General features: G+C 63.7%; 114 protein-coding genes, 2 tRNA genes, 1 pseudogene and 4 riboswitches (1 of these 121 only partly in view). Of the genes and pseudogenes, 64 read left to right on the forward strand and 53 right to left on the reverse strand.

All coding sequences use genetic code 11. The features are described from left to right. The first annotated feature begins 245 nt into the window (after positions 1-245). Both ACX80X_RS11015 and ACX80X_RS11020 read left to right on the forward strand, forming a co-directional pair. A complete protein-coding gene (locus ACX80X_RS11015; RefSeq protein WP_459312000.1) occupies positions 246-827 on the forward strand; it encodes a dihydrofolate reductase family protein in 582 nt (193 codons plus the stop codon). 211 nt (positions 828-1,038) lie between these two features. Then, positions 1,039-1,530 carry an SRPBCC domain-containing protein gene (locus tag ACX80X_RS11020; RefSeq protein ID WP_252603925.1) on the forward strand — a complete coding sequence of 164 codons (492 nt, stop codon included), beginning with the start codon at positions 1,039-1,041 and terminating at the stop codon, positions 1,528-1,530. Between the two features lie 66 nt (positions 1,531-1,596). Here the strand turns inward: ACX80X_RS11020 and ACX80X_RS11025 are convergent, their stop codons facing one another. Beyond that, positions 1,597-2,643, reverse strand: a complete 1,047-nt coding sequence (locus ACX80X_RS11025) for a LacI family DNA-binding transcriptional regulator (RefSeq protein ID WP_252603924.1) — start codon at positions 2,641-2,643, stop codon at positions 1,597-1,599. Further along, on the reverse strand, positions 2,643-4,403 hold the full coding sequence (locus tag ACX80X_RS11030; protein WP_459312002.1) for a glycoside hydrolase family 13 protein: 1,761 nt from the start codon (positions 4,401-4,403) through the stop codon (positions 2,643-2,645). Before ACX80X_RS11030 ends, ACX80X_RS11025 begins: the two co-directional genes overlap by 1 nt. Before the next feature lie 197 nt (positions 4,404-4,600). On the opposite strand from ACX80X_RS11030, the gene ACX80X_RS11035 reads away from it, so the two are divergent. Then, on the forward strand, positions 4,601-5,971 hold the full coding sequence (locus tag ACX80X_RS11035; protein WP_459312004.1) for an FAD-binding oxidoreductase: 1,371 nt from the start codon (positions 4,601-4,603) through the stop codon (positions 5,969-5,971). Between the two features lie 138 nt (positions 5,972-6,109). On the opposite strand, the gene ACX80X_RS11040 is transcribed toward ACX80X_RS11035, so the two are convergent. The 4 genes from ACX80X_RS11040 to ACX80X_RS11055 form a co-directional block, all read right to left on the reverse strand. Next, entirely contained in the window at positions 6,110-7,531 is a 1,422-nt protein-coding gene (locus ACX80X_RS11040; RefSeq protein ID WP_141139534.1) for a DUF4032 domain-containing protein, read from the reverse strand. Between the two features lie 124 nt (positions 7,532-7,655). Beyond that, on the reverse strand, positions 7,656-8,738 hold the full coding sequence (locus tag ACX80X_RS11045; RefSeq protein ID WP_056346563.1) for an ABC transporter ATP-binding protein: 1,083 nt from the start codon (positions 8,736-8,738) through the stop codon (positions 7,656-7,658). A gap of 234 nt (positions 8,739-8,972) precedes the next feature. Then, positions 8,973-9,803: a trehalose-phosphatase gene (otsB, locus tag ACX80X_RS11050; RefSeq protein WP_252603758.1), complete on the reverse strand. Its 831-nt coding sequence runs from the start codon at positions 9,801-9,803 to the stop codon at positions 8,973-8,975. Continuing rightward, on the reverse strand, positions 9,793-11,295 hold the full coding sequence (locus ACX80X_RS11055; RefSeq protein ID WP_305884762.1) for an alpha,alpha-trehalose-phosphate synthase (UDP-forming): 1,503 nt from the start codon (positions 11,293-11,295) through the stop codon (positions 9,793-9,795). Before ACX80X_RS11055 ends, otsB begins: the two co-directional genes overlap by 11 nt. A gap of 179 nt (positions 11,296-11,474) precedes the next feature. On the opposite strand from ACX80X_RS11055, the gene ACX80X_RS11060 reads away from it, so the two are divergent. From ACX80X_RS11060 to iscB, 9 genes are all read left to right on the forward strand, one after another. Continuing rightward, positions 11,475-12,365 carry a DsbA family protein gene (locus ACX80X_RS11060; RefSeq protein ID WP_252603760.1) on the forward strand — a complete coding sequence of 297 codons (891 nt, stop codon included), beginning with the start codon at positions 11,475-11,477 and terminating at the stop codon, positions 12,363-12,365. Between the two features lie 153 nt (positions 12,366-12,518). Then, positions 12,519-12,595, forward strand: a tRNA-Thr gene (locus tag ACX80X_RS11065). 137 nt (positions 12,596-12,732) lie between these two features. Continuing rightward, the gene (locus ACX80X_RS11070; RefSeq protein WP_459312007.1) at positions 12,733-12,960 is read left to right on the forward strand and encodes a helix-turn-helix transcriptional regulator; all 228 of its coding nucleotides are present in this window, start codon (positions 12,733-12,735) and stop codon (positions 12,958-12,960) included. After that, entirely contained in the window at positions 12,927-14,201 is a 1,275-nt protein-coding gene (locus tag ACX80X_RS11075) for a tyrosine-type recombinase/integrase (protein ID WP_459312009.1), read from the forward strand. The genes ACX80X_RS11070 and ACX80X_RS11075 overlap by 34 nt, the downstream gene beginning before the upstream one ends. A gap of 81 nt (positions 14,202-14,282) precedes the next feature. Then, complete coding sequence (locus ACX80X_RS11080) at positions 14,283-14,480, forward strand: helix-turn-helix domain-containing protein (protein ID WP_459312011.1); 198 nt, start codon at positions 14,283-14,285, stop codon at positions 14,478-14,480. A 1,332-nt stretch (positions 14,481-15,812) separates the two neighbouring features. Continuing rightward, complete coding sequence (locus ACX80X_RS11085; RefSeq protein WP_459312013.1) at positions 15,813-16,259, forward strand: SHOCT domain-containing protein; 447 nt, start codon at positions 15,813-15,815, stop codon at positions 16,257-16,259. A gap of 77 nt (positions 16,260-16,336) precedes the next feature. Beyond that, the gene (locus tag ACX80X_RS11090) at positions 16,337-16,786 is read left to right on the forward strand and encodes a hypothetical protein (RefSeq protein ID WP_459312015.1); all 450 of its coding nucleotides are present in this window, start codon (positions 16,337-16,339) and stop codon (positions 16,784-16,786) included. A gap of 925 nt (positions 16,787-17,711) precedes the next feature. Further along, a complete protein-coding gene (locus ACX80X_RS11095; protein ID WP_459312017.1) occupies positions 17,712-18,032 on the forward strand; it encodes a hypothetical protein in 321 nt (106 codons plus the stop codon). Between the two features lie 189 nt (positions 18,033-18,221). Continuing rightward, on the forward strand, positions 18,222-19,856 hold the full coding sequence (gene iscB, locus ACX80X_RS11100) for an RNA-guided endonuclease IscB (protein WP_459312019.1): 1,635 nt from the start codon (positions 18,222-18,224) through the stop codon (positions 19,854-19,856). 18 nt (positions 19,857-19,874) lie between these two features. On the opposite strand, the gene ACX80X_RS11105 is transcribed toward iscB, so the two are convergent. Next, positions 19,875-20,864, reverse strand: a complete 990-nt coding sequence (locus tag ACX80X_RS11105; RefSeq protein ID WP_459312021.1) for a hypothetical protein — start codon at positions 20,862-20,864, stop codon at positions 19,875-19,877. Positions 20,865-21,589: 725 nt separating this feature from the next. Here ACX80X_RS11105 and ACX80X_RS11110 point away from each other — a divergent pair. Next, entirely contained in the window at positions 21,590-24,832 is a 3,243-nt protein-coding gene (locus tag ACX80X_RS11110; RefSeq protein ID WP_459312023.1) for a hypothetical protein, read from the forward strand. 670 nt (positions 24,833-25,502) lie between these two features. Here the strand turns inward: ACX80X_RS11110 and ACX80X_RS11115 are convergent. Next, positions 25,503-26,246: a DUF2637 domain-containing protein gene (locus ACX80X_RS11115; protein WP_459312025.1), complete on the reverse strand. Its 744-nt coding sequence runs from the start codon at positions 26,244-26,246 to the stop codon at positions 25,503-25,505. 253 nt (positions 26,247-26,499) lie between these two features. Between ACX80X_RS11115 and ACX80X_RS11120 the strand changes: the two genes are divergently transcribed. Beyond that, positions 26,500-26,637: a hypothetical protein gene (locus ACX80X_RS11120; protein ID WP_459312027.1), complete on the forward strand. Its 138-nt coding sequence runs from the start codon at positions 26,500-26,502 to the stop codon at positions 26,635-26,637. Between the two features lie 769 nt (positions 26,638-27,406). On the opposite strand, the gene ACX80X_RS11125 is transcribed toward ACX80X_RS11120, so the two are convergent. Then, positions 27,407-28,321, reverse strand: a complete 915-nt coding sequence (locus ACX80X_RS11125; RefSeq protein WP_459312029.1) for an Ltp family lipoprotein — start codon at positions 28,319-28,321, stop codon at positions 27,407-27,409. A 225-nt stretch (positions 28,322-28,546) separates the two neighbouring features. Here ACX80X_RS11125 and ACX80X_RS11130 point away from each other — a divergent pair, with 225 nt between their 5' ends. Both ACX80X_RS11130 and ACX80X_RS11135 read left to right on the forward strand, forming a co-directional pair. Further along, on the forward strand, positions 28,547-28,849 hold the full coding sequence (locus ACX80X_RS11130) for a hypothetical protein (RefSeq protein WP_459312031.1): 303 nt from the start codon (positions 28,547-28,549) through the stop codon (positions 28,847-28,849). A 162-nt stretch (positions 28,850-29,011) separates the two neighbouring features. Continuing rightward, positions 29,012-29,377 carry a hypothetical protein gene (locus ACX80X_RS11135; RefSeq protein WP_459312033.1) on the forward strand — a complete coding sequence of 122 codons (366 nt, stop codon included), beginning with the start codon at positions 29,012-29,014 and terminating at the stop codon, positions 29,375-29,377. A gap of 275 nt (positions 29,378-29,652) precedes the next feature. Here ACX80X_RS11135 and ACX80X_RS11140 read toward each other — a convergent pair whose 3' ends face one another. Then, positions 29,653-29,901 carry a hypothetical protein gene (locus ACX80X_RS11140; RefSeq protein WP_459312035.1) on the reverse strand — a complete coding sequence of 83 codons (249 nt, stop codon included), beginning with the start codon at positions 29,899-29,901 and terminating at the stop codon, positions 29,653-29,655. 133 nt (positions 29,902-30,034) lie between these two features. Continuing rightward, entirely contained in the window at positions 30,035-30,835 is an 801-nt protein-coding gene (locus ACX80X_RS11145; protein WP_459312037.1) for a hypothetical protein, read from the reverse strand. A gap of 884 nt (positions 30,836-31,719) precedes the next feature. Here ACX80X_RS11145 and ACX80X_RS11150 point away from each other — a divergent pair. Beyond that, positions 31,720-33,069 carry a vWA domain-containing protein gene (locus tag ACX80X_RS11150; RefSeq protein ID WP_459312157.1) on the forward strand — a complete coding sequence of 450 codons (1,350 nt, stop codon included), beginning with the start codon at positions 31,720-31,722 and terminating at the stop codon, positions 33,067-33,069. A gap of 134 nt (positions 33,070-33,203) precedes the next feature. Here the strand turns inward: ACX80X_RS11150 and ACX80X_RS11155 are convergent, their stop codons facing one another. Genes ACX80X_RS11155 through ACX80X_RS11165 form a run of 3 tightly spaced genes read right to left on the reverse strand, consistent with a single transcriptional unit; the run spans position 33,204 to position 34,676 of the window. Then, complete coding sequence (locus ACX80X_RS11155; protein WP_459312038.1) at positions 33,204-33,578, reverse strand: hypothetical protein; 375 nt, start codon at positions 33,576-33,578, stop codon at positions 33,204-33,206. Then, positions 33,565-33,975 (reverse strand): hypothetical protein, encoded by a 411-nt coding sequence (locus tag ACX80X_RS11160; RefSeq protein ID WP_459312040.1) that lies wholly within the window; start codon positions 33,973-33,975, stop codon positions 33,565-33,567. The genes ACX80X_RS11155 and ACX80X_RS11160 overlap by 14 nt, the downstream gene beginning before the upstream one ends. Beyond that, a complete protein-coding gene (locus ACX80X_RS11165) occupies positions 33,972-34,676 on the reverse strand; it encodes an SOS response-associated peptidase (protein ID WP_459312042.1) in 705 nt (234 codons plus the stop codon). Before ACX80X_RS11165 ends, ACX80X_RS11160 begins: the two co-directional genes overlap by 4 nt. Before the next feature lie 92 nt (positions 34,677-34,768). On the opposite strand from ACX80X_RS11165, the gene ACX80X_RS11170 reads away from it, so the two are divergent. From ACX80X_RS11170 to ACX80X_RS11185, 4 genes are all read left to right on the forward strand, one after another. After that, complete coding sequence (locus ACX80X_RS11170) at positions 34,769-35,068, forward strand: DUF4193 domain-containing protein (protein ID WP_459312044.1); 300 nt, start codon at positions 34,769-34,771, stop codon at positions 35,066-35,068. A gap of 64 nt (positions 35,069-35,132) precedes the next feature. Beyond that, the gene (locus tag ACX80X_RS11175) at positions 35,133-35,447 is read left to right on the forward strand and encodes a hypothetical protein (RefSeq protein WP_459312046.1); all 315 of its coding nucleotides are present in this window, start codon (positions 35,133-35,135) and stop codon (positions 35,445-35,447) included. A 197-nt stretch (positions 35,448-35,644) separates the two neighbouring features. Then, a complete protein-coding gene (locus ACX80X_RS11180; protein WP_459312048.1) occupies positions 35,645-36,649 on the forward strand; it encodes an NYN domain-containing protein in 1,005 nt (334 codons plus the stop codon). 1,646 nt (positions 36,650-38,295) lie between these two features. Next, complete coding sequence (locus ACX80X_RS11185) at positions 38,296-38,796, forward strand: HAD domain-containing protein (RefSeq protein WP_459312050.1); 501 nt, start codon at positions 38,296-38,298, stop codon at positions 38,794-38,796. 38 nt (positions 38,797-38,834) lie between these two features. Here the strand turns inward: ACX80X_RS11185 and ACX80X_RS11190 are convergent, their stop codons facing one another. Then, on the reverse strand, positions 38,835-39,443 hold the full coding sequence (locus ACX80X_RS11190; RefSeq protein ID WP_459312052.1) for a M15 family metallopeptidase: 609 nt from the start codon (positions 39,441-39,443) through the stop codon (positions 38,835-38,837). 410 nt (positions 39,444-39,853) lie between these two features. Between ACX80X_RS11190 and ACX80X_RS11195 the strand changes: the two genes are divergently transcribed. Then, entirely contained in the window at positions 39,854-40,222 is a 369-nt protein-coding gene (locus ACX80X_RS11195; RefSeq protein ID WP_459312054.1) for a hypothetical protein, read from the forward strand. A 108-nt stretch (positions 40,223-40,330) separates the two neighbouring features. Continuing rightward, a complete protein-coding gene (locus tag ACX80X_RS11200) occupies positions 40,331-40,489 on the forward strand; it encodes a DUF4113 domain-containing protein (RefSeq protein ID WP_459312159.1) in 159 nt (52 codons plus the stop codon). Between the two features lies 1 nt (position 40,490). Here the strand turns inward: ACX80X_RS11200 and ACX80X_RS11205 are convergent, their stop codons facing one another. The 9 genes from ACX80X_RS11205 to ACX80X_RS11245 form a co-directional block, all read right to left on the reverse strand. Next, entirely contained in the window at positions 40,491-40,847 is a 357-nt protein-coding gene (locus ACX80X_RS11205) for a hypothetical protein (protein WP_459312056.1), read from the reverse strand. A 252-nt stretch (positions 40,848-41,099) separates the two neighbouring features. Beyond that, a complete protein-coding gene (locus tag ACX80X_RS11210; protein WP_459312058.1) occupies positions 41,100-41,225 on the reverse strand; it encodes a hypothetical protein in 126 nt (41 codons plus the stop codon). 1,105 nt (positions 41,226-42,330) lie between these two features. Continuing rightward, positions 42,331-42,645, reverse strand: a complete 315-nt coding sequence (locus ACX80X_RS11215) for a hypothetical protein (protein WP_459312060.1) — start codon at positions 42,643-42,645, stop codon at positions 42,331-42,333. 5 nt (positions 42,646-42,650) lie between these two features. Next, positions 42,651-42,797, reverse strand: a complete 147-nt coding sequence (locus tag ACX80X_RS11220; RefSeq protein WP_459312062.1) for a hypothetical protein — start codon at positions 42,795-42,797, stop codon at positions 42,651-42,653. Positions 42,798-43,050: 253 nt separating this feature from the next. After that, positions 43,051-43,371 (reverse strand): hypothetical protein, encoded by a 321-nt coding sequence (locus ACX80X_RS11225; RefSeq protein WP_459312064.1) that lies wholly within the window; start codon positions 43,369-43,371, stop codon positions 43,051-43,053. 52 nt (positions 43,372-43,423) lie between these two features. Next, positions 43,424-44,722, reverse strand: coding sequence for a Y-family DNA polymerase (locus tag ACX80X_RS11230; protein ID WP_459312066.1), 1,299 nt, complete (start codon positions 44,720-44,722; stop codon positions 43,424-43,426). Beyond that, a complete protein-coding gene (locus ACX80X_RS11235) occupies positions 44,715-45,146 on the reverse strand; it encodes a LexA family protein (RefSeq protein ID WP_459312068.1) in 432 nt (143 codons plus the stop codon). The genes ACX80X_RS11230 and ACX80X_RS11235 overlap by 8 nt, the downstream gene beginning before the upstream one ends. Before the next feature lie 548 nt (positions 45,147-45,694). Beyond that, positions 45,695-46,465 (reverse strand): metallophosphoesterase, encoded by a 771-nt coding sequence (locus ACX80X_RS11240; protein ID WP_459312070.1) that lies wholly within the window; start codon positions 46,463-46,465, stop codon positions 45,695-45,697. A gap of 261 nt (positions 46,466-46,726) precedes the next feature. Then, positions 46,727-47,395 (reverse strand): helicase associated domain-containing protein, encoded by a 669-nt coding sequence (locus ACX80X_RS11245; protein ID WP_459312072.1) that lies wholly within the window; start codon positions 47,393-47,395, stop codon positions 46,727-46,729. Between the two features lie 208 nt (positions 47,396-47,603). Between ACX80X_RS11245 and ACX80X_RS11250 the strand changes: the two genes are divergently transcribed. From ACX80X_RS11250 to ACX80X_RS11265, 4 genes are all read left to right on the forward strand, one after another. Further along, a complete protein-coding gene (locus ACX80X_RS11250) occupies positions 47,604-47,801 on the forward strand; it encodes a hypothetical protein (RefSeq protein WP_459312074.1) in 198 nt (65 codons plus the stop codon). A gap of 107 nt (positions 47,802-47,908) precedes the next feature. Then, positions 47,909-48,136, forward strand: coding sequence for a YegP family protein (locus tag ACX80X_RS11255; RefSeq protein ID WP_459312076.1), 228 nt, complete (start codon positions 47,909-47,911; stop codon positions 48,134-48,136). A gap of 204 nt (positions 48,137-48,340) precedes the next feature. Next, positions 48,341-48,799, forward strand: coding sequence for a hypothetical protein (locus tag ACX80X_RS11260; RefSeq protein ID WP_459312078.1), 459 nt, complete (start codon positions 48,341-48,343; stop codon positions 48,797-48,799). A gap of 65 nt (positions 48,800-48,864) precedes the next feature. After that, positions 48,865-49,245 carry a hypothetical protein gene (locus ACX80X_RS11265; protein WP_459312080.1) on the forward strand — a complete coding sequence of 127 codons (381 nt, stop codon included), beginning with the start codon at positions 48,865-48,867 and terminating at the stop codon, positions 49,243-49,245. A 103-nt stretch (positions 49,246-49,348) separates the two neighbouring features. Here the strand turns inward: ACX80X_RS11265 and ACX80X_RS11270 are convergent, their stop codons facing one another. Next, positions 49,349-50,383: an AAA family ATPase gene (locus ACX80X_RS11270; RefSeq protein ID WP_459312082.1), complete on the reverse strand. Its 1,035-nt coding sequence runs from the start codon at positions 50,381-50,383 to the stop codon at positions 49,349-49,351. A gap of 128 nt (positions 50,384-50,511) precedes the next feature. Here ACX80X_RS11270 and ACX80X_RS11275 point away from each other — a divergent pair, with 128 nt between their 5' ends. The 3 genes from ACX80X_RS11275 to ACX80X_RS11285 all read left to right on the forward strand — a co-directional run bounded on the left by ACX80X_RS11275 (position 50,512) and on the right by ACX80X_RS11285 (position 52,011). Next, entirely contained in the window at positions 50,512-50,763 is a 252-nt protein-coding gene (locus tag ACX80X_RS11275) for a helix-turn-helix domain-containing protein (RefSeq protein WP_459312084.1), read from the forward strand. A gap of 459 nt (positions 50,764-51,222) precedes the next feature. Continuing rightward, positions 51,223-51,507, forward strand: coding sequence for a hypothetical protein (locus tag ACX80X_RS11280; RefSeq protein WP_459312086.1), 285 nt, complete (start codon positions 51,223-51,225; stop codon positions 51,505-51,507). Positions 51,508-51,747: 240 nt separating this feature from the next. Continuing rightward, a complete protein-coding gene (locus ACX80X_RS11285) occupies positions 51,748-52,011 on the forward strand; it encodes a hypothetical protein (RefSeq protein WP_459312088.1) in 264 nt (87 codons plus the stop codon). Between the two features lie 126 nt (positions 52,012-52,137). Here ACX80X_RS11285 and ACX80X_RS11290 read toward each other — a convergent pair whose 3' ends face one another. The 4 genes from ACX80X_RS11290 to ACX80X_RS11305 all read right to left on the reverse strand — a co-directional run bounded on the left by ACX80X_RS11290 (position 52,138) and on the right by ACX80X_RS11305 (position 54,635). After that, entirely contained in the window at positions 52,138-52,455 is a 318-nt protein-coding gene (locus ACX80X_RS11290) for a hypothetical protein (RefSeq protein ID WP_459312090.1), read from the reverse strand. Further along, a complete protein-coding gene (locus tag ACX80X_RS11295) occupies positions 52,434-52,943 on the reverse strand; it encodes a BRCT domain-containing protein (protein WP_459312092.1) in 510 nt (169 codons plus the stop codon). Before ACX80X_RS11295 ends, ACX80X_RS11290 begins: the two co-directional genes overlap by 22 nt. A 102-nt stretch (positions 52,944-53,045) precedes the next feature. Next, positions 53,046-54,161: a hypothetical protein gene (locus tag ACX80X_RS11300; protein WP_459312094.1), complete on the reverse strand. Its 1,116-nt coding sequence runs from the start codon at positions 54,159-54,161 to the stop codon at positions 53,046-53,048. A 75-nt stretch (positions 54,162-54,236) separates the two neighbouring features. Beyond that, positions 54,237-54,635 (reverse strand): nuclear transport factor 2 family protein, encoded by a 399-nt coding sequence (locus tag ACX80X_RS11305; protein WP_459312096.1) that lies wholly within the window; start codon positions 54,633-54,635, stop codon positions 54,237-54,239. 130 nt (positions 54,636-54,765) lie between these two features. Between ACX80X_RS11305 and ACX80X_RS11310 the strand changes: the two genes are divergently transcribed. Continuing rightward, positions 54,766-55,704, forward strand: coding sequence for an endonuclease/exonuclease/phosphatase family protein (locus tag ACX80X_RS11310; protein WP_459312098.1), 939 nt, complete (start codon positions 54,766-54,768; stop codon positions 55,702-55,704). Positions 55,705-55,716: 12 nt separating this feature from the next. Here the strand turns inward: ACX80X_RS11310 and ACX80X_RS11315 are convergent, their stop codons facing one another. Then, complete coding sequence (locus ACX80X_RS11315) at positions 55,717-56,013, reverse strand: hypothetical protein (RefSeq protein WP_459312100.1); 297 nt, start codon at positions 56,011-56,013, stop codon at positions 55,717-55,719. Positions 56,014-56,167: 154 nt separating this feature from the next. Between ACX80X_RS11315 and ACX80X_RS11320 the strand changes: the two genes are divergently transcribed. Beyond that, positions 56,168-57,082, forward strand: coding sequence for a hypothetical protein (locus ACX80X_RS11320; RefSeq protein WP_459312102.1), 915 nt, complete (start codon positions 56,168-56,170; stop codon positions 57,080-57,082). 41 nt (positions 57,083-57,123) lie between these two features. On the opposite strand, the gene ACX80X_RS11325 is transcribed toward ACX80X_RS11320, so the two are convergent. Both ACX80X_RS11325 and ACX80X_RS11330 read right to left on the reverse strand, forming a co-directional pair. After that, positions 57,124-57,714, reverse strand: coding sequence for a hypothetical protein (locus tag ACX80X_RS11325; protein ID WP_459312104.1), 591 nt, complete (start codon positions 57,712-57,714; stop codon positions 57,124-57,126). A 56-nt stretch (positions 57,715-57,770) separates the two neighbouring features. Next, positions 57,771-58,022: a hypothetical protein gene (locus tag ACX80X_RS11330; protein ID WP_459312106.1), complete on the reverse strand. Its 252-nt coding sequence runs from the start codon at positions 58,020-58,022 to the stop codon at positions 57,771-57,773. Between the two features lie 183 nt (positions 58,023-58,205). Here ACX80X_RS11330 and ACX80X_RS11335 point away from each other — a divergent pair, with 183 nt between their 5' ends. The 3 genes from ACX80X_RS11335 (at position 58,206) to ACX80X_RS11345 (ending at position 59,822) form a co-directional block, all read left to right on the forward strand. Beyond that, positions 58,206-58,874, forward strand: a complete 669-nt coding sequence (locus ACX80X_RS11335; protein WP_459312108.1) for a recombinase family protein — start codon at positions 58,206-58,208, stop codon at positions 58,872-58,874. 139 nt (positions 58,875-59,013) lie between these two features. Beyond that, a complete protein-coding gene (locus ACX80X_RS11340) occupies positions 59,014-59,316 on the forward strand; it encodes a hypothetical protein (protein WP_459312110.1) in 303 nt (100 codons plus the stop codon). Between the two features lie 194 nt (positions 59,317-59,510). Further along, positions 59,511-59,822 carry a hypothetical protein gene (locus ACX80X_RS11345; RefSeq protein ID WP_459312112.1) on the forward strand — a complete coding sequence of 104 codons (312 nt, stop codon included), beginning with the start codon at positions 59,511-59,513 and terminating at the stop codon, positions 59,820-59,822. A 198-nt stretch (positions 59,823-60,020) separates the two neighbouring features. On the opposite strand, the gene ACX80X_RS11350 is transcribed toward ACX80X_RS11345, so the two are convergent. From ACX80X_RS11350 to ACX80X_RS11360, 3 genes are all read right to left on the reverse strand, one after another. Further along, positions 60,021-60,140, reverse strand: coding sequence for a DUF6994 family protein (locus tag ACX80X_RS11350; RefSeq protein ID WP_459312114.1), 120 nt, complete (start codon positions 60,138-60,140; stop codon positions 60,021-60,023). A gap of 193 nt (positions 60,141-60,333) precedes the next feature. Then, positions 60,334-63,108 (reverse strand): class I SAM-dependent DNA methyltransferase, encoded by a 2,775-nt coding sequence (locus tag ACX80X_RS11355; RefSeq protein ID WP_459312116.1) that lies wholly within the window; start codon positions 63,106-63,108, stop codon positions 60,334-60,336. A gap of 23 nt (positions 63,109-63,131) precedes the next feature. Next, a complete protein-coding gene (locus ACX80X_RS11360) occupies positions 63,132-63,392 on the reverse strand; it encodes a hypothetical protein (RefSeq protein WP_459312118.1) in 261 nt (86 codons plus the stop codon). A gap of 161 nt (positions 63,393-63,553) precedes the next feature. On the opposite strand from ACX80X_RS11360, the gene ACX80X_RS11365 reads away from it, so the two are divergent. Continuing rightward, complete coding sequence (locus ACX80X_RS11365; RefSeq protein ID WP_459312120.1) at positions 63,554-64,393, forward strand: GAF domain-containing protein; 840 nt, start codon at positions 63,554-63,556, stop codon at positions 64,391-64,393. A gap of 810 nt (positions 64,394-65,203) precedes the next feature. Here the strand turns inward: ACX80X_RS11365 and ACX80X_RS11370 are convergent. Beyond that, positions 65,204-65,923, reverse strand: a complete 720-nt coding sequence (locus ACX80X_RS11370; RefSeq protein ID WP_459312122.1) for a hypothetical protein — start codon at positions 65,921-65,923, stop codon at positions 65,204-65,206. A 337-nt stretch (positions 65,924-66,260) separates the two neighbouring features. Between ACX80X_RS11370 and ACX80X_RS11375 the strand changes: the two genes are divergently transcribed. From ACX80X_RS11375 to ACX80X_RS11385, 3 genes are all read left to right on the forward strand, one after another. Then, a tRNA-Ser gene (locus ACX80X_RS11375) sits at positions 66,261-66,330 on the forward strand. 543 nt (positions 66,331-66,873) lie between these two features. Further along, on the forward strand, positions 66,874-67,965 hold the full coding sequence (locus ACX80X_RS11380) for an SDR family oxidoreductase (protein ID WP_252603410.1): 1,092 nt from the start codon (positions 66,874-66,876) through the stop codon (positions 67,963-67,965). Between the two features lie 206 nt (positions 67,966-68,171). Continuing rightward, the gene (locus tag ACX80X_RS11385; protein WP_252603412.1) at positions 68,172-69,398 is read left to right on the forward strand and encodes a glycosyl hydrolase; all 1,227 of its coding nucleotides are present in this window, start codon (positions 68,172-68,174) and stop codon (positions 69,396-69,398) included. Between the two features lie 8 nt (positions 69,399-69,406). On the opposite strand, the gene ACX80X_RS11390 is transcribed toward ACX80X_RS11385, so the two are convergent. From ACX80X_RS11390 to ACX80X_RS11400, 3 genes are all read right to left on the reverse strand, one after another. Next, entirely contained in the window at positions 69,407-69,568 is a 162-nt protein-coding gene (locus ACX80X_RS11390; protein ID WP_252603415.1) for an LPXTG cell wall anchor domain-containing protein, read from the reverse strand. Positions 69,569-69,579: 11 nt separating this feature from the next. Next, positions 69,580-70,770: a glycosyltransferase family 2 protein gene (locus ACX80X_RS11395; protein WP_459312125.1), complete on the reverse strand. Its 1,191-nt coding sequence runs from the start codon at positions 70,768-70,770 to the stop codon at positions 69,580-69,582. Between the two features lie 64 nt (positions 70,771-70,834). Continuing rightward, complete coding sequence (locus ACX80X_RS11400; RefSeq protein WP_252603421.1) at positions 70,835-71,011, reverse strand: hypothetical protein; 177 nt, start codon at positions 71,009-71,011, stop codon at positions 70,835-70,837. Positions 71,012-71,099: 88 nt separating this feature from the next. Between ACX80X_RS11400 and ACX80X_RS11405 the strand changes: the two genes are divergently transcribed. Beyond that, positions 71,100-71,402: a DUF4193 domain-containing protein gene (locus ACX80X_RS11405; RefSeq protein WP_104063859.1), complete on the forward strand. Its 303-nt coding sequence runs from the start codon at positions 71,100-71,102 to the stop codon at positions 71,400-71,402. Positions 71,403-71,638: 236 nt separating this feature from the next. Beyond that, the gene (locus ACX80X_RS11410; protein ID WP_252603425.1) at positions 71,639-72,187 is read left to right on the forward strand and encodes an AMIN-like domain-containing (lipo)protein; all 549 of its coding nucleotides are present in this window, start codon (positions 71,639-71,641) and stop codon (positions 72,185-72,187) included. A 115-nt stretch (positions 72,188-72,302) separates the two neighbouring features. Here the strand turns inward: ACX80X_RS11410 and ACX80X_RS11415 are convergent, their stop codons facing one another. Genes ACX80X_RS11415 through ACX80X_RS11425 form a run of 3 tightly spaced genes read right to left on the reverse strand, consistent with a single transcriptional unit; the run spans position 72,303 to position 75,998 of the window. Further along, entirely contained in the window at positions 72,303-73,865 is a 1,563-nt protein-coding gene (locus ACX80X_RS11415; RefSeq protein WP_252603428.1) for an APC family permease, read from the reverse strand. Between the two features lie 13 nt (positions 73,866-73,878). After that, positions 73,879-74,904, reverse strand: coding sequence for an agmatine deiminase family protein (locus ACX80X_RS11420; protein WP_252603431.1), 1,026 nt, complete (start codon positions 74,902-74,904; stop codon positions 73,879-73,881). Further along, positions 74,901-75,998, reverse strand: coding sequence for a nitrilase-related carbon-nitrogen hydrolase (locus ACX80X_RS11425; protein ID WP_459312129.1), 1,098 nt, complete (start codon positions 75,996-75,998; stop codon positions 74,901-74,903). The genes ACX80X_RS11420 and ACX80X_RS11425 overlap by 4 nt, the downstream gene beginning before the upstream one ends. A 212-nt stretch (positions 75,999-76,210) precedes the next feature. Between ACX80X_RS11425 and ACX80X_RS11430 the strand changes: the two genes are divergently transcribed. Then, complete coding sequence (locus ACX80X_RS11430) at positions 76,211-76,690, forward strand: Dps family protein (protein ID WP_056346612.1); 480 nt, start codon at positions 76,211-76,213, stop codon at positions 76,688-76,690. Positions 76,691-76,787: 97 nt separating this feature from the next. On the opposite strand, the gene ACX80X_RS11435 is transcribed toward ACX80X_RS11430, so the two are convergent. Then, positions 76,788-78,326 carry an MFS transporter gene (locus ACX80X_RS11435; RefSeq protein WP_252603439.1) on the reverse strand — a complete coding sequence of 513 codons (1,539 nt, stop codon included), beginning with the start codon at positions 78,324-78,326 and terminating at the stop codon, positions 76,788-76,790. 115 nt (positions 78,327-78,441) lie between these two features. Between ACX80X_RS11435 and ACX80X_RS11440 the strand changes: the two genes are divergently transcribed. From ACX80X_RS11440 to ACX80X_RS11460, 5 genes are all read left to right on the forward strand, one after another. Next, positions 78,442-78,981, forward strand: coding sequence for a TetR/AcrR family transcriptional regulator (locus tag ACX80X_RS11440; protein WP_252603436.1), 540 nt, complete (start codon positions 78,442-78,444; stop codon positions 78,979-78,981). A gap of 180 nt (positions 78,982-79,161) precedes the next feature. Beyond that, a riboswitch (glycine riboswitch) is annotated at positions 79,162-79,259 on the forward strand. Position 79,260: 1 nt separating this feature from the next. Further along, a riboswitch (glycine riboswitch) is annotated at positions 79,261-79,406 on the forward strand. A 39-nt stretch (positions 79,407-79,445) separates the two neighbouring features. Further along, a complete protein-coding gene (gcvP, locus tag ACX80X_RS11445; RefSeq protein WP_459312131.1) occupies positions 79,446-82,316 on the forward strand; it encodes an aminomethyl-transferring glycine dehydrogenase in 2,871 nt (956 codons plus the stop codon). 187 nt (positions 82,317-82,503) lie between these two features. Beyond that, positions 82,504-83,577, forward strand: a complete 1,074-nt coding sequence (locus ACX80X_RS11450) for a lipid II:glycine glycyltransferase FemX (RefSeq protein WP_252602246.1) — start codon at positions 82,504-82,506, stop codon at positions 83,575-83,577. A gap of 86 nt (positions 83,578-83,663) precedes the next feature. After that, on the forward strand, positions 83,664-84,980 hold the full coding sequence (locus ACX80X_RS11455; RefSeq protein WP_252602249.1) for a peptidoglycan bridge formation glycyltransferase FemA/FemB family protein: 1,317 nt from the start codon (positions 83,664-83,666) through the stop codon (positions 84,978-84,980). Positions 84,981-85,019: 39 nt separating this feature from the next. Continuing rightward, entirely contained in the window at positions 85,020-86,507 is a 1,488-nt protein-coding gene (locus tag ACX80X_RS11460) for a threonine/serine exporter family protein (RefSeq protein ID WP_459312134.1), read from the forward strand. A 22-nt stretch (positions 86,508-86,529) separates the two neighbouring features. On the opposite strand, the gene ACX80X_RS11465 is transcribed toward ACX80X_RS11460, so the two are convergent. After that, positions 86,530-87,369 carry a siderophore-interacting protein gene (locus ACX80X_RS11465; protein ID WP_252611400.1) on the reverse strand — a complete coding sequence of 280 codons (840 nt, stop codon included), beginning with the start codon at positions 87,367-87,369 and terminating at the stop codon, positions 86,530-86,532. Between the two features lie 14 nt (positions 87,370-87,383). Next, positions 87,384-88,154: a uracil-DNA glycosylase gene (locus tag ACX80X_RS11470; protein WP_058929988.1), complete on the reverse strand. Its 771-nt coding sequence runs from the start codon at positions 88,152-88,154 to the stop codon at positions 87,384-87,386. A gap of 133 nt (positions 88,155-88,287) precedes the next feature. On the opposite strand from ACX80X_RS11470, the gene ACX80X_RS11475 reads away from it, so the two are divergent. The 5 genes from ACX80X_RS11475 to groL all read left to right on the forward strand — a co-directional run bounded on the left by ACX80X_RS11475 (position 88,288) and on the right by groL (position 92,849). Next, complete coding sequence (locus ACX80X_RS11475; RefSeq protein ID WP_252611398.1) at positions 88,288-88,617, forward strand: DUF3263 domain-containing protein; 330 nt, start codon at positions 88,288-88,290, stop codon at positions 88,615-88,617. Positions 88,618-88,668: 51 nt separating this feature from the next. Further along, positions 88,669-89,286: a LytR C-terminal domain-containing protein gene (locus tag ACX80X_RS11480; protein ID WP_252611396.1), complete on the forward strand. Its 618-nt coding sequence runs from the start codon at positions 88,669-88,671 to the stop codon at positions 89,284-89,286. A 158-nt stretch (positions 89,287-89,444) separates the two neighbouring features. Then, positions 89,445-89,651 carry a cold-shock protein gene (locus ACX80X_RS11485; RefSeq protein ID WP_252602267.1) on the forward strand — a complete coding sequence of 69 codons (207 nt, stop codon included), beginning with the start codon at positions 89,445-89,447 and terminating at the stop codon, positions 89,649-89,651. Between the two features lie 11 nt (positions 89,652-89,662). Beyond that, positions 89,663-90,928 (forward strand): ABC transporter substrate-binding protein, encoded by a 1,266-nt coding sequence (locus ACX80X_RS11490; protein ID WP_252602270.1) that lies wholly within the window; start codon positions 89,663-89,665, stop codon positions 90,926-90,928. Positions 90,929-91,220: 292 nt separating this feature from the next. Beyond that, positions 91,221-92,849 carry a chaperonin GroEL gene (gene groL, locus ACX80X_RS11495; protein WP_058929984.1) on the forward strand — a complete coding sequence of 543 codons (1,629 nt, stop codon included), beginning with the start codon at positions 91,221-91,223 and terminating at the stop codon, positions 92,847-92,849. A gap of 77 nt (positions 92,850-92,926) precedes the next feature. Here groL and ACX80X_RS11500 read toward each other — a convergent pair. After that, positions 92,927-94,103, reverse strand: a pseudogene (locus tag ACX80X_RS11500) (ABC transporter substrate-binding protein). A gap of 210 nt (positions 94,104-94,313) precedes the next feature. On the opposite strand from ACX80X_RS11500, the gene ACX80X_RS11505 reads away from it, so the two are divergent. Beyond that, positions 94,314-95,372, forward strand: coding sequence for an RNase H family protein (locus tag ACX80X_RS11505; protein WP_252602281.1), 1,059 nt, complete (start codon positions 94,314-94,316; stop codon positions 95,370-95,372). A gap of 20 nt (positions 95,373-95,392) precedes the next feature. Here ACX80X_RS11505 and ACX80X_RS11510 read toward each other — a convergent pair whose 3' ends face one another. The 6 genes from ACX80X_RS11510 to ACX80X_RS11535 form a co-directional block, all read right to left on the reverse strand. Next, complete coding sequence (locus ACX80X_RS11510) at positions 95,393-95,680, reverse strand: WXG100 family type VII secretion target (protein ID WP_058932786.1); 288 nt, start codon at positions 95,678-95,680, stop codon at positions 95,393-95,395. Positions 95,681-95,789: 109 nt separating this feature from the next. Continuing rightward, a complete protein-coding gene (locus ACX80X_RS11515) occupies positions 95,790-97,340 on the reverse strand; it encodes a sensor histidine kinase (protein ID WP_252602284.1) in 1,551 nt (516 codons plus the stop codon). A 2-nt stretch (positions 97,341-97,342) separates the two neighbouring features. Next, positions 97,343-98,053 carry a response regulator transcription factor gene (locus ACX80X_RS11520; RefSeq protein ID WP_252611389.1) on the reverse strand — a complete coding sequence of 237 codons (711 nt, stop codon included), beginning with the start codon at positions 98,051-98,053 and terminating at the stop codon, positions 97,343-97,345. Positions 98,054-98,166: 113 nt separating this feature from the next. After that, complete coding sequence (locus ACX80X_RS11525; RefSeq protein ID WP_252611387.1) at positions 98,167-99,810, reverse strand: DNA repair helicase XPB; 1,644 nt, start codon at positions 99,808-99,810, stop codon at positions 98,167-98,169. Between the two features lie 13 nt (positions 99,811-99,823). Then, positions 99,824-102,313: a helicase-associated domain-containing protein gene (locus ACX80X_RS11530; RefSeq protein ID WP_252611385.1), complete on the reverse strand. Its 2,490-nt coding sequence runs from the start codon at positions 102,311-102,313 to the stop codon at positions 99,824-99,826. Between the two features lie 10 nt (positions 102,314-102,323). After that, complete coding sequence (locus tag ACX80X_RS11535) at positions 102,324-102,557, reverse strand: hypothetical protein (RefSeq protein ID WP_058932785.1); 234 nt, start codon at positions 102,555-102,557, stop codon at positions 102,324-102,326. Positions 102,558-102,803: 246 nt separating this feature from the next. On the opposite strand from ACX80X_RS11535, the gene ACX80X_RS11540 reads away from it, so the two are divergent. The 3 genes from ACX80X_RS11540 to ACX80X_RS11550 are packed head-to-tail and all read left to right on the forward strand — an operon-like array spanning position 102,804 to position 105,131. Then, positions 102,804-103,187 (forward strand): cold-shock protein, encoded by a 384-nt coding sequence (locus tag ACX80X_RS11540; RefSeq protein WP_056347308.1) that lies wholly within the window; start codon positions 102,804-102,806, stop codon positions 103,185-103,187. A gap of 9 nt (positions 103,188-103,196) precedes the next feature. Next, the gene (locus tag ACX80X_RS11545; RefSeq protein WP_252611383.1) at positions 103,197-103,751 is read left to right on the forward strand and encodes a DUF3027 domain-containing protein; all 555 of its coding nucleotides are present in this window, start codon (positions 103,197-103,199) and stop codon (positions 103,749-103,751) included. 45 nt (positions 103,752-103,796) lie between these two features. Next, positions 103,797-105,131 carry an MFS transporter gene (locus tag ACX80X_RS11550; RefSeq protein ID WP_252611381.1) on the forward strand — a complete coding sequence of 445 codons (1,335 nt, stop codon included), beginning with the start codon at positions 103,797-103,799 and terminating at the stop codon, positions 105,129-105,131. 83 nt (positions 105,132-105,214) lie between these two features. On the opposite strand, the gene serC is transcribed toward ACX80X_RS11550, so the two are convergent. Further along, positions 105,215-106,345, reverse strand: coding sequence for a phosphoserine transaminase (serC, locus tag ACX80X_RS11555; protein ID WP_459312138.1), 1,131 nt, complete (start codon positions 106,343-106,345; stop codon positions 105,215-105,217). A 277-nt stretch (positions 106,346-106,622) separates the two neighbouring features. Between serC and ACX80X_RS11560 the strand changes: the two genes are divergently transcribed. The 8 genes from ACX80X_RS11560 to ACX80X_RS11595 all read left to right on the forward strand — a co-directional run. Then, complete coding sequence (locus ACX80X_RS11560; RefSeq protein WP_252611379.1) at positions 106,623-107,318, forward strand: metal-dependent transcriptional regulator; 696 nt, start codon at positions 106,623-106,625, stop codon at positions 107,316-107,318. Positions 107,319-107,471: 153 nt separating this feature from the next. Further along, a riboswitch (cyclic di-AMP (ydaO/yuaA leader) is annotated at positions 107,472-107,690 on the forward strand. 3 nt (positions 107,691-107,693) lie between these two features. Further along, positions 107,694-108,518: a M23 family metallopeptidase gene (locus ACX80X_RS11565; protein WP_252611377.1), complete on the forward strand. Its 825-nt coding sequence runs from the start codon at positions 107,694-107,696 to the stop codon at positions 108,516-108,518. A 147-nt stretch (positions 108,519-108,665) separates the two neighbouring features. Next, positions 108,666-108,828: riboswitch (cyclic di-AMP (ydaO/yuaA leader) on the forward strand. Between the two features lie 70 nt (positions 108,829-108,898). Further along, entirely contained in the window at positions 108,899-109,573 is a 675-nt protein-coding gene (locus ACX80X_RS11570; protein WP_459309846.1) for a C40 family peptidase, read from the forward strand. 187 nt (positions 109,574-109,760) lie between these two features. Then, positions 109,761-110,513 (forward strand): C40 family peptidase, encoded by a 753-nt coding sequence (locus ACX80X_RS11575; RefSeq protein ID WP_459309847.1) that lies wholly within the window; start codon positions 109,761-109,763, stop codon positions 110,511-110,513. Positions 110,514-110,749: 236 nt separating this feature from the next. Then, complete coding sequence (locus ACX80X_RS11580; protein ID WP_056346655.1) at positions 110,750-111,250, forward strand: HNH endonuclease; 501 nt, start codon at positions 110,750-110,752, stop codon at positions 111,248-111,250. A gap of 62 nt (positions 111,251-111,312) precedes the next feature. Beyond that, positions 111,313-112,017, forward strand: coding sequence for an NTP transferase domain-containing protein (locus ACX80X_RS11585; protein ID WP_459312140.1), 705 nt, complete (start codon positions 111,313-111,315; stop codon positions 112,015-112,017). Then, a complete protein-coding gene (locus tag ACX80X_RS11590) occupies positions 112,014-112,307 on the forward strand; it encodes a DUF6457 domain-containing protein (protein ID WP_252602308.1) in 294 nt (97 codons plus the stop codon). Before ACX80X_RS11585 ends, ACX80X_RS11590 begins: the two co-directional genes overlap by 4 nt. Continuing rightward, positions 112,273-112,650: the start of a molybdopterin molybdotransferase MoeA gene (locus ACX80X_RS11595; protein WP_374210050.1), read on the forward strand. It continues 1,059 nt past the right edge of the window; the window shows 378 of its 1,437 coding nt (coding positions 1-378); the start codon lies at positions 112,273-112,275; its stop codon lies beyond the right edge, outside the window. The genes ACX80X_RS11590 and ACX80X_RS11595 overlap by 35 nt, the downstream gene beginning before the upstream one ends.

A 112,650-nucleotide genomic window follows, 5' to 3' on the forward strand; every position in this document is an offset into this window, starting at 1 on the left:
ACCTCGACGTGCTTGACGCAACCCCTACGACGGCTTTCGTCTGACCTCATCTGACCACGACTTGTCGGCTCAAGAGCATGGCACGGGACACGGTGACCCGGGACATCGAAGTCAGGCGGCGGTTCCTGCGCGAACATCCCGGCCACGCGCTGGACGGCTGGCCGCTGCAGGCCGATTGAATTCTTACAAGAGCGACAACTCACGACTTGCTAATGTGGGGCAACCTCAAAGCAAAGGAGAGCCCCGTGGGCAAGGTGGTCATGTACAGCTCGGTGTCGGTGGACGGCTTCATCGCGGACGAGAACGACCAGCCCGGACCCTTGTTCGACTGGTTGTCCAGCGGTGACGTCCCGTTGGACGAGAGCGGCGAGTTGAAGGTGTCGCAGAGGTCCTACGACTGCACCCGGCCGTACTGGGACCAGATCGGGGCGACAATCGTCGGCCGTCATGTCTTCGACATGACGGCCGGCTGGGACGGGAAGCCTCCGGGCGGGGTCGACCACGTGGTCGTCGTGACGCACCGGCCGAAGCCCGAGGGCTGGGACCCCGAGGCGCCGTTGCACTTCGTCGACGGCGTCGAGGCAGCCGTGGCCAAGGCGCAGGAGCTCGCGGGTGACCGCATCGTCGAGGTCGCCGCTGGCGACGTCGGTGGCCAGGTGCTTGCCGCGGGCCTGGTCGACGAGGTGCGCATGGATGTCGTACCCGTCGTGTTCGGGTCCGGCAAGCGCTACTTCGGGTCGGTCCACGCACAGCACCTGTTGGAGGATCCCGACGTGGTGATTCAGGGCAACCGGGTGCTTCACCTGCGCTATCGGGTGCGCCGTTGACCGATCTGAGCGGGTACGCGAAGAAGTCCACTGCGAACGGTGTCACAAGATCGGGCCTCCGGCTGCGGTTGCGCATCGCTGCCCCGGGACCGACGCGCCAGCCAACATCCAGCCAGCGATTACACCCTCAACTGTGAAGAGCCCGGAAACCCGCGGGAAGTGAGAGAGCGTCGACTGTGGCGGATGCTGGAGCCGCGTAGAGTTGGCGTCCATGGAGAACCTTTTCAGCCACGCGGACGACGCCCTCCCCGCTTCAGTTGATCCCGCAGAGAACCTTGAACCTGTCATCTGCACTGTCACTGTGCCGGGGCCGGTGGCGCAGGCGTTCGCCGGCTTCACGGATCACACGCACTTGTGGTGGCCGCTGGATTCACACGGTGTGTACGGCGCAGGATCTTACGTTGAGTTTGAAGAGAACCTCATCGTGGAGACAGCTGACGACGGCAGGACCGCCGTCTGGGGTTCCATAGATGACTGGCAGCCGCCGCTTTCCTTCCACGCGTCCTGGCATCCTGGGACCACCGCTATCTGGTCCACCGAGCTGCGAGTCGCGTTCAGGGCCGTGGAATCCGGGACCGAGCTGCGCCTGGTCCACAACGGCTGGGAAGGTGCGGAGGATCCTGCCGCAGCCCGCGCCGACTATGCTGCCGGCTGGCCGAAGGTGCTGGACCGTTTCGCGAGGTTCATGGGCGGGGAAGCTTAGGCCTGACGGCCGGCCCTGAATAGCAGTTTGGGACGGACCCAGCTCAGAATGGACTGAGGGGCACGGTCAGGCCGGCGGGACGGCCGTGCTGTTCCGGACGAGGAACTCCGTAGGGTACTCCCGGTCGGTGGCCGCTGCTGACGGTGGCGTGCCCTTGGCAGGCCGCCTCGCGCCGGCGTCGATCGTTTCCAACAGCATGCGCGCCGCCAGGGCGCCTTGGCCGCGCGCATCCTGGTTGATGGTGGTCAGCCCAAAGACCTCGCCCAGTTCGTGCCCGTCCATGCCGATCACGGAGAGATCCTGCGGCACGCGCAGGCCGAAATCGCGGGCGGCGAGGATGGCCCCGATCGCCATCTCATCGGAGGCTGCAAAAACCGCGGTGGGCCGCCCGGCTGCGGAGGCCAGGAGATTACGGGCACACACGTAGGCGCCCTGGATAGTGAAGTCCGCGAACACTACCCATTCGGGGCGGACAGCATGCCCCGCAGCCTCCATGGCTGCCTCAAAGCCGGCGCGGCGTATCCCGGGGAGTTTGAAGTCCTGGTTCAATTCGGCATCGCCGGTGATGTGTGCGATACGCGTGTGGCCCAGCCCGATGAGATGCTCGGTGGCTGTCCTGGCCAGGCGGGCGTCATCAATCCTGATAGTGGATGCACCGGCCAGGGCACCGCCGATGCCGACGATCGGACGGTGGATTGCCAAGAGCTGTTTGATTTCTGACTCGCTCAGGACCAGCGCCACAGCGATGACCGCATCCAGCCGCTTGCGGACCAGGAAGTCGTTCAGGACGCTGTGCCGGCGTTCCGGCCGGTCGCCCACGTTGTACAGGGTGAGGTCGTAGCCGGCGTCGAGCAAGGTGCCGGACACGCCCTCCACCACGGACGAGAAGTACCAGCGGTGGATGGACGGGACCACCAGCCCCACGTTGTGGTTACGGCCTGAGGCCAGGCTGGACGCGTGGTATGACGGGACGAAGCCCAGTTCGTCGGCTGCCGCCTTTGCCAGCTGCCGGCTCTTGGCCGACACGTTCGCCTTGCCGCTGAGCGCCCGCGACACAGTGGCGATCGACAGCCCGGCGCGGTCGGCAACGTCCTTGATGCCCGCAAGTCCCACTATGCCGCGTCGCCTCCGCCAACCCGCAGCCACACCGTTTCCCCGGACGCCAGGAAGTGGGTTGCGTCAGAGCCAGAGCCAGAGCCAGAGCCAGAGTCAGAGCCGGCGCTGCGGACGAGGACGCTGCCTGCCGGCATCTCCAGGGGTTCGTGGTTGAGGTTCATGAGCACCAGCGTATCGCCGTTCAGGTACGCCAGTGACGAACCGCTGCACCAGTCCTCGGCCCAAGCCAGTGACCCGCGGCCCAAACCCAGTTCGCGGCGCACCGCCAGCATTTTCCGGTACAGGGAAAGATGCGACGACGGCGATGCGGCCTGTGCGTCCCGTGCCAGGTCCGCGAAGCTCGCCGGCAAGGGAAGCCAGGGGTCCTGGCCGGAGCCAAAGCCCAGGTGCCGTTCTGTGCTGCGCCACGGGAGGGGAACCCGGCAGCCGTCGCGGCCCAGCCGGGCCCCTCCGGTGCGTGCGAACGTGGGATCCTGCCGCAGGTGCTCCGGAATATCGATGCCGTCCGGCAGCCCAAGCTCCTCACCCTGGTACAGGTAGGCGGCGCCGGGCAGTCCCAGCATAAACAGGGAGGCGGCGGCTGCGCGCCGGCGGCCCAGGGCTGTATCCGGCTGCGGATCGGCCGCACCGATGCCGTCGCCATCGCGCGGACCGGACCCGTTGTAACCAAAGCGGCTGGAATGCCGGACCACGTCGTGGTTGGAGAGCACCCAGGTGCTGGTGGCTCCTACTGCGTCCAGGGCAGTCAGCGAGTCCGTAATAACACTGCGCATCCGGTAAACGTCCAGCCCGGCGTGCAGGTAGGGGAAGTTGAAGGCCTGGTGCATTTCATCGGACCGGACCCAGTCGGCGAGGCGGGGGAGCGGGTCAACGTTGGCTTCTGCACACAGAATGCGGTCCGGCCCGTACCCGTCCAGGATCAGGCGCCAGGCCCGGAAGATGTCGTGCAGGGCCGGCTGGCCGAACATCGGAGCCTCATGACCGGGGAAGCCGTCCGAGCTGCCGCCGTCGGCCCGGCCGCCCCAGGCGGGCAGGCCCGGGGCCTTGACCAAAGCGTGGGCGACGTCCACCCGGAAGCCGGAGACCCCGCGGTCCAGCCAGAAACGGAGCACTCGCTCAAATTCGGCGTGCACGGCCGGGTTGTCCCAGTTGAAGTCCGGCTGGGAGGAATCAAACAGGTGCAGGTACCACTGGTCCGGCTGGCCGTCCGGCCCCGTGACCCGGGTCCAGGCCGGACCGCCGAAATGGGACTGCCAGTTGTTGGGTGGTTCGTGGCCTTCAGGCCCCGTCCCGTCCCGGAAGATGAACATGTCGCGCTCCGGGCTCCCTGCCGGGGAGGCGAGGGCTGCCTGGAAAGCAACGTGCTGGTCCGAGCAGTGGTTGGGAACCAGGTCCACGATGACCCGCAACCCCAGCCGGTTGGCCTCGGCAATCATGACGTCGAAGTCACGCAGGGTGCCGAAGATCGGATCCACGTCGCAGTAATCGCTGACGTCATAGCCGGCGTCGCGCTGCGGGGATTTGTAGAAGGGGGACAGCCAGACGGCGTCCACATCCAGCTCGGCCAGTTGCGGCAGTTCCGCGGTAATCCCGGCGAGATCGCCGATGCCGTCGCCGTTGAGGTCCCGGAAGGACCGCGGGTACACCTGGTAGATGACGGCGGAGCGCCACCAGCCGGGGGCGTTGTCGGCATCGTGGATGAGGGTCAGCGGACCTGCCAGCGGAGCTGCGGTGGTGATCATGGAATCAACAGACATGCTGATCAGCCTAGTTGAGCAGCGTCATGATATGGAAACGCTTCCAGCATGTATTTGCAGATGCAATTCGGTGTTCTAGGAGAAATGGGTCTGATCTGTGGAAACGCTTGCAGCAGCCCGGGATTGTGACGAGTTTGCGACGTCGTGGCCCGCCTAGACTGAGGAAGAACGACAACGACGACGGAACGGGAGGCTGCGTGGGCAGCTTGGTTGAAGAGCTGGTGGGCGCCCTCGGGTCAGGGCAGGTCAGTACCGAAGAGGAGTTGCTCGCGAGGTATGCCGTGGACCAGGCCCCCATCACGGATTTCCAGCTCCCCGAGGCGGTGGTCTTCGCCGGGTCTGTGGCGGACGTGCAGGCCGTGGTCAGGCTGTGTGCGGCCCTCAACGTCGCCGTCGTGGCCCGCGGAGCCGGAACAGGCGTGTCCGGCGGTGCGCACGCGAGCAGGAACTGCGTAGTCCTGTCCTTGGAACGGATGAACCGCATTCTTGACCTCAACCCGGACGACGAGACCGCCGTCGTCGAACCCGGCGTGGTCAACGCTGCCCTCAACGAGGCCGCCGCAGTGCATGGCCTGATGTACGCGCCGGATCCGGCGAGCTTCCGTTCCTCCACGATCGGCGGCAACGTTGCCACGAATGCCGGGGGACTGCGCTGCGCCAAGTACGGCGTAACCCGGGACTCAGTGTTGGCGCTGGATGTGGTGCTGGCTGACGGGTCCCTGATCCACACCGGCCACCAGACATTCAAGGGCGTAGCGGGCTACGACCTGACGGGACTGTTTGTGGGCTCTGAGGGCACTCTGGGGATCGTGGTGGGGGCGACCGTCCGGCTCAAGTACCTGCCCCGTGACGTGCACACCATCGCCGCGTTCTACCCGGACTTCAGGCAGGCCGCTGCCGGCGTCCTGGCGGTGGGCCGGGCCCGCGTGCAGCCGGCCATCATGGAACTGCTCGACGGCGGGACGCTTGCCCAGCTGGACGATCTCCACGGCTCCGACCTGAGCTCCCGCGGCCGTTCGCTGCTCCTGATCCAGACCGACGGGTTCGGGGCAGCGGCGGAGGCCGACGTCATGCGTTCCGTCCTAGCAGCCGGCGGGGCAACGGTGAGCACGGAATCCACGGCGGAAGCCGAGCAGCTCGTGGAGCTCCGCCGGAACAGCCGGGGCGTGGAAGTGGATGACGAATACCGTGTGGGCGAGGACGTGGCCGTGCCGCGCTCACGCCTGGTGGATTACGTGGCGGCGTTGGAAGACCTCGCGGCAACACATGGTGTGAGCCTCAAGGTGGTGGCGCATGCGGGCGACGGCAACCTGCATCCCACGTTCTGGATCGACCGCCAGGACAGTGCGGTGGACGCTGACGCCATGGCCCGGCTGAACTTTGCCCTGGACGCCTCCATTGAGGCTGCGCTCGAAATGGGCGGGACCATCACCGGCGAGCACGGGATCGGGCAGTACAAACTGCGCTGGCTCGGCCTGGAGCAGGCGGAACCCGTCAGGGAGCTCCAGCGCAGGGTCAAGGAACTCTTTGACCCGGCTGGCATCCTGAACCCGGGCAAGGCTATCTAAAGGCCGCCACCTGCCACGAAACTAGGTAGCAGTAACTGTCGTTTTGAGCGCTCATAACGACAGTTACTGCTACCTAGTTGGGGGTGTGTTAACACAGTTGTGCTGCCACCGCGGCCCGGCACCGGCTCCCGGTCCGCGTCAGTCGTCGACGTCAGGGTACTCTTCGATGGATTCGTCGGCGCCATAGCGGGAGGACTCCTCGGTTTCCACTTCGAGGATCTTCAGCATCGCAGTATCCGGGTTAAGCATGATGGCGGCTTCGTCCCGGCGGTGGCGCAGGACGGACTCGATGTAGGACTGCACTGCCTCGGCGAGCGGAATGTGGCGGGCCTGCTCCTCGGACATGTACCAGCGGTGCTCCAGCACCTCGTGGACCGCCTCCGCCGGCTCCAGCTTGCGGGACAGGTCGCGGGGGATCGAACGCACGATCGGCTCGAAGACCTGGCTGACCCACAGGTGCGCGCTGTATTCCTCGTCCATCCCCGGGTTGTTGTCCGCCCGGAAGGAGTCCATGTCATTGAGCAGGCGCCGTGCCTGGTTCTCCTGGGCGTCCAGTCCGGTCAGCCGCAGCAGCCGGCGCTGGTGGTGTCCGGCGTCGACCACCTTGGGCTGGAGCTGGATGGTGGAACCGTTCTGGGTGGTCTTGATGGCGTATTCCTCGACGTCGAACCCGAGCTCGTTGAGCTTCCGGATCCGGGCGGCCACGCGCCAGCGTTCGCCGATCTCGAAGGATTCCTTCTCGGTCAGTTCCGTCCACAGGCGCCGGTAGCTCTCCATGATGAGTTCGCTGGTGGCCACCGGGTCCACCTTTTCCTCGATCAGGCCGCCGTCCAGGAGGTCCATCAGCTCGCCGGCGATGTTGACTCGGGCAATCTCGAGATCGTACTCGCGCTGGCCGGTGGAAAGATCGGGATACAGCTCGCCGGTTTCGGCGTCCACCAGGTAGGCGGCGAACGCGCCCGCGTCACGGCGGAAGAGCGTATTGGAGAGCGAGACGTCGCCCCAGTAGAAGCCGATGAGGTGCAGCCGCACCATCAGCAGGGCCTGAGCATCGATGAGCCTGGTCAGTGTGTCCTTGCGCAGCATCTGCGAGAACAGGGCCCGGTACGGCATGGAGAATTTCAGGTGGCGGGTGACCAGGACGGGGTTCAAGGGCCGCCCATCCAGGGTGGTCCGGCCTGTGATGACTGCTACCGGGACAACGCACGGGACGTCCAGGCGGGCCAGCTTGCGGAGCATGTGGTACTCGTGGCGGGCCACATGCTCGGACGTTTCCTTGATGGCGATGACGGAGCCGCCCAGGTGCGCGAAACGCACAATGTGCCGCGAGATGCCGCGGGGGAGCGCTGCCAGGTTCTCGGCCGGCCAGTCCTCCAGGGCGATGTGCCAGGGTAGGTCCAGGAGTTCGGGATCCGCGGACGCCGCCGTGATGTTCAGCGAGCTGGAAGCGGCAAGGACCTTGTCATCCTTGGCGCTCGCTGCCTCGAAGCGCGGCAGTTTGCCGACCTGCGCGTAGTCCGTGGGCTCGTCGTGCCACTGTGCACTGTTTTCGTCGGTCATGGATCAATTCTTTCGTACAGAGGGGCGGCTGGCCTAAACATCGGGCTTAAACGCCGACGGCGGCCCGTCCAGTCAGGAGGGCCGCCGTCGGTTAGATGTCGAAAGGCTCGATCATCGGTGGGGACTAGTCGCCCAGGCGCAGACCGGTCTTGGTGTCAAACAGGTGCACGTGGCCCGACTGCGGACGGACGTAGATGGTGTCGCCCTTCAGCGGGGGACGGCGGCCGTCGACGCGTGCCACGATGTCGTGGTCCTTGCCGTCCAGCGTCGTGTGGCCGTAGACGTAGGCGTCGGCACCGAGTTCTTCAACAACGTCGACCTCGACCTGGAGACCCTCACCGTGAGAGGCCTGCTCAAGGTCCTCGGGGCGGCTGCCCAGGGTGACGGTGCTGCCGTGGGCCTCTTCGAGAATGTTGCGCGGCACGGGGTAAACCGTTCCGCCGAACTGAACGCCGCCGTCGACCACGGGCAGTTCGAGCAGGTTCATGGCCGGGGAGCCGATGAAGCCGGCAACAAAGACGTTCTTGGGCTTGTCGTAGAGGTTGCGCGGGGTGTCAACCTGCATCAGCAGGCCGTCCTTCAGCACAGCCACGCGGTCACCCATGGTCATGGCCTCGACCTGGTCGTGGGTGACGTAAACGGTGGTGACGCCGAGGCGGCGGGTCAGGGATGCGATCTGCGTACGCGTCTGGACACGGAGCTTGGCGTCCAGGTTGGAAAGCGGCTCATCCATGAGGAACACCTGCGGGTTACGCACGATGGCGCGGCCCATGGCAACACGCTGGCGCTGGCCACCGGAGAGTGCCTTCGGCTTGCGGTCCAGGTACGGCTCGAGGTCAAGAAGCTTGGCGGCCTCACGGACACGCTCGGCGCGCTCTTCCTTGGAGACGCCGGCGATCTTCAGCGCAAAGCCCATGTTGTCTGCAACCGTCATGTGCGGGTACAGCGCGTAGTTCTGGAAAACCATCGCGATGTCGCGGTCCTTCGGCGGAACATCGGTGACATCGCGGTCGCCAATAAGAATCCGGCCGGCGTTGACGTCCTCAAGGCCTGCGAGCATGCGCAAGGAGGTGGACTTACCGCAACCGGAGGGTCCTACGAGGACCAGAAATTCGCCATCGGCGATTTCGATGTTGAGCTTGTCAACAGCGGGCTTCTCTGTGCCCGGGTACAGACGCGTAGCGTTATCAAAAGTAACTGTAGCCACAGTTATCAATCCCTTCACCGGCAGGTACGTGCCGGACGATCCGTTGTGAATGGTTCATGTAATTCAGTTATCCACGGCATTGCAGCCGTGTACTCCCCGGCCGAAGCCGAGGAGTATCACGTGACGCCGCACGGTTCCTGTGCGCCACATCACAACCAAGAGTATGTCAGACGATTGGCGTATTGGTGCAAATGTTACGGAGGTCACATGTGAGGTTGGACATGTCCCCGAGGTTCAGTCACTGCCGGGCTCTTCTTCGGCCACCACCAGGCTCCGTTCCTGCAGGAGCGCTTCGAGCAGTTCGGCCACGTGGGCCGGTGCTTCCACCCGGAACTCGGCCTGGGTGAAGTCCAGACCCACCTTGACGCCCACATCGCCGGATTCCAGGCGTGCCAGGGCGTCCTCGTCCGTGACGTCGTCGCCGGCGAAGAGGACCGCAGTGGCCCCGGTGATCTGGCGCAGGAACGTCAGGCCCTCGCCCTTGGAGGCGTTGACTACCGATGTTTCCAGGACGCGTTTCCCGTTCTTCAGGAAAACGCCCTTGCGGTCCTGGAGAACGGAACGGGCCGCAGCCACCGCGTCCTCGGCAACATCGTCCGTGGCCAGCCGGGTATGCAGGACGACGCCCGCGGGCTTATCTTCGAGGAGCGTGCCCGGTGCCTGCTCAACGATCTCCTCGAGGACGCCTCGGACTTCGGCCAGCAGCAGGCGCTGGGCCTCGTCCAGCGTCAGCTCCGCGGAGCCGGGGCCCAGCCACGCCTCGGCGCCATGGCTGCCGATCAGCAACGTGTCCACCGGGGGCGAGGCGACCGCGCGCAGGCTGGCGAGGGCCCTGCCTGAGAGGAGTGCCGTCGTCGTGCGTGGAAGGGCGGCGAGCCCGGCGAAAGCGGCGGCCGAGCGCGGAAGCGGGCGGGCGTCGTCGGCGCGGTCAACCAGCGGGGAAATGGTGCCGTCGAAATCCATGGCCACCAGCAGGTGTTCCGTCTGGGCGATGCGCCGGGCGGCCTGCCGGAGTTCAGGGGACAAGGTGAGCGGGCCCTTGGCGGGCCGGGCGTCAGGAGTCATCGCGCACAACTTTCTCGTTCAGGGCGGCCAGGAAGTCAGCTGACCAATGGTCGACGTCGTGTTCCAGGATCTGCTTGCGCATGGACCGCATGCGGCGCGCGGCGTCTTTGGGAGGCAAATCGACGGCCCGCATGATGGTGTCCTTGAGACCGTCGATATCGTGCGGGTTCATCAGGAGCGCCTGCTTGAGCTGGTCCGCGGCGCCGGCGAACTCGCTGAGGACCAGCGCGCCGTCGTTGTCCTTGCGGGCAGTGACGTATTCCTTGGCCACGAGGTTCATGCCGTCCCGCAGTGCGGTCACGAGCATGACGTCGGCGGCGAGGTACAGCGCCACCATCTCCTCCACGGGGTAGCTGTGGTGCAGGTAGCGGACGGCGGTGTTCTCGATGGTGTCGTAGGTGCCGTTGATGTGGCCGACGGTACCTTCGATTTCCTCGCGCAGGAGGCGGTATTGCTCAACCCGTTCGCGGCTGGGGCTGGCAACCTGGATCAGCGTTGCGTCGCCGACCGTCAGCTTGCCTTCGTTCAGGAGTTCCTCAAAGGCCTTGAGCCGGTGCCGGATGCCCTTGGTGTAATCGAGCCGGTCCACGCCCAGGAGGATGGTTTTGGGGTTGCCGAGATCCTGGCGGATCTGGCGTGCACGCTCGATGATCGCAGGGTTGTGGGCCAGTTCGTTGATCTGGGCTACGTCGATGGAGATGGGGAAGGCCTGGGCCCTGGCGATGTGCGTGATTTCGCCGTCCTTACCCTTCACGTGCACCTGCTGCTGCTTGACGCTGGCGCCCAGGAACCGCCGGGCGGAGCGCATGAAGTTGCCGGCGTCGCTGGGGCGCTGGAAGCCCACGAGGTCTGCACCCATCAGGCCGTCAATGATGGCATGCCGCCACGGCAGCTGGGCGAAGATTTCCGGCGGGGGGAAGGGGATGTGGTTGAAGAACCCGATCCGCAGGTCCGGCCGCGCTTGGCGCAGCAGCCGCGGCACCAGCTGCAGCTGGTAGTCCTGGACCCACACGGTGGCGCCCTGGCCGGCATGGCGTACGACGGCGTCGGCGAACCTTTGGTTGACCCTGCGGTAGGCGTCCCACCAGGTTCTGTGGAACTCCGGCGGGGCGATGACGTCGTGGTATAGGGGCCACAGGGTGGCGTTGGAGAAACCCTCGTAGTAGAGCTCAACGTCGTCGTTGCTCAGCTGGACGGGGACCAGGTCCATGCCGCCGTGGCTGAAAGGCTCGACGGTTTCGTCCGGGGCGCCGTGCCAACCCACCCATGCGCCGTCGGTCTTGGTCATCATGGGTGCGAGGGCAGTCACCAGGCCGCCGGGGGAGCGGCGCCAGCCGGAGCCGTCGTCGCCGCTCTCACCTGGCGCGCAGCGGTCAACGGGCAGCCTGTTGGACACAACCATAAAGTCGTACATGGTGACTGTGCTGTGGCTGCTCGCGGCGGCGCCGGTTGCAGGTACAGCTGTTGGTTTTTCTTGGACGGGTGTTTGCATTGCGGCCCCCTGGGGTTGCTTGTGCCTTTAAGCCACCTTAATAGGATGGAATCTTCGGGGCTATTCGTCCGTTGGTTATTCGGGCGGAATAGTTGAAAGCGCAAGCTCTCAGGTTTGTCCCCTAAAATGGTGGAGTCGCCACAGAGTGGTCCCCGTATGTCGATCGACCCAAGGAACACATGAGCCCCGCAAATGAAATACGTAAGTCCAAGGCTGAGCGAACCTCGGAGGCGCGCGAGAAGGCACGCCTGATCCGTGATGTGCAGCTGACGAAGGACAAGCGCAACAAGCTGCTGATCGGCTGGGGCATTGTGGTGGCCGTGGTGGCCATCCTTGTGGTGGTGGGGCTGGTGGTGACCACAACGATGCGGCAGAACGCCCCGATCGCTGACCAGGGCCCGACGCCGGCCAACGGAAACGTCAACGGTGGCATCACCTTGCTGGCCAATACCGACGTCGCGAAGCTGGAAGCAGCCACCGTTGACGCGGCCTCCGTGGGGGAGCCCCCGGAAACCGCGCCGGCTGAAGTGGTTGCCCCCGGTGCCGAAGCTGAGGCCGGAAATCCGGTCAAGGTGGTCCTGTACGTTGACTTCATCTGCCCGGTTTGCAAGAACTTCGAGGCACAGTACAACGAGCAGTTGACGGCGCTGCGCAACGACGGCAAGATCACGGTGGAATACCGGGCCCTCGGGTTCCTGGACAACCGGTCATCCACGAACTACTCCTCCCGTGCAGCCAATGCCGCCGCGTGTGTTGTGAATGAGTCTCCGGAGAAGTACGCGGAGTTTGTGGACTCGCTGTTCGCCAATCAGCCTGCCGAAGGCAGCGCCGGTCTTTCTGACGACAAGCTCAAGACCATGGCCACGGACATCGGCGCCAAGAACATTGGCACCTGCATCGACGAGAAGACCTACCGCCCGTTCGTGAAGTTCACAACCAAGCAGGCCGCCGCCATCGGCGTCACAGGCACGCCCACGGTATTCGTGGACGGCCAGCAGTGGGGCAAGGGCGCCAGCGCGCAGACCCCGTTCCCTGACTTCCTGCAGGCGGCGATCACCGCGAAGGGCTAGAGCCTTCCAAGCAGAGGACCTGCTTCCGGAGCGATTCCGGAAGCAGGTCCTTTCTATTTTGCTGCGGTTCGCCCTGGCCGGCGTTTTTACGAGCGGGCGGACTTGGGCTAACCTTATCTAGCGCCGTTGCGGCGCACGCCCCGCATGGGGTGCGCCTCCTTAGCTCAGTTGGCCAGAGCACCGCTCTTGTAAAGCGGGGGTCGTCGGTTCGAATCCGACAGGAGGCTCCAGAAACCCCTCCGTTCCGGCGATTTTGCCCCGAACGGAGGGGTTTTTCATGCGCCAAAGACAGGGCACGACACGCTTACGACACGCTTTGGGAAAGGCGGACGACACCCGTCGCGGGCTCGACTGCATAGGGAAAAGCATGCAGACAAGCAAAAAGACCCTGGGACCGGCAACGGACCAGGGCAACGCGGCGCCTCTCCTGACCACCGAAGAAGTGGCCGCTTGGTTGCAGGTGGCTCCCAAGACCCTCCGCAATTGGCGATCCGACGGCATCGGGCCAACGGCACTGAAGCTGCACGGCGTGGTGCGCTATAACCGGTCTGCCGTCGAGAATTGGATAAGTACCACCTCGAAGGCTGCTGGCTGATGGGGCGTTCAAGCTTACCGGTTGGCACGTGGGGTACCGTCCGCGCCAAGAAGGACGACACTTCTGGGATCTGGCGGGCCAGCTGCAGATTTCGTGGCTGGGACGGTGTCACGCGGACATACAGCAAATTCGGTCCGACCAAGGGCAAGGCAGAAACCGCACTGCTGGAGTCCATGAGGGAGCGCCAGCAACGCGCAGGCCGGGTAGTCGCCAACCCTTCCCTGAGCGTCGTCGCAGACAAGTGGCTGGCCAGTATCGAGGTTCCCAAAGTAGTAGTTGACGTCAACGGCAACATGGTCGAGGCCGGCAGCACGGGCGGAATCCGGCGTCAGACTTGGGACCAATACGAAGGTCTCATATACCGACTCATTGAGCCCGCGCTCGGCGCGCTGAAGATCAATGAAATGAGCACCTCCACCTGCGACAGCTTCCTAAAGTCATTGGTTGGGGGTGGCAAGGGGCATACGAATGCGCGGCTGGCAAAGACGGTACTCCAGCAGATCATGTCCTATGCCATCAGGCATGACATGTATGTGGGTGGAAATCCTGTGCGGGAGGTAGATCGAATTGAAAGGCCACGAAAGAAACCCGTCGGTTTGAGCGAAGCCACTTTGCAGGATGTCCGCGACGCCGTGAGGAACTGGCGGGCAGGACCCGGTCATTCCGGTCCCCGCCCGAGCACAGTGCTTGCAGACGTCGTTGATGTGCTGATAGGCAGCGGCGTGCGGATCGGAGAAGTCCTTGCGCTGCGACTGGAAGACATCGACCTTTCAGGCGATGTTGGAAGAATCAAAATCACCGGAACACTCGTGGAGCCACGCCATGGTCCCAAGTACCGGCAAGCGTTCCTGAAGAATGACGACAGCGACCGAATCATCCCCGTACCCCGGTTTGTTGTCGACGTACTCATCCGAAGAAGCCTGGAATCGCCGGCCAACAACATGCCAGGCGCCTTGTTCTGGTCCAGGCGCGGAACATACATGCAGGCCTCGAGCCTAAGGAGGCAGTTTCGCGCTGCTCTAAACGCGTCGGAGCTGGAGGGCGCAGCGACTATCACCCCGCACTCGTTCAGACGTACCGTTGCGACCCTTCTTGCCAAGGAACTGACAGACGGGGCTGCCGCATCCATGTTGGGTCACGCGGATGTCTCCATGACCCATACCGCTTACATAGAAAGGCTCAAGGAGGTGCCGGACTACACGTCAGTCCTGAACCGTCTAGCGCCGAGACCCCGGTCTTAGTCAGAGTGCGTTCGCCAGCGCCCCCGCCCGAAGTTGCGAGGTAGGCGGCGCCCGCCGCGGCTATGGCCATAAGATGCTGGCATGCCTGAAACCCTTTCGCCCCGCCGCTTCCTGACAGTTGACCAGGTCGCCGAGGAGCCAAACGTCAGCGACGTCCAGGTCCGGGCCCTTCTCAAGTCGGGTGACCTCCGCGGCATTCAGATTGGTGGCCGGGGTTATCTCGCTCAGCCAATAGGGTCGAGGCAATATTTGCCGAGAATTCAGGGGCAGAAGGTCTGATGACGGCGACTGGTTTCTGTGAGGCTCGTAAGGAACGTAGGACGCGGTTAGGTGGTTTTTGGGGCCTGATGATCTGCAGCATTCTTTTCCGGCGTCGAAGCCGATGAGTTGCAAGGACGTGCAGCCATCCTTCATCAGAGCGCATTAGCAACGACACCGAAATCCAGGTCCTTCCATGAATTTGAGCAAAACCTGCGCTTTCTACACGATGTTCTGTTTGGATGAATTTCGTAACGATGCCATAGATCATGGCTGAGGCAGGAGCTGGTGCTGCCTTACTTGTCATCAGAGATAATGGGGGGCAAATGCCCATTTCAGAGATCAGAAGACCGCTGAGCGTGGCCTTAAAAACGACGGCTCTTGGGACAATCCTTGTGCTCACAGCCTGTTCAGGGCTCGCTAGCAATCCGTCACCGACTTCAGTTACGCCCAACAAATCCGCAGCCCAGGCCGCAAGTGCTGTCGCACGGACGCAGGACTCCCTTGTCAGCCAACTGGACTGGTTCTCACCCGAGTTATGCATGCCCGTCTACCAGCGTCGGCTCAAAGGCGACGCTTTAGAGAAGACCTGTGACGATGCGTCTGTGGATGTTCGTAGGCTAGCCCGGACAATGAAAGCAGACTTAGAGGCTGCCCAGCCGTGGGCGACGGAGGTGTCCGACTTGGCGAAAAGTACAGTCGAAGACCTAGAAAGGTTGGCGGAGGCCACTGAGGATTCGTCCAACGGAAAGGCTTCCGCGATCGCCGCTAGTGGGGCGACCGTCAGGTCCCATTTGAAGGCCTGGAAGCCGTTCGGTACGTAAACCAGGGATACTGGCCCGTCGATGAATCGTACGTCAATCGGCGGAGCTAAGGACCTCCCTATCGTGATGGCCATCGTTTGACTTGTGCAATTTTGCCAATGCCGGGCAGGCAGGCTCACGGGTGCCCAAAGTGTCAGTTACGGTGGGGGAAAGTGCCACAATGCACGATCCTCACAGCCGAAATCGAGTCAAGATAGCCGTGGTCTGTGGCGCATTGGGATCAACGACGTCGAAGAGTACATCGCCGATGCGTACCGAAAGACCGCGGATCGGATCGCCGCGGGGGACCTGAAACCAGAGGAGGCTTCCGGCGTTTAAGGAGGACGCTGACCGCAGCTCGGCGAGTCGGTACCGGATTGACGCTACCCAGGCTTCGGAGTGGGCCCGGCAGCGACGTGGTAGTCGAGGGGAATTTTCTTGCCTGCGGTGTGGTGTTCGTCATACCCAAGAGTGTGCGGCGAGGTCCGATTCCTGCCAGCTTCGCCGATATGCTTCCGATGCACTGCATCGCATCTTCAATTGGGGAAACATGACATCAACCACTAAGCAGGCCCCCGCCAAGTCCAAGGCCTGGATTTGGCTCGTCGTTCTCGGGCCTATCTTAACCATTATCGGCATCATCATCGGGTCGTCGAAAAGCGGGATGTGCGGAAGCGTCTTCCGCTCGGACAGCCTGGCCGCCGAACTCTTCGACAGCATGGGCGGTTACGGATACGGCAGCGCGGCCGCTGACTGCCAGGAACGCATCGCGGCAGCAGCCGTACCGACCTGGATCCTCATCGTGCTCGGCATCGCCCTCGTCCTGACCGGGATCGTCGTCCGGTCCATCATCAACAACCGACCCGCGCCCACCGTTGTACAGCAGGCCCCGTCGGTCGCCACACAGATCGAAGATCTGTCCCGGCTGAAAGAGCAGGGGCTCCTCAGCGACGAGGAGTTCAAGGCCAAGCGCGCCGAGCTCATCAGCCGACTCTAACTCCTGGAATAAGCCGCCTTAGAGAGCGGCCCGAGTCTCTGCAGCTAATTCGACCCACCAGACTTGAAAGCGAAACCATGAAGAAACTCATCGCACCCCTCGCACTCGCTGCCGTCCTCGCTTTGACCGGCTGCGGAGGTGCAAGCACCGCACCGGCCGCTGCCGAGTCCAAAGCCGCTGAAGAAGCCCCCAAGAAGGCTGCTGACCTGACCGGCGCCTGGAAGCAAAGCAACCCCAACAGCGAAAAGTCCTACCAGCAGGCCACGATCACCGCCGACACGATGACTGTCGAATGGGTCAGCGACGGCGGCAACACGACCTCCATCTACTGGATCGGCACCTTCAAGGCTCCGACCGATGCGACGGAGCCTTACACCTGGACCTCGGAGAAGGACGTGGCAGCCACAAAGTCCGCACTACTGGCATCAGGCGACGCCACCAAGGAGTTCACCTATAAGGACGGGACCATCAGCTACAAGGTCAGCGCGATGGGGACGACGACCACAGTAAACCTCAAGAAGAACTGACACAGCAGCAGTAGTTGCCCGGGCCAGTTCAACTGTGTCTGCGGCAGCCAGCCCTGACGGTATTGGCGACCTCAGCCACAGTCCTCTGTCAAAGCAAGTCCGGATTGGTACACCGTCCACTTGCCGGGGGGTAACGGGGGCACCCCACGCTGGGTGTGTGGGCCGGATATGTCCTGCGACGTAGGAAATGGTAAGGCCGGCACCTATTGGCTGCGGTAAGTGTGACCCCTACTCGTCCTCTTCGTCAGCCAGACTGAGGACACGCGCGTCCGATTACCGGCCAAATCTGGCGTCGATTGTTCGGTGCAGGCGGGCCCCCGCGCGGATGGCATTCCGTTGGTCACGGGCCGCGTCGTCGAGATCTCGCTGGCTCTTTGGACCATGGCAACTGCAGGCGCATCGCTTTCGAGCCTCGGCTGCGAGTAATGTGCGAATCCGCTCCTCCCAGCCATCGTCAAGTCGCGGGTCACCGGATGCCTGGGCGAGCTGTGAGACCCACTCAGGCGCTGGAGGGCGACCTAATCGCTGATCTAGCGTCAGCCGAAGCCTTGCGGCGGCACGCTCGAGTTGTCTCTGTTGTATAGCTTCATCTCGGAGTTTGGCCCGTGACATCGCCTGCGGAGACCTTCTGCCGCAGGGGCAGAAGTCGTGCAAGTACTGAGTCTCCCTGTCATCGAAGTGGCTCAGGGCTTGGGAAGCGTGACGGCCAGCCATCAGCGGCACCGTGCTCGGAGGCGTCCTACTACCGGCGCAGGCTTGGCCCGGATGCATTCAACCGCCTTGCGACTCACGACGAGGGAACGGAACTCTGTAGCGCCAGCCATACGACGAGTCTAGGACTCTACAGTCAGTCCGTCTCGGTCCCATCGAAAGATGGTCCAGCGTATGCCACTTATCAAGCCACAATGAGTCGTAATGTCATCTCATGGAACAAATCGATGAGCTGAGCGACGAAGATACTGGTGCGTTCGCCTTCGTCACGGCTAGCGGTTCTATCTACCGGATCTCCTTGGATGACCGGTGCTTGATGCGCCTGCCTTCAGACCAGGAGGCTAACGAGGCCTACAAGAACGTGGCGGCAACAGCCCTCCGATTGGACAGTGAGAATATCCCCTTGGTCAAGATCGGGCGCTTAAAGGTCGGCTACAGAGGCATGCTGCTGCTCGACATCGTGGGTGATGGCGCCACCGTGACCGTAAGGGACACGAGCGAAATAGTGGTCATACGGCGGCTGCAGGACGTCTAGGGGACATGACTCCCTTATGTCGATGTTCTCGCAACGTAGATGCACCCCAGAGTCATTGCGCCCATCAGGAGGGCAGTGCAGAATCGACGGATGAATGGCAGGAGGAAACGTACACATGGGGTCCGGTAGCCGCTCGAGCCTTTTTGGGCTGGGCTGTCCAGATCCAGGCATCGGCAAGGGGTGACTCTGATGTCTACGTTGCACGTGAGCAAAAAGACCGACGGCGGGGTGCTTCCTCAGCTCCGCCCAATCGAAGCCGCATCAGCAGACACGCCTCGAGCAGGTTCGAAACGGGTTGCGGCCGACGGGCATTCGCTCCGAAAGACTGGCGTGCAACATGATCGAGGGGAGACCTCCGGACGTTCACCCGCTGTCGGAGGCGTCACGGCCGCACCAGGAATTTCTGGGCAGCCAGCTCAGGGCCGTAAGGCTCTCAACCTCGTGCCTGTCCTCGGGAGGGATAAAGCGCCCCTAATGCCGACGAGCCCGGCAAGGGCGCGGAAGCTCCTCAAGCGAGGTCAGGCCGTTGTCGCTTCGTTGGTGCCATTCGTGATCAGGATGAAGCACATAACGACCACCGACCGCACGGCTTCAGTGCAAGACATCGGACTGGGTATTGATCCTGGTTCCAAGCACACGGGGCTGGCCGTCTTCGTCTCCTCGGGTCCATGTAGTGCTTCCCGTAAGGGCGTGTTCGCTATCCGGGTCGATCATCGGTCAGATGTGATCACCCGACACATGAAGTCCCGCGCCCAGCACCGTCGGGGCCGTCGTTCAAGGCTGCGATACCGGGCGCCACGGTTCTTGCATCGGACGAAGCCTCGAGGCTGGCTCGCTCCTTCGCTGCAACACCGAGTCGACGGTGTGATGTCGATGGTCAACAAGCTGAAAGCTTGGTTTCCTGTGACGGCGATCTATCAGGAACTGGTTCGCTTCGATACCCAGCTCATGGAGAACGCCAAAATCAGCGGCGTCGAGTATCAGCAAGGAACACTGGCAGGCTTCGAGGTGCGGGAATATCTGCTGGCCAAATACGAGCGGAAATGCGTCTATTGTGACGCCCGCGCCGTTCCGCTTAATCTCGACCATATCCTCGCCAAATCCAAGGGGGGATCTGATCGGGTTTCTAATCTCGCGCTTGCCTGCGTCCCTTGCAACGATGCCAAGGGGAACCGCGCTGTGGAGGAGTTTGTTACCGACCCGGCTCGCCTAGCCCGGCTCCTGGCACAAGTTAAGCAACCGCTTCGTGACGCCACAGCAGTGAATGCCACGCGCTGGGCTCTCTGGCGGCGGCTCCAGGATACGGGGCTCCCAGTCCATGTCGGGTCTGGTGGTCGGACCAAATTCAATCGATCCCGCAACGACTTGAGCAAGACCCATTGGAACGATGCCTTGGCAGTCGGAGACGTGGAGACCATTACGTCGAACATTGGTTCGGTGCTCGTGGCTGACCAAACGGGTCGGGGATCCTATGCCCGAACTAGATCCGACCGATTCGGATTTCCCCGTCTGATCTTCCCTCGCCGCAAGAATCATTTTGGCTTTATCACCGGTGATACAGTTCGTGCGGTCGTGCCCCGTGGGAAATATGCCGGAACTCATCTGGGCAGGGTGGCCGTTCGAAGCAGCGGAAGATTCGCTATCAGGACTCAGACTGGCGTCGTTCCGTCCGTCTGTCATGGGTACTGCACCTCCATACAGCGCGGGAACGGCTGGAACCTGAAGATGGTGGCGACGGAGTACCCCGATGGCGGTGCTCCCGGCTGGTCAAGCTCTGGCGGTGCGTCTACCGCTCGGCCCATCGTCGACGGTCGTCCTTGTTGACGCGCTGCCGCCTGTGGGTCAGACCTCGGCCTTCACTGTACTGAACTTGACGATGCCGGACATGTTGACCATGTAGTTCGTACTGTCCCAGGGGTGGAGCTGTGGAGTGAGTTTCACCGACTTTCCGGGGGTGACCTTTACTTCAGTCGGAAAACTCGGAGTGCGTTGACGCGTCACATCGTAATCGCTTTGATTTGAGGCACCTCCTGTTGACACTTTTATCTCGTAGGGCAGTCCACCCACAAGTAGCTCTCCCAGAGTTAGACCTGCCGTTGGGGGATACTCCACTGCCCATGCAAATGATGACGTAAGGCCTGCGTTTATGCCGCCTTGGAATTTTCCGAGCTCGCCTCGAACTCTTGGTGGTTCGTCAATGCCGCCCTGAGGAGCCACCCATATATTCTGCTCTCCATCCGTGAGATCGATGTCCGCAAAGAATGTTGGATCGTCCTGGAGGATGGCGTGGCGGAGGACGAACTGTGCGCTGTACCAAGCAGCGACTGCTACCTCCCGGAGCATGTAAGTGACGAGAGGAACGCCGGCAGCAGTACCAATACGGTCCGCCGCCGGCATGTCGTCCCGTATGTTGTCGCCCACATGCGTACCCCAGTAGTTGGCGTAGTCCCGGATGAGCTTGTCCCAGGTGAAGTCAACTCGTTTTGCCCCAGGCTGGATTCGAAGGGCGGTTTTGAAACGAATTTGGCTAATGTCCAGTAAGTTACCAGCCCCCAGTGTGTCCGTGGTTGGTATCGCCCCGGCGCCCCAGACGAGTCCCGGAACGGGTTCAGGAGCGGGAGAGACACCGAACTTGGGAAGTGGCGTGTCGTAACTCTGGGCGGTCCTCGAGATCAGTTCGCCTCCGCGGGCACCCGACACCATGAGGCGGAGAACCAAGGCCAAATCATCAACGGCGTAAGCGACGCCTTCATCGATGCGCTCAATGTGGTCACGAAGCCGCGCCGCCCCGCTCATAAGATACCCGGCGAGGTGATAGCGGCTTATCTTCATGCCCTCACAGTAACGCTCCCATGAGCTCGACTCAGCGAACATAAATCACGCCATCTTGCCATGGTCAAATTCCGAGTAATGTTCGATGGCCACCAGCCGATGCTATTGGCAAAGCCGGGTACTTTCCAGACGCGGGCGCCGGGCTACTCCTGCCTACCCTGCCGGGAAGGCTCATGCCAGGGTGGCTATGACTTTAGTTCAGCGCGGATAATCGCTTAGAACATTGAAACCCGGGCCGGGCGGTCTGAAGCCAAATAGCCAACGTCTGCGGAAATCTGTCAGAAGTCGGTGAGGAAGTCCTCTGCTGGTGCCTGCCGGAGTCTTATTCGTTGGATTCACACTAGGGACTATGCGGTGGGGCCTACGACAGGCGTCGAAATGACGATTCTCGTTAACAAGGTCGGCCTCACCGCCGAGCCAGGCCTGCCTATTCACGATCTCTCATCCGGAACTTTCAGCGAGCAACGCGGCGGTCAAAGACCACTGGGCGGGCCTTGCCTTGGCGAGACAATGGTCGACAGGTACCGACCTGCAGGAAGCTCGGGGTGTCGAGATTGAGGCGGAAAGGACAGCGGCATGACGCTGGTCCTCACCAAATCCAGGGAGGAGTAGTCGGCCCTGATCCTGTGGCGCCCTGACGATCGGAGTTCACCGGGGCCTGAGGGTGCCGCAGCCATTTCTGCGGAGGAGACACCCGTCGAGCCCGGCGCCGCATAGACGTACGCATGACTAGACCGACCGACCGAACGCCCTTGGACCACGACGAAGCCGACACAGAAAGAGAAGCCGACACAGAAAGATACGACGGGGTCGACACCGATTATTACTCTGACGAAGACGAAGATGAGGTCTCGGTACCCGCTTCAGCCAACGCACCGGGTGTGGGAGCGCCCTCCCCCTCTCTGTCCCGCGTGCGCGCAGCCTCCCCTTCACGGACTCTCACCGGGTTCACAGGCCTGCCGGACACCCCGAACTGGTCTGCCGCCGACTATTTTCACTTCATCACCGGCTCGGGAGCCGCGAAACTTGCCGATTCCGGTGTGGCACCGCTGGTTGCGGCCGCCCGCGGATACTCCCGCATCGACTCGACCAACTTCACTGCCGAGATGAAGAAGATGGACATGAGCCTTGTCACCAAGCAGGGCAAACGGCTCAAGCGCTGCATCGCAGCTGGGCCACACGACGGCATGCAGATGCCCTGGTATTCGGTTGCTGACCTGCAGTCCGCCCACCGCAAGGAAGAGGCGGTACAGCCCCACACGTGGCAGGTCCGGCCTCAGATGCCCGAAAACAACGACCAGGGCAAGCCGATCAAGTACGAGTTCAAGCCCCAGACCGGCACCCCGCTGGACCTGCATCCGGCCACCCCGATCGACTGGATCGACACCACCCCGGTGGTCATGTTCGCCGAGGGGATGCTCAAGGGCGACTCGGCGATTTCCGCCTACCTGCGCTCCATGGGCGTCTCCTGGGAAGACCTGAAGTACGACGGCACCTTCGACCCGATCGCCAAGATGCGGTCGCTGCTGGACGCCATCCCCGAGAACGACCGGGTCCTGATCGTCTCCATCGCCGGCATCCACAACGCCCACCAGCACGCCGCTGACTGGCGCGAAATAGACCTGAAAGGCCGTGAAGGCTGGATCGCGTTCGACGCCGACCTGGAGGTCAACCCGTTCGTGCACGCAGCGGCGAAGAAACTCTTCGAGCAGCTGGACGAAAAATCCAAGATGAGACTCATCCGCTTCCTGAACCCGGCAGTGACCTCCGGCGACGACGGGTCCATGGCCAAAGCCGGCGTGGATGACTACCTGGCCAAGTACGGGACCTGGAGCATGCTCCTGAAGCAGCTGACGACCACTATGCCGGCCGCCCCGATGCGCAACGCTGACGAGAAGGCCGGAGCGTTCCGCGTCTCCACCAACGGCCAGTCCGTGGAGGAATGCGTGCCGGTCTTGGACGGCCCCGGCGGCACTATCAGCGGTTACCGCTGGTACGAGAGAGTGGAACTGGGCGGAAGGATTCTGGCCATGGAGGTCCGCCGCCAGCCGACCGACGACGAGATGCGCACCGGCCTGTTCAACCCGAACGTCAGCCTGAACGAGATCGAGGACTCCCAGACCCAGATTGAAGTCGCATGGGGACGGAATGGAGCGGATTTCTCCGCCGTCATCACTGGCCCCCAGAAGATACTGAACTACCTTCCAGCGGACTGGGATCGGCAGGGCGCCATCATCCCGCCCAGCCTGCTGGTCCACCGGTCTTGGCCACCGCGCGCGGCCAAGGGTGAGGCCTGGATTTCGGCATTGAAGGACAACCGCACTGAGGAGACGATGTCCAAAACCCGCTGGATGCAGATGGGCTGGGTTCCTGTGGAGAACGACACCCCCGTCTACATCATCAACGATCAGGTCGTCGGCGACACTGAACTTAGTTCCAACGCCGTCGCAGGCATCGACAAAGACGCGCTGCCGGTCGCCGACAGCTACGGCGTGGGGACGGGCAGACTCGACGGCAACTTTGACGATCCCCAGTACACGGCACAGGTGGCCAAGGATTTCCGTGAAGTCATGGACGCCTACATCGCCTCCGGCGCCTGGACCGACCCGTCCGCGGCCGTCATCGTCCTCGCCGCAGGGCTCCGGCCTGCCGTGCCGCTGCGCCCTCGCTCCACCGTGTACTTTTGGGGCCCGAAGGGTGGGGGAAAGAGCTGGTCCGCGCAGTGCTGCATGTACTTCTGGGCCCGTCGAAAGTCGGACTGGCAGGACGGCCTCCCCGGATCCGCCAAGGACACCCAGGCGTACACCGAGAACGCCATCGCGCACGCCCCCATCTGGGTGATTGACGATCTGGCGCCCTCCTCGGTCCGCCGCCAAGCCGAGGCTGAAGATGCAAAGATAGCCGACATGACCCGCGCCATCTTCAACAACGCCACCAAGGGCCGTATGAACCCTGACATGACCACGCGCAAAGTCAACAAGCCCATGGCCCAACTTATTATCACCGCCGAAAACGAGCTCACCACTCCGAGCGCCAGAGAACGCCTCGTCCCGGTGTTCATTGGTAAGGGCAAGCTGCACGAGGACCGGAACAAGACAGACCGGATCAACGACATGGCCCGCATGGACGGGACCCAGGCACGGCTGACAAGCCACCTGATCCGGTACATCCGCAACGTAGCCATCAGCTACCGCGGTGGCTGGGCCGCCTACATGGACCACCTGGAAGATACCCGCACCAACGTCAAGCACTCGGTCGCGACCATCATGCGGGAAGTGGGTGCCTCTACCGGCTCCCTGGAACGCACCTCGACCCTGGCTGCCGACCTCCTGCTGACCCTGGCGGTGCTCCAGGAGATGGCATACGAGCTGAACATGGACCGTGACTTCGTCGAGCAGTTCGATGTCGACGAGCTGGGCATGAGCGTCATCCGCCTCGTCACGGACGCGCACACTGAAAACCAGCAGGCCGCTCCGGGGGCGTCCCTTATCCGTGCGCTGTCCTCGCTGCTTTCCGCCGGCGGCGCCCACGTGATCTCAGGCGATGACCCGACCCGCCCGCCGGTCACCGGCAACGAGGTGGGTGAGGGGCTGGCGAACGACAAACTCGGCTGGAAGGCCGGCGGCTCCGATGGAAGCCTCCGCCCCGTCGGCCCCACCATCGGCACCGTGGTGACGTCACGCGGCAAACAGGTCATCCTGTTCGACCAGATGACAGCGTTCGGCAAAGCGCAGGCTGCCTTCCCGACACTGATCCAGCACGGTCAGGGGACGGGCTCCGGCTGGACGTCAGTATGGGACGAGGGGCTGGCATCCGACGTGGTGGCTCGGTTCAAGAAACCGAACGGCAAGTACCTAAACACCGTCCGCATTGGAACCGGCCCGAACCGTGTCTCCGGCGTCCCGGTCGATGTCGAGGTCATCCTCCGCGGCGGCAACGAAATCGACTACGACCAGGAAAGCGACTGAGAAGCCCTGTTTGTGCCATGAAGGCGAAGGCCCCGCTCGCCCGAGCGGGGCCTTCAGACTTTCCTGCGATTACTGCATACGTCTGCACCTAGCCAAAGCGAGCTTGGTCGGTCGAAAACCTGTCAAGGAGACGGCCAAACCATCCGAGACCAACCCAAAACCCACCGCAGGTAGGCTCATCCGCGGACCGGGAATTGTCTATATCTCGGGGGTTTCAGCGCATCTTCAGACCAAAACCTACCAAACCCACCAGGGAACTACACCTCCATAAGGAGGGATCTAATTAGTAGTTCTTCAAGGGCAGAAATACATAACACTCAGGCTCCTACGTAAGGCTATTAATTTTAAGGTAGGTTCAGTGGGTTTAGATAGATAGAAGGCCCTGCATCCCTTTGGTAGCGCTGTTTATGAATCTGATTTCGACCCTACCGGCTGGTTGGTTCCAGTAGGTTCCAGTAGGGCTTGGCGCCCGTGCACTCCAGCAACATTAGATTCAGGTCGGTTTGTCCGGCGTTGCTTACGCTGGTTTTCTACACTCATCGAGGTCGGCTGGCCTGACGCCCGCCGCTCGCACTGGCGGATCTGTGTCGGCAGCACCCATGCAACGCAAGATTCTGGGTTGGACATCCCAGGATAGGCGAGGCGAGACTGACAATCGTTCTTCGTTTGGCTAGGACAGTGCTGCGACCTGTTCGGGTTTAGGGGCTGCAGCCATCGCTGACCGTTCCCGCAGTACGCGCGCCACCGTCGTCTTCGAGGTGCCCAGCCGCTCAGCGATCGCCCGCTGGGAGAGGTTCTCGTCAGCCAATTCGAGGATCTGCTCCGGCTTCACTTCAACCTTGGTCCGCAGTGGTCCAGAGGGGTGGTTTACACGTGGTCCACGGACCGGTCCACCCGCTGGTCCGCGGTGGTCCGCGAGTGGTCCGGATCTTGCTCCGAAGTGGTCCACATTCTCTGGTCCACCCCGTTCCTGGACCAGCCGGGCCAACGCACGCTTGCGCCGTTGGGAGACTGAGCCGACCGGGGGAGCGACAGCCAGCTGCACGGTCGTCTCGGTGGCGAAGAACAGACTGACCGGCATGATGGCCGCCAGGAAGGCCCCGAACATGACCGTGCCGTCAACCGGGACTGGCACGCCGCCGGGCGCGAGGACGTGGGCGGCGTTGGCGGCGACCGATACGGCGGTGAAAAAGCTAACACTGATCCATGACATCACCGTAGATTCCCCGCGGGCACGCTGGACTGAGGCTGCCACGGCATACACCAGGATGGTGGAGTCAACGACAATCGGGACGAGCCACCTCAGCTGCGGCGCGATCCCCGCCCATTCAGCTGCCTGGATCAGGCCCTGAAAGGAGAGAGTGAAGCTGGCCACTGCCAGGATCCCGACCAAGGCCATGGATGCCATCGTCATTGTTCGGCTGTCGGGTTCAATTCTCGAGCTTGTCATCAGTTACGTTCTCCCTCGCCGTCTGCCCCGCGACTTCCTTTTGGACCACGCGGGACGCTCAGTCTAGGGCCGGTTTGGCCCACACATTCGGTAGTGTGGACCGGTCCTTGGCCCACCCGCGGACCACCTTGGACCAGTTGTGGACCACCTACTTGGACCACCGCGGACCACCTGTTGGACCAGGGGTGGTCCACGCTATCCGAGGGCGCCGACAGTTATGCCCATCTCCGTACACATGACCGGAAAGACCGTCAACTTCGTTCGCGGTGAGAAGACCAGCTCCGACGTCCAGATCGACCACCTGGTGCCCTTGTCCGAGGCATGGCAGAAGGGTGCCCAGCAGTGGGACGAATAGACCCGCACCGCATTCGCGAATGACCCCATCAACCTCCGGGCAGTCGATGGCCCGAGTAATTCATCCAAGGGAGATTCCGACCTTGCCACGTGGCTGCCGCCGAACCGCGGCCACTGGTGCACTTACGTCAGTGAGATCGTCCACGTGAAACCCACGTACGGCGTCTGGATAACCGAAGCCGAGCACGCCCGGGCCGGGGAGATCCTCGCAGGCTGCTAAACACTAAGCTACCTATCGCGCTCGGATCCGGTAACTGTACGGAGAGCTCTTCCGCCGAAGGGCTAGGCAACGTGCTCAGCTTCCAGCGTGCCGACACGCTAAACTCATGGCCCAAGACTGCCCCGGCATTCCAGATCATCGACGGCGGTAAAGACTGATCAGCCGGTAACACCTGCTCATGCCGCAGACCCGCAAGAAGCGCACTTGGAAATCCGTCGTGAAGGCATACGAAAAGGCTTCGGAGCTGGGGTCCGCTCAGCCCTGTCGAGCCGGCATCCCGTCACTCTGATGGCTTCCAGGAGGTTGGCCCGGGCCAGGTCTACGTCAGGGCCGGAGCAGTCTTCCACCCTGCTTGGTGAATCGCCGTAGGGACCGCGTGGGACGACAACCCGGACTGTCTGCTCGTGATCGCGGAGAGCGCCGTCGGCGCCCGCCGGGAGTGCAAATCCTGCGCCGAGCCCCTGCCGGCGTAGACGGACTTTTCGGCGGCACGAAAAGACCCCCTGGAGCCAGTCCAAGGGGTCTTTCGCCGCGGGGCGGGCTTCGGTGGCTAGAGGCCGGTCGTGCTTGCCCCGTACTCGGCCTGCTCCGGTGTGTAGCCCTCGTAAAGCAGTTGGTCGACCAGCCCCGAGCGTGAGAAGGAGCTGAACTTCAGGTAGTCCTCGGCTTTTTTGGCTGCCTGCTCGTTGTAGTCCACGGTCATGTGGTCCACGGCCCAGGTGGAGTCCTCGACGGAGAATTTCTCGTAGACCAGCTGGTCGATCAGCCCGGACCGGGAGAAGGCGCTGAACTTGAGGTAGTCGCCGGCTTTGCGCTGAGCGCTCTGCTGGCTGATCGTTCCTTTTGCGGCCTCGGCAGCAGCCTTGGCGGCTGCGTCAGCGTCAGCCTTTGCTTTGGCGTCCGCGTCGGTTTTCGCCTTGGCAGCAGCGTCGGCCTCGGCCTTCGCCTGCTTGGCTGCATCCGCGTCAGCCTTGGCTTTGGCGTCGGCGTCGGTTTTCGCCTTGGCTTCCGCGGCCGCTACGGCGGGATCCTTTGAGGGGGTTGCGGAGGCAGTAGCCGTGGGTGCGGTCGCGGACTCTTTAGCGGTGGAAACGCTGGAAGCAGAAGTTGTCCCGGTCAGGCCGCGGGCGGGGTTGACGATCATGCCCAGGATGAAGAAAGCGATGGTGACGATCAGGGCTACCTTCTTGTGCCTGTCGTAGCCCTCCAGCGGGAGCCCCTGCTTGTCGCGGGTCTTGTTGACCAGCAGGAGGATAATGTCGACGAGTGCCCAGATGCCCAGACCACCGATGGTGATCAGCTTCAGTATGCCGGTTCCGATTTTGCCCAGGTAGAACCGGTCCACGCCGAGAACGCCAAGGAGGAGAGCGAGCAACCAGGTCACCAGGAATGACTTGTTGCCTTGCTGCGCCTGCCCGTACCCCGGGGCCGGGGGATAGGGGGCAGTGTAGGGGGTTTGGCTCATGAGAGTCCTTCCATAGGACACCTGACCGACGTGCGATGCGAAGCGTGCGGGGTGGGTGCGGAGATGGACGCGCACTGGGGTAACTGGGCGTGGGCCGCGGACCGCGAGGGCGGCTCATCGCGCGCGCTGACAGTCATTAGCATGATCGCTTCCCCCAATAGCGTCACGGGCGATGCTGCCCGTAGTTCGGATGCTACACGTCATTGGCGGAATTGATTCAAATGCATGGAAAGTGACGGGGGAGCCGGCACAGGCCATGGCGAGCAGGTCAGGACCAGTGCCAACCGCAAGCCGGGCGGGGGCAACCTGTTCGCTGCCGACAAGCCATCGTGGTGCCTGACGGAGAAGGCCCGCACCTGGACCCGCGAATCCGACGGCGCCAGACTGACGAGCTCCCAGGCCGGCGTGCTGAACGGGTTCCCGGCAAGCTTCCCCTGGTCCGGCAGCCGCTCACGCCAGTTCCTGCAGGCTGCCAATGTCGTCGCCCCGCAGGTGGCAGCGGCCCTGTTGGCAGAGGTTGCCGCCTAAGCGCTCAAATGGGCGAGGCCCCTTAGAGTTGTGGCAGCAATCAAGAGCGGGGGGAACCATGGCTATCTGCTGGACAAGACTGCTTCAACAGGGCTGAGGACCATCGCCGCTGGTCGCAGCCCAGCAGGGCAGGCGGCCCCCTCAATCTAGAAGGAGAAAATCATGCTTACCCATCTCGCCGTCACAGATAAATCGAGAAGGCGGACTTTCGCAGCATGTGGAGTGAACGCTAAGCCCGGATCGGACTTCACCGGGCAGCGGGCTTATGTCACCTGCAATAAGTGCAGAGGGACCAAGGTATTCCTCGAGGCCGAGAGCGGCATCGTGCCGGTACATACTTCGGCCATCCATTATCTCGAGATCGCTCTCCGAGCTAACGAGTCTTCCATCCGTGAAGCGGAAGAGGAAAACAAAGAAATAGATGACCCCGGTGAGTGGGAGAGATTGCACGAGGAGCGTGAGCAGTTGGTTACATCCCTCGCCACCTTGAAGGCCCTCCAAGAGGTCGACCTTATGGCCACAAAGTAGATGTCAAAGTAGGTGCACCACCACAGCCAGCACAATGGCGACTGGCTCACCGTTGTCGGTATGGACAGCCGGTTAGGCGCGCTACGAACGCAACTGCAGCCGGGTTCGATGATGCTTGTCACGGGGTGGAGGAAGCCCTCATGCCCGGCCCAGCTCCTAAGAGAACCCGGACTGTTACGCGGTCACAATTAAAATGCCCGGCATCCATACAGCGCGTCGAAGGGGCACCAGTAGTATTGGCTGAAATACGCAACAGAAGCGGGAGCATCATGGGGCTATTCGGCAAGCTTGTAGGAAAACTCAGCCGCCCGCCGGCCTGCGGCGACACGGAAACCCGCGTCCAGCCAGGTGGCCCCGTGAACGTCAAATGCACACGGCACCCAGATCACCCTGGGAACCATTTCGACAGTCGATACCGCTTGCAGTGGGGCGAACGCCCACTCCACGAAATGTTCGACAATCACCCCGAATTTTTCAAGGATCTCAACTAACAACTGCGCGCGATTTCCTATCCAATCGTTCATCTAATGCAATATCAACCGATTTAGGTTGACATAATCGCTGTTATCGGCACACTTTTTTGCCTGGGGGAGAGGCGGAGCCTGGAGCCGGAAAGACCGCGAAAACCTGCCGGAGCCCTATCCATAAACCGGTGCGCTACCCGAGCAGTTCGGCAGTGTGGAAATTTGCGTTGTAGCCGGCGATCTTCCACTTGCCGTCAGCAGGGTCCTTGGCGACGGCGAACGAGATTTCCGCTGTTGAGTTCTGATCCGGCTTGGGGGTTCCGTCAGCAGTAACCGACATTGCATAAGCAGCGGTGGTGTCAAGCATGACTCCCTGCAGATTGGCGCTCTCCACATAGCGGAATTTCTGAGGGGTGATGGTCCGCATAGTCACGCGGGGCGTATTAGCCCCGTGAACATAAGAGAAGCCAGGCTTTGATGCCATCCACTGTTCGCGGGCGACATCGTCCTTCCCAGCTTTCAGCTCATTGAGCATGACCTCCTGGTTGAGCGGGTGAACTTGATCTTTATGTGTGGCCCACCAGCCGTCGATGTCCGTACCGTCGTTGAGGGTGGAGTCGATGACTTCCTCAGCAATGAAACGGACGATCACTTTCTGCGCCTCGGCGAGTTCGGCCTCCGAGTAATGGGCCTTGGCAGCGTCATCGGTGATTGTTGGGTTGTACTGCATCGCCGGGTCAGTATCGGCAATGCTCGTCTGGAGGTAGTCGCCTTTGCCGTCGTTGGCGACGCCTTTGGCGACAAGGCCGCTGGGCAACGTGTAGGGAAATTTGCTGGTTGGGGACGGCGTCGCCGACGGGGTGGCAGCCGCTGAAGCAGCGTCCGAGCCGCCTAAAGTGCTGGCGGCCGATGTTGCCTCGGGTGCCGAGCACGCCGAGGTGAAGATAAGCGCCCCGGCAATTCCTGCGGCGGCCACGATTTTACGAGGGTTCAAAATTCATCCTTTGAAGAATTGAAGCTGAGGAAAAGGAGCCGGGACGGAGTCCTATCCATAAACATGTGTGCGGCCCGTCAATCAAAGATTTCCACCCGGCTGCTCACGGGTCCCGCTCTTCGGTCATGATGACCACGGCGTCATCGTCCAGGAGCGCTTGGAGTATCTGCCATGGTCAGCCCGTGACAGGGGCTTTTGCTGTTCAAGCCAGAAGTGCCGCGGCAGTGGTTTACGGAAGGCTCCCCGGCCACTGTTTGGATTGAAGTCCAGCAGGCGCCGGATAAGGCGTGGCGAAATGGCCAGCAAGCATTTAGTCCCCCAATTTGGTTTATTGGGATGAGAATACAGGCAACCGCCCCGGACAACCATCAATGCATGTTTTAGTTACTCCTGAATGCGCAGGTCGGCGCCGGCGCCCCTGCCATTGGCCGGTCCCCCAGCCCTCATCTTGGGCTACGGGATGCGTCGACGCCCGGGCCTGCTGCCGCCCGCCGATCGGTCCGGGATCGTATGAATAGATGAGCGGGCCCGGTAGCAGTCGCCCCGGGCCGCTCCACGATCAGCTGAACTTGGCGATACGGGCCTTGGCAGGGTCGCTATTGACCATCTCCACGCGAACCAGCAGGAGCGAGTTCTGTCCAACCTCAGTCCCTGCTTCAAACTTGTCCATGCAACCCATTCTTACAGGCCTAACTGCCAATCAGGGCCCTCCGCTGGGGCAGGGAATCACCGAGCGGATCCACAAACTCAGAAACCTCCGCATGCTTCTACCCAGGCGCGAATAGCGCAAGCGGAGTGGGGGAGAAACTGGTGGGAACACAGTGAAAAGAAAAATGACAGTTGCGCTGGCCTGTACTGTGGCGCTGATCCCGGTGACATTCTCAATGCCCGTCGCACACGCTGGGCTAACGTCGGAGACCAGTACGATCACGATCAGCGCCGGCGAAACGCATACGGAGAATCTCACGGTGACCGTGCCTCGCATGCCTGCTAAAGCGGACATCCAGATCGCCATCGACACCACAGGAAGTCAGTCTGGTGCCATAGACCAGGCGAAGGCCCAGGCAACAGAGCTGGTGAATACAGTCCACGCGGCAGTACCCGACGCCAACTTCTCGGTAGTGGATTTCAGGGACAGCACTGACGGGCCCTCCGAGTACGTCATCAGGCAACCGATCACTAATGATGCCGCAGCAGTTCAGGAAGCGATCAACACCATGTCGGCCGGCGGCGGCGGGGACTACCCCGAGGCTCAAAACCTGGTGCTGTCCAGGGCCGCCTCAGATGACCCTGCCCTTTGGCGGCCTAACAGCCGCAAGTTCGTCGTTCTCATCACTGACGCCCCACCCCACGGCGCAGCAGTAAACGGCTTCGAGTCCTGCTCCGACCGCTCTCCTGACCCCCATGGCCTGGCGACAAACGCAGTAGTGGCAGACCTCGCAGCGGCTCATCGGACTCTCTTCGCAGTGACTTCGGCTTCCTTTATGGGCGGCCTCACGGCCAGCTGTTACAACGACATCGCTGCAGCGAGCATGACGGGAAGCGCTCAGCAGCCCCTGGGAAGTGACTTCGGCGCTCAGACCCTGGACATGATCGAGGCTGCATCAGCGACTGTGAGCGACGTCCATCTTGAGGTTGCCGGACAGAACCCGAATGCTTCCTGGATCAGCTTCAGCCCTGCAGTCATCGGCCCAGTAAAAACGCCGGCAACCATTCCCTTCACGGCTGACATCGCGGTCCCCGCTGATGCCACCGAAGGAGATCACGTCTTTGACATCGTCGCCCTTGCTGACGGCGGGGACATCGGTCACCAAACCCTGACCATCACGGTTCCGCCCCGAAACGCCGCACCGGTCTGCACAAGCGCCGCGGCAGCCCAGCCATCCATCTGGTCACCGAACCACCGGATGGTCGGGGTGAAAATTGTGGGCTTGACCGACCCTGACGGTGATCCCCTCAAGCTCACTGTCACCGGAGTTACCCAGGATGAGCCGGTCAACGGGCCCGGCGACGGCAACACCTCCCCCGACGCTGCCATCGGCACTGACGGTTCCAGTGTCCAGATCCGAGCCGAACGCAGCGGCACCGGCGACGGCAGGGTCTACGCGATAGCCATCACAGCCACTGACGGCGAGGGCGCGACCTGCTCAGGAACCGTACGGGCCAGTGTGCCACATGACCAGCGCGGTGCAGCCGCTGCCGACTCCGGGCAGGCATACAACTCGCTGGGCTAAGCCTTTCCCTATCCTGCCGAACTGTCCCGATTCGGAAGCCGACACAGCAATGCCCCGTCCTCATTGGGCCGGGGCATTGCCGGAGTGCTTAGCCTGCGATCTTGCGGGCCATAAACGCCTGACGTCTACCGGGACTAGGCTCCCTCCGGCGGATCCACTTCATCGAACCATCGGACGACCGAGTTGCCGCCATAGGCGCGGCTGATCGTCTGCTGCAGCCCGTCGGCCTGCTGCACGGCCAGGTCAAGTTCGGCGACCACTGTCATGATGCCGATCTCGCTCTCGTCATGGCCTTCGTGGAAGTGCCGGCCGGATTCGGCGGTGCGGTGCCATTCGGTGAGCTGCCCCAGGGCCATTTCGAGTGAGCGCATGCTGTCCAGCACCTTTCCCAGGATGGAGTAGCTGTCCGATGGCCGGTCCAGGGAGTCCGCGTTCTGCATGAGGTCGCGGGCGGCCCGTGAGAGCCGGCTGGCGGCGTGGTAGGCGTGTCTGCTCTCAGGCTCGGTCACAGGCAACCTCGCCGTCTATGTCTTTGCACTGGATGTGGACGCGCTCCGGCTGCCCGGGATCGTCGCCCCAGATGCTGATCTGGACTTCTGTTGAGATGGTCCGGAAGCTGGCGACCGGGTCGATGTAGACCGTCTGCACCTCGATGAGCTGGCGGCCGGAGTGCAGCACCCCCTCATGCAGAAGCGCCAGGGACGGGTGTTCCGGCGGGTTCGTGCCGATGCTGACCTGGACGTCGCCGTCAGCGTCGTGCTGGACGGCGACACCCCAGACGTTGGCGCTGGTCCAGAAGTTGGCGACGCCGTCGATGTCCGGTATCTGCAGCTGATTGCTGTCCTCGGACATGAGCCAGAGCAGGGCATTCGGGAAGGCGACGGTGGCCGTGAAGACCCCGCTCACTCGGCCGGCTCCAGCAACTCGGGGCCGTTGTTTCGGACGCTGTTGACCCGGTCGCTGACAATCCGCGGGGTCAGGACCGGCTCGGGGACGGCGTCAAGGAGTTGCTGCACATCGGCTTTGTCGGTGGTGCCGGGGTCCAGCCAGTCGGCGAACATGTCCGGCGGGATGATGACCGGCGCCCGGTCGTGGACGTGGCCCAGAGAGTCGTGCGCCGTGGTGGTCAGGACGGTGCAGCTGAGCAGCCATCGGCCCGGGTCGTCCTCGGGCAACTCCGGGTCCGGCCAGAACTCGTACAGGCCAGCAAAGGCCAGCAGGTCATCCTTCTCCGAGAACAGGTAGTTCGGGATCTTCTTGCCGCCTTCAGTCTTCTGCCACTCGTAATAGCCCTCAGCAGGAATCAGAGTCCGTCGCTTCACCGCCGCGTTCCGGAACGACGGCTTCTCCAGAATGGATTCGCTCCGCGCATTGATCAATCTTGAGCCAATCTTGAGGTTTTTCGCCCACGACGGGACCAGGCCCCAGCGGGCAATCAGCAGACGGCGGTCAATTTCGTCCTCATCGAGGCGCTCGGCGATGATCGGGACGTCCTGGGTGGGTGCCACGTTCCAGCTGGGCGGCGGCGGGCTGCCCTCCACCTCCTTGGCATCAAAGTAGCCAAGGAGGTCGCCGGTGGCCTTGGACATCACGTATCTTCCGCACATGCGCCCATTCTGCCTCACGAGTAGGGGAATGCCGGGTGCATGCTGTATGTTGCAGTCGCTGACAAACCCCGACAGATATGAGAAGCACCCAAGTGGCAACCGATTACGACGAACTCCGCTCCGACGTCAAAGAATCCCAGCACAACTCCCTGGAGGCGCTGCGGACAGCCAACACCCCTGACGCGCGCAGCGTTGGCCGGGAACTGGACGAAGCAGATACCGTCGACGGCGTTGATCTCCCGGGCGACTTCATTGCCGAGGAGCTGGTCGTCCAGGTTGTCCCCCAGGCGAACGATGAGTTCACCTGCTGGTCCTGCTTCCTGGTCCGACACCGCTCCCAGGTCGCCCTTGAAAAGAACGGTCACGCCTACTGCGTCGAATGTGAAGGCTGAACCCAGATACTGGCCCATCATTAGCAGGCAATGGTGGGAAAACTCCCGGACCGACTTTCAGCTCATGACCCTGGAGGAGTGCGAGCAGCACTTCGAAACTCTGTATGGGGACCCTGAGCCGTACATGCAGCAGCTGGTGCGGGTGTTCATCGACGATGAAACGCTGGCGCCGGGCTACCAGTTTGTGGACGGGCAGTTGCACCCCGTGGTCCTGACCTTGTACAGGCGCGCGATGGAGCTGAAGGTGCCCCACAATTGCTTCACCGCATGGATGCTCACGCCGCTGCCGGGCGAGAACTATCCGCGGCCCGTTGCGGCTCTGGATCACCCGGAGAAGCTCATGGAGTACCTGGAGGAATTTGCCCGCGACCGCCAGTAGCCCGTGACGGCGCCCCAGGCCTGCAGCGAGGGCGCTTCGGTACTTGTACTGGTTGAGGGTGAATGGCCACGCATCCGTTCTTTCCTGGCCGTCGCATGCACGATGCCCGACTGGCGCCTGTGCAAGGCTGGGAGTCGCCAACTGGCGGCCCTTAGGTTGACTGCTTGGCGTCTCACCCTGCCTGTACGGTTGAACCCATGGTGACCCAGAGCGCGATTTTCGTTGATGCCGGCTTCCTCCTCGCGGTAGGCGGAACCCACGTCGCCGGCACCTCGCTGCGGTCCGCGTTCAGGGTCGACTACGAGAAGCTCATCCAAGGCATCCTGAAGCGCACTGCGGAGCATTCTGGTCTCGATGTCCTGAGGGTCTACTGGTACGACGCCTCGAAGGACGCCCTGTTCACGGACCAGCACAAGTCCATCGGCCTGCTGCCGGATGTGAAGGTCCGTCTGGGCCGGATCTCCTTCAACGGAGAGCAGAAAGGCGTGGACCTCAAGCTCGGGCTGGACCTGGTGGGCGTGGCCCGGAACCGGGCAGCATCCGTGGCGTTCCTGGTCTCTGGCGACGATGACTTGGCCGAGGCGGTCGAGGAAGCCCAGGACCTGGGCATGAAGGTCGTCCTGGTCGGCGTCGAAAACCCCACCCACCGGCTGGGTGTTACGTCCGTCGCCGAACACCTCGCACTCCGGGTCGACAGCATCATCGCCCTGCCCCAGGAACTCATCGACGCCTGCTTCACCAAAAACGTCGCCGCCACGCCCCGCCCCACGCCGGCTCTCACAGTGCAGGCTGCGACGCTCCCCCAGCCGTCGGCGCCAGGGCCCCGGCCCTCCAACATTCCCGCCAGGCCCGGCCCGCCACGGGACCGCATCGTCCTTACCCCGGCTCCCCGTCCGCACCGGACCGAAGCGCACCTCGTCTACAGCTCCGGCGGCACCGGCCCGTCCATCCTGCCCCCGGAGGACAGCCCTCTGGATGTCGCCTACGACGTCGGGGAAAGCGTGGCCGCCAGCTGGTACGGCACGACCACCCAAGGCGAGCTGAACGAACTCCTGGCGGACCGGCCGATCCTGCCCGCGGACGTTGACCGGGTACTGCTGAAGGACTGCGCCCAGCGGATCGGCGAATACAAGACCGACCTACAGGGCGTCCGCCGCGCGCTGCGTGAAGCGTTCTGGACAACGCTGGACCAGCTCATCTAGGCACTGCTGTCTGCGGGTGGCGTCTTGCGCTGGCAGTGGCCGACTGTCATGTGTTCCATGCTCGGATGCCGACGGCACCAATGACAGGATGAAGGACTTCATCAGCGCGGATTGCTCGAGCTTGTCGTCCGCGACGACAGGTCGCACGCGGGAGAAGCAGCAACTGCGAGCCGAGCAGTAGTTGGACGATTGTCCGACGGTTAGTCCTCTGGGATGTAAGACGCCGCACCTGTCCGTTGAGTCGTGACGGAAACCGTAGGAGCTCCTAGCGACTCATATGTGGAAAATAACCGCAGTCTTCAATCCTGCGTTCGGCAACGGAGATTGCGGTTATCCCCGGGAATATGGATTCAGAACGGCGCCCGTCTTTGGGTCGATTAATTTGATAATGTGTGGCGGCCAGTTGTTTGCCTTCCTTTGTCTGCAGTTGCCCGCGTGTGCGGCATCCCTCGCAGAAGAGCAGCGCTGCGCGCCGCTGGCCTCCATCCCCTTCGGTGGCCGGGCTCCGCCCTCAGCCTCACCTGTCAGGGTCCTCCGGCCGACCCCCATCCGACGGGACTGCGTCCCAACCCGTCAGCCAAAGGCCTACAAGCGAAAGGGGCTCCGCCCCAGGGAGTGCCCCATCCAGTCCCAGCCTCGGCTTGCAGTCAGCCGGACAGGGAGCGCTGCGCGCAGGCCCGTCGTGGAACGCCACCGCCCTTTTCTCCAGGAAGTCTTGTGGTTGTAGGGGCTTCGGCCCGGGAAGGCAGGGGTCATCGTCCCGTGGAACGCAAAGTCATCGGACCGTCAACGCTGCGCGAGCAGCGAGGAGGAGCTCACAGTCATCTCTGCGTGGCACGGACAGCTAGACGATTCGCATCGCCAACGACCAGCTCTTCGGACGGACGAAGTCCGGCTCCTCGGCCGAAGGCCTGTCCCTCGAAGAGAGCCCACTCCAAGAGAAGGCCGCTGCGAAGCAGCCGGACAACAACCCGTCAACGGGAAGCCCCACGACAAGGAGCCCAGCCCGGCGGCAGCCGGGCCAGGAGCACTCCCAGTCGAACGAGCAGACAACGAGACGCGACACGAGAAGCAATCCTTGATCGCCATCTCCCCGGCGCGAAGCGCCTCAAGGCCCAGCCCCCAAGAGAAGGCCCGACGAGAAGAGAACGGAAAGTGCAGCGGTACGGGCGGCGCAGCCGCCTAGCCCCGCAGGGAAGGCCAGACACCAGGAGAAGGCAGCAGCCCAAGGGGAGCGGAATGAGCGCAGCGAGTGGCGCGGACCTGGGATGCGGGTCCACGCGTCGGCACCGGGCGCGCAGCGCCCTGGCCGACGAGGAGCCACGTGAAGAGAGCTAATAGTAAACAGGGAGAAACTCAAAGGCAGACGTACAGCTGAGAGGGAAAACGAGACGCCACCGGAAAGGAAACTTAACGTTGGGGCGAGGGCGCTTGCGCCCGAGTCCCCTCTTAAATATGCCGATACCCTGACCTCCACCGACCAGACTCACAGGACTCACAACGACTCACAGGCCCGACGACACCAGGGCTATCGCCCGCCGAACGCTGCGCGTCCGGGTAGCCAGCCAGCGGAGCAGGCGGAACGGAGGTGGGCTTCAATGGCTGCGGCTATCGCCGGGTCAGCGGATCAGACTAGGGTCACTTCCATGAAGCCGATCATCCTGCTCGACATCGACGGAGTCCTCAACCCGGCGATGGAACCGGGCGACGGCGGCCGACCCAGGCTTGTGATCACGTCGGAGAAGATCGCCTTGGTCCGAAGGCTGGCCACGCTTGGCCGGATCGCGTGGGTGTCGACGTGGCCGGCGGACATCGTTGCCGGGCTGGAGTCGCAACTGAAGCTAGAGGTCGAACCTCTGCGGGTGGTCATCGTCCTGCGCCCCGACGACGAGAAGGAGCCGACTCCCAAGCTCCGAATGGTGAAGCGGTGGCTGCACCGGATGGACGCCTTGGGCGAAGCGGACTGGGACGCTGTCGTGTGGATCGATGACGTGCTCGGGCCGGACGCGCGTGAATGGGCCCACTCGTACAGTCAGCCGGTGCTACTGGAGAAGCCGGTGCCGGAAAAGGGGCTGGCGGAGGCGCACATCGTCGCAGTCGAGGTCTTCGCTGATGGTGGGGGAGGGGTCGGGGGTCCGACCCCCTGATCCTCGTGCAGTCACATCAGTCCAGGCCGAAGTACTCCTCAAGCGTGCTGACGCCGCGGGTGGCCATGTAGGTGCCAGGGCTCATAGGCGTAACCGGTGATGGCGCGGGCGCCCACCGGATACCGGATGATGAAGCCGAAGCGGTGGGCGTTGGCGGCGGCCCACTGTGCTGCCGGCCGGTCCGCGAAGCACGGCTGGAAGTTGCACGCTCCGTCGTCTCCGATGTCCAAGGCCCAGCCGGTCTGGTGTTCCGAGTGGCCGGGCTTTGCGCTGGCATCGTCGGCGCTCTCCTGGCCGAGGGTGGCGACGTGGCCGGAGTAGGTGTCCGCCTGCGTGATGTAGGAGCGGTATCCGCTGGCCAGGGTCATGGTCACGCCGTCATGGGCCGCTGCTATGAACATCGTTTCGACGGCGGAAGCGGTGGCGTTGTTCAGAAGGGCCACTTCACCCGGGACAGCCAGTTGAACGTTGGGCTGCACCAGGTCTGCAGGAGTGTGGCCGGCGGGCGCCAGGGGGCGCTGCTTGTTGACGACCACCCACGGGCTCGCCGGGTCATCTAGAGAGAACCGCGGGTCCGGTGCCGCGGCGGGAGCAGGAGCCGCCCCGGTCGTCGAGGACCGCTCGGTAGGGCCATCGACACTGGGCATGCAGACCACCATGAATGCGAGGACCATGCACCCTGCCAGGGACGGTAGCCAGGTGCGCAACTGGGGAGAGCTACCGCTCGAGGAAGGTAATGAAGTTGCTGATCACCGGGGGGAGTAGTCGGTGGCAGCTTCCTCTGCGGCCACAGCATCATCGGCAAAGGTGAAGGTCCGGGTGAACCGGGTTTCCTGCGCCATGACCTGGACTACCGCGCGCGGATGCTTGGCGGCCTTCCAGCGGCGGAGGGCATTCCGGTAGTGGCGGTAGTCGGTGTACTCGAACGGGTCGCCGTGCTGGAACCGGTTGTGAAGCCTGGCTCGCTGGGAGATTGCGGGGCAACGACCACGCCGCGCCGCTATGATGCCTTATGCGCAGCAGAGCTGGTGCGCACACTGCCTAGGGGGAGGGGTTAATGGTGGGAATGAATGCCAACGAACTGGCGCGGGAAGAATCCGCTCGTGCGGCGCTGGAGGCCGCTGAGGCGGCCCGGAATGACTGGAAGGTGCTCTGGGCACGGGCCACGTACCTGCGGGCCGTCTCCCCATCTGTTGCCACCGCCGGACGCCCGATGAACATTTTGGGCGCAGCCAAGGCCTTGGGGCAGGCGTACAGCACGGTCCGCCCGTATGTCCTTGCCGGGGAGGCCCTTGCCCGGGCTGGCAGGGTGAGGTTCAACTCGAAGCCTGAGCAAGCGGACGTGGAAATCGTGGAGGCCGCCATGGAGAAGGCAGCACGCGCGCCGCGCCGCGCATCACGGGCTGGCGTTGGCCAGCACTCATAACAGCGCACGATCGCGATTGCTGAGGTGACCGGCGACCGCGTTGAGAACGGGTGTGGCCGCTGTCGCACCCAGATCCATGACGGGATGCCCTACGCTCGGGCGGGCGTGATGCTGACTGATCTGAGGCCCGCCGGCGCCTCGCCGCAGCTGCCCACTTTCAGCACCGCCCACGAGGCCACCGCGCCGGACTGGTCAATGAAACGTGCGGCCCTGTCGCCCCGGTACACCACTGAATGGGACGAGATGCTCGTTGTGAAAGCGGCCTGAGCTATTTAAGGTAGCCGTGGTAGGCGAGTTGCTTTTCCGCCTCGGCAGCACGCGCGGGACAGAAGTAGGCCACCGTGAGGCGGACAACGGCCGGTCCCCGCCCGCCGGATTCTCCGCCGGGAATTCCGAACTGCCTGACCTGGTCGGAGAAGGAACTGATCCCGCTCATCGGAGAGTCGCACATGTACTTGGCCATGAACTTGCCGTAATTCGCGACGTCATCGGGAACAACACCCGCCGCAGCGAGATCGGCACCGTAGCTCCCGCTGGTCTTCACCGGGGCAGGAGTCGGGGTCGCCTTCGGCGTGGCCGTCTTGGCCGGGGAAGCAGTAGGGGTGACGGTGGTCGTCGCAGTCACGGTCACAGTAGGTGCGGCGGACGGGACACTTGCGCATCCGGTAAGTAGAACAGTGAACAGGACGGCGATAGCGGCGCGTTTGTTCATGGTTCCCCCAAGGATTGCGAACAGGATGACCACATGACTATAGGTCCGGTTGGCGCTACTGACTGGCGGCCGCCGATTGTGTCGCTGCGGCGGGCCCTCAGTGCCGGGCCATGGTCACGAGATGCGCTCGAGCACAGGGTTGTCAGCGGGGATGTGGACCGCGCTTCATGAGCCGAGCTCAAACCCGTCGCCGTGCACGTCGGCGATCTTTTTGATCAGCGCCTTCTCGTGCTTTGACGGCTCAAAGCCCTCGGGGAGCTTGATCTTGACGCGTTCCGTGTCGGAAGCCACGATGATCTTTCGGTAGGCGGCAGTACTCGTGGATCATGTGTAGGCGGGCGGGATCGGCCGGAAACACTTGCGTGCGCAGAACATGTCGTACGGACCAGTTCCTAAGCCGGGGGCCACCGCCAATTTGGATCAGGCTGCCAGTCAAGGGGAAGGACGTTTGGCGGCTTCTCCTTGTGAGGTTCCCCGGGATAAGTTTCGTCCCAATCAAAAATGGGCTCGCAGTTAGCTTTTTGGTTGTCTTCGTGGCTCGATAAGCGGAACCGCTTCGTCAGGTCCGGCGCTAACAGCTGGTCAATGGGTGTTTCGCTTAAGGAACGGGACCCCATTAATCCGGGCGGACAGGTCAGCGGTAACAGGAATGCTACGCGCTGTGTCCGTCATCCTGGGATGCCTGTAGAGCGGCTATCTCCGGAATTGACAGGTATGTATAGTCATCGGTCGTGCGCAGCTCCAGAAGTCGTTCGCGCATGGCTGGACCGGCGGCGAGCCAGGGGGCATCCCGCTCGCGAAGGAGGTATTGCAACTCGATCCACCGGATCTTGACGAACCGGGTCCTGGGCCGCTGCTTAGCGGCTTGACGCATCCTCGTCAGCCAGTAGGGCTCGGGTGATTCAATTCCAGAGTCGACCATGCTACCAGCGTAAATTCGTAGGGCTGAGATGGAACCATTCCACGGAAACTCTTGGGGAAAAAATGCGGCTCTCCTGTGCCGGTCAGGGATCCGGGCGCAGCTCTCAGATCCGCGGTGTCATCCTCTTCGGATGTTGGGGGATCCCGGCGGGCGGACGCGGGTCCTGCCGTCCCGCCAACCGGGAAGGAGGGTATTCAGCTGTGCTTCTGTGTCCTGGTCCGGCTCGTCTCGGCGGTATTTCATGCGTTGGATGTGCAGCCACATGCCCAGGAGGCGTTCTTCTTCGGTGTCCGTTCGCTTGTGGCGTGGCCAGTCGTTCCCGGTAACCTTGGGCGGTGAGCTCTTGGAGGCGTTGGTTCCAGCGGGCTTCGTCTTTGTCGGTACGGGCCCGCTGGTCCCGGTCGGGGATTTCCTACAGGGCGTCGCTGTACGTGGGGGAGAGCGTGCCCAGGTCGTGGTCCTGGCGTCGTCTGACTAGCCATATGGCCAGAGGGCCCGCTCCCGGGCGGACGGGGAACTGCTGGAGGGGAGCCGGTTTTCGGCCCGGTACAGGGCGATGGTGTCGTTGAGGTTTTGCAGCCCTTCCGCGGTGATGCGGGTGGGCGGGGGTGGGCGGGTGGCGTTGCGGTGGTCGTCCCGGATGGAGGGCTCCGCGGCTGCGGCGATGGCCAGGTGGTAGCGGACGGTGCTTTGGGCGGCGCCTGTTGTGGCGGCGATTTTTGTGGTGGTGAGGCCTTGCCGGTACATCTGGACCCACTCGGCGTGGGGCGCTGTCTTATGTTCCGGCATGCCGCTCAGGTGCCCTTGCGGATGGCGATCAGTTTGGCGCCTTCGGGGACCGCAGCCTTCAGCGCCGCTTTGGCGTTGTCGTAGCTGTCGCCCTGAACGCTGATGTGGTCGGTGCTGCCGTCGGCCAACTGGATTGTTCCGGTGAGATCCACCGGATCAGCCTAGTTGGCTCGCCGTGTTCCCGGCGGTTGTGCTGTGAAGTCCTCCAAGGCGCGCGGTGCAGCTGCCCCGCCTGAGGGAGGGAATCCACCGGCCGTTTCCCGCCAAGGTCCCGGGCGGGGGTAATCATCCAGACGGTGAAGTAGTTGTGCGCGATCCTCAGCTCCAGGGAGGGTGGGGCGAATTCGGCCTTGATGGATTCCCAGACCTGGTCGGACACGGGTCTGCCGATGATGAGGGAGGGCATCAGCTGCCGTCGTCGATGGACTCGAGCAGCCACTGCGTGGCGAGGGGCTGGCGGCGCAGGGTGAAGGTCCGCAACGTGGAGGCAGAGCTGGCCCGGGCCTGGACGCGCCAGTATTCGACGCTGACGAGGTCGCCGCTGCCTTTGGCGGCGGTGCGGCGGGTGTCCCACCAGGAGTCCCGTCCGTACCAGTGCTGGGAATCCGTTTCGGGGTCGACCAGCCAGATCCGTCCGTCGTGAGGGATGGCCAAGGGGTTAGCTGCCGGGTCGAGCCGGACCTGGACATGGTTGGTCTGTGTGGGGGCTTCGTGGGTGATGGTCATGAGAGTCGTTCTTTCGTGGTGCTGACGTGCCAGTACGGTCGTGCGGGTGGGGTTAGGCGGCTTTGACGAGGGGGAGTTCGTCCCAGTGGGTGGTGTAGCGGGGGGAGAGCATGTCCCGTTTCATGCTCCAGTCCGGGCCGCCGCGGATGCCGGCGTGGCCCAGGCCAATGGACCCGCGGCCGTAGCGGCGGGTGACGTCTTCGAGGAGTGTTCCGACATGGCGTTCCTCGTGCGGGTTCTCGAAGAGGGACAGGGGCGCCTGGTTGCCGGTGGGGCGGAGGTCGGTGACCATGATCCCCGCCCTGGCGTACCGGATGCCCTCGTTGATGTGGGGGAGGAGGGCGTGGGCGGCCTTGGTGAGGATGACCGGGTCCGCGGTGGGCATCGGCAGCGGGATGCAGATGGAGGGGTAGGAGGTGTCTTTCGGGTTGAAGTGTGAGGTGCCGGCGAACGCGGTGAGGACTTTGGCCTGCAGCCCGTGTTTGGCCAGCCGGGCCGAGGCTTGCTGCCCGTATACACTCATGACCTGGCGGATGCCGGCGGCGGTGGTGATGGGGGTGGCGAAGGAGCGGGAGAAGATCAGCTGGTCCCGCCCGATGCGTTCTTCCTCCATCGGGATGCAGGGGGTTCCCTGCAGTTCCAGGACGGTGCGCATCATGACGACGGAGAACCGGTCCCGGATCATGACCGGATCCGCCCGGGACAGGTCCAGGATCGAAAAGATGCCCATCACGTTCAGGCGTTTGGTCAGCCGGGTCGCGACGCCCCAGATCTCCACCACTGACAGGCGGCCCATCAGGGATTCCCGGTCGGCGGCGGGGACGGAGTCCCAGTGGCAGACCCCGCCAAAGGCCGGGTTGTTCTTCGCCCACTTGTTGGCCAGCTTCGCCAGGGTCTTGGTGCCGGCGATCCCGACGCAGACGGGCACGCCGACGTTCCGCCGGACCGCCGTCTTCATCGCCCGGCCCAGGGCCAGGAGTTCGTCGGGCGTGCCTTTGACGCCGAGGAAGGCCTCGTCGATGCTGTAGACCTCAAGCCAGGCAGAGTACCGGCCCAGCAGCTCCATCACCCGGGCACTGATGTCCCCGTAGAGCTCGTAGTTACTGGACAGCGCGACCAGGCCCCATTCCCTGGCCCGGGGTGCGAGTTTGAACCAGGGCTCGCCCATGGCGATGCCCAGGGCTTTGGCCTCGGGGGAGCGGGTCACTGCGCAGCCATCGTTATTGGACAGCACAATGACCGGCCGGCCTTCCAGGGACGGGTCGAAGGCGCGCTCTGCGCTGGCGTAGAAGCAGTTCACATCCACGTGCGCGATCTGCGGCATCCGCCGCATCACAGCCGGCCTAGACATGATGAAGGCACCGCGTTGCGACACCCCAGACGGTGAGTTCGCTGAGGCTGGGCACCTTGATGTCCGGGTAGGCCGGGTTTTCGGCCTGCAGCACTACACTGGTCGCCGTAATCCGCAGCCGCTTGATCGTGAGTTCCCCGTCCAGGACCGCGACGACCACGCACCCGTCCCGCGGCTCGAGCGCCCGGTTCACGATCAGTTCATCGCCGTCGCTGATCCCGGCGCCTTCCATCGAGTCCCCGGACACGCGTACGACGTAGGTGCTGGTGATGTCCTTGATCAGGTGCACGTTCAGATCGATCCGGCCATCAAAATAGTCCTGAGCCGGCGACGGAAACCCCGCCGCAACGGGCACCGGAGAGATCAACACCGACAACAACGACACGCCCGCATCTATCACGCGGGGACCGACAACAACGCCCACAACACACCTTTATTCGAATATATGTTCGACTCATTTCAGTGTACTCGTGAGGGCAGACATTCGTTCTCCACCATGTTGCATCTGATGGACGAAAAGCCTGCGGAGCCGGAACGCTGGCCCGCGGCCACAGCCCGACCCTCGACTCTTGGAGGCGGATTTGGGTGCGGTCAACTTTTCGTTGACGGCCCCAACCGCCGGGGCGAAACTGAGTGGACGGCTACGGACAATGAAGCCCAGGCAGTGGCGAACGTCATCGATCGGTTGGCGCAGTGGTTCCCGAAGAATCAGGAAGCCGCTTTCACGCAGAAGGGACGGATCAGGGGGCCACGTTGCGGGCGGCCAATTCGTAGACAGCCCATCCCGCCTCGCCGACTACTCGTTTGGCCGTTTCAATGACCTCCCTGCTAGCAGCTGGTCCGGAACAAGTAGCGATCGTCAGTAAGGACGGTGTTCCTGGCCCAACGCTTAGGGAGTAAGCCAGCTCGTGCACCCACTCGGCCGCGTCCATACTTCCCACTCTAGGTTAGAAAAAGCGAGGAAGCGGATCCCTAAGTGTTCCTGATTTCAAACGGGTCAATCCGCAGAGGAGCTTGGCCAGGCCACACGAGGACACCGTTCCCGTGACGGGAGTTTTCCATATTTAGCACGTCTACTCTCGTGACCGTTCCATTCGAATGGCTCAGCTCGTGTATGCGGCGCTGATGCCAGTGGCCGCAGAAGACATGGGGAACGGCCAATGAATCAACGACCTCTCCCAGGAGGTCCCGGGTTTTGTTCGCTTTCTCGGTCAGTTCTGTGCTGAGTTGGAAGTCCCCCGTCAGCGGGACGCCTGCAGGCGCGTCGTGGGTAATCAGGATGTCTAGGGGACCGGCTGCGATGAGCGCGGCGGCTTCCTCGCGAGTGGGTTCTTCATCAGGCCACCAGTCCTTTCCCACCGTCCTGTGCTCGTAGTCGACGCTGAACGCGCCGCCCAACCCGCCGACGGCAAGGCCCTCAATCATGGTTCGACCGCCTCGCGGCAGGACCCGGATATTGGAGCGGATCGTTGCCAAGCCGTCGTCCTCGACGGGGAGCCTCTGCAAAGTGTCCCAGTTGTCGTGGTTACCCCCGGAGACGACAAGAGTGATGCCTAGATCCATCAGGTATTTGTTCAGCTTGGTCTCGTAGCGTCCGCGCTTGGCGCCTGGCCAATCAAGCCCAAAGTCTCCAACGTGAATGGCGGTGCGAACATCTGCCCGAGCTGCTGACCTGATGGAAGTAAGCGCCCAGCCAGAGGCGCCATGCCAGTCACCGAATATTGCGAGGGGAGAGGATGACATCCGCCCAGCATACGGAGTCCAGTGCCAAGTTGTCCTAGGTCTCAGGCAGGTGAGCTAGGCGATGTGCTGCCCTAAGCACTCCCAGCGGATCTGGATGGTGTGCCACCGATCAAGCGGGCATTGCATATTCGTAGCGGTAACGCCACGAATATGAGGGATAGACAGAACACACCACGGCGAGCCACTCTTGGGTTGGCCAACACTGCAACAAACCCCTGTGCTACCCAGGGCCGCAAGTTTCATGGTGGTACGTACGCTCTATCAGTCCTTGGAAACGCCGGTCCTCCGGCCTCCGCTTCTGGCCCTGCCTTCACGCCAGCCGGGAAGCCGGGCGTTAAGCGTGGCCTCGCGTTCCTCGGTCAGGATTTCCTGGCGGTATTTGATCCGCTGCCCGTGCAGCCAGACTCCCAGGACCCGTTCCTCTTCGGTCGAGGCTTTTTTGTGGAGTGGCCAGTCGTTGCCGGCCCGCCGGTACGCCACCAGTTCGGTCAGGCGCTGCTCCCATCGGGCTGCATTTTCCTCGGTCCGGGTCGGCTGGGTGTCCCAGCCGGGGATGACGGCCAGGCCTTCGCGGTAAGCGGGGGAGAGGGTGCCGGCTGCTGCCGCATTCCGCCGGGAAAGGAGCCAGCCGCCGAGTGCCCGTTCACGCGCGGTCTTCTCACCGGTGGTCGGGAGCCGGCCTTCGCGCTCGTGGAAGGCGACGGCGTCGGCCATGTTCTGCAGCCCCCGCGGTGTCCCCTGGCTGACGGCACCCAGCGCGGCCTTATGCTCCGCCCGGAGGCCCGGGTCAGTCCGGGAGGCGACGCCAAGGTGGTAGCGGACAGTACTCGAGGGCGCACCGGTCACGGCAGCGATCTTCTCCGACGGGAGGCCCTTCCGGTACATGAGCACCCATTCGTCGTTCGGTGCCTTGCGCTTGGAGCCGGTCATCGGTTTACCTGTTCCTGGCGCAAGTTCCCCCCTTGGCGATTCCACGATAGAGGGCGCCCTGCCCGCTCCTGCACACTAACGGCGGACTGCCCCAGCAATGCTCACTTTGCGAGAGTTTCTGCCTGTCTTCACGGCAGCTTTACGGGAGCTGCCGCACACATTGGCTCGGAAGCGGTTACGCTTCGTCCAGATTCCCGAAAGGACCGCCATGCCTGCCAGCAAGAAAACCCGCCACGGCTTTGCCCAGCCCGTCGAGCTTGTCAGCCGCCGGGTCCAGTTCGCTGCCTCCGGGGCGGCCGGCACGCATGCAGACCAGAAGGCCCGCGTCCACCGGACAGGACAAACCAACCGGATCGGCTCCCGTTCCGCACGGGTCCGGGCCGCCGTCCGCCACGAATACCGCTAGACCACACCGGGCGTCCCCGTCCGTTCGAGTCCAGGACGTCCGCCGTGAACCGGCTGCAGCGCGCCCGCTGACACAGTGGGCGCTGTGCTCCTAGGATGGCCTCGTTGGTGTCTGTCTGGGCCGTCGAGGGTGACGGCGAACTTAGAGGAGGATCCGTGGCAGGGAAATTCGAGATCTACAAGGACAGTTCGGGGGGATTCCGGTTCCGACTCAAGGCCGGCAACGGTGAAGTCATTGCCACCGGGGAGTCCTACAAAACCAAGGCAGCCGCCCAGAAGGGCATCGAATCCGTGAAGAACAACGCGCAGTCAGCCGTGGTGGACCTCACCGAATAATAGGCCCGCCATCACCTGAGCCGCGATGCTCCAAAGAAGACCCTGCACCATTACCGTGCAGGGTCTTCTGTTTTCAGCAGGGCTGGCCTAGCATCTGATTTTTGGCCATTCCGATGTCACCTAAGTCTGCTCGGGACCTACGCATGGATTCAGGTAGAAGGCCTGTATCTGCGGGCCGAAGCGAACATCTCCAGGAGCAAGAACGTGAAGCGGATCCTCACTGCGGCGACCATTATCGGGCTTGGGCTCAGCCTGGCCGCATGCGCCCCACCAACTGCCCCCATCGGCACCGACTCTTTGCCGACTGACACAGCCGGGACAGACGGGCCACGGGAGTTTGCGCCCACCGACGCGGCTCTTGCCACCGATTCCGGCACCGCCATCGCGACAGCCTGTGAGCAGTTCAATGCCATCTACGCCGACTACAAAGCCATCGACGGTGACGTCAACGCGTATGAGGACATCTACTTCGCCTCCCAATCCGCAAAGGACGGCTTGTCGGGGAAGAACATCCGGGCACTGTTCGCCTCCCTGAGCGTCCTCGCCCTGGAACACACCCCAACGGACAAGGAACCCAGACAGGAATACAAGGACATGGTCCGCGACGCCGTCTTCGCCAATGCCGGCGCCTGCACCACCGAGGGAATCACACTTAGGCTCTAGTTCAGCGGCACCTTCCATCGAAACTGCCGGCTACGGGCCGCTCTAAGCCCACAGAGGTGAAGGCCATGTCTGAAGCAAGCCGTCGGTGGGCTGGAACCATCGCGTGGGTACTGCTCGTCCTCGCCTCGATGGTCCTGATCGGCTACGGGATCGGGCGCGCTGACTGGCATATCTGGCTGCCGAATCCGGCCGATCAGGAAGAGACCTGGATCGGTAGTCGCTATATTTTCGCCGGCTGCGGGCTATCCCTCGCGGCCGCCGCGTGGTCACACCTTCGTGGCAACCCAGTCTGGGTGACCGTCTGCGTTGGACTGCCAGGGCTTCTCGTCGGCTGGGCGGCACTGGAGGACCCCTACAACTTGCTGCGCCACCTGGCCGCCGTCGTCGCGTTCCCGCTGTCCCTCGCCGGGGTCGCCGAAGTGATCCGGGTGCGTGGTCGCCGGTAAAGAGGCTAGAAATCCGTCCTCCGGTTGCACCACAGTGGGATAGTTGTGCTTTTCCCGCTCGGGGGCGGGACGGGCATTCGCCTGACAGCCGCCGCAGATCCGGTCAGACCAGCCAGCGCCACCAGCGTGACCGCTCCGGTTCCGGCGTCGGTTCCGGCTCCGGCTCCTCGCCCAAGGCCAGCGCGGCCTCGACGATGTCGTCCGCGGTGAGTGTCATGACGGCTTCACGATCGAGCGCGTCGAGACTTTGTTCCTCGTCGAGCGACAGCCGCAGCGCCTGGCGGTTGATCGACTGCTCGAACAGCGTGCGGGCGAACCGTGCGTTGCCGGAGTCCTCGCCCGCGTGGAGCCCGGTGAGGATGCGGCGCAGCATCTGTTCGGCACTCGGCTCCAGCGTGTACTCGTGCTGGGCCAGCATCTGGTGGAAGATCGTCTGGAGTGCGTCGACGGAGTAGTCGGGGAACGTGATCTCGCGGGCGAACCGGGAGCGCAGTCCGGGGTTCGAGAGCAAGAAGGACTCCATCAGCCGCGGGTACCCGGCCACGATCACGACCAGGCGGTGGCGGTGGTCCTCCATCCGCTTGAGCAGGATTTCGATCGACTCGGGGCCGAAGTCCATGCGGCCGTCCTCCGGGGCCAGCGCGTAGGCCTCGTCGATGAACAGGACGCCGTCCAGAGCACGCCGGATCACCCGGTCCGTCTTGATGGCGGTCGAGCCGACGTACTGCCCCACCAGGCCCGAACGGTCGACCTCGACCAGGTGGCCTTTCTGCAGCAGTCCGACCGCGCGGTACATCTCGGCCAGGAGCCGCGCCACGGTGGTCTTGCCTGTGCCCGGGTTTCCGAGGAACACCAGATGCTGTGATGTGGCCACTTCCGGCAGGCCGTGCGTCTTACGGCGGGCCTGGACCTGGAGCAGTGCGACGAGGGCCCGCACCTGTTCCTTCACGGTCTCCAGCCCGACCAGCGCGTCGAGCTCGGCCTGCACCTCGGAAAGCGGCCGGGCCGGCCCGGGCCTCGAACCGATGAGATCGCCGACCAGGTCGTCGACGCGCTCTGAACCGTGCAGCCTGAGCTGATCGGTCAGATGGCCGATGGTTTCGCGCAGGTCGTCGAGCGGATTGCGGCTGGCAGCCATGCATCCACTGTAATACTCAAGACCCGACCGGGACGGGGTTGGCCTCACCAGTATCAACTCCCTTTTGGTCATTGAGTTTCTAAATCTGAGGCCACGGGGCGCCCAACCCAAACACATAGGATGATCCGGTGACCGACGAACCCAAGAAGCTGCGTTTCCTGACCATTGCGCAGGCGGCCGGAGAGCTCAATGTGAACCATAACCAGATCCGGGCCCTGCTCAGGACAGGGGAGCTTCGCGGAATCCAGGTCGGCGGCCGGGGCCTGTGGCGCATCGGGGCCAACGACATCGAAGACTTCATCGCTGAGGCTTACCGGCAAACGGCAGAACGCATCGCCACCGGCGAGCTCAAGGATGAGGGAGAATCTGAGCCCGAGTAGCTCCTGCAAACGCTCTGCAGCATATGGCATGATCAGTCCAGCAAGACCGCTATGAAGATGGCGACTGTAGGCGGGTGTGAACCGTTCGGTCAACCGAACGAAGGACCCCGCGATGGCCTGTTAGAAAAACCCGTACCCCACCCAGCACCTGGCCCTGCGTGCCCTGGAAGCGATTTGCTCCAGTGGGAAAGCCCGGCAAGCAGCCGGTCCGCGCCTACCCCTGCCAGCACTGCCACAGCTGGCACCTGACCTCCAAGAAGCTCACCGGAAAGACACCCCGCTGGGAGCGGAAGCTTTCGTTGACGGGTCGTTGACCAGGTGGCCCTGCCGCGGCCACAGCTCCAGTAAATACCGCCGACTATTCGTTGACCGCTACCTGGGATTGAACTCTCCGTCCCATCTCGAAGACACGCCCGCTGGCTCCACAAGACTGTCAGTGCCCGGGAGCACCATGGAGCTATGACGGCTCCAACTGTTGAGGCGGCGATCCATGAACTGATGGATCTCGCCTGGAATGTTGTCTACGACCTGCTCACGGAGCGGGGCCTGCTCGGTGACGGGCTGTTCGTCGAGGAGTACACCGGGATCCATTCCTGGGTGGAAGACCTCACCCGGTACACCGTGGTGCACTCCCGGACGGTGGCTGTCCTGTTCGTCGACACCCGGCCCGTAGACGCCATCGTCTTCCACCAAAACCTCTTGGGCGCCGACGACCCGAAGAGCTTCTTCACTGTGAGCGGCTAGAGCAGTCCGGCTGGCGCTTTCCGGCTCGCTGATGACGGCAGACGCAGTTGAAGATGGATGGTATTGACTCAGCCCGTTGACACCCTGCCCGGGCGGGAGTAACACAGCCATTGGGCGGACCAATCCCGGGCCGCCATGGATAAGTCCGCACCCGCCGACGTACATCAGCGTCACCAACGTTCCAACACCCTGACCGCTGGTCCGAAGGAGTATCGCGGCACGCTTTCAAGGAGAACCATCATGGCAGTCGCAACCATCCTTCACCGTGTCGCCGACTACGACGCCTGGCGCAAAGTTTACGATTCCGTCGCCGACATGCAGAAAGAGGGTGGGGTGACCCAGGAGTCGGTGCACCGGATGGCCGATGATCCGAATAATGTCCTCGTCATCCATCATTTCGACAATGTGGACACCGCCAGAGCGTTTATCGCCCGAGACGATCTAAAGGAAGCCCTCCATCGCGGAGGCGTTCAGGGCGCACCGCGCATCGAGCTCTTCGAGTAACCGCCGTTTCCAAAAGAATGCACACCTTGGCGCGACCACAGGCTGACCAAGCGCCATACGGCCGCCCTCGTCGCCGTGCGTTCGCAGGCGGCTCCCCAAGATTCCGAGGCACTGTCCGACTCAAGCTCACGTGATTCCGGGGAAGAAGGGACCCCACGTCAGGGCCACATCGTTTTCAGCGCAGAGTGGTTTCCAACGGGCTGCCTCCTGGGGTTTCCGCTCGAGGACGAGAAAGAGCTTCGGACGGAAGCCGCGGCCCTTCATCCGGTGGCCGTAGTCCAGCACCTGTCCCAGGCCATGCCTGATTTGGAAGGCTTCGTTCTCCCCGGTATTGCTTTTCACCTCGGCGATACCGACGGCGCCGTCATCGAAGTGCCACGCCAGGTCGTAGTTGCAGTGCTTGGCGAACGGGGACAGCGGTGTCAGCCCGTGCAGGCCCAGCAACTCTGCCAGGGCATCCTGTGTGTGGGAATGAGCCTTGAGTCCGCGCTCCATAATGTCCGGATCGCGGTAGTGCTCGCCGTCACCCTGGAGGGGCGGGCAAAGCTTCCCGCCCGGTACGGGGCGCCAGCCAGTCCGCCTTCCGTGGCGTTCGCCCTCGCCGGGGCATCTGGCACGTTCGGCTTCAGGGTCGGGGCGGGGTAATGGGACCTGAGGTCGAAGAAGCCCTCTGTGTCGATGATCTGGATATGGTGGCCGGCCCTTTGCATCTCGGCGACCGGCTTTTCCTTGCTCCCGTACCGGCCATACTTCCAGTGCGGGCTCCAGCCCCTAACCAGTAAGTCAGTGCTGGACTTATTGATCCAGTCCTTCACCCGGCTGGCCCCCAATCCCTCAGCGATCTTGGTCAGTTCCACCTCGTTGAAGCCTTCAAACTTCCCAGTGAAGACGATTTCCTTGCCCCGCAGGTCGTAAACCCATTCGCTTGCCATGCAGTGATCAAACGGCAGGGACCAGGTGACGTGCAAGTGACTCCGCCACGCGGGGCTGATATTACGTGCCCGACTCAACCAATGGCCATGAACGGTGCCTTGCTAGCGCGGGCCTGCTCCTTGCCAATAGGGCGGGCGCTGCTGAAGCATCCGATTCAGCCGCCGCACGAGCATGACCCAGGGACGGTTGATCTTGATCAGCTCATTCATGGGGACTTTTGGATTGAAGCGCGTAACTCCGAACGCTGTCCGCGCCCATATCGGATCAGCACCCAAGGCAACGGCGTAGTACACGGCCAGGCGCGCGTCCTTCTCCGTTTCCGGCGGGTGCACAAGGCGCTCCAGTCGCGTCAGGTCTGAGGTCTTGCAGGGAGCGACGCGGGAAATGATCTCAGCAACACGCTTCTTCGGCACCCGGTGGCAGAAATCCCGCAGGTCCCAGAAGAGGCCGCCGAAACGTGTTCCCGGAGGCCTTTGCTCGCCCATAGCCTCCTTCCGCTGCGCCGCCTTTTCGGCATGCTGCGGGTAGGCCGCGGCGAACTCCGCCCGGTTCTGCTCCAGCCGGGACAAAATTGCCGCGGCGCGCTGCACCTCCAATGGCGTCCAGTACAGATTGCGCTCCTGCATCTCCCACAGAGAATCTTCAGATGCCGCAGGATGACCGTAATGCTCGTAAGCTTCGCGGAGCTGGCCATGGGTGTCCGTGGTGCCGAACTGTTCGCAAAGCCAGACGAAGCAGGCCTGGAAGTAAGAGTCGTGGCCGTGCCCGGAAGCGTCGGAAGGCAGAAAAGCCTCCGGGTCCCTGCTCTTGGGCGTAACGATGTCACCGAAGTAGCGGGGCTGGATGCAGTGCGCGAGCTCGTGCAGGAGGACGATCTCGTTCATCATGCTGGAGTGCATCCAGATGGTCGCGCTTCCGAGCGGGTCCGTGGTGCTTGGCGCCGCGGCGGAGAAGGTCACCGTGTGGCCGTCGTCGCGCGTCTTGATGATGAGTTCTATGTCGGTCATCGAAGGGAACTTCTTGTGCCAGACCTCGCTGGTGAGTATTCGGTCCAGGAAGGACCGCACCTCCCTCTCATCAGCAAATGCGGCGCCAGGTTCGAGGGATTCTTCAGCGGCGTAGACTGCCCACTGCCGGACGTCTTGCGGGACGCGGTCGTAGTAATAGGCGCCCATCGTCTTACCGAGCATGACTGGCAGGTAGTTGGCGCGTTTCACGCCCCAACAATACCGTCGCCGCTGGCACCTCATGCTGCAACCACGCTCCGCAACGGGCCCAGCCCCTCTCCTGGGTCAACCGGTCACTGTGTCGCCGTGCCGGTGGGCAACCTTCCATTCGCCGTCTTCGCGTCTGTACATCTGGGTGGCCCGCAGCACGTAGCTGCGGGGCTCGCCGTCCACCGAGGTTGAGGTGTGTTCCAGTCCGGCGGTGTAGGCCATGTCGCCCACGACGTCGTAAGCCAGCAACTCGAATTCGTACGACGTGCAGTTGGAGAACTGCTTGGCAAGCCCGGTGAATAGCTCGTCCAGTTCCTGCTGGCTGAAGGCGTTGCGCCAGGCGCCCAGGACGCTCACGGGTTCATTGCGGGACCAGAGCGCCCGGCGAGGTGCCGAGTCGCCGTTGTGTAAGGCCAGTTCCGCGCCGTATAGCGCGGACTTCACCCAAACCAGGAAATCATCGCGGTCGCTCATGAAACCCAGTATGCTCCGGCTTCGGCAGCTGCACACCACGTGCGCGACGCGGTCAGGCCATTAGTACAGCCCAGGTGCTAGCTCCGGTGTGTCCGCCCGAGTTCCGCGCCCCTTCTGGTTCCATGGAGGCATGACTGAGCAGCAGCCCGCAGCCGTGACCGAAGACCTGGCGCGCCTGCGGGCAGCCCTCGACGCCACGATCCCTGCCAGAACGGACTCCAACGTCCTGATCGGAACCTGGAACATCCGGGCCCTCGGGGACCTGACCGCCAAATGGGTGGCCGGGCCCAAGGACTCACCCAAGCGGGACTGGCACGCCATCGCCTGCCTGGCGGCGGTGATCTCCCGGTTCGATGTCGTCGCCGTCCAGGAATCCCGGCGCAACCCCAAGGCCCTCAAACATCTGCTGGCCACCCTCGGCCCGCACTGGCAGGTCATCATTTCGGACGTGACCGAAGGTTCCGCCGGCAACGGCGAACGGCTCGCCTACGTCTATGACACCGACCGGGTCCAGCCCTCTGGCCTGGTCGGTGAGATCGTGCTGCCGCCGGTTGAGGATGAGCCGGCGCGTCAGTTCGCCCGCACCCCGTACACGGCCAGCTTCATGAGGGCCGGGGTTGAATTCACCCTCGCATCCGTCCACGTCCTCTGGGGCAAGAGCCCCGCCGAGCGGCTGCCGGAGATCACCGCGTTCGCCCAATGGATGCGGGCCTGGGCGGTCCGGCCCAACGACTGGAACGCCAACCTCATGGTCCTCGGTGACTTCAACCTGGACCGGATTGGCGACCCGCTTTACGAGGCGTTCATCGCCACGGGCCTGTGGCCACCGACAGAGCTGGACAAGGTTCCGCGGACCATCTTCGACAACGACAGGACCAACAACTTCTATGACCAGATCGCCTGGTTCTCCAAAGCCGACGGCACGTCCCTGTTGCAGGGCCTGACCTATGGGCAGCGGGCCGGTTCCTTCGACTTCATCCCGCACGTTTTCCCCGGACTCACCCGCAGCGACGTGTCCTGGCGGATCTCGGACCACTACCCGCTCTGGTGCGAATTCCTGCTGGGCTGAGCTTCATGGACCTCAGCTGTTTCCGGGAAGGTGCGCGACAGACTGCAGGTCGGCGGCCAGGGCTTCCATCCCAAGAGTTGGCGGTCCGGGCTGCTCGGCCGGGTCGCCGAACCATTTGTGCCACACGGTGGCGACGGCCTCGGCGGTGATGGGCTCGCCCGCTGCTATCAGGCGCACGAAGTCTTCCATCTCGGGGTCGTACTCGTCCGCCGGCACCCCGAGGCCCAGGACCCCGAGGAGGTCGTGGGTGTTCAGGCACGCCGTCACTGCTTCGCGGAGGCGGGCGTAGTCCTGGGTGCTGGTGTCCATGACGCCAGTCTAGGAGCAATCGGACAAGTGGACCGCTGAGAGACGGGCGCAACCAGCCATCGGAGATCCGCAGAAAGCTATCCGTTGTAGCAACGCCCGGCCGCCCTGTGCCGTCTCGTAGACTGCCAGAGAGCTGTGGAGTTATGGGGGAGAGATGAAGAAAAACGAAATGGTGTTCAACACCAAGCGGATGCCGGAAAAATGGCGGCGCCACTTCAAGATCTATCGGGCCAAGATCAGCATCTACCTCGACACCGCTGATTTCGGTACACCGCTTATGGTGGACGCGTCCGAGATGATGGAATTCCTGCCCGCAGGCATCGACCATCCGTCCTTCATCGAAAAGACAGGTCCTGTCAGGCCCGGCGCGGAAGCGCTTTGGGTTGAAGCCGAAGTCCCCGAGGGTTTGCCGTCCCGTCCGAACGTCCGGCGGATCGGGGCCATGGTGCACCGCAGCAAGACGCGGACCAGCTTCATGGCCAAGGCCTTTACGGGGGCTGACCATGAATATTGGATTGAAGCCTACGTGCGGGACGCCGACGGGCTCTCCACGCGGCTGGAACAGGATGTCCGGTTCCGGCTCGATGACCGAGGATTCCTGACCGGGCTGGAGTACATGGTGTACCGGAGTCAACTGCGGCCGGGGAACCCGTTTCTGAAGGATGCACCAAGCATGGTCGAGAGCGGTTACGACGCGCAGGACCCGCCGGCGGAGCGCGCCGTTGAGGTGATGAACAGGGTGTTCTTCACCCTGGCATTGATGAACTGCCGCAACGTGAGCGTGCGGGAGCGCGGCTCGCGCAACGCTAAAGGGCCAACCCGGACAGGAGACGCCTTCCATGAAGTCGTGATCGACGGGAGCGCCCGTGGGTCGGCGGGAGCAGTCGGGGAGTCCGGCGATAGTGCGGGCAGGCGTCACCTGGCACGGGGCCACTTCAAAACCTTCACGGAGGACGCGCCGCTGCTGGGAAAGCATGTTGGGACGTACTGGTGGGGCTGGCAGGTGCGCGGCCAGGAGAGCTCAGGTTCCATTGAGAAGACCTACTCCTTAAAGGCTGGCCGGCGCTGACCTTGAGTCATCCAGCCCGAAGCAGTTGACTTAGCCGGGGTCTAGCCGAGGATCTGGGCCATATCCCTGAAGGCAACGTAGTCGCCGTCGGCCTCCTCAAAGCCGAAATCCATCCAGTACCGGCGCAATGCTGCCTTGGCGGCTTCGTGTTCCTGGGTACCCTCTTCTGGACCGTTGTCGGTCAGCACTGGCGCTGCGAGGAGGACGACCAAGGCAGCGGACCGGCCGATGGTGCCGATGATGGCTTTCAGCGCCGCATGCCCCAGGTCGTTGCCGCGGAACTTCGGATCGATCCACAGCGAGGACAGGTACATGAGGTCTCCGCCAATTTCCATGTCCTCGATCAGGTCAGGCCTCTTGATGGTGAGCATTTCTGCAACGTTCGCCACCTCCTGGTTCACCGCGTCCAAGGTGAAGAAAAGGTCAATGAGCCCGGCGTCTGGAACAAGATACACGTCGGCGTACCCCACTTCGGCGTCCTCGCCATCGCCGCCTTCGTCGTCCCATACCCGGCCAGTCATCCTGACCTTCCAGAACATCGGATAGTCGTCCGGACCGTGGTCTGTCCCTGGGATCCCGCGGTACTCGCAGCTGTAGGTGCATCTCATGTACTCGGGATCAAGGGTGGCCATAAAAGTCCTTCAATCGAGGCAGTGCGGAGCGGGCGGGACAGCGTCGGCCTACTGAGTCACCGGTCGCGTTCCTGCCGTGCCTTTTCGTGCCTCTCCGCCAAATCAAGCAATGGGCGCAAAGCCGCCCTTGTTGTGTCGCCGAGATCGAATCCGCTGACCAGCTCACCGCCGCCCATTCCCCGCATGTAGCCGACCGACCACCCCTCGGCGTCGGGGGTGAAGGTGATCCCGAATCCCTTCTGCTCACCGAGGGCCAGCAGCTCTCCGATCGATTGGAGTGTCCCCTGGTCAAACACATTCTCAGTCATGCTCGAATGCTATCCGACCGCAACGACCTGGCCGTCTCACAGACTCTAGTTTGATGAGGAACGTCGCTACAGTCAGGATTGACGCCAATAAACTGCCAGGAGTGTCTCACCAAGTCTGTCTCACTGGGTGAATCTCACGAAGCCTCAAGGCAGAATGACACACCTCCCCTTTAGCATGTGCGCATGGGACTTCTATTGGGGTACGTCAGGGTTTCCACCACCGATCAGCACGGGCAAATGCAGTTTGATGCGCTCACCGCGGCGGGTGTGCCGGAGGAGCAGATCTACTTCGACCGTCTTTCCGGCGCCAAAGCCGCCAAGGAGCGGCCGGGCCTGAGCGCCCTGCTGAGCTACTCTCGGCGAGACGATACCGTCCTGGTTTATCGGATCGATCGGCTGGGAAGATCCCTGATCGACGTCCTGAACACAGTCGCTGAGATGCAGGAACGGGGCATCGGACTGCGGTCGCTGGTGGACGGAATTGATCCCTCCACGCCGTCAGGTCGCCTCCAGCTGGGCCTGTTCGCGACCCTGGCGGAATACGAGCGGGAGCTCATCAACGAGCGGGTCCGGGCCGGCGTCATGGCGGCCAAGGCCAGGGGAGTGAAGTTCGGCCAGAAGCCGGTGAAGCAGGAAACCGTCGAAGCCAAGCTCGAGGTCGCCCGGCAACTGCTCTCCCAAGGCAAGACGGCCACCCGCGTCGCCGAGACTGTCGGCTGGTCCAGGGCGACCCTGTACCGGTACCTGAAACAGCGCGGTGCCGAACAGTTTGCCGAGACCGAACGTCCGGTCGTACTCGGCCGCGGCCGGTCCCAGTACGCGCACAGCAAGCCGCTGCCGGCGCGCGACTGACCTGGGACAAGCTTCCCCGGCCCGTAGAATCGTCGATCACCGCCCCATCGCCCCTAGGACGTCGAACACTGTTCGGAGCGGTGCCAGGGCTAGGCTGCACGCCGCAATCCACAGGCCGGCTACCTGGATACGGGTCGCTTTGCCATTTTTCTGGCTCAAGGCGGGAGGCTCGGGCGCAACCGCCGAACTAACTACCGGCGCTAAGACGGACGGCTTCGCGATCTCTGAATCGGGCCGCACCGCCGTTCCGTCCCCGTACGGCCGGGTTGGAACTCTGGCAGATAAGCTGGCGGCGATCGACCATGCAATTTCGCACCTCTTCATCGTCACGAAGTCTGAGGCCCAGAGTGACGAGGCAGCGCTTCACTTGGCTGGCGGGATAACGGTTGAGCGGATCTACGGAAGCTACCTGGAGGCCTTCCAGGTCAACAAGAAGGACTGAGACCATGAAGAACAGCGCCGTCACTCTGGTCGGCAAGGACCATATCGACCTTCTGGTCACGGCTTTCATGACCTTCACGCACCCGGACGAGGCACCCAAGGCCCGGGCGCGGATTCATCGCCCAGAACCTCAACAGCTGGAACCACTGCCATCCGAAAGACACTCGCACGGATACAACTTTTCGCTGGACCCCAGTGGCGGAGTTTGTCGACGCCTATTGGGACCACGATGTTATCCCAGGTCACTTCATGGTGCAGGTCATCAAAGCGATAGAATTCTACGAGGACCAGTCGATTGAGCACCCCGGGTGGGACGATGACGACAACGAGATTCGCCACATGTGCCGGGCTATCCGCAAGGTATCCGCCAACGGCCTGAATGAATACCTAGACTGGACTAAGGATGAACGTCCGGTGGTGGGTGGCAGGCTGACGTGGAGAGGGTGGAACCTCGCAGTATCGCACTGGACCCGAGAGCACGGCTTCGTGGGGCCTTCGATGGGCTGAGCCCAGACATTCAATCTCTGCCCCTCTCCTTCTGCGCATGTTTCCTGATGACGCAAGAACATCGGGGAGAAGCATTGAGGAGCTTGTCGAGGTCGTAACGGTCGGACACCCAGGACGGTCTCGGCGGATGTTCCCGGTGTTCCGGAACGCTCGAAGTTGTACAACAGCGTATGGAACTCGACCCTGTCGTAGCCTGCGTCACGAGGTCTTGAAAGTGGAAGAAGTCCACGAACTCCTCGAGGCGTTGGTGACATCGGCGAGCGGGCTTCCCGGTTCTCCTGTGTAGTGACGCCGGATGCATCCAAGGGTGAGGTCCATGCGAGTCAACGACCGACGGACGGAGCCCTCGTGCCGTGTTGACGGTGGGCTGGTCCTTCTTCCTGAAGGGCTAAATCATCGAACCACCGATGGTGTACGGAGTTTTCAGGTACCGGGAGTGCTGGTCATCGTCCGGCCCGGCGATAGCGTTCACCCTGTCGGTTGAGCCGACGCACGTCCAACTCCTGAGACCTCAGCCCACGGGCTTCGCAATCTCTTGCGTCGGATCCACGGCACTCCGTTCCGGAAACGGAACGTAGCTTCTATTGCCCTCCGTGATGTCCTGGTTGAGCTGGGTCAGGTTTCTCACGATTTCTGCGGAATCTTGCGCCATCGATTTAGGCCAACCGTAGCAGGAAGCCACGGCTTCATCCAGCGCTTTGTGGAGCACCCTTATGTCCTGGTAGGCGCCTTCATCGACAAGGTTATATAGCTTGGTTAGGCCGAAGTCTTCCGCTTTGCATATTTCCTGTCTACGGGTGATAACGGCGCGGATCGAGGCAGCGACGGCCTCACGCTGAGCTGTAGAACCGGCGTCCGGCCAAGGGAAGGTCATGAAAACGGTGGTCGGCGTGTACCGAAGGTCGGCTTTGAAAGTCGACGATTTTCTCCACGCCCACGACTCGTGAGCCTTGGACATTAGAACGCCCAATGAAAAGTCGTCGTCAAAGGCAAACACCATGTTTGCGTTGCTAGGCACCGTGCCAGGATCCTGCCACGATAGATGCATCCGCTTACCGTGTGCGCATAGGGCGATATATCGCGAGAGCGGTGCCAAGGCTAAACGCATCTCGCCACGTGGTCTTCCGAACAACCACCACTTTTGCCTGAAGCCTTTATCCCCGTTGAGATCGCGTTCTGGCTTTACGTACTCGCGTACTACGGCCATCGCCCTAGCGTATGGAATCGCCTTCTCAAGGGGCTTACGTCCGAAGTCGATAATCCAACGTGAAGGGAGCTGCTCTGGACTTTCAGTAATGTCTTCGCCGGTGAGGTAGGGACGCACGACCTCGCTGTAGTCCTTCGACGGGTCACTTAGGATCCGGTGGGCAAGGTCCTCATCTATGATGAACCCGTCACCTACAGGTATTGGCCCTTGAAAACAACGGTTTCTATTCAGTGGCAGGGTTTTCGGCTCCCACAGCCCACGGGCTTCATTTCGCAGGGACGTAGTGATGTGTGTCGCCGCGACTCCATCGAGAATGCACTCATCGGGCACTGAAAGTGGCTCCTTCACCCAATTAACGATGCTGACATGTACTTTCGCTTCCCCGGGCCACTTCTGGCTAGAGACGGCATCTGTGATAACGCCGCCAGTCGCCAAAATGTAATCCAGCGAGGCGGAACGCGCTCGGTTCTGCGCGACAGAGTTAGTACCAACAAGTCCTGCCCGCTGCCCAGGACTAAGGTGATCCTGAGTCCGGCGGAACCAGTAGACGCACAGATCCTTTACACCCACGCCGAACCTTTTCTTAAGCCAATCAAGGTAGTCGTCTCCGAGCGATTTACGCAGGCGCTGGGATCCATAGAAGGGCGGATTTCCGATGATAGTGTCCACTGCAGGCCACTCGACAGCAAGTGCGTCGGCTCGACGGATAGAGGACATGTCCACAAGCGGCAAAGGATCTTCAGCCGCACCGAAGCGGTCGATCATTTGGCGCTGGCCCATCCATAGCGTCAAGCGAGCAATGAGCACGGCGATGCCTTCGATGTCTATTCCGTATAGGTTGCTCAAGGGAAAATAGGGGAGCGGTCCGACGGGTCCGGGCACGCCTGTGGTCGCGGCTGTTGTCTTGATTCTCTCCTTGAGCTCTTGCTCCAAGCTTCGAAGTTCACGGTAGGCAACGTAAAGAAAGTTACCGCAGCCACAACTCGGGTCCAGTACCTTGAAGGCGCAGAGCTCATCCAGAAGGCCCATGCCCTCCGCCACAGAAGCGACCTGCTCGATCCGATGACGCCACGGCCGAATAATGGTGGGCGTGACGATCTTCATGATGTCAGCCTCGTGGGTGTAATGCGCTCCAAGTTCCGCCCGGCGTTCGGGGCCGAGCACGCCTTCCAAGAGCGACCCGAAGATTGTGGGGTCCACTTGTCGCCAATCGAACTCTGCGGCTCGGTTCAGCATCCGAAGTTCATCTAGGGTGAGGTCAACTTCGGCTGGATCCGAAAAAAGTGAACCATTGACGTAGCGAGTGCCGTGCAATTCGCCGGTGCGGTTCTGGTTGCCCTTCTGATTCAGGACCCGGAACAGGAACCCTATTTCCATGGCCGGCTTGGGATGGGCACTGGTCAATAGCCGCTTCACTATGGTCTGCAACGGATAACCGTCCAGCATGCCGAGATCCTCTGCGAAAAGACACCAAACGGACTGCAGCACGAACCGCTGGATTTCATCAATAGGTGCGGCGCTACGGTCTGCTAATGACAGGTAAAGCGTGGCAACGTGCGCGGCTGCTTCTTTCGTCATCGCTCGATGGTGTTCGGCAAACACAGGATCTAGGGTCGTGTCCGCCAGGAAGAGCAGCGAGTCGTACTTGTCGGGGAGGTCCTTCAGTGGAACGGTCAGACGCGGCTTTGTGGGAAAGCGGCCGGGCTCCCAGATTTCAAACTCGTGAAAGTTGCAGATGACGACGAAGCGGGCAGCCGGTATATCGGCCTTATCGTCAGATGACTCTAGCCAGTAGCGCTGGATCTGATCGCGCGCCGTTTCAACCTTGATACCCGGCTTCTTCATCTCGACGATGAGGGTTCCAGGCCAGTGCAAATCCATGAAGCCTGCGCTGGATTTAAAGTCTTCGAAGAGTGCGCCAACAGTCTGACGGTTCGACCCGTAGCACTCAAAAAGTTCATTTAGAAACGTTTGGGCCTCGGCTTTTTCGCTGCCGCCATAAGGGCTCCATCTGGTTACAAACTTAACCAGTGATGCCCGTATTTCCTCGCCACTGCGCGCCAAAGCGCCCCCATCCATCGATTTCTGAGTATGGGCTCAGGTTACAGCAGGCGGAGCGCCTCCTGGCGGTAGTACGCGTCTTGCATCAAGCGTTTCCGAGTCTTCTCCAGTGACGCGATTGCGTCGTCAAGAGCGAGCTTCGCATTGCCCTCTTCGGCGTGCTTTGACGCCTGAGCCCTGACCTTCTTCGCCCGACTCACCGCATGCTCAATGTTGAGGAGTACGTCAGAGACGCCGTTCATGATGAGCTCGTGGGCCGCCTCTTCAGCCGAGCGCTGGGCGCCTGCCGAGTCGCTTGCCATGGTTACCTCCTGATATTGCGTTGGCGTGGCTGCCGCCGTCCGACGCTTTACTTCAAGGCTAGCCCACTTGGGCTAACGCGCTGGTGCGGGAGCCGGATGGCGGGGATGGGGGATCCCATCCCGTCGAATTGTTAGATGCCTTTTCGGATAGCATCAGCGACATGAAACCTATGCCACCGTGGCTGATCCTGACGCTGTCGCTCGCGAGCGTTGGCGTCATCGTTGGAAGCCAGGTGATGCGCGCTGCTGTACCGGCAATGGACCCGCTGTGGTGGACCCTCTTCGGCATCGCCAGCCTGGGCGCTGCAATTGTTGCGTGGTACGACAAGCATGCTTCGGCAAGGGCTAAGGAAAACTATGAAACAAAAATCCAAGCGCTCAGGACGGAGCACCAAAACGAACTTGATTTACAGACGTCCGCGACACGCGTTGCCCTCGAAGACGCGTTGGACCCGCTGATCGAGTCGCTGGGCGCCGTCGCCACGGCGGACAACCCAAAGGAGAGGCATGCCAGGGCAAGCCAAGTCGTCCTACAGGGACTTCACGCCATTGCTTTCGCCATCAGTAAGAATGGAACCAGGATCCGGACGAACTACTTCACGGTTGTCTTGCCGTCACCGCGGCACGAAGATTTCCGTCTCGTGAGGACGCAGAGCATTGGGCGGTCCGGCAAACCCCGGGATGAATTCAACCTCAACAATGAACTGGATCGTGACATATTTCACATGCTGATGCAGGATAAGACGCGCTTTGAGCCCAACATAGCGACCACCCTGCCTCCTGGTATGGACCCGGATCGTAACCGCGACTACTGCACCTTTATCTCTGTGCCGGCACGAGTCGGTCAGAATGTCGAAGGTCTGGTAACAGTGGACGCACCGACGGAGGGCGACCTGTCAGAATCAGATATTCCTTTCATTCGTGCGGTGGCAACGGTCATTGCAACAGCTTCGGTGCTGGCCGCAGATGCGTCACAGTCTCAATCTAGTGCTGCTAGCTAAGGTCGGCATGTCAATGGCACTGTTCCAGCCGAACATGTATTCTCAAGACACGTAGGGAGGTCCCGCACATGTCCCACATGATTATCTCGAATCCTCGTAACAGGGCCCAGGAGATGGTTCAGAATCCATCTTCGTACTTCAGCGCCGCTCGAGAGCGAGCTCTGGCCGAAGTGAAGGCAGAACGCCTTAGACAGGAACAGCGCGAGCGTCAAGCAAGCGACAAGAACAGATCGAAGAAGTAGCCGCCCGGCACGAAATTGAACTGTATGCGGCGCTCGTCTTCCGTTTGGGTGGGCGGGCGTTTCCACCCACCGGCTGGTTGCAAGTGGCGCAACTCCCAACCCGGAGTCCTTGATAGTTGTCGAACCGGCGTAAGATCACGGCGGCCGCTAACCGACACATCGACCTGAGTATCCCGACGGAAGAACTATGGCCCATGTGGTCACGGCATTGGCAGCGGAGAAGTCGAGAAGACGAAATAACCAGGACGGCATCCGCCCCCATGACCGTGGATAGCCGCGCCTTTACCCGGAGGTGAGCCGTGCAGCGGCGGACTATCTTTGCGATATGTTCTTCGGCGGCCGGCTCTTTGTTGATGGACAGCCACCCTTCCGGTCATTCAATGACTGTTCAAGGCTTGGCTTTGATGCAGCGACTATTCGAACTGTGGCTCCGAGAAGAAGGGGACCCGACCAAGGTCGAGGTAAGTCATCATAATTGCGCAACTGCCAACCCTATCGTTTCCAGGCTCAGGTACGAAGACCTCCTCTGGAACTGCTACATGTGCCAAGGCCGCAGGTCCGCAGCATTTCAGGGCGCGTTCCGCAAGGGACGCAAGGGACGCAAAGAGGGGATGCCGTTGGGCAAAACGTGCTCAATGAGGTCAAGAACCGGTGAAGTCAAACCCGCGATCTTCTCAGTGACATCCTCCAGATATTCGACAGGCTCCCGGCCGTGGCCCGCAACCAAAATGGTTGTGACGGCGTCGCTGCCGACAAAGACATCGATGTTTCGGGGCGCCGAGTCTTGATGCATCGGCATATTCCGTAGACGCCGGAATTGCTGTAGCCATCCCACAGGCGCATTCTTGTCGGGACCTACCTCCAAAGCAGCAGCGACGGACTCGGCCGTGCGGGCAACGTTGAAGTCCAGGTTCTGTTCACGCAGTTCGCTCATCCGCTTCACGAAGAGGGCGTCGTTAATCAAGTGAGACGGGGTCAGCAGAAGTTTCTCGTCGTCCTTTCGGAGGTACCTTTCAGCGGCTCCGACAAGTCCTGCCACGGTGGCGTCGAAGGCTCCGTTGAGAGAGGCAAGAGCGCCATCAAGAGCCATCTCCACACCGACATAGCGTTGAAACCCGGCGTGATCGACAATGTTCTTCAGGGTATCGATGTACCATCGGGCAGCAGTGATTTTGTAATTGGCCCAGGCCCTAGGTGTAGGGCCCATTGCTCCTGCACCTTCCAAATGAAAATAATAGAGGGCCCAACGGCCACTTGACCGGAACTTCGTTGGGTACATCAGGTTCATTCACCTAACCGAGACTACAAGTTGACTGGCTGCACGCGGCGTCAGCGCACTCACTGTGGGCCCACCATCCACAGTAGAATCCGGCATGAATCCTGTTGATCTTGGTGCACGTCATGGTTGCACTACCCCTGAGTGCGCTGAGTTTGAATGCACGGGCTACATCCGGTACTAGACACGAGCCAACACTGGAACCCGTCTGGGCGTTGGGCAACGACTCGAGTAGCTTGTCGGCGACACGTTTACGACACGCTTTGAACGGGAACTGTCAGGAATCTGCGGGTACGATTTCGACATCAACAGATGCAAGATTGCTGGTCACAGGGCAGTTCAGGGCACCGCCGGGAACACCCGGGATACCCGCTCTTGTAAAGCGGGGGTCGTCAGTTCGAATCTGACAGGAGGCTCCAGTTGTGGCTTTGACCTGCGGTTTTAATCCGGAGCCCATGACGCGAACGCGCGGATTCCGTGCAGGATTTGGACGTTTTCCGTCGGTTCTAATGCGCCCGCGGGGCTTGGTAAATGGCCTGGCCTGCAGTCCTACCCCCGATGCCTCATGCGGACTGTCTTTAACCCGAGAGCTGAAAGGGAGGGCCGCCGGAGACAGGCTGGGAATCTGGCTCCAACCGCCCGGAGGTCTTTCCTGTTTCTCAAGCATCCCACTGGTACGCCACCGGAGACAGCGGCGCGGAGGCCGGGTCGACGTGGTCGGATACGCCGGGGTGTAGGGACCTCAGACCGGTTTCTTGCCGCGACGCAACCGCGCGCTCTCACCTAACTACCGCCCCCAAATCTCTGTTGAGTTGCTCTGCAGCAGCTCGGGTGGGAGGAATATCTGCTGGGAGGGGTGGCTTGTCGCTATTAGGCCGACGTCGGCTTGACTGCAGCCGGGCCTGTAGCCTGACGGCCTGACCGACGCGCGGGCATGAACAGCACACACCAGGAGGAGCGCCATGACTATCGGCACAGGAACAACAGCGGGCACGCAACGGACGGCTCTCGTAGTGGGAGCCACCGGCATCGCCGGGTCCGCCCTCGTCGACCGCCTGGCGGGCGAGGGGTGGGCCGTTCTTGCCCTGTCCCGCAGGCCCGGAGCGGAGCGCCCCGGGGTACGGTGGCTCTCCGCAGACCTGACCTCGGCGGCATCGTTGGTCAGTGTGCTCGGGCCGGAGAATCCCTCGCATGTTTTCTTCACGGCGTGGTCAAGGCGTGGCACCGAGGAGGAGAACATCACAGTCAATGCCGGCATGGTTCGCGATCTCCTCGCTGCACTTCGGGGCAAGGACGTAGCACATGTTGCGCTGATGACCGGTCTCAAGCACTACCTCGGACCCTTCGAGGCGTACGCAGCCGGAGAGATGGCCGACACGCCCTTCCATGAGGAGGAGCCGCGCCTGCCGGTGCGGAACTTTTACTACGCGCAAGAGGATGAACTCTGGGCCGCTGCGGCGGAGCAAGGGTTCACGTGGTCTGTGCACCGAGCGCACACGGTGATCGGGCACGCGGTGGGCAACGCCATGAACATGGGTCTCACTCTCGCCGCCCAGGCGACCCTTTGCCGGGAGAGCGGGGAGCCTTTCGTCTTTCCGGGATCCGAGACGCAATGGAACGGTCTGACCGACATGACGGAGGCTGGCCTGCTCGCCGAGCACATGCTCTGGGCATCCACCACACGGAAGGCCGCTAACGAGGCCTTCAACATCGTCAACGGCGACGTGTTCCGCTGGCGCTGGATGTGGCCGAAGCTCGCGGCCTACTTCGGCGTGGAGTGGGAGGGGTACGAGGGGGAGCCCCGTCCCCTCGAGCAGTCCATGTCAGGGCGGGAAGACCAGTGGAGGGAGCTTGCCGGGCGCCATCACCTCAGCGAACCGGAGTTGGATCGCGTGGCGTCCTGGTGGCACACGGACAGTGACCTTGGGCGCGGCATTGAGGTAGTGACAGACATGGGCAAGAGTCGGGATGCCGGGTTCACCGGCTACAGGCGGACGCTGGACGCCTTCATTGCGCTCTTCGACCGATACCGGGCCGACAACCTCATTCCCTGATCGTGACGCTTCCGAAGAGGCAAATCTCTTCTCCTGGCCGCGACCCAGGACGCGGGAACCACCAGAGGCCCGTGAGTTCTCTCAAAAAATTTTCGAAAAAATCCGCTCTGATCGGCGCCGAGCCCTTAGGATCAGGAAAGTGCCGGTAGGCACCACCTGACCGGCGGATTTCCAACCGCCTTGCCGATTGCGGGGGACCGATCGCCATGCTCCGAACTTTGAAATCCATCGCGGCAGTGGTTGGCCTGGGTCTGGCTTTGGGACTGATGCCGGCCCAGTCCGCCCAGGCAGCGCCTGCCACAGGCCGGATCTCCCTCAGCCCGGCCACTGGACTGGCAGGATCCGCCGTCACAGTCAGCGGAACGGGGTTCAAGGCCTCCACCACGGGGACGGTGATCGCCGGTGCCACGACTTTCCCCTTCAAAACGGCGGCCTCGGGTGCCTTCAGCACCTCGATCACCATCCCTTCCGCAGCCACGGGATCGTTGACAATCACGGCCAAGACCTCGTCCATCCAGGCCTCGTCCGTGTTCACGGTGACCGCGCCGGCCCCGACGCTCCCTCCGGTCAGCACCGCCGCGCTTCGCTTCGGGGTCGCCACGGCCGGCGGCCCCCTGGCCGGCGGCGAACTCGATGAAGTGGCGCAACTGGCCGGGGAAAGCCCGTCCACGATTCTGTTCTACAAGGACTTTCTCCAGGCGCCACCCATCGCCGAGATGGACTCCGTCCGGGCACGCGGCGCCGTCCCGCTCATAACCTGGGAACCTTGGGCCTGGGGCGGCGGAATGGAACAGCCCGCCTACTCCCTAGACCGAATTGCCGCTGGCGACTTTGACGCCCACATCACGCAGTGGGGTCAGGCACTTGCGGCCTGGGGCCAGCCGGTCCAGCTCAGATTCGCCCACGAGATGAACGGCAACTGGTACCCGTGGGCCGAAGGCGTCAACGGCAACCAGCCCGGCGACTATGTAGAAGCCTGGCGCCATGTTCACAACATTGTTGCTGCCACCGGAGCCAGCAACGTGTCCTGGGTTTGGAGCCCGAATGTTCCCTACTACGGTTCCACCGATCTCGCCGGCCTCTTTCCCGGCGCCGGGTATGTGGATGTTGTGGCCCTCGACGGGTACAACTGGGGCACTTCAGCCTCCTGGAGCGGCTGGATATCGCCGCAGGATCTCTTCGCTCCGGGGATAGCCCAGTTGCGTACTCTGGCACCCGGAGTTCCCATCCTGATCAGCGAGACGGCTTCCAGCGAAGCAGGGGGCAACAAGGCTGCCTGGAACACTGAGCTCGTGTCCTATCTGGCGGCCCAGCCCGATGTCGTGGGCTTCGTCTGGTTCCACCTCCAGAAGGAAACCGACTGGCGGATCAACAGCAGCGGCACCTCCGCCTCAGCTTTTAAGTCCGCATTGCAGGCGCGCCGGACTCCCTGACTCGGTAGTCAGGGACGCGCCTTGTTGTCCCGGCGGACCAGCCCCAGCAGGGCCACACCTATGAGCATCACGCCCAGCGCGGTTAGCAGTGCAGACATGACGTCCAAGCCGGTGTGCGCCAGCCCGGTTGCGCCCAGAGCGGCTCCGGAAGCGGGAAGAGCGGTGTTCATTCCGTACATTGTTAGTTGATTTCCTCGGCTGTGTATTGCGCTTCCCAGCGGTCTATCCGCCGCCGGGTGATCTTTGCGGTCAGGACTGCGCACCAGGAGGCCAGGAACCAGCCGGACCGCAGCCACATGAACAATTCCTGCGGGAAGAACGTGGCTGCTATCAGGACGTCCTTCCAGTCGCGGTGCGGAATCCGAAGCGCCCGTTTGATGTCCAGCGCCACGAACAGGATTGGCACCAGCCACCAGAACAGGACGAAGTGAAACACTCCCAACGAGAGTGACAGGACAATTACTGCGATCCACAGCAGCTTCAGGAACACGCCCAGCAGACCCATGGCCTGCTGGCCCCAGTCACGCAGGGTCAGCCGGTTAATTCCAAGGTCCAGCAGGTCTTCGACGGTGCCGACCTGCCATTTCATCCGCTGGCCCCACAGTGCTTTGACTGTCTTCATCGAGTCGGTGTAGGCGCGGACGTCCGGGGATACCTGGCAGATAAAACCCAGTTCGCGGATGCGATAGGTCAGTTCGAAGTCCTCGACCTGCGAGGTGTAGACCCACGGCCCTTCCCGGTCGTCCCGGGCCGCGATCTGCCGGAGGACGGCGTTATTGATGGCGCAGCCGGTTCCTGCCAGAACGCTGGTACGGCCCCGTCTCAGGGCCGTATCGGTCCACGTGGCGAATTCAGCCTTCTGCAGCCGGCTCAGAAATCCGGGGTCCTGCATCGTGAACTTCGACGACGAGCCACCGATGAGCGCGCCCTTTTCGGCGCTGAACTCCCGGCACCAGGCTTCGACGGCGTTCAGGGGCAGGACCGTATCCGCGTCCAGGCAGATGACCACGTCGGCGTCGAATGCGTACTTTGCCCAGGCCCGGTTCAGGGCCTCGGATTTGCGGTGTTGCAATCGTGGAAGCTCCATCACGGACACGGGGTACTTCCGCGCTTCCCAGGCCGTTGAATCGGTGCAGCCGTTGGGGATGACCACGATGAGGTCCGCGGGACGGGACTGGAGCATCAGGCCATCGAGGGTTGCCCCGATCGAGCTGGCCTCGTTGTAAGCGGGCACCAGCACGACTACGCGCAGGCCAAGTGATGCGGGGGTAGCATCGGCCGCATCGGATGCGACGCGGGCTGCCCGCCGGGTGGGATCAATGATAGACGAGCGCGTCACGTCGGCCGGGGGCAGGGACAGTGCGGCATCCATGGCGGCCTCCTCGGGTGGATTTGCAGACTCCAGTGGCCCGCGAATCCATCCTGCAGGCGCCTTCTCAGATTTCGCCCCCGGATACCGTCAAGGTTGCATCAATACCTTCTGGCCGCTCCTTGGACAGTTCCAACACAAATGTCCAGTGCCATTCGGCGTAATCCGCGAAACCGTGCTTGTCGAGAAAAGTCTCTACCTCGTCTGTAGCGGGCGAAGCGACGAAATCTGTCTGGTTGGCCACACTGTTGCCCAAGTAGCGGCATAATGACCTAAACTGCTTCACTGAGGTGCCTGAAATGGTGCCGTGCAGCGACGAAAGTGAACATGCCATGGCTACCGATTACGACGCTCCACGCAAGACCGACGACGAGGCTTCTGCCGAGTCGCTGGAGGCCCTGCAGGCATCCCGCAGCGGCAGTGCCCAGACGGCAGTCATCGACGTCGACGAGACCGACACCGCCGAAGGCATCGACCTTCCCGGCGCCGATCTCTCCGGCGAAGAGCTGACGGTCATTGTGGTTCCCGAACAGTCCGATGAGTTCACCTGCTCATCCTGCTTCCTGGTCCGGCACCGGTCCCAGATTGCACGCGAAAAGAACGGCCTGAAGTACTGCATCGAGTGCGAAGGCTGAACGGCCGACGGCGGCACTCCGGTGAGGTGCGCCGGCGTCGTTATCATGCATAACGGCAGGGTGCAGAAACGGTGTTAATAGCGTATCGATGGCCCCGTAAAGTGCTTTAGAATTACGCCCGCGTGACCGGAACCAAGGCCGATTAACGGTTCCGCGCCGAAGCGGCAACAACCCTTTTGAGTGGCCTTGGAGACTCCTACGCTTGAGCTACCTAATCACTCGAAGGGTGGCCCACAATGAAAAAGATTCATACGTGGCTGACAGTCATTTTGATGGCTGTCGGATTGGGTTTCCTGGCTCCGGGGCCCGCCTCGGCAACCACATCGTATTGCGGACTCGTATGGGGATCGCTGGCTGAATCAGACCCGGCCATGAGCACCGCATCCGTCACCAACGTCCGGACAGGGCAGCATTACTGCTTTGACCGGATGGTGGTTGATCTCAACGGCCCTGTTGCCGGCTACACGGTTCAGTACGTTCCGACCGTGGTCCAGGACGGTTCAGGTTTTGAAATCCCGATGCGGGGTGGCGCATTCCTCCAGGTAACTGTGAATGCACCGTCCTATGACAGCAATTACAACGTCACCTACAGCCCGGCGGCAAAGGCCGAACTGTCCGACGTTTCGGGATACCAGACCTTCCGGCAGGTGGCCTACGCGGGCAGCTTCGAAGGCTACACCAGCATCGGCCTGGGCGTCCGTTCCCGGCTCCCGTTCCGGGTGTTCACCCTGGACGGCCCCGGATCCGGGTCGCGCATGGTGGTGGATGTAGCGCACTTCTGGTGACCGGCGGTTAGCTGCCGTACCGCAGTGGAGACAAGATCAGGAAAACCAAAGAACGGCGCCCTGCTCCGGAGACTTTCCGGGCAGGGCGCCGTGCTGTGTGCTGTGGGTGGCGCAACTACTCGGGGACCACCAGCGCAGGGGTGTCCCGGCGGATGGTTTCACCCCGGAAGAAACCGGGGCTCAAGCGCGCCATGATGACCATGAACACCGCTCCGAGCATCAGGATTCCGATCCCCAGGACAAAGACCAGTCCAACCCCGAAGACCTCGGAGCCGCTGCCGAATTCCGGCGCCCAGCTGTCCATGGCGGTCTGCAGGAAAACCACAAACAATCCGACACCGCCCAGCACCGGACAGAGGAGCCGCAGCACGAAGTTGCGGACGCTGCTTAACACGCTGTTCCGGAAGTACCAGGCGCAGGCGATGGCGGTCAGGCCGTAGTAGAAGCAGATCATCAGGCCGAGGGCCAGGATGGTGTCGTTCAGGACGTTTTCGCTGATCACATGCATCACCGCATAGAACCCAGCGGACAGGATGCCCGCCGCCACTGTTGCGAAGCCCGGCGTCGAGAAACGCTTGCTGATGTGGCTGAACGGCGCAGGCAGCGCACCGTAGTGGGCCATGGCCAGCAGGCTGCGCGACGGAGACGTGAACGTGGACTGCAGGGACGCAGCGGAACTGGACAGCACCGCGAGCGACATCAGGATGGCGAACGGCCCCATGATCGGCGAGGCCAGCGCCGTGAAGAGGTTCTCGTGGTTCTCAGCGTTGTTCAGGCCAATCCCGGTATCGCCGACGCCGGCGAACATCATGGTGGAAATGGTCACCAGCAGGTAGATCCCCAGGACAACGACGGCGGTGAGGGTGCCCGCCAGTCCAGCCGTCTTTTTGCCGTTGGCGGTTTCCTCATTCACCGTCAGGCAGACGTCCCAGCCCCAGTAGACAAAGATCGACAGCGAGATGCCGGCAGCGATCTGCCCGAACGTCTCGATCCTGGTGACGTCGAACCACTCCCAGCTGAACGGGATGGCCGTTTCCGACGTGGACCAGTTCGCGAACGCCATGCCCACGAAAAGCCCCAGGACCAGCAGCTGGAATCCGACGAGTCCGTACTGGACCAGCTTGGTGGTGTGCAGGCCGCGGTAGCTCACCCACACGGCGAGGGCCACGAACACGAAGCACGTCAGGACGTTCAACGGCTTATTGGCCGCGAGGTCCGCGAGTTCAGGCGCACCCGTCAGCTGCGACAGGAAGAGATAAAAGAAGTCGACGGCCACGCCCGCCAGGTTGGACAGGACGATGATGTTGGCGGCCAGCAGTCCCCAGCCGCCCATCCAGCCCACCCAGGGGCCAAACGCTTTGGTGACCCAGGTGAACGTGGTGCCGCTGTCCGGGGAATCGGCGTTGAGTTCCCGGTAGGCGAGTGACACCAGGATCATGGGGATGAACCCGATCAGGAAAATGACGGGCAGCTGGAGCCCCGCCTCATTAACCGTGGGGCCCAGGGCGCTGGTCAGCGTGTAGGCCGGTGCGATGGTGGAAATGCCAAGAACGACGACGGCGAGGAGGCCCAGCTGCCCGCCCTTCAGTCCTTTTGCGGTGATGCCGTGCGCCGAGCCGGCCGGGTCGGTCCCGGATGGCTGGCCTGCGGGGGTGTTCGTGCGGGTGGTTTGGGTCATTGTCCAGCGCTTTCTACGAAGCAGCAGGCTGCTGTTGGGTGATGCAGTGGATGCCGCCGCCGCGGGCGAAGAGCTCACGGGCGTCAATGCCGACCACACGCCGGCCGGGGTAGGCCTCCGCCAGGATCTGCAGCGCCTTGTCATCGTTGGGGTCCCCGAACGTACAGGCGATGACGCCGCCGTTGACCACGACGTGGTTGATGTAGCTGTAGTCGACAAAGCCTTCGTCATCCCAGAGCACTTCAGGGGCCGGGATTTCGATGATGGTCCACTCCCGTCCGGCCGCGTCCCTCGTGGTGCGCAGGTGCTCGATGATGTCGCGGCTTACCTGGAAGTCCGGGTGGCGGGGGTCCTGCTGGGAATGCACCAGCAGTGTGCCGGGGGAGGGGATGGCGGCCACGATGTCCACATGACCGCGCGTGCCGAACCGTTCCGAGTCGCGGGCCAGTCCGCGCGGGAGCCAGACCACCTGCGTGGCGCCGATGGTCCGGGCGAGCTCGGCTTCGACGTCGGCCCGGCTGAGTCCCGGGTTGCGGCCCGGATCCAGCTGCACGGTTTCGGTCACCAGCACGGTTCCCTGGCCGTCCACCTGGATGCCGCCGCCTTCGTTGACCAGCGCGGACACGATGTGCGTGGCCCCGGACCGGCCCGAGACTTCGCCGGCGATCAGCGCGTCTTTGTCCCAGCGCGCCCAGTCCTGGGCGCCCCAGCCGTTGAAGACCCAGTCGACGGCGCCGAGGCTCCCGTCCTGGTCCAGCACAAACGTGGGGCCGATGTCCCGCATCCACGCATCGTTGAGCGGGGCGGCAAGTACCTCGACGGCCGGGTGCAGATAGCGGGCGGCGATGCCGACGTCGTCGGGGTCCACCACCACGGTGACCGGCTCAAATTCGACGGCGGCGTTGGCCACCGCTGCCCAGGTGGACCGGGCTGCGTGGGCAGCTTCCTCCGTGTCACCCAGGGTGTAACCGCCGGTGGGAAAGGCCATCCACAGCCGCTCCTGCGGAGCGGTTTCGGCGGGCATGCGCCACGTGCTCATGCGGTCACCTGCTGACGGTTGATTGAGCCTGCGTGACTGGTGATTGAGCCGGCGTACCCGGTGATTGAGCCTGCCGAAATCCCCGCCTCTTCGCCGCCGAGCGGCTGGTCATGGCGTACGGGTTCCGTAAGCCGGCCGTAGGTATCGGGGCGGCGCGTGGACAGGAAGGGGAAGAGCGTCAGCCAGTCCCGCCGCTGGTCCAGGTCGAGGTCTGCCACCAGCACTGCGGAGGCGTCACGCGGAGCCTGCACGAGGACGCGGCCGTAGGGGTCGGAGATGAAGGAGGAGCCGTAGAAGTTCAGCGTTCCTTCACTGCCCCAGCGGTTGGGGGCAATCATAAACAGGCCGTTGGCGATGCCGTTGCCCACGATGACCTGCTGCCACAGCGGCTGGGTGTCGAAGTCCGGGTGGTCCGGTTCGGAACCGATGGCGGTGGGGTAGACCAGGATCTCTGCGCCACCGAGGGAGTAGAGCCGGGCCACCTCCGGGAACCATTCGTCCCAGCAGGTGGGCATGCCCAGCCGGGCGCCGCCCAGTTCTGCCGGCGCGTGGACCTCGTAGGCATCCGCGGCCGCTGGCCCCTGGCGGAAGAACTTGTCTTCGTAGTAGCCGGCGGTGACCGGGATGTGGAGCTTGTGCGTGCGGGCGAGCAGTTCGCCCTCGGACGACACCAGGATGGCGGTGTTCAGCCCCAGGCCGTCGTCGCTGCCGTCCGGGTTGGGTGCCTGCTGGTACAGCGAGGCATGGACAGCCACGCCGTGGCGGCGGGCCGACTCGGCAGCAAACCGGAAGGTGGGTCCGGTGAGCAGGTCCTCAGCGATGTCCGACGGCCGGGGCAGCACCGCTCCAGGGCGCGTGGTGTCATTTTCGGAGCAGGTGTCTGCAGGGTAGCGGGAAAGCGTGAGTTCGGGCAGGAACACCACCGACGCGCCGAGCCGGGCGGCGCGGCCGATTCCTTCATCGAGTTCCGCCTGCAGGACGGCAGTGTCTGCATGCCAGCGGTGCTGCACAACGCCCACCCGAAGGGCAGGGCGGACGGACGGCGTTGTCCGGGCCAGGGACGTGGGTGAGTCGAGGCAGGAAATTTCAATCATGTGCTTACTTCCAGTGAGACGACCGTCACTAAATGAATGACGTTCATTTAGTATGGAGGGTGGACGGCTTTCGCGCAATGGTTTAAATGAATTCCGTTCTTTTATCTCGCTCCGTGAGATTGGTAAGCTCACTGAGAAATTTGCTTCCGGCCTGCCGCGATCGATCCCGCGGCTGATAGCGTCGGGACTACTGGACCAATCGAGGAGGATTCATGAAAGCTTCACCGACGCTGACCAATAACCTGCAGGCCGTACTTGCGGACCTGATTGAGCTGCACATCCAGGGCAAGCAGGCCCACTGGAACATTGTGGGGACCAACTTCCGGGACCTTCACCTGCAGCTGGACGAAATCGTGGATGCCGCCCGGCAGTTCGCGGATGACATGGCCGAGCGGATGCGCGCCCTTCATGCCCTGCCGGACGGCCGCAGTGCCACCGTGGCCAAGTCCACCAGCCTCGCGCAGTTCCCCGAAGGCCTCATCAACACGAAGGACGCCATCGAGCGGATCGTTGCCGCGCTTGAGGCTGCCGTGGGCACCATGCGCAAGGTCCATGACGAAGTGGACGAAGAGGATCCCACCACCGCGGACCTGCTCCATGAATTCATCGCCAAGCTGGAACAGTACGCGTGGATGGTGAACGCCGAGACCATGAAGGCCTCCGCCAGCGTCACCGCCCCTGACGCCAAGTAGTCGCCGGCCCATAGTGAGGCCACAGGCGCCCGGCGCAGGAAGGACTTCCTGCGCCGGGCGTTTATTGTGCGCTCGCCGGCTTGCCGGAGACGGGCCCCTAGTCTGCCGTCGGAACTTTCCGGAGTACGACGGCGGCAAGGACTGACGCGCTCGCCATCAGTACCAGCGCAATTGCCGCAGTGGTGTGGACGCCCGAATCAAACGCCAGGCGTGCTGCGCCGCGGAGCGCTTCCGCCAGTGGAGCAGGCAGGCCGGCGGCCAGTTCCACGGCGCCCGCCAGAGTTTCACCCGCGAGGTGTACTGCAGTGCCCGACGCCATTGCCTCCACCCCGGCCGGAAGTCGGAGATTGTGCTGGTAGGAAGCGGTCAGGATGGAGCCCAGCATCGCCGTCCCCAGCAGGGACCCCACCTCATAGCCCGTTTCGGAGATGGCGGCCGCCGCTCCTGACTTCTCCGCTGGAACGGAGCCCAGGATGAGGTCATTGGAAATGGTTTCCGCTGTGCCCACGCCCAGGGCAAGGATCAGCAGCGCGGCCAGCAGGAGGGCCGGGCCGGAGCCGTGGTCACCGAAGACCACGATTCCGTACCCGGTGGCGCTCAGGGCCAGGCCACCCGCCACCACAAAGCCCGGACGCACCTTCCGGACCAGCGGCACCACTGCCAGCCCAGCCAGCACTGTTGCCACCAGGGCCGGGATCATGGCAATTCCGGCGGCCGACGGCGTCATTCCGTCCAGGAGCTGCAGGTGCTGGGCGAGGAACAGGATGAAGCCGTTGAAGGAGAACAGGGCCAGCACGTTTGCCGTGATGGCAGTGCTGAAGACCCGGTTGCCGAACAGTGACATGTCCAGCAGGGGGCTGGCCAGCCGCTGCTGGCGGCGTACAAAGACGACGCCCATGGCCAGGCCAAAGGCAACAAGACCCACAGGAGCGGCCCCGAAACCATCGGTCGCCAGCTCCTTGATGCCATACACAACGGGCACCATTACCAGCAGGGACAGGACGATGCTGGGCACGTCCACCCGCCCGGGGCGCGGATCTTTTGATTCCGGGATGAAGGCAGGGCCGAACGCCAGCAGGGGCAGCATGATGGGCACGGCGACCAGCAGGATCGCGCCCCACCAGAACTGCTCCACCAGCCACCCGCCGAAGATGGGACCCAGGGCGGCGCCGCCGGAGAAGCCGGCAGCCCAAATGGCCACGGCCAGCCGACGCCGGTTTGGGTCCGGAAAAATGTTGCGGATCAGCGACAGGGTGGAAGGCATCAGCATGGCGCCGAAGAACCCCAGCATTGCCCGGCCCGCTATCAGCCACTCTGCGCTGGGGGCAAAGGCTGTTGCTGCTGAGACCGCGGCGAAGCCAACGCTGCCGGTCAGCAGCAGCCGTCGGCGCCCGATCCGGTCACCCAGGCTGCCCATGGCAACCAGCAAGCCGGCAAGCACCAGGGGATAGGCGTCCACAATCCACAGCAGCTGGACTCCGGTGGTTTCCAGGTTGCTCGCGATGGCCGGAAGTGCAAACGTCAACGCAGTGTTGTCCACCGCAACCAGGAGCACCGGAAACATCAGCAGGGCCAGCGCGAGCCAGTCGCGCCAGGGCGCCTTGGCGGGCCCTGACGGCCTGAGGTCGGCTGCCATGGTGGATGTGCTTCGGGTGTTCTGGTTGGACTGTGTGGACAACGTCATATCAATAACTGTACCGTCCAGACGGTACAGTTAAGAACCGGGGCCCGGAGCGTGCATGATTGAAGCCATGGCCAGAAATCCCGTCGCACGCGATGCAGTCCTCGACGCTTTTGAAGAACTCCTGATCGATGTGGGGGAGCGGGCTGCCACTTTGGACGCGGTGGCCAGGCGGGCCGGCGTATCCAAGGGCGGGTTGCTCTACCACTTCCCCAACAAGGAAGCGCTGATCGCTGCGGTGCTGGAGCGGCTGGACCGACTGGCCGTCGAGGACCTCGCGCTGATGGCCGCAGCAGCCGAAGGTGCGGCGGCCTACTTCATCCGTTCCTCGCTCTGGTCCGACTCGCCTATGGACCGCTCCTTCGTGGCCGCCACCCGGCTGGCTGAAGTGGCCCATGAAGAGGCCCGGCGCCGCTTTGCCGCCATCCAGCAGCAATGGTTGGACCTGATCGCGGCCGACGTCGGCACGGCCGTGGCGAAAGCCGTGCTGTACATGGGGGACGGGCTGTATTTCAACGCCATGTGGGAAAGCGGTACCACCGGGGACAGCCGGGGCAGGCATGGAGACATTGAGGAGCTCCTCGCTGCCGTGGAGCGGCTTCGCGGCTGATTCTGCTCAATCATTCGGCCAGCCTTCTGGTGCAGCCCGCGTCCATCCGGGCGCGCTGGAGCTCCACACCGGAATGATTGAGCAGAATCCGCCGACCTCATTTGCCCGGCGGCCCGGGGCGTAGGAGAATTGGACCGCGTGGCGACCATCTGCGGCCGCCACAAAATCTGAATATGCCTTTGATCTGCGGCGGGAGAGTTCTGTTAGTAGGTACAACAGGCGCCGTAGGAGCAAATCCTCCCCAGGAATCTCTCAGGCCCACGTACCGCCGCGGCCAGGCAACTCTGGAAAGTGGCAGGCCGTCCGCCTGAAGCGTCCCGGATCACTCCGGAATGTCAGGACCGCTGTGCCCACCGACGGTGCAAGCGCAGCCTAGCGGAAGCAGGCTGCGCGGAAACTCTCAGGTCCCAGACAGAGTGGGGAGGAACCCGAGTCGATGTGGCGCACCCTGCGCCGCCTTAGTAATGGAGTTCCTTGTGAGTGTTAATTCGGCCTCGGCCACTTTCGTTGACCGGCATATTGGCGCCCGCCGCCAGGCCGATATCGACTCCATGCTCAAGGCCGTCGGCTACGGCACTGTGGACGCGCTGGTGGATACGGCCGTTCCCAACGGCATCCGGCAGGATGTGGCACTCCGCCTTAAGGACGCCCTCAGCGAGGTTGAGGTCCTTGCGGAGCTGCGGAAGCTCGCGGCGAAGAACAAGACGGCTGTCCAGATGATCGGCCAGGGTTACTACGACACCGTGACGCCCGCGGTCATCCGCCGGAACATCCTCGAGGCCCCGGCCTGGTACACCGCGTACACGCCGTACCAGCCGGAGATTTCGCAGGGCCGGCTTGAGGCTTTGCTGAACTTCCAGACCATGGTCCAGGACCTGGTGGGCCTGCCGATCGCGAACGCGTCGCTGCTGGATGAAGCCACTGCCGTGGCCGAGGCTGTGCTGATGATGCGCCGGGCGAACAAGAACAAGGAGGCCCGGGACGGCAAGACGGTCCTGGATGCCGACTGCCTGCCGCAGACCATCGCGATCGTGAAGGGCCGCGCCGAAGCCCTGGGCTTTGAGGTGGAGGTCGCTGACCTCTCCCAGGGGCTGCCCGACGGCGTTATCAACGGGATTGTGCTGCAGCAGCCCGGCGTCTCGGGCCGGGTCTTCAACCACGCCGACGTGATCGAGGCTGCCAAGGAGCGCGGCGCGCTCGTCACGGTCGCTGCCGACCTGCTGGCGCTGACGCTGATCACGCCTCCGGGGGAGCAGGGCGCGGACATCGCCGTCGGCTCGACCCAGCGTTTTGGTGTGCCGTTGTTCTTCGGCGGACCGCACGCGGCCTACATGGCGGTGGCGAAGGGCCTGGAGCGGTCCATGCCGGGCCGCCTCGTCGGAGTCTCCAAGGACGACGCCGGGACCCCCGCGTACCGCCTGGCGCTGCAGACCCGGGAGCAGCACATCCGCCGCGAGAAGGCCACGTCCAACATCTGCACCGCGCAGGCACTGCTGGCCATCGTCTCCTCGTTCTACGCCGTGTACCACGGCCCCGACGGCCTGAAGGCAATCGCCGAGACCACCCACAGCCACGCTGCAACCATCGCCGCATCGCTCAAGGCGGCCGGCCTGGACGTTCTGCACACAAGCTTCTTCGATACCGTCACGGTTTCCGTGCCCGGCAAGGCTGCGGCCATTGTTGCCGCAGCGGAAGCCCAGGGCATCAACCTGCGCCACATCGACGGCGACACCATCGGCGTTTCCGCCGATGAAACCACAACCCCGGCCATCGTCGCCGGCGTGCTGGACGTCTTTGGTGCCGCCGCGGTGGACGCGGCCGCCGGCACTGACACGGAGTTCGCGCTGGATGCCGCCGTCGAACGTTTCTCCGGTTACCTGCAGCACCCGGTGTTCAACACGCACCGTTCCGAGACCCAGCTGCTGCGCTACATCCGCAGGCTGAGCGACCGGGACCTGGCGCTGGACCGCACCATGATTCCGCTGGGTTCCTGCACCATGAAGCTGAACGCCACGGCAGAGATGGAAGCCATTTCCTGGCCGGAGTTCGCCTCGATCCACCCGTTCGCCCCGGATTCCCAGACCGTGGGCTGGCGCGAACTCATCACCGATCTCGAAGACCAGCTGACCGAGATCACGGGCTACGACCAGGTGTCCCTGCAGCCGAATGCCGGGTCCCAGGGCGAGCTCGCCGGCCTGCTGGCCATCCGCGGCTACCACCTGTCCCGCGGCGATGACCAGCGCACGGTCTGCCTGATTCCGGCTTCGGCGCACGGCACTAACGCCGCCTCCGCTGTCCTGGCGGGCATGAAGGTCGTTGTGGTTGCCACCGCCGCGGACGGCAGCATCGACCACGCTGACCTGAATGCCAAGATCGAGGCGAACAAGGACGCCCTTTCGGCGATCATGATCACCTACCCGTCCACGCACGGTGTCTACGACGCCGATGTCCGTGAGGTGTGCGATTCGGTGCACGCTGCAGGCGGCCAGGTTTATGTGGACGGCGCCAACCTGAACGCGCTCGTTGGCCTGGCGCAGCCGGGCAAGTTCGGCGGCGACGTCTCGCACCTGAACCTGCACAAGACTTTCTGCATCCCGCATGGCGGCGGCGGCCCCGGCGTTGGCCCGGTCGCGGCGAAGGCCCACCTGGCGCCGTTTATGCCGGGTAACGCAGCCACGTGGACCGAAGGCAATGACGTCCCGATCTCTGCCTCACGGTTCGGTTCTGCCGGTGTCCTGCCCATCTCCTGGGCGTATGTGAAGCTGATGGGTGGCGAGGGCCTGACCGAGGCCACGAAGTCGGCGCTGCTGGCGGCGAACTATGTTGCGGCCCGCCTGAATGAGTACTTCCCGGTTCTCTACACCGGCGAGGGTGGGCTGGTGGCGCACGAGTGCATCCTGGACCTCCGCGGGCTGACGGCGAAGACCGGCGTCACCGCGGAGGACGTGGCCAAGCGCCTCATCGACTACGGTTTCCACGCCCCCACCCTCGCGTTCCCGGTGGCGGGCACGCTGATGGTGGAGCCCACCGAGTCCGAGGACCTGGTGGAGATCGACCGGTTCATCGACGCGATGATCACCATCCGCAAGGAAATCGACCAGGTGGCCAACGGCGACTTCACTGTCGAGAACAGCCCGCTGCGCCACGCACCCCACACCGCGTCCGCCGTCGTATCTTCCGACTGGGCCCGCGAGTACCCGCGTGAGCAGGCCGCCTTCCCGGTCCACCACCTCAAGCAGGACAAGTACTTCCCGCCCGTCGGCCGCATCGACGGCGCTGCCGGGGACCGCAACCTGATCTGCTCCTGCCCGCCGCTGTCTGAGTTCGAAGACTAGAGTCCGGGCCCGGCAGACCGGAGTTTTCACGCGTGCTGCGCCCCACCGGCTCCCTAACCTCGCAAGCTCGGCCAGGGAACCCTGCCGGCGTGGGCCCAGAGCATGCAGAGGATGCCGGGGACCTGCCGCCCCAACCGGAGGCTTTAGACTTGTGGCTACGCAACCCCTGAGATTGGACACGGCCCCCTTGCGAGAATTCACCGCCCGCTTTGCCACAGCGGAGGAAATTGAGAACTGGGACAAGCACGTCACGGCCAACCCGAACGGCGGCAACATGCTGCAGTCCGCTGCCTACGCGTCCGTGAAAAACGGCAGCGGCTGGACCGCTCTCTTCCTGGTCCTGGAGTCTGCCGGGACCGTCAGCTACAACCTGGTGCTGGAGAAGAAATTCCCGGTGCTGGGCCGCCTGTGGTACCTGATCAAAGGTCCTGACCTGGGTGCCGTCGAGGACCTGAAGCCGGTCTTGGACGCGTGCGCTGTATTCGCCCGGAGCCGGAAGCTCAATGTCTTCACCATCAAGATTGAACCGGACATCGTGAGCACCCCGGAAGCCCGGGCACAGCTCGCCGCCGCCGGCCTGGTGAAGGCCCCTAACATCCAGTCCAATGACTCCACGGCGCTCCTGGACATCGCGGCACCGGAGAACGAGGTGTTCCGGTCCATCTCCTCCCGCGCCCGCAACGCGATCCGCCGGGCAGAGCGCGAAGGCTGCGCCGTGGTGCAGCAGGAGCCAGGCCCGGAAACGTACCGGGCGCTGTATGACCTAATGGCGGACACCGTCAACGCCAAGGGTTCCATGCCGTTGCGCAGCCTCGAGTACTACACTCAGTTCTGGGACGAATTCTGCACGCGCGGCCAGGGCAGCTTCTTCTTCGTTTACGAAGACGGCAAACCCAGTGTGGGCGCCTTTGTGATCAACTACGGATCCAAGGCAACCTACAAGGACGGCGGCTCCACGCAGAACAGGAAGCAGTACGGCGATTCGCACCTGGTCCAGTGGCAGGCCATCCGGAGAATGCAGGAACTCGGCTGCACCGAGTACGACTTCTGCGGCACGCCGCCCTCCGGCCTGATCAAGGACAAGACCCACCACCTGTACGGCATGGGCATGTTCAAAACGAGCTTCACTAAGACGGTGACGGACTTCGTCGGCTGCTACGACTACGTGCTGTCGCCCGTCAGGCACACCCTGTGGGTCAAGGGCGCGGAACGGGTCTTCCGCCGGCTTGAAACCGCACGCACCGGCCAGCAGTTCTACTGACCGCCCACCAGCCACTCTCACCATCCACACCACGAAGGCCAGCGCCTGCCCCAGTCGGCAGCCCAGCCATAGATGAGGTTATTTCCGTGAATCCAACCAAGGCCGGAGCCGGACTCGAGCTCAGCGTCCTCAGCGATGCCGAGTTTGAGTCCTTCTCCCTCAAGCATCCGCAAAACAACTTCATCCAGTCCGCTGACTTCACCCGTTTCCAGCGTGCCCGCGGTCAGTCAGTGGAACTGTTCGGTGTAAGGCGCGACGGCGACCTGGTCGCTGCCGGGAAACTGAACTTCACCACCAACCGCTGGGGCTACAAGGTGTGCGAGTGCGCCAAGGGCCCCCTCCTGGACTACACAGACTCCGCACTGGTGCGTGACGTCGTCGGACTCCTTAAGGAACGCGCCGCGGAACGCAAGGCTGCCGAACTCCGGATTTCCCCGAACCTGACGTACATCGCCCGCGATGCCGACGGCGCCGAACACCCCGAGATCGTGGACAACAGGCCGCTCGTGGCGGAACTGGCGGGCCTGGGTCTTGAACACCAAGGCTCGGACATGAACTTCACCAACGTGAACTGGATGTTCATCAAGCAGCTCGACGGCATCACGGACGCCGAGGAGCTCATCATGGGCACCAGCTACCGGACACGGAAGGCCATCCGGAAGGCTGAAAAGAACGGCGTGTTCCTGGAGCAGGCCACCCTTGAGACCCTCGACGAGTTCTACTATGCGCTGAGCACGGCGGGGGACGAGAGGGGCTTCTTCTACCGGGAACGCGAATACTACGACCAGCTCCTGCGGACCACCTCGGCCGAGTTCACCAAACTCATGATGGCCAAGATCGACATCCCCGCGTACCGGAAGTCCATCACCGAACGGCTGGAAGCGGAATCCGCGTCCGCAGCCGAACTCCGCCGTGAAGTGGAAGAGACCGGCAGCAAAAAGAAGGCCAACCGCCTCAAAGTGGTCCAGGACCTCGTGGACAGCTACGAGCGCAGCCTCAAGGACATCGAGCGGTTCCCGGACTCGGTGGGAGTGGCAACAGTGGCCGCCATCCACTTCGTCTGCTTCGGCGACGAGGTGGTCTGCGTCATCGGCGGCACCAAGCAGGACTACATCTACTTCAACGGCGCCACCTCGCTGTACTGGGAGATGCTGCTGCACGCGCTGGACAAGGGCTACTCGCGCTACAACTTCTACGGCACCTTCGGCATCCAGGGACAGGACGAAGAAGGCCACGGCGGCTACGAGTTCAAGAAGGGCTTCGGCGGCGACGTGGTCCAGCTGCTGGGTGACTTCGTGATGCCGGTGCGGCCGGTAGCCTTCCAGGCCAACCGCCTGTTCCGAGCGGCCATCGCGGCGGCGCGCACCCTGCTGGGCAAACTGCCACTGAAGCGCCAGGCCTAACACCAAACCACGAACTGCCAGAAAGGGAGGAGCACCAAGGTGAACGATCGACCTGAAAACCCAAGGCGCAGGCCTCCCACCGACGGTCTGCCCAAAACAGAGGCTCTCACCCCCTCCCAAATCCACCAGGATGCGGCGGCGAAGAGGATGCTGCGGCGCCTGGTGCGGGGGGAGAACCCGCCGACGGCGCCACTGAGCATTGTGGACAGGCTCGCCGGAAGCCCCTACGCCAACCCCATGATCCAGGTGGGAGGCGTGGACACGTCCGCACGCAAGACCCTGGACTTTTCCCTGCACCTGGCCGAGACCATGTTCCGGTACGGGGCAGGAGCCCTGGAAGTGGAGACGAGCATTATTGCCGTCACCGCGGCGCTGGGGCTGAAAAACATCGAAGTGGACATCACCAACCAGTCGGTGGCCATCAACTATGCGCCCAAGGACCAGACGCCCATCTCGCTGCTTCGGGTTGTGCGGTCCTGGACCAACAACTATGCCGGGCTGGCCAAAGTACACCGGCTGGTGACGGACATCGTGGCCGGGGGAGTGGGGCGCGATGAAGCCATCCGCCGGCTGGACGAGGCCATCACCAGCCCCAAACCGTTCCCGCGCTGGATGGTCACCATAGCGTTCGGCGTGTTCGCCGCAGTCTTTGTGGGTGTGCTCGGCGGCGGGCCGGTGTCCTCGGGCATTGCCTTCGTGGCCAACATCGGTGTCAGCCTGCTCGCCCGCCAGCTGGGCCGGTGGCGGGTTCCGGACTTCTTTACGACGGCGGCATGCTCCTTCGGCGTTACACTCACCGCGCTGCTGTTGTGGCGCTTTGAACTCACCAACGCCCCGGCGATTGTGGTGGTGGGCGGCATCCTCCTGCTGCTGCCCACCGGGCGCCTGGTCTCCTCGGTCCAGGATGCCATCAACGGGTTCCCCGTGACCGCAGCGGGCCGGTTTCTGTCCACCTTGCTGACCTTTGGTGCGATTGTGGCCGGGATCGCGGTGGCCTTTGTGGTGGGCGCGATGACCGGAATGCAGCCCATTAGCGTTACCCAGACATTCCCGCCAGCCTACGACCTCTGGGTCCTGGTGATCTTTATTGCCGTCGCCGTGATGGCCATCGGCGTGACGGAGCAGACCTCCTGGGAGCTGCTGCTGCCTACCGCGGGCGTGGGCGTCGTGGGCTACCTTGTGCTGCTGGGTGCCGCGTCCCTCGGCGTCGGTGACCGGTTCTCCCCGGCGCTCGCCGCCGTTGTGATTGGCCTGCTGGCGCGGGTGGTGGCGTTGAAGATGGGCGCACCGCAGCTGGTGGTGGCCGTCCCGGCGGCCCTGATCCTGCTGCCCGGGCTGACCATTTTCCGCTCGATGTATGTGCTGACCATCGAGGAATCCGAAATCCTCCTCGGCGCTGGCGGCATGCTCAACGCCGGCGCGATCGTCCTGGGCACAGCGGCCGGCATTGTCCTCGGCGACACCCTGGCCCGGCCGTTGACGGGCAGCCTGGCCAGCAACGAACGGCGACGCGCCCGGCGCCGCTAGGTACAGCTCAGATCTTCCCTGCTTAGATCTTCCCCACGGGCAGTTTCTTCTCCGCCTGGAAGTCGTCCTCCACCCGGCCCTGGGCCCAGTAGCCGGACAGCGAAACCTGGCTCCGTTCCAGGCCGCGCTGGACGAAAAACACGTCCCGCAGGCTCTTCATGTAGCCGCGCTCGCCATGGGCAAAAACGTCAACGCGGCCAGTGGGCCATTCGGCGTCGGCCACCGCTGAGACGAGGAGGTCCCCGGCGCCTGCCGGCGCGCCGTGGCGGCGCAGCCAGGTCACCTTAACGCCCGCCGGGGACGCGAGGGGCTGGATGTCGGCGTCGCTGTCCACCTCGATATACGCCAGGCCGGTCGCTTCCGCCGGCAGCGATTCGATGGCGGCGGCGATCGCAGGAAGTGCGGCTTCATCGCCGGCAAAGAGGTACCAGTCAGCGTCAGGCGCCGGGTTGTAGGCGCCGCCCGGGCCGGTGAAGGTGAAGGTGTCCCCGGGCTTGGCGGCAGCCGCCCAAGGGCCGGCCAGCCCTTCGTCGCCGTGGATCACAAAGTCGATGGCGAGTTCCTGGGCCTCGGTGTCCACCCAGCGGACCGTGTAGGTGCGGGTGAAGGGCCACTGCTCGCGGGGCATGGTTTCGCGGATGGTCCACAGGTCCAGGGGCTGGGCATAGTCAACGCCGGGCTGCGGGAAGACGATTTTGATGTAGCGGTCCACGAAGGTGTTGTTCACGTAGGCGGCAAAACCTTCGCCGCCGGCCACGATCCTGACCATGTATGGCGAGAGTTCTTCCCGTCGGATGACCGTGAGATCGATCTGCGGACGTGTTTTTTTCGTGGCGTTGGTGGCGGCCGGAAGAGTGCTCATAAGGCAAGCCTAAGCTAAGGGACCGGAGGGAGTTCCCAGGTTACGCCAGGGCATCCCTGGTCCTGCAGCAGTTGGTTGATGGTGCTGAAGGGCCGGGAGCCGAAGAATCCGCGCGACGCCGACAGCGGGCTGGGGTGGGCGCTGGACACGACCGCCGCGCCGGGCAGGAGGGGCCGGACGCTCTCCGCGTCCTTGCCCCACAGCACCGCCACCAGCGGCGACGGCCCGCCGTCGGAAGTGCGCCGGCTGGCCACCGCGGTGACTGCCGCCGTCGTGATGGCCTCCCAGCCTTTGCCCCGGTGGGAGCCGGCTGCCCCGGCGCGGACGCTCATGACCCGGTTAAGCAGCAGGACCCCTTGGCTTGCCCAGGCGGACAGGTCGCCGTGGACGCGCGCCGGAAGGCCGAGGTCAGACTCCAGCTCACGGTAGATATTCGCGAGGCTCCGCGGGATGGGGCGGGTCCGCCCGTCAACGGCAAAGGACAGGCCGATCGCGTGGCCCGGCGTGGGGTAGGGGTCTTGGCCCACTACCAGGACCTTCACGCCAGCCAGCGGCTGCCGGAAGGCGCGCAGAACGTTCGACGGCGCCGGCAGCACGCGGTGGCCCGCGGCAACTTCGGCAGCCAGGAAGCCCAGGACGCCGCGCAGCTCACTCTCTACGGGGCCCAGCGCCTCCGCCCAGTCGGCAGCCATCAGCTCACTGAGCGGCAAGGCGGCCATCTCGGCAAAGCCAACGGCCTCCGCCGGGTCCGCCGTCAGTTCGAACAGCGCGTCAGATTCAAACACGCTCCCATTCTCGCAGGGTTGCCTGATGCTGCGGTCGGGGCGCAAATGACAACCGTGTTATTCACGCCGTAGCATGGGGAGGAGATTTAGTAACTTGACCGGTGATTCAGCGAGACCAGCGAAGGGGTGTGCCGTGGCGGAACCTGCTCGGGAATATATGCCGGAGCCGGAGGAGCGCGGTTCTTTGCTGGCTGACTTTACCCTCCGTGACTCCCCGTTGAGCGAGCGCGACCAGCAAATGCTGGCACTCGAGCGGCAGTGGTGGAAGTACGCCGGGGCCAAGGAACAGGCCATCAGGGAGCTGTTCGATCTGTCCGCAACGCACTACTACCAGCTGCTCAACGCCCTCATCGACACCGAGGCTGCACTGGCCCACGACCCCATGTTGGTCAAGAGATTGCGTAGACTACGTACGTCGCGTCACCGGGCACGCACTGCACGACGCCTGGGTTCCGACGCCTGACCACGCTCGTGCTGAGCAATCAGCAGCAATCAACAAGGACGTCTCCCCACCATGACCAAATACGCTCGGGATGAATTCGACAAGGTTCCGGAGTCCGCCTCGCGGCAAGGCGTCCACCGTGCGGCCTCGGCGCCTGCCCGCCGCAAGCTGTGGCCCATCCTCGCGGTGGGGATTGTGGCATTGGCCATTGGAGTGGTGTCCTTCCTGATCCTTCCCAAGCTCGGGTTCACCCAGGCCGGCAGTGAAGCCTCCACCAGCCTGGAATCAACCGCGGCCCCCGAGGCAAGCGCGGCACCGTCGGCCACCGCTGAAGCCTCCACGGACCCGGAGCCCTCTAATAGCCCTGACGCCGAGCCCAGCGCTTCGCCCAGTAACATTCCCTCCGCGGTTGTGCTGGACAAGACCCAGGGCGTGGCCATCTACAACGCCTCCGGTAAGGCCGGGCTCGCCGGACGCATCAGCTCTATGGTCCAGGCCGATGGCTGGACGCTGGGCCAGGTGGGGAACTGGGGCGGCGCTCCGCAGCAAACATCCGCGATCTTCTACTCGGGCCCGGCGCAGAAAGCCAACGCCGAAGCAGTCTCCGAACTCCTGAACATCCCTACTCTGGTGGAGAGCCAGGACTTCCAGGTGCCGTTGGTTGTTGTCCTGGGGCCGGGCTACCAGTAGCGTCTCGCGGTCACGCCTGAGTAACTTTTGGGCCCCGGAGCGGCCGTGTGGTTCGGCCCGCCGGATGGCTTGTCGCTAGAGTGATTTCAGGCTTCGGTCCGTAACAAGCGGCACACTTCCGACAGGGACCGACGGCACGACGGAAAAGAGTGGACATCATGGCATTGGGAACGGTTAAGTGGTTCAACGCCGAAAAGGGCTACGGCTTTATTACGGTGGACGGCTCCGGGGACGATGTCTTTGTGCACTGGTCGGCCATTGAGGGCGAAGGTTACCGGGCCCTGGATGAGGGCCAGCGCGTGGAGCTTGAAGTCGGTGAAGGCGAGAAGGGCCCGCAGGCAGAAAACGTCCGGCCCACGCAGTGATCTCCCGCAGCTTGCGTTCAACAATCGTCCGCACAGCCACAGGGGCGGCCGTCCTGCTGGCCCTGGCCGGCTGTGCCGGGGCAGGCGGCAACGCCCGCGTTGAATCCGCTGAAGCGTCCGGTGACGGCACGCTGCGGATCGGGCTGATCCAGGACAGCGCAGGGGGGCAGGCCTTCCTCAACGACTCGCAGCTCGCTGCGGCCCAACTGGCCATCAAGGAAATCAATGCGGCCGGCGGTCACAAGGGCAGGCTTGTTGACCTGGTGGTAGGCGCCGGTGAAGGCGCCGATGCCCAGGCCAGGAATCTGGCCTCAGCCAAGGTTGATGCAGTGATCGGTCCCACGGATTCGAGTCACGCCGCTGCCGCCATCGACGTCCTCTCGGCTGCGCGGGTCCCGCTCGTCTCGCCGGCCAACTCCGCTGCCGGCCTGTCCCGCTTCAAGAGCGGCGGCTACTACTTCAGGACGGCGGCCGCGGACGTTGCACAGGCCTCGGTGCTGGTGAAACTGGCCAAGGACGGCGGCGCCAAGGGCCTTGCCGTGGTCTACCAGGACTCTAGCTACGGAAAGGACGTTTCGGTCGCGGTGACCGGCGCCGCCAAGAACGCCGGCCTGGAGACTGTCTCCACCACCGCCTTCAAGCCCGGCGACGCCGGGAACGCGGCAGCTGCTGCCAAGGCTGCCACGCCTGACGCCGTGGTGCTCATCGCCAGGGGCGATGCCCAGGGCGCCATCGCCGAGCTCAATAACGCTGGGATCTCGGGCAAGAGCATCATCCTGAGCGACGGCGCCTTCGCCCAATACGGTTCGGGGGTGGGATCCAAGGCCCTCGACGGCGCCCGTGCAGTGGTGCCAGGCCTGCTGCCGTCCGCGGACTTCCAAGCACGGCTTGTTTCGGTCAACCCTGCATTGAAAGACCTTTCGTTCGCCGCCGAGACCTACGACGCCGTGAACCTCGCGGCCCTGGCGGCAGCGAAGGCTGACGACGATGCCGGCCGCTCCATCGCCGCCAACCTGATCGCCGTGTCCGGCGGGACAGTTGGCGGGCAGCCCGCCGCGAAGGCCTCTGGCCCGGCCACCAAGCCGTGCCTGTCCTACACCGAGTGCCTCGCTGTCCTGAAGACCGGGGCAGGCATTAATTACGACGGCGAATCGGGGCCGGTTGCCTTCGATTCCAACGGTGACATCACCACTGCCAATTACATGGTGTTCACGTACGGCGCGGACAACAAGGCAGTGCTCAGCGGCCGTGAGGCTGCGGGCCGGGCCGCAGGCTGATCGCCAATGGCGAACGGGTCGCCCTGACAGGGCGATTTGCGGGGTCTTTCGCTTGCACTCTCACCTAGGGAGTGCTAATTATTGAGTTAGCACTCTTACGTACCGACTGCTAAAGCAACGTCCGGTTTTTCCGGCAGCGGAGCTTGGCGGCGGGTCGTGGAGCGAGAGAAATACCTAGCTGGAGTGAGATCCCCAGCCGCGGCATACAGAGGCCGCCGGTGAAGGATCGTCCGTCGCGGGCACTGCAGTGAGGTTCATTCTTAACGACTGTCCCGAAAGGACTACTGCCGTTATGGCCAAGATCATTGCATTTGATGAAGAGGCACGCCGCGGTCTTGAGCGGGGCCTGAACATCCTCGCCGACGCCGTCAAGGTCACCCTCGGCCCGCGTGGACGCAACGTCGTCCTCGAAAAGAAGTGGGGCGCCCCCACGATCACCAACGATGGTGTTTCCATCGCCAAGGAGATCGAACTGGACGACCCTTACGAAAAGATCGGCGCTGAGCTGGTCAAGGAAGTTGCCAAGAAGACGGACGACGTCGCTGGCGACGGCACCACCACGGCTACCGTGCTGGCGCAGGCCCTGGTCAAGGAAGGCCTGCGCAACGTCGCGGCCGGCGCTGACCCGCTGTCCCTCAAGCGCGGTATCGAGAAGGCTGTCGCGGCCGTCACGGTTGAACTGCTGGCCTCGGCCAAGGAAATCGAAACCAAGGAAGAGATTGCGGCTACTGCCTCCATCTCCGCCGGTGACGACGAAATCGGCGCCCTGATCGCTGAAGCCCTGGACAAGGTGGGCAAAGAAGGCGTCATCACCGTCGAGGAGTCCAACACCTTCGGCCTGGAGCTCGAGCTCACCGAAGGCATGCGCTTCGACAAGGGTTACATCTCCGCTTACTTCGTTACTGATACTGAGCGCCAGGAAACGGTCCTTGAGGACCCGTACATCCTGATCGTCAACTCCAAGATCTCCAACGTCAAGGAACTGGTTGCTGTCCTGGAAAAGGTCATGCAGTCCAACAAGCCGCTGCTGATCATTGCCGAGGACATCGAGGGCGAGGCCCTGGCCACCCTGATCGTCAACAAGATCCGTGGCACCTTCAAGTCCGTTGCCGTCAAGGCTCCGGGCTTCGGCGACCGCCGCAAGGCCCAGCTGGCCGACATCGCTGTACTCACCGGTGGCCAGGTCATCGCCGAGGAAGTCGGACTCAAGCTGGAGACCGCCGGACTGGAACTCCTGGGACGCGCCCGCAAGGTTGTTGTCACCAAGGACGAGACCACCATCGTTGAAGGTGCCGGCGACGCCGACCAGATCGCTGGCCGCGTTTCCCAGATCCGTGCCGAGATCGAAAACTCCGATTCGGACTACGACCGCGAGAAGCTGCAGGAACGCCTGGCCAAGCTGGCCGGCGGCGTTGCAGTCATCAAGGCCGGTGCCGCAACCGAAGTTGAGCTCAAGGAACGCAAGCACCGCATTGAGGACGCTGTCCGCAACGCGAAGGCTGCTGTTGAAGAAGGCATTGTCGCCGGTGGCGGCGTTGCACTGATCCAGGCCGGCGCCAAGGCGTTCGCGAACCTGAACCTGACAGGTGACGAAGCAACCGGTGCGAACATCGTCCGCGTTGCCATCGACGCCCCGCTGAAGCAGATCGCCTTCAACGCTGGCCTCGAGCCTGGCGTTGTTGTCGACAAGGTCCGCGGCCTGCCTGCAGGCCACGGCCTGAACGCAGCAACCGGCGAATACGTCGACCTGCTGGCTGCCGGCATCAACGACCCGGTCAAGGTAACCCGCTCTGCCCTGCAGAACGCGGCTTCCATTGCCGGTCTGTTCCTCACCACCGAGGCCGTAGTGGCCGACAAGCCGGAGAAGAACGCTCCGGCCATGGGTGGCGGCGACGACATGGGCGGCATGGGCGGCTTCTAGTCCCCAGCGCCCGGACTACGTTCCGCGCAAACCATAATGCGGCCCCCTCCACTGGAGGGGGCCGCATTTGTTTGGCGCTACTTGCGGGCCGTGGCCAGCATCCCTTCGACTTCCTTCTTGAACGCGTCGGCGGCCGCCTGCGGAGTCATCCGGTCGTACAGGACTTCGTCGGTGAACCGCTTGATGACGTTCTGGACGCTGCCGGCACCCACCGGCGGGACGGGAGGCGCGCCGGCGATGTCCGGCGCAATGACCTTCAGGAAGGCCACCACAGTGGTGCCTGCCGGCTTGAGGGCCGGGGTGATGCCCTCGACGATCTCAGAGTTGCTGGGGACTCCGCGGTCTGTCATAAGGATGGCGCCTGCGGGGCGCGGAGCATCTTGATGCTGCTGCCCGTGGTGGTTTCCAGTGATCCCAGCTGGTTGGTCCACCACCAGGCCATGCCCACCCGGTTCGTGCCGAACAGGCTCTCCTCAAGGCCTGCGCCGGAGTCCTCGGTGGCCACCGTGGCCGGCGGGGTGACCTGGGAATCGCGCTGTTCCTTCAGCCATTCCCAGAACGCAGCGGCCGTAGCGGTGTCGGAGTCCAGTTTCCCGTCCTGGGAGTAGAGGTCCTCGCCGTGCTGCCGAAGCCAGATGATGAGGTCCGCCTCGTTGCTGCCATAGGCCGCGCCGTAGCTCTTCCCGTCACCGGCCGCGCTGAGTTTCGCGGCGGTGTCCAGTCGTCCCAGGTCCAGGTGGTGTCGTCGGGGACAGGCACGTTTGCTGCCTCGAAGACCTTGGTGTTCGCCATGATGACGTAGGCGTTCTTTCCGGTGCTCAACCCGTACTGTGCGTTGTCGTATTGGCCGGACGCCAGTGATTCCTTGTCCAGCTTGGAGGTGTCGATCCCGCCCTGTTTGGCCAGGTCCAGCAGCGCCCCGCGGCCACCGTACTCGGCGATGTATTTCTGGTCCATCTGGATGACATCCGGTGCGTCATTGGCAGCGGTCGTGGTGGCCAGTTTGTCCCAGTAGCTGGCCCATTCGCCCGGCTCGGATTCGATCTTGATGTTGGGATGTTCCGCCTCGAACGCGTCGATGACTCTCTCTGTTTGCGCGTTGAGGTACTCATTGCCCCACCAGGCGAACCGCAGGGTGACTTCGCTGTTTTCGCTGGAGCCGGCGGGTGCACCGCAGCCTGTGGCGAGCAGTGAGACAGCGACGGCGACTGCGCCGAACTGGAATCTCCTGCGGCTAATGGCCCGAATCTTCATTGACGTGCCGTCCTCAAAAGGGTGGAGGTCCACCCCGCGCGTGTCCCGTGGCGGCGTCGGTGCCGGTGGGGAAGCTTCGACTGAGAAAGCGCTTTCCCGGCCAGGATTCGGATTCTGCCGCGCTTCGACTTCGGCGTCAAGGCTTTTCGGTAAGCGGTTTCCCGAGCGCTGGCTGAACCGGTTGTCGGCGCTGTCTGGCAGGATGGTTAGGTGACAATTACTGCAGCGGCCGACGGTTCGGCTTTAGGAAATCCCGGCCCGGCCGGTTGGGCCTGGTATGTGAACGACGACTGCTGGCGCGCCGGGGGATGGCCGCACGGCACCAACAACCAGGGCGAGCTGATGGCCGTCCTGGATCTGTTCCGTGCCACCGCCCACGTCCCGGAGGAGGACCTGAGGGTCCTGTGCGACAGCCAGTACGTGATCAACTCCATCACAAAGTGGATGCCGGGCTGGAAACGCAAGGGCTGGCGGAAGGCCGACGGCAAACCCGTCCTGAACGTTGAACTGCTCAAGGAACTTGACCGGGAAATCGCCGGCCGGAAATACACGTTCGAATGGGTCAAGGGCCACGCAGGCCACGACCTCAATGAGGCAGCCGATGTCCGCGCGCGTGCAGCCGCCACCGCGTACCAGCAGGGTGTGGCAGCGCGTTCAGGCCCGGGCTTCGCGGGAGCCCCGGCAGCGGTTGGCCCAGCAGCTGATAGCCGGGTTGCCGTCAGCCCTGGGGCAGGCGCCGCACTGACCAGCCCCGGCGCCGCCACTGCAGCCAGCCTTCAGGCCGCCACCACAGCCGGCGGTGCTGGCTTCGACAGTCAGGTCTCGTACGGCCAGGACCTTTTCAACCAAGGCCCCTACGAGGAGCCGGACCTCTTCAGTGAGCTGGAGAGCGACTCCTTCATCCCGTCGCAGTCCGCCGGGGCCGAGATGAGCCCCGAAGCGATCGTCGAGGCCCTCGAACGCGAGTTGTCGGGCCCCGACATCCGTGGGGACATCGGCCGCACCGGCGTCCTCCTGCACCCTGATTTTATGGAGATCGGAACCTCGGGCAGGGTATGGACCCGTGACGCCACGATGATGGCATTGGAAGAGGAACCGGGGCAGCACACTGAACTGGAGATCCTGGGTGCGGACCGCATCGGGACCAGCGCGATCCTGCTGACGTGCCGAAGCTACTCGCGCTCAGGCACGGCTCTCCATAGCTCACTGTGGGTCTTGGACGGCAACAGATGGCGGCTCCGATTCCGCCAGGGGACGCCGGAGGCGTAGGGGCCATTTCGGCTGGGGACTCAGCTGAAGCGCTGGGTGTTGCCCTGCTCGGCCTGGGCGTAGGTGGACGCTGCTGATGCCAGGGCCATGTTGATGGATGCCAGCGATGCCTCCACCTTGCCCTGGGTGAGTGTCCACTCGGTCACCAGGGCCTGGAAGTTGTTGGCAGCCGAGCCCCGCCAGGTGGACTGCAGTTCGTCCAGGCCGCGCTTCATGGTCTGGACGTCCGAGCTGATCCGGTCCACAGTTGCTTTGACGTTGGCCGACTTCAGCTGAAGGAGTTCGGTGTCGACGGAAATGATGCTCATGGCTTGCTGCCTCTCGAAGTAGTGGGACAGCATGTGCTGCCCGCCCGGCTGCTCCGGGCCACTACCGCGAGCCTACGGACGGGCACTGCCCGCACGCCACGCTCCATGGCTATATGTGGATAACCTTGCCATCTCCGTGGCCTCCGTCCACAGGATCGCCATCCTGCGTGGCGGGTGGGCCCGGGTGGGCTTCCGCCAGGTGGTCATCGCCGGCGTGAGCCTCATCGGTGGCGTCGTCCCGGACCGGCAGGCTGACCACCAGCGTGGCCCCGCCGCCGTCGGTCTTTTCCACCCTGACGGACCCGCCGTGCGATCCGACGATGGCCGCGACAATCGCGAGCCCCAGGCCGCTGCCGCCGGTCTCGCGCGTCCGGGACGTGTCCGCGCGGTAGAAACGCTCGAACACCTTGGACGCGTCCTCTTCGGAGATGCCAGGGCCGTGGTCACGGACCTCGATCACGGCGAGCGGCTGCCCGCCGTCGGAGGTCCGGACCCCGACGGCTAGTTCGATCGGGCTGCCGTCCGGGGTGTAGCGCAGGGCGTTCCCCACGAGGTTCCCCACCACCTGCCGCAGTTTTGCTTCGTCACCGAGCACCGGCGCGGGGGCGGCCGGATCGTCACCAAGGCCGGTCAGGGAGATGGGGCGCGAGCGGTCGCTCGCCTGCGTGTCCACCACCGCATCGTGGGCAACCAGCTGCAGGTCCACGGGCTTTTGCTGGAGCGGGCGCTGTTCGTCCAGGCGCGCCAGCAGGAGGAGGTCCTCCACCATAGAGCCCATCCGTTTGGCTTCGCTTTCGATCCGCCCCATGGCCGTGGCCACGTCCTCGTCGGTGGCCAGCGCGCCATGGCGGTAGAGCTCGGAGAAACCCCTGATGGTCACGAGCGGGGTACGCAGCTCGTGGGAGGCGTCGGCCGCGAACCGGCGCATTCTGCCTTCGGAGGCTGTCCTGGCGGCGAAGGCCGTCTCGATATGCGCCAGCATGGCGTTCAGCGAGCTGCCGAGCCGCCCCACTTCAGTGCCGGGATTTTCGACGTCCACACGCCTGGAAAGGTCGCCCGCGGCGATGGCGGCTGCGGTCTTTTCCACCTTGGCCAGCGGACGGAATGACCGGGATACGGTCCAGCTGGCGATCAGGGAGGCCAGCAGCAGGGTGAGCAGGCCGACGCCGGTGACCACCAGGGTGGCGTGCTTGAGGACGTCATCCACGCTTTGCAGCGGCAAGCCTATGACAACGACGGCGGGACGGCCGACATAGAGCACGGTCACCGCGACCACCCGCCAGTTCTGGCCGTCGGTGCCCCTGACCTGGTACGGGAGGGTGCCCCGGTTCTGGGCGTCCTCAACGGAGATGGTTGCGATGTCGGGGTGGTCATCCGGATCGCCGCCCAACAGCTGGGGGTTCTCACCGGGGGTGTAAAGGATCAGCGAGTAGTCAGTGGGGACCATCGGGTTGGTGGGTGCCTGCAGCTGGGTGAACGAGCGCTGCTTGCTGGCGAGGTCGACGGCGGCGTACAGCTTGTCATCCACCTGCGCCTGGAGGTAGCTGTGCAGCAGCGTGAGGGTGCCGGCGCCGGTTGAGGTCAGCGCAACAATCAGCAGTGCCATAATCATGGCCACCAGCTGGGACCTCAACGAGGCCGATTTCCACCGCTGCAGCAAGGTCAGCGCTTCTCTGCCGTCCGGAGCACGTAGCCGACTCCGCGTTTGGTCTGGATCAGTGCCGGTGCGTCCGGATCAATGTCCACCTTGCGCCGGAGGTAGGAGATGTAGGACTCCACGATCGAGGCGTCGCCGTTGAAGTTGTACTCCCACACGTGGTCCAGGATCTGGGATTTCGACAGCACGCGGTTGGGGTTCAGCATGAGGTACCGGAGGAGCTTGAATTCCGTGGGGGACAGTTCGATCACGGTGCCGCCGCGGCGCACTTCGTGGGCGTCGTCGTCGAGCTCCAGGTCGTCCACACGGATCACGGCGTCGTCGTCGAGCAGGGGCTGCGTGCGGCGCAGGACGGCACGGATGCGGGCTACTAACTCGTCCAGGCTGAACGGCTTGGTGACGTAGTCATCCCCGCCTACGGTGAGGCCGGTGACCTTGTCCTCCGTGTCATCCTTCGCCGTGAGGAACAGGACCGGAAAGTGCTTACCCGAAGCCCGCAGCTTGCGGGTGACGGTGAAGCCATCCATGTCCGGCAGCATCACGTCCAGCACCGCCAGATCGGGCGCGTGGAGCTCGGCGGCGGCCAGCGCGTCACGGCCGTTGGCGGCAGAGACCACCTCGAAGCCTGCGAAGCGGAGCGAGGTGGACAGCAGCTCGCGGATGTTGGGTTCGTCATCAACAACTAGCAGCTTGGCTTCTGGGCCGGTCTTCTTCATGCTCCCATCATGCTCCCAGAAACTGTGAGTTTTCTGGATGGATGGTGGGTGTTCCATGGGGAGCCCGCCGGGCATGGCCATCCCCCTCGCCGGACAGGAACAGCGGGTGGCCGTTAGGCGGCGCCGACATCCTTGGCGTCCATGATCCGGTAGGCATAGCCCTGCTCTGCCAGGAAGCGCTGCCGCTTGGCCGCGAAATCCTGGTCCAGGGTGTCCCGGGCCACCAGCGAGTAGAAGCGGGCCGCCCGGCCGTCCTTCTTGGGGCGGAGCAACCGGCCCAGCCGCTGGGCTTCCTCCTGCCGCGACCCAAAGGAACCGGAGACCTGGATGGCCACCGAGGCCTCGGGCAGGTCGATGGAGAAGTTGGCCACCTTGGAAACCACCAGCGTGTTCACGTCGCCGGCCCGGAATGCATCGAAGAGCTTCTGCCGTTCCTTGACGGACGTATCGCCCTTGATGACGGGAGCATGCAGGCGCTCGCCGATCTCGTCCAGCTGGTCAATGTATTGCCCGATCACCAGCAGCTGCTCGCCCTGGTGCCGGGCCACCAGTTGTTCCACGATCAGGGTCTTGGACTCGGACGTGGCGCACAGCCGGTACTTGTCGGCGTCCTCGGCCATGGCATAGGCCACGCGTTCGTCCCGGGGCAGGTCAATGCGGACCTCCACACAGTCCGCGGGGGCGATGTAGCCCTGGGCTTCGATGTCCTTCCACGGCGCGTCGTACCGCTTGGGCCCGATGAGGCTGAAGACCTCGCCTTCGCGGCCGTCCTCGCGGACCAGGGTGGCGGTGAGGCCCAGCCGGCGGCGGGCCTGCAGGTCCGCGGTCATCCGGAAGATCGGCGCCGGCAGGAGGTGCACTTCGTCATAGATGATCAGGCCCCAGTCGTGGCCGTCCACCAGCTCCAGGTGCGGGTACAGGCCGCCGCGTTTGGTGGTGAGGACCTGGTACGTGGCGATGGTGACCGGGCGGACCTCTTTGACCGCGCCCGAGTACTCGCCGATTTCGTCCTCCGTCAGGGACGTCCGTTTGAGCAGCTCGTCCTTCCACTGCCGGGCTGCCACCGTGTTGGTCACCAGGATGAGGGTTGTGGTGGAGCTCGTGGCCATGGCCGCGGCACCCACCAGCGTCTTCCCGGCCCCGCAGGGCAGCACCACCACGCCGCTGCCGCCGGCCCAGAAATTCTCGGTGGCGAGCTGCTGGTACGGGCGGAGCTTCCAGCCGTTCTCGTTCAGGGCGATCAGGTGGGGTGTGCCGTCCACGTAGCCGGCCAGATCCTCCGCCGGCCACCCGATTTTCAGGAGCAGCTGCTTGAGCTGGCCGCGCTGTGAGGAGTGGACCACAATGGTTTCGCCGTCGATCCGCGGCCCCAGCAGGGGCTGTATTTTTTTGGCCCGGATGACCTCCTCCAACACCGGGTAGTCGTCCGTGCGCATCACCAGGCCGTGCTGGGGGTCCTTCTCCAGCCGCAGCCGCCCGTACCGGGACATGGTCTCTTCGACGTCGATCAGCAGCGAATGCGGCACGGGGAACCGCGAGTATTTGAGCAGGGTGTCCAGGACCTTCTCCGCGTCCAGGCCGGCGGCGCGTGCGTTCCACAGGCCCAGGGGCGTCAGGCGGTAGCTGTGCATGTGCTCGGGGGCGCGTTCCAGCTCGGCGAACGGGGCGATGGCGTGGCGCGCCTCGGTGGCCAGTTCGTGGTCCACTTCGAGCAGGATGGTTTTGTCACTTTGGACGATCAGCGGGCCGTCGTTCACGCGGGGCAGTCCTTCACTGGCGCAGTTCTTCTGCGGCCTCAATGTCGATAATGCGGTGGATGGAGAGCACGCGCTCGGTTTCCTTGGCAGGATCAAAGACCCTGACGCGTCCGCCGTTTACGGAGAGGGGAACAACTGTCTCCAGGCAGGAATTCCCTTGGCTGTCCACCACGTTCATGCTCACCCGCTGCTTGAGCCGGATAGCCCGTTGCAGCGTCTCCAGCCCAAGCTGGGTCGCAGCTTCGCCGGAGCCAGCCACGGGGCCTGCGTGGTTTCCGGAGGCTTCAGCCCGCCTGTTCCGCAGGACGGCCAGCTGCGCGGCGACGTCGTCCTCGGCGGGTGCGGTCCGCGGCGCCGTGTAGACGGGGCGGGCGCTGCCGGGAACATGGTTAGTGCGGCGGAGCCGGACCACTCCGGGCTCGGCCTGGTCCACCGACGGCGAGAGGCCCAGTCCGCGCAGGACCTGGGCTGTCTCCCGCGGCGGAGCGGTAGAGATCAGGACCGTCGGCGCAATGCGGGCCAGCCCCAGGCCGACCGCTTTGGACTCCGCCGCCAGCTCCAGCACCGTTGCCTCATCATCGCTTTGGATAAAGCTGGCGGCCATTCCCACCCGGAGCCGGCCGTGCCTGGACGCGGTGTCCTCCACCAGGTATTCCAAGGGCTGCGGCACGGCCGTGGCCGAATGCTCACGCAGGAACTCAAGCAGGCTCGAGGCGTCATGCCCGGCGTCCAGCGCCCGCCGGACCGAGTTGGGGGAGAACCGGTAGATCGTGGCGGGTCCGTGCCCCTCGGCGTCGGCCATCACCAGTAGCTTTTCGGCCAGCTTCGGAGCCAGGTAGCCCGGGGCAACTGCGGTCAGGTCCGCCTGAAGCAGGACGTGGTTCAGTGCCGCAGGCAGATGCTCGCCCAGGATGCCCAAGGCTTCGTCCGGGTTGTCTTCGGCAATGGCGCTGCCCAGCTGGCTCAACGCACCGGAGCCGATCAGTCCGAGCAGCTCCGCTTCCGCGAGCACACCCCTGATCAGGGAACTGAACCGGCGGGCCATCCGCGGCTGCGTCCATTCAGCCCGCTGGAGGACGGCCGCAGCATCCAGGACCGGTGCCGTGCCGTCCGCAGCGGCAGCCTCCTGGGTGAGTTCCTCCAGGATTTCCAGGATCCGCTTCCTGACCAAGGGGGCGTCCGGCCGCTGCGCCTCTGCCGAAAGGGCATTAACGGTGTTCCCGGCCAGGGCACGGTGTGCGGCGGGAACGCCGCCGGGGCCGTTGGCGGGCTGACCCACCAGTGAAGGCACACGCTCGCTCGCGAGCCAGGCATTGACCATCCACAGCCACTGCTCCTGGCGGGGGAGGGCCAGCCACTCCAGCTGCGGGGGCTGCACCCACGAGGACGAGTCCACATCAAGGCGCAACAGGCCGGCGAGGGCGCTGACCTCCAGCAGCAGGCCCGCCCGGTGCTGGTCGATGCGAAGCGTCTCGGCAAGCCGCTTCATTTCCCGTACACCAACGCCGCCGCTGCGCAGTGTGGCCAGCGGCTGTTCGCGGACGGCGTGGAGGAGGTCACCCACCAGCCGCAGGGTTTCGGCGATGGCGCCCAGCGCCGCGTTCCGGCGAAGCGCAGCGGTGGTGCTGCCCAGCTCCGGAACCGGTGGGGACAGGGAGAAGTCATTGATGATGGCGCCGCCACGCAGCGACAATCCCACGCTATGCGGCAATTCCACGTGCGCGGCGTCCAAGGGGACCAGCAGGCCCCGGGCCAGGAGCCAGTCAACGGGCCCGACGTCGGCGCCCTGGTTCGAGACCGACGCTTTCCGTTGCGCCTGGGGGACGGCACCCATGGCCCAGTTGCGGAATTTGGCGAGCAACGCCGTCGTGCGTTCCGGGGCTCCGGCCAAAGCCTCGCCGAGTGCCTCGGGCGAGGATGTCCAATGCTGCAGCGCGAGGGCTGCCTCCATGGGGGTGGTGGCGTTCTGGATGGAGACGCCGCTGCGACGCAGCTCGGCAACGAGCTGGACTGCCCGCTGGGCAAACGCGGGCTGGAGCCTGACCAGCTCGGTGTAGCTGCGCCCCAGCCCCGCAGGATAGATTCCCACCACGTCCTTGAGGCTTCCCACCGGCAGGTAGTAGCGCTGGCGGTGGCCCGAAACCGCCGTTCCATGCGGCGGCTCTGCCCGGTGCACCAAAGCCAGTTCCTGGAGCGAGGCCAGGATGCGTTCCAGCGCCGCCACCGTGGACCCTGCAATGAGTTTCCGGACGCCCGCCGCCGAGGCGCTGTGTTCGGTGTCCGTGTTGGTACAGAGATGCAGCGTTTCCAGCACCTGCATCTGTGGCCTGTTAAGCCGCTCGAGCGCGCGCTGGACGCTGACCCGCGCACTTGCCCGCGCGGCCAGGGCGGAAAAGTCAGGAACGGCGGGGGACATAAGGTCCGGCCGCGCTGCAAAGAGCGCCCGCAACGAGTCATCGCTGCGTGCTTCCAGTTCTTTGCTGAGGGCGCGAATAAGGGACATCAGTCCAACGTTACCGCCCGCCGGACTTTCCTGCCCGGCGCCGGCCCGCCACGCTGTCCAGCACCAGGAAAAGCATCAGCAGGAACGCCACAGGCAACCCGTACAGGGCAGTGGCAGTGACCCAGGCCGGAGCAGCGGAGCCTGCGAAGGCCAGTGCCATGACGGCTCCCACCGCCACGAGGGAAAGCATGGCAACAACCGCTGCGCAGATCATCAGTGGGCGCCGGTATCGCGAGGGTGTCATGCAGGCAACGCTAACAGCCGGGCGGCCGGTGGTGGCGCCACAGGCGGCCGTGAGCGGCGGGCACACAGCCGCAGGCAGGCGGCAGGACGAAGGGTGCGTGAAAGCAGGATTCCGGCCCCCGGCAGGATAACCTTGAAGAACAGACCAACACGGTCCGTCGCTGTCATACCCTGAACCCGCACATCAGTGCGGATGCGGTGACTGCCGGCCGTGTCAGAAGACGTCAGAACGAAGAAGGTTGATTACGTGCCTACCGGCAAGGTCAAGTGGTATGACAAGGAAAAAGGTTTCGGATTCCTCGCAGGCGAGGACGGCCAGGAAGTCTTCCTGCCCAAATCATCGCTGCCCGAAGGCATCACGGAACTGAAGGCCGGCACCCGGGTTGAGTTCGGCGTTGCCGACGGCCGCAAGGGTGCACAGGCCCTGGGCCTGCGCGTCCTGGACAAGACGCCGTCCATCGCCAAGGCCAAGCGGCCCAGCGCCCGGGACCTCGCGCCGCTGGTCCAGGACCTGGTCAGCGTGCTGGACAACCTCTCCGGAACCCTGTCCGCGGGCAAGTACCCGGAAGGCAACAAGGGCAAAGCCATCGCGGCTGCCCTGCGTAAGGTTGCCGACGAGCTGGACGTTTAGGTCTTGGCCATGAACGCGGAAGCTGAACAGCCGGACACCACAACAGCGGAGAACGTAGGCGCCAAAGCCGAGGCCAAGCGCCGCGCCGGCGTGCCCGTGTGGCGTACCGGAAAGCCGGATGCCTTCCTCGCCGCTGCCGTTGGCGAGGCGCGAACCGCCATCGAAGGCATCGCGGCGGCGTCGGACATCGGTGCGCACCTGGCTGCCAAAAGTGAGGGCGACCGCCTGGTCACCCACCTCTTCGAATCAAGAATGGCCGGCTACCACGGCTGGCAGTGGTACGCGGTCCTGACCAGGAACTCCCGCTCCAAGGTGGTCACGGTCAGCGAGCTTGGCCTCCTGCCGTCGGAGGACTCCATCCTCTCCCCGGAATGGGTGCCGTGGGCCGAGCGCGTCCGCCCCGAGGACGCACAGGCCGCAGAGGAAGAGGAACCGCGCACTGCCGAGGCTTCCGCTGCGGAGCCGGACGCATCGCACGCCGAGGCTGAGACTCCCGGGTCCGAGGACCGGGACGAAGACTCCGAAGTCGACGAAGGCGACGACCCCGCCGGCGAGGCTGACTAAGCAGTTGCCAATGCGCAGGGTTGAGAACCAAGAAGGCCGGCACTGATGTCCACCTTCAAATCCCTGCACATCCTCAACTACCGGATCTGGTTCCTCGGCGCGCTGGTTTCCAACATCGGAACCTGGATGCAGCGGACGGCCCAGGACTGGCTGGTGTTTGACCACCTCACCGATCACGACGCCGGGGCCATGGGCATCACCATGGCGCTGCAGCTGGGGCCGCAGCTCTTCCTGGCGCCGGTCGCCGGCCTCGTGGCGGACCGGTACAGCCGCCGGCAGCTGCTCATCATCACCCAGTCAATGATGGCCCTCCTGAGCACCGGCCTGGGCATCCTCGTGGTGCTCGGCGCCGGCCAGCTGTGGCACGTCTACGGCTTCGCCCTGCTGCTGGGCATGGTCTCCGCCCTCGATGCCCCGGTGCGGCAGACCTTTGTTTCTGAACTGGTGCGGGACGACTACCTGCCCAACGCCGTGGCCCTGAACAGCGCCTCGTTCAATGTCGCCCGGATGATCGGGCCCGCCGTGGCCGGCGTCCTCACCGTAGCGGTAGGTCCCGGCTGGGTGTTCCTGATCAACACCTTCACGTTCCTGGCCATGCTTCTGAGCCTGTGGAAGATCCCCGCCGCGTCACTGCGCCAGCTTCCCCGGGCGGCTCCGGGTAAGGGCCGAATCCGGGAGGGGCTGCGCTATGTGCGGTTCCGGCCGGACATCGTGGTGGTCCTGGTGGCCGTGTTCATTGTGGGAACACTCGGCCTTAACTTCGTGCTGTTTATCGCCGCGATGGTGGGCACGGAATTCGGGCTGGACGCCAGCGCGTTCGGGCTCATGAATTCCATCATGGCCATCGGTTCCGTGGCAGGCGCGCTGCTCTCCGCCGGCCGCGGCAAGCCCCGCTTGCGGATGATCTTCGGCGCCGCGGCCGCCTTTGGGGTGACCTCGGGACTGGCCGCGCTTGCCCCGGACTACTTCTGGTTCGGCGTGGCGCTGGTGCCGGTGGGCCTGTTCGCAATCACCATGATGACCAGTGCCAACGGCTACGTCCAGACCACCACCGATCCCGTGATGCGGGGCAGGGTCATGGCCCTGTATATGGCCATCTTTATGGGCGGCACACCCATCGGCGCCCCGTTGGTGGGATGGGTGGCCAACGTCGCCGGCCCCCGGTGGTCGCTTTCCGTCGCGGCCGCCTCCGGGATCATCGCCGCCGTGATCGGAATGATCTGGATCATCCGCGCCCAGCGGCTCCGGCTCACCTTCAACCGGCGGGCCTGCGGCCTCCGGTACTTCGGCGTCGTCTCCCACCTGGGCGTCCAACAACCGGGGGACAACGCAAACGGCGCCGCCCGGGACGAAAACCCGGACGACGCCGTCGGACGCTGACAACCGGCGGCACCACAAGACAGCGCGAACGGACACTTGGGGCCCTGGTTCCTGGGCCCCAAGTGTCCGTTCGCGCGGGTGCGCTACTTGCGCAGCTCGCCCACCACATAGTCGATGCTTGCCAGCAGCGCGGAGACGTCAGCCGGCTCGATGGCAACAAACGTGGCGATCCGGAGCTGGTTGCGGCCCAGCTTGCGGTACGGCTCGGTGTCCACGACCCCGTTGGCGCGGAGCACCTTGGCGATCGCGGCGGCGTCGATCGAGTCGTCGAAGTCGATGGTGGCGATGACGTTGGAACGGTCCTCCGCCTTGGCCACGAACGGCGTGGCGTACTCGGAGGCCTCGGCCCAGGAGTAGATCCGGCCGGCGGAGTCAGCGGTGCGGGCGGACGCGAAGTCCAGGCCGCCGTTGGCGTTCAGCCACTGCACCTGCGCGTCGAGGGTCACCAGGGTGGAGAGCGACGGCGTGTTGTACGTCTGGTTCAGCTTGGAGTTGTCAATGGCGGTCTGGAGGTCCAGGAAATCGGGGATCCAGCGACCACTGGCCTTGACCCGGGCGGCGCGTTCCAGCGCGGCGGGGGAGAAGAGCCCCAGCCACAGGCCGCCGTCGGACGCGAAGTTTTTCTGCGGGGCGAAGTAGTAGACATCGGCCTCGGAGACGTCCACGTCCAGGCCCCCGGCTGCGGAGGTGGCGTCCACCAGGACCAGGGAACCGGCGTCGGCGCCCGCGACGCGCTTGACCGGAGCCGCGACACCCGTGGAGGTTTCGTTCTGCGGCCAGGCATAGACATCCACGCCAGCCTCGGCGGCCGATACCGGGCGCGTGCCGGGCTCGGACTTGATGATGGAGGAGGCGTCCAGGAACGGGGCCTTGTTGGTGGCTGAGGCGAATTTGGAGCCGAACTCGCCGAAGGACAGGTGCTGGGCCTTCTTTTCCACCAGGCCGAAGCTGGCGACGTCCCAGAAAGCGGTGGAGCCGCCGACGCCGAGGACCACTTCGTAGCCTTCGGGGGCGCGGAAGAACTGGCTGAGGCCTTCACGGACGGAGCCCACGAGGTTCTTGACCGGAGCCTGGCGGTGGGAGGTGCCCAGGATGGTCTTGGACGCCGCTGAGAGCGCTTCGAGCTGCTCCGGCCTGACCTTGGAGGGTCCTGCGCCGAACCGTCCATCCTTTGGCAGGAGGTCGGCGGGAATAGTGATGCTGGTTTCGCTCACGGGGGCTCCAATTTCGGCATGGACGTGGCTCACGTCCGGGCGGTGGGGTGGCCGGTAGTCGGCGGTGACTGCATAAGGACCTCCTTTATTCTGCCTGAACCCTCGATTGGGCGGGGAACCGGGGCCGTCATAGTCCGGCCAATGAGACCGTTTGTCCCCGCCCGGGCATTATCCAGACAAATTCAAAATAGGCTAAGCTTTTTAGCGGACCTCGCCGCTGAGCGGGACGCGATACGGTGGGACAACGCAAGGTACTGCGCTCGAGGAGCTGAGCTGGATGACGGATCTGATCGATACTACGGAGATGTATCTTCGGACCATTTTGGAGCTTGAAGAAGAGAACATCGTTGCTCTTCGCGCACGCATCGCCGAACGGCTGCGGCATTCCGGACCCACGGTGTCCCAAACCATCGGCCGAATGGAACGGGACGGACTGGTCGTGGTCTCCGGAGACCGTCACCTGGAGCTCACGGAAGCCGGGCGGAAACGCGCTACGGAAGTGATGCGCAAGCACAGGCTCGCGGAACGGCTCCTGGCGGATGTGATTGGCCTGGACTGGGCCTATGTCCACGATGAAGCGTGCCGCTGGGAACACGTGATGAGTGAACGCGTTGAGCAGCGCATCTACGAGTTACTTAACCACCCCACCGAGTCTCCATACGGCAACCCCATCCCCGGACTGGCTGCCCTGGGCGGACCCGCGCCTGCGCTGCCCGACGCCGGTGTGATTAATCTCCTTGATGCGATGCAGGGCTACGGGCCGGCGTCGAACGTGACGGTCAGCCGGCTGGCTGAACCCATCCAGGTGGAACCTGAGCTGCTGGTCCAGCTGGACGAAGGCGGGATCAGGCCCGGTGCCTCGGTGTCCTTGGAGCGCGTGGGGGAGTACATTTCCGTGCGGGTTCCGGGAATCGAAGGGGCGCTCGAGCTGCCCCCGGAAGTGGCATCCCACGTCTTCGTTTCCGTCCGCTGACGGGACGGCGGTCCGCCGTGTGGGGCCGCGCCATAGCGCAGTGACCCAGGTTCCGCAAAGATAACGGAATTGTTACTGTCCAAGTTAATCACCTATAGTTGTAACTCAGCGTCGATACAAAAGCGTTACCTGATCCGGAGCCGAGCTCTGCCAGCGGATCAGGTGCATCAGTCACCAACTGGCAGAGGCGGGGGAACCACAACCGGCAGTCGTAAGACTGCCTTGGGGTGAAGTCCGTCAGCAGCAAGCCTCTTCCAGCGAAGGATCCTCACGGGATATCTCTGCGCCAAGTGCTTGTCACGGCGGACCGGGTCTTTGAACTCTCTGACCCGAATCCGACAGCTAACTTCGCAGGCTATCCAGAGAGGAACATTCTTGACCACGCAATACTCCAGGGGCCGCCGTCGCGCGGTGGGTCCCGCCTCGGCGCCCAGAGTGGCCGAGGATTTCACCGCGGAGAGGCCCCGCGACCCACAGCGGGACGCCCGCCGCCGCCGGGGACCCTTCCGGCAGATGACGGATTTCGCCGCCGCCAGTGGCCTCGGCCAGAAGGCCGGCATCGCCTTGGCAGCAACAGGCCTAGCACTTACCGTGACGGTTCCTGTGACCGGCCCCGTGATGGCCACTCCGGCACCCGGCCAGGCCGCATCGGCCGTTTCCGCTGCTCCGCAGCCCGAAGTTACCGCCGAAGCCGCCGCCCAAATTGATTTCAGCCGCTCGTCCGTGGTTACCCAGGGTGATCCCGACGGCAAACTGAAGCAGCTGCTGAGCGCACAGTCCGCGGGATCCATTACCCGTGCGGCCTCTGCCGGAAGCCTCGGCTCGCCGCTAGCCCAGCTGGTTACAGTCTCTCCGTTCGGATTCCGGGTCAGCCCCATTACCGGCGGCTCCGGCGATTTCCACCGTGGCCAGGACTTCGTGGCACAGTGCGGAACCTCTGTCCTGGCTGCCGCCAGCGGCACCGTGACCTTCGCCGGCTGGCACCAGTACGGCGGCGGGAACCGCGTTGTGGTGGATCACGGCAATGGCCTTGAAACCACCTACAACCACCTCTCCTCCGCCAGCGTCAAGGTAGGCCAGACGGTCAGCCGCGGCGATTTGGTTGCCCTGAGCGGCACCACGGGCGCGTCCACGGGCTGCCACCTCCACTTCGAGGTCCAGGTCAATGGCGAAGTCGTTGACCCCACGGGCTGGCTCTGACCAAATGATGGCCAACTCTCGAATCGCAGTGACGTGCCGTGACCTGAATGTGACATTGGCTCGGAACTCCTGTAACGTCTAAAGCGCGTCAACTTTTCCGAAGTTGACGTTCTTGAGTGGATTGCCTAGCTCTGCCACCGCTCAAGGTCCGTTCGCATGACATCGTCTGGCAGGGGCGGGGGAACCAATTTTGGTCTTCGATTCTGAAGGCCTTGGGGTTAAGTCGCAAAGCTTCCACTGTGAAGCAGCGCGGCCGGGTGACTCCCATCCGAATCCGACAGCTCACCTCGCAGGCATTGGGAGAGGCTACCTTCGTGTCTTCACGCCATACTTCTGCGCGTCACCGCGCACAACCGGTTCGCACTAACCCCTTGGGCTCCGTGTCCAAGGCCGTCAGTGCCAATGCCGGGACCGTAGGTCGCCAGGCTGCTGTTATCGCAGCTGCATCAGGTCTGATCCTGAGCATGGGGCTTCCGGCCAACGCCGCGGACACCACCGCCGGCGTTTCCGCCTCCACCGAGTCCGGTTCTGCGCAGACGGCACTTGCCGTAACTGCCGCGCCCACGGCTACCGTTTCCTTCGAACGCCCCGTCATCAAGACGACGCCGGCGCCGAAGGTTGAGACGGTCCGTGCGCAGTCCACGGCCTCCGAAGCCGGGGCTCAGGGTGCTGCCGCAACCGAGGCCGCGGCCTCCAAGCTCGCTGACACTGTCTCCTCCGCTGCCGCTTCGGGTCTGGCAGCACTTGCCTACACCGGTATCGGCAACCCCTACCTCTGGGGCGGCACCACTCCCAATGGCTGGGACTGCTCAGGCTTCACGCAATGGGTCTACGCCCAGGCTGGCATCAGCATTCCCCGCACCAATGCCTGGACGGCCATGCGGCCCACCGCCACACCGGCCACCGGTGACCTGGTCATGCAGAATGGCGGCGCCCACGTTGGCATTTACGTCGGCAACGGCATGATGATCAGCGCACTGAACCCGTCACAGGGCACGCTGCTCCACTCCGTGGCATCAACAGGCTCCTCCGCGTTCTTCACAATGGCCCCGTAGTTCCTGCAGTCCAGTAGTTGCTGCAGCCCAGTAGTTGCTGCAGCTTGGCTGCCGGAACCGTTTCTTCGCGAGAAACTCTTCGCTAAATCCCCGTTCGGGGCGTGCCGGCGTACCCCCAAGATGCCGGCGCGTCCAAAGCCCTTAGGCTGCCTACGCGGTCCTGAGGAAAACGAAAGAGAGAAAATTAATGACTACACGTGCAACTGTTGCACGGCACCGCGCCGAGGTCGCCAAGACCAACTCGCTGGCTGTCATTGCCAAGGCTGTCGGCGACAACGCCGGCGGCATGGGCCGTCAGGCTGCGGTTATCGCTGCTGCTTCCGGCCTTGTCCTGACCAGTGGTATCGCTGCGAACGCGGCTGACACCGGCGTCCAGCGTGAAGCTGCGTCCGCTTCGAACCTTGAGGCTGAGGTTTCCGCCCCGGCCATCATTTCGGCTGCTTCCACCATTGCCATCTCCTACGAGAAGCCCGCAGTGACCACCACGCCGGCTCCCATTGAGGCTCCCGCCCCTGTTGTTGAAGCTCCGGCTCCGGCTCCGGCCAAGGCCGCGGCCACCCTCACGGTAGCGTCGGCAACTCCGGCCGCTCCGAAGGCGCCGGTCTCCGCCAGCGGCAAGGGCCAGGCCATCCTGTCCGCAGCCTATGCACAGCTCGGCGTCAGCCAGGACTGCACCATGCTGGTCACCAACTCGCTGGCTGCCGTGGGGATCAACTTCCGCGACTGGCCTGCAGGCTACCTGTCCCTCGGTCAGACCGTCAGCGCCGCCGAGGCCCAGCCCGGCGATCTGTTGTACTACGCCGACGGCGGCGCGGGCGTTGCCCACATTGCCGTCTACGCTGGCAACGGCCAGGCCGTGCACGGGGGCTACAACGGCAACCAGACCGTTGTGTTCAGCGCCAATGTCGGCTCCGGCCCCGTTTACATCCGCGTGTCCTAGCACCAGAGTCAGCATTCGAAGGACCCTCGCTTCACGGCGGGGGTCCTTCGCTGTCTGCGGGCTGCTGCCCTGATCCGGAGAGATGCACGAATCCGACACGTGACGGCGGCCGCTTCTGCGATTAGCTGATCCCGGGATTCTTTGTTTACTCTTGTGGTGTCGATCCATAGCCCGGATATGCCGGGGGCAGCCGGCCCTCGTGCCCCTGACGGGTGCGGCCACAAAGAGGTACGTGCATGCGCACTCTCGTTCTGAATGCTGGATATGAACCGCTGGCGGTAGTCACCTTCCGCCGGGCGCTGGTGCTTGTGCTCACGGGCAAGGCCAGTGTCATTGCCGAGGGCGATGATCCTGTGGTGGGACCGCAGGAGATCCTGGGCCGCCCGTCCGTGATTCTCCTGAACCGCTACATCCGCCCCAGATACAACCAGAGCACCGCAGTCAGCCGCCGCGGAGTCCTGCGGCGGGACGGCCACCGCTGCGCGTATTGCGGCAAGGGTGCCCACACCATCGACCATGTGCAGCCCAAATCACGTGGCGGCGCCGACTCCTGGGAGAACCTGGTGGCCGCGTGCCTCCGCTGCAACAACACCAAGGGTGACCACACGCCGGCTGAAATGGGCTGGAAGCTCAGGTTTGATCCGGAACCGCCGCATGGCACCATCTGGCAGATCAAGGAACTTGAGAAGCCCACGCCGGCTTGGGATCCGTTCCTGCTGCCTGAACGGGCCGCCTGAATCCAGTCGCTCCGCAAGTCCAGCCCGCGCAGTATTCCAGCCCGCGCGGTTAAGCTGGGAGGGTGGACGCTGACCCCCTCGACTTCGATGCCGTCATCCTCGCCGGCGGCCGTTCGTCGCGGCTCGGTGGCGTGCCCAAGCAGAGTCTCACGTACGACGGCGCCTCCCTCTTGTGCCGCTCCGCCGCCGCTGCGAGGGGAGCCCGGGCCGCCGTCGTGGTTGGTCCGGACACCGGGGAGGTGCCGGCCGGCGAAATCCCTGCCGGATTTCTCCGCTGCCGCGAAGAACCCCCCTTTAGCGGACCGGGGGCGGCCATCGCGGCCGGGCTCGCGGCCCTGGCCGCTGCGGGTGGCAGCCGCCCCGGGCTGACGCTGGTGCTGGCCTGCGACATGCCCAACGTAGGGCAGGCGGTGGCGGTGCTGAAGGCTACTTTGCGTGCGCGAGGACCCACCGCCGGAGCGCCCACGGGACCGGACGGCGTAGTGGCCGTCTCGGAGGATGGCCGCCGTCAGCCGTTGGTCGGTTTTTATAGCACGGCCGCGCTACAACGTTCCGTGGCGGAACTGGAAAGCACAGGACGCTTAATCAACGGGTCGGTGAGGGCACTCCTTGCTAGTCTGGACGTGCAGCTTGTCGCCGTTCCGGCCGGCTCCACGGCAGACGTGGACACCTGGGACGATGCCGCCGCACTTGGAGTGGCCGGCCCGGATCCCCTAATCGGGCTCCGGGGCAACACTGCCGCAGACGATTTGGGAGGCAGAGCGTGAAAAGCCAGGACGAGACGCTGGAAGAATGGTGCAGGTCCTTGCTCCAGGCGTATGAACTGGAGGACGTCCAGATCGACGTCAACACCATCCTGTCGCTGGCCGGCGTGGCAGCCCACTCAGTGGTCCGCCCCGCCGCCCCGCTCACCACCTTTATTGCCGGTTTCGCCGCCGGCCTGGCTGCGGGATCGGGGCAGGCCACCAACGCCGCCGCCATGACCGCTGCCATGGACCGTGCCCGCACCCTGGCTGCTGACTATGACGCCGAATCCGCCGGGACCCCCGTCGAATGAATCCCGTTCAGTGACCGCCGCCCCCGGCGACGCATCCGAAAATCCCGAGCAGCAGACAGCCCCGGCAAAGCACCTTGCCCATACCTGGGATGAGGCGCGCAGGGCCGCTTTTGATATCGCCACGCCGATTCCGCCGGGCCGGGTTCCCCTGGGCCAAGCCCTGGGCAGGGTCCTGGCCGGCGACATCACTGCGTTGCACGACATGCCGCACTACGCGTCGTCTGCGATGGACGGATGGGCCGTCAACGGCAGCGGTCCGTGGATCGTGGCAGAGGCAGGCCAGCGGCTGGCACCCCACCAGGCCAGCCCCATCGTCACCGGCGGACTGATCCCGCCCGGCGCC

It is taken from the genome of Pseudarthrobacter sp. MDT3-1 (assembly GCF_054510755.1).

Coding starts and splice junctions, on each gene's coding strand:
- ACX80X_RS11020 (WP_252603925.1), top strand. CDS start 1,039: ATGGAGAACCTTTTCAGCCACGCGGACGACGCCCTCCCCGCTTCAGTT.
- ACX80X_RS11390 (WP_252603415.1), bottom strand. CDS start 69,568: ATGAACACCGCTCTTCCCGCTTCCGGAGCCGCTCTGGGCGCAACCGGG.
- ACX80X_RS11070 (WP_459312007.1), top strand. CDS start 12,733: ATGCAGACAAGCAAAAAGACCCTGGGACCGGCAACGGACCAGGGCAAC.
- ACX80X_RS11195 (WP_459312054.1), top strand. CDS start 39,854: ATGGTGGGAATGAATGCCAACGAACTGGCGCGGGAAGAATCCGCTCGT.
- ACX80X_RS11440 (WP_252603436.1), top strand. CDS start 78,442: ATGGCCAGAAATCCCGTCGCACGCGATGCAGTCCTCGACGCTTTTGAA.
- ACX80X_RS11465 (WP_252611400.1), bottom strand. CDS start 87,369: ATGAGCACTCTTCCGGCCGCCACCAACGCCACGAAAAAAACACGTCCG.
- ACX80X_RS11030 (WP_459312002.1), bottom strand. CDS start 4,403: ATGTCTGTTGATTCCATGATCACCACCGCAGCTCCGCTGGCAGGTCCG.
- ACX80X_RS11435 (WP_252603439.1), bottom strand. CDS start 78,326: ATGGCAGCCGACCTCAGGCCGTCAGGGCCCGCCAAGGCGCCCTGGCGC.
- ACX80X_RS11325 (WP_459312104.1), bottom strand. CDS start 57,714: ATGGCCACCCTTGATCCCGAGTACATGAGATGCACCTACAGCTGCGAG.
- ACX80X_RS11365 (WP_459312120.1), top strand. CDS start 63,554: ATGAAACCTATGCCACCGTGGCTGATCCTGACGCTGTCGCTCGCGAGC.
- ACX80X_RS11130 (WP_459312031.1), top strand. CDS start 28,547: ATGGAAAGTGACGGGGGAGCCGGCACAGGCCATGGCGAGCAGGTCAGG.
- ACX80X_RS11380 (WP_252603410.1), top strand. CDS start 66,874: ATGACTATCGGCACAGGAACAACAGCGGGCACGCAACGGACGGCTCTC.
- ACX80X_RS11140 (WP_459312035.1), bottom strand. CDS start 29,901: ATGAACGATTGGATAGGAAATCGCGCGCAGTTGTTAGTTGAGATCCTT.
- ACX80X_RS11060 (WP_252603760.1), top strand. CDS start 11,475: ATGAGCCCCGCAAATGAAATACGTAAGTCCAAGGCTGAGCGAACCTCG.
- gcvP (WP_459312131.1), top strand. CDS start 79,446: ATGGAGTTCCTTGTGAGTGTTAATTCGGCCTCGGCCACTTTCGTTGAC.
- ACX80X_RS11410 (WP_252603425.1), top strand. CDS start 71,639: ATGAAAAAGATTCATACGTGGCTGACAGTCATTTTGATGGCTGTCGGA.
- ACX80X_RS11090 (WP_459312015.1), top strand. CDS start 16,337: ATGAAGAAACTCATCGCACCCCTCGCACTCGCTGCCGTCCTCGCTTTG.
- ACX80X_RS11245 (WP_459312072.1), bottom strand. CDS start 47,395: ATGACCGGCTCCAAGCGCAAGGCACCGAACGACGAATGGGTGCTCATG.
- ACX80X_RS11520 (WP_252611389.1), bottom strand. CDS start 98,053: ATGAAGAAGACCGGCCCAGAAGCCAAGCTGCTAGTTGTTGATGACGAA.
- ACX80X_RS11125 (WP_459312029.1), bottom strand. CDS start 28,321: ATGAGCCAAACCCCCTACACTGCCCCCTATCCCCCGGCCCCGGGGTAC.
- ACX80X_RS11095 (WP_459312017.1), top strand. CDS start 17,712: ATGGAACAAATCGATGAGCTGAGCGACGAAGATACTGGTGCGTTCGCC.
- ACX80X_RS11190 (WP_459312052.1), bottom strand. CDS start 39,443: ATGCCCAGTGTCGATGGCCCTACCGAGCGGTCCTCGACGACCGGGGCG.
- ACX80X_RS11115 (WP_459312025.1), bottom strand. CDS start 26,246: ATGACGATGGCATCCATGGCCTTGGTCGGGATCCTGGCAGTGGCCAGC.
- otsB (WP_252603758.1), bottom strand. CDS start 9,803: ATGACTCCTGACGCCCGGCCCGCCAAGGGCCCGCTCACCTTGTCCCCT.
- ACX80X_RS11310 (WP_459312098.1), top strand. CDS start 54,766: ATGACTGAGCAGCAGCCCGCAGCCGTGACCGAAGACCTGGCGCGCCTG.
- ACX80X_RS11135 (WP_459312033.1), top strand. CDS start 29,012: ATGCTTACCCATCTCGCCGTCACAGATAAATCGAGAAGGCGGACTTTC.
- ACX80X_RS11480 (WP_252611396.1), top strand. CDS start 88,669: ATGACCAAATACGCTCGGGATGAATTCGACAAGGTTCCGGAGTCCGCC.
- ACX80X_RS11175 (WP_459312046.1), top strand. CDS start 35,133: ATGACCCTGGAGGAGTGCGAGCAGCACTTCGAAACTCTGTATGGGGAC.
- ACX80X_RS11055 (WP_305884762.1), bottom strand. CDS start 11,295: ATGCAAACACCCGTCCAAGAAAAACCAACAGCTGTACCTGCAACCGGC.
- ACX80X_RS11330 (WP_459312106.1), bottom strand. CDS start 58,022: ATGACTGAGAATGTGTTTGACCAGGGGACACTCCAATCGATCGGAGAG.
- ACX80X_RS11360 (WP_459312118.1), bottom strand. CDS start 63,392: ATGGCAAGCGACTCGGCAGGCGCCCAGCGCTCGGCTGAAGAGGCGGCC.
- ACX80X_RS11350 (WP_459312114.1), bottom strand. CDS start 60,140: ATGGACCTCACCCTTGGATGCATCCGGCGTCACTACACAGGAGAACCG.
- ACX80X_RS11215 (WP_459312060.1), bottom strand. CDS start 42,645: ATGCCGGAACATAAGACAGCGCCCCACGCCGAGTGGGTCCAGATGTAC.
- ACX80X_RS11120 (WP_459312027.1), top strand. CDS start 26,500: ATGCCCATCTCCGTACACATGACCGGAAAGACCGTCAACTTCGTTCGC.
- ACX80X_RS11320 (WP_459312102.1), top strand. CDS start 56,168: ATGAAGAAAAACGAAATGGTGTTCAACACCAAGCGGATGCCGGAAAAA.
- ACX80X_RS11270 (WP_459312082.1), bottom strand. CDS start 50,383: ATGGCTGCCAGCCGCAATCCGCTCGACGACCTGCGCGAAACCATCGGC.
- ACX80X_RS11230 (WP_459312066.1), bottom strand. CDS start 44,722: ATGTCTAGGCCGGCTGTGATGCGGCGGATGCCGCAGATCGCGCACGTG.
- ACX80X_RS11385 (WP_252603412.1), top strand. CDS start 68,172: ATGCTCCGAACTTTGAAATCCATCGCGGCAGTGGTTGGCCTGGGTCTG.
- groL (WP_058929984.1), top strand. CDS start 91,221: ATGGCCAAGATCATTGCATTTGATGAAGAGGCACGCCGCGGTCTTGAG.
- ACX80X_RS11560 (WP_252611379.1), top strand. CDS start 106,623: ATGACGGATCTGATCGATACTACGGAGATGTATCTTCGGACCATTTTG.
- ACX80X_RS11285 (WP_459312088.1), top strand. CDS start 51,748: ATGGCAGTCGCAACCATCCTTCACCGTGTCGCCGACTACGACGCCTGG.
- ACX80X_RS11510 (WP_058932786.1), bottom strand. CDS start 95,680: ATGAGCATCATTTCCGTCGACACCGAACTCCTTCAGCTGAAGTCGGCC.
- ACX80X_RS11530 (WP_252611385.1), bottom strand. CDS start 102,313: ATGTCCCTTATTCGCGCCCTCAGCAAAGAACTGGAAGCACGCAGCGAT.
- ACX80X_RS11295 (WP_459312092.1), bottom strand. CDS start 52,943: ATGGCAAGCGAATGGGTTTACGACCTGCGGGGCAAGGAAATCGTCTTC.
- ACX80X_RS11280 (WP_459312086.1), top strand. CDS start 51,223: ATGACGGCTCCAACTGTTGAGGCGGCGATCCATGAACTGATGGATCTC.
- ACX80X_RS11110 (WP_459312023.1), top strand. CDS start 21,590: ATGACTAGACCGACCGACCGAACGCCCTTGGACCACGACGAAGCCGAC.
- ACX80X_RS11425 (WP_459312129.1), bottom strand. CDS start 75,998: ATGATTGAAATTTCCTGCCTCGACTCACCCACGTCCCTGGCCCGGACA.
- ACX80X_RS11355 (WP_459312116.1), bottom strand. CDS start 63,108: ATGGATGGGGGCGCTTTGGCGCGCAGTGGCGAGGAAATACGGGCATCA.
- ACX80X_RS11575 (WP_459309847.1), top strand. CDS start 109,761: ATGACTACACGTGCAACTGTTGCACGGCACCGCGCCGAGGTCGCCAAG.
- ACX80X_RS11485 (WP_252602267.1), top strand. CDS start 89,445: ATGGCATTGGGAACGGTTAAGTGGTTCAACGCCGAAAAGGGCTACGGC.
- ACX80X_RS11200 (WP_459312159.1), top strand. CDS start 40,331: ATGCTGACTGATCTGAGGCCCGCCGGCGCCTCGCCGCAGCTGCCCACT.
- ACX80X_RS11315 (WP_459312100.1), bottom strand. CDS start 56,013: ATGGACACCAGCACCCAGGACTACGCCCGCCTCCGCGAAGCAGTGACG.
- ACX80X_RS11305 (WP_459312096.1), bottom strand. CDS start 54,635: ATGAGCGACCGCGATGATTTCCTGGTTTGGGTGAAGTCCGCGCTATAC.
- ACX80X_RS11430 (WP_056346612.1), top strand. CDS start 76,211: ATGAAAGCTTCACCGACGCTGACCAATAACCTGCAGGCCGTACTTGCG.
- ACX80X_RS11185 (WP_459312050.1), top strand. CDS start 38,296: ATGAAGCCGATCATCCTGCTCGACATCGACGGAGTCCTCAACCCGGCG.
- ACX80X_RS11415 (WP_252603428.1), bottom strand. CDS start 73,865: ATGACCCAAACCACCCGCACGAACACCCCCGCAGGCCAGCCATCCGGG.
- ACX80X_RS11545 (WP_252611383.1), top strand. CDS start 103,197: ATGAACGCGGAAGCTGAACAGCCGGACACCACAACAGCGGAGAACGTA.
- ACX80X_RS11370 (WP_459312122.1), bottom strand. CDS start 65,923: ATGAACCTGATGTACCCAACGAAGTTCCGGTCAAGTGGCCGTTGGGCC.
- ACX80X_RS11580 (WP_056346655.1), top strand. CDS start 110,750: ATGCGCACTCTCGTTCTGAATGCTGGATATGAACCGCTGGCGGTAGTC.
- ACX80X_RS11225 (WP_459312064.1), bottom strand. CDS start 43,371: ATGACCATCACCCACGAAGCCCCCACACAGACCAACCATGTCCAGGTC.
- ACX80X_RS11180 (WP_459312048.1), top strand. CDS start 35,645: ATGGTGACCCAGAGCGCGATTTTCGTTGATGCCGGCTTCCTCCTCGCG.
- iscB (WP_459312019.1), top strand. CDS start 18,222: ATGTCTACGTTGCACGTGAGCAAAAAGACCGACGGCGGGGTGCTTCCT.
- ACX80X_RS11265 (WP_459312080.1), top strand. CDS start 48,865: ATGTCTGAAGCAAGCCGTCGGTGGGCTGGAACCATCGCGTGGGTACTG.
- ACX80X_RS11405 (WP_104063859.1), top strand. CDS start 71,100: ATGGCTACCGATTACGACGCTCCACGCAAGACCGACGACGAGGCTTCT.
- ACX80X_RS11250 (WP_459312074.1), top strand. CDS start 47,604: ATGCCTGCCAGCAAGAAAACCCGCCACGGCTTTGCCCAGCCCGTCGAG.
- ACX80X_RS11040 (WP_141139534.1), bottom strand. CDS start 7,531: ATGACCGACGAAAACAGTGCACAGTGGCACGACGAGCCCACGGACTAC.
- ACX80X_RS11150 (WP_459312157.1), top strand. CDS start 31,720: ATGCCCGTCGCACACGCTGGGCTAACGTCGGAGACCAGTACGATCACG.
- ACX80X_RS11105 (WP_459312021.1), bottom strand. CDS start 20,864: ATGAAGATAAGCCGCTATCACCTCGCCGGGTATCTTATGAGCGGGGCG.
- ACX80X_RS11240 (WP_459312070.1), bottom strand. CDS start 46,465: ATGTCATCCTCTCCCCTCGCAATATTCGGTGACTGGCATGGCGCCTCT.
- ACX80X_RS11535 (WP_058932785.1), bottom strand. CDS start 102,557: ATGACACCCTCGCGATACCGGCGCCCACTGATGATCTGCGCAGCGGTT.
- ACX80X_RS11550 (WP_252611381.1), top strand. CDS start 103,797: ATGTCCACCTTCAAATCCCTGCACATCCTCAACTACCGGATCTGGTTC.
- ACX80X_RS11335 (WP_459312108.1), top strand. CDS start 58,206: ATGGGACTTCTATTGGGGTACGTCAGGGTTTCCACCACCGATCAGCAC.
- ACX80X_RS11395 (WP_459312125.1), bottom strand. CDS start 70,770: ATGGATGCCGCACTGTCCCTGCCCCCGGCCGACGTGACGCGCTCGTCT.
- ACX80X_RS11085 (WP_459312013.1), top strand. CDS start 15,813: ATGACATCAACCACTAAGCAGGCCCCCGCCAAGTCCAAGGCCTGGATT.
- ACX80X_RS11420 (WP_252603431.1), bottom strand. CDS start 74,904: ATGAGCACGTGGCGCATGCCCGCCGAAACCGCTCCGCAGGAGCGGCTG.
- ACX80X_RS11165 (WP_459312042.1), bottom strand. CDS start 34,676: ATGTGCGGAAGATACGTGATGTCCAAGGCCACCGGCGACCTCCTTGGC.
- ACX80X_RS11080 (WP_459312011.1), top strand. CDS start 14,283: ATGCCTGAAACCCTTTCGCCCCGCCGCTTCCTGACAGTTGACCAGGTC.